100 protein-coding genes (2 of these 100 only partly in view) are annotated in these 115,343 nt (G+C 60.9%); 49 read left to right on the forward strand and 51 right to left on the reverse strand.

The features are described from left to right. From HBO41_RS16070 to lpxC, 13 genes are all read left to right on the forward strand, one after another. Positions 1-1,636 carry the 3' portion of a penicillin-binding protein 2 gene (locus HBO41_RS16070; RefSeq protein WP_169986985.1) on the forward strand. 107 nt of this gene lie to the left of the window's left edge, so the window shows 1,636 of its 1,743 coding nt (coding positions 108-1,743); the start codon falls outside the window, past its left edge; it ends in the stop codon at positions 1,634-1,636. Then, positions 1,636-3,099, forward strand: coding sequence for a UDP-N-acetylmuramoyl-L-alanyl-D-glutamate--2,6-diaminopimelate ligase (locus HBO41_RS16075; protein ID WP_017138190.1), 1,464 nt, complete (start codon positions 1,636-1,638; stop codon positions 3,097-3,099). The genes HBO41_RS16070 and HBO41_RS16075 overlap by 1 nt, the downstream gene beginning before the upstream one ends. Then, entirely contained in the window at positions 3,092-4,462 is a 1,371-nt protein-coding gene (gene murF, locus HBO41_RS16080) for a UDP-N-acetylmuramoyl-tripeptide--D-alanyl-D-alanine ligase (RefSeq protein WP_169986922.1), read from the forward strand. Before HBO41_RS16075 ends, murF begins: the two co-directional genes overlap by 8 nt. After that, positions 4,462-5,544, forward strand: a complete 1,083-nt coding sequence (mraY, locus tag HBO41_RS16085) for a phospho-N-acetylmuramoyl-pentapeptide-transferase (protein ID WP_017138188.1) — start codon at positions 4,462-4,464, stop codon at positions 5,542-5,544. The genes murF and mraY overlap by 1 nt, the downstream gene beginning before the upstream one ends. Before the next feature lie 6 nt (positions 5,545-5,550). After that, the gene (gene murD, locus HBO41_RS16090) at positions 5,551-6,897 is read left to right on the forward strand and encodes a UDP-N-acetylmuramoyl-L-alanine--D-glutamate ligase (RefSeq protein ID WP_017138187.1); all 1,347 of its coding nucleotides are present in this window, start codon (positions 5,551-5,553) and stop codon (positions 6,895-6,897) included. Then, positions 6,894-8,111: a putative lipid II flippase FtsW gene (gene ftsW / locus HBO41_RS16095; protein WP_020372698.1), complete on the forward strand. Its 1,218-nt coding sequence runs from the start codon at positions 6,894-6,896 to the stop codon at positions 8,109-8,111. Before murD ends, ftsW begins: the two co-directional genes overlap by 4 nt. Next, the gene (gene murG, locus HBO41_RS16100) at positions 8,101-9,171 is read left to right on the forward strand and encodes an undecaprenyldiphospho-muramoylpentapeptide beta-N-acetylglucosaminyltransferase (protein ID WP_017138185.1); all 1,071 of its coding nucleotides are present in this window, start codon (positions 8,101-8,103) and stop codon (positions 9,169-9,171) included. Before ftsW ends, murG begins: the two co-directional genes overlap by 11 nt. Continuing rightward, positions 9,164-10,609 (forward strand): UDP-N-acetylmuramate--L-alanine ligase, encoded by a 1,446-nt coding sequence (murC, locus tag HBO41_RS16105; RefSeq protein ID WP_017138184.1) that lies wholly within the window; start codon positions 9,164-9,166, stop codon positions 10,607-10,609. Before murG ends, murC begins: the two co-directional genes overlap by 8 nt. Continuing rightward, complete coding sequence (locus tag HBO41_RS16110; protein ID WP_017138183.1) at positions 10,606-11,562, forward strand: D-alanine--D-alanine ligase; 957 nt, start codon at positions 10,606-10,608, stop codon at positions 11,560-11,562. Before murC ends, HBO41_RS16110 begins: the two co-directional genes overlap by 4 nt. Positions 11,563-11,566: 4 nt before the next feature. Then, entirely contained in the window at positions 11,567-12,436 is an 870-nt protein-coding gene (locus tag HBO41_RS16115) for a cell division protein FtsQ/DivIB (protein ID WP_017138182.1), read from the forward strand. A gap of 15 nt (positions 12,437-12,451) precedes the next feature. Beyond that, a complete protein-coding gene (gene ftsA / locus HBO41_RS16120) occupies positions 12,452-13,717 on the forward strand; it encodes a cell division protein FtsA (RefSeq protein WP_017138181.1) in 1,266 nt (421 codons plus the stop codon). Positions 13,718-13,783: 66 nt separating this feature from the next. Beyond that, positions 13,784-14,989, forward strand: coding sequence for a cell division protein FtsZ (gene ftsZ, locus HBO41_RS16125; protein ID WP_017138180.1), 1,206 nt, complete (start codon positions 13,784-13,786; stop codon positions 14,987-14,989). A 112-nt stretch (positions 14,990-15,101) separates the two neighbouring features. Beyond that, positions 15,102-16,013, forward strand: coding sequence for a UDP-3-O-acyl-N-acetylglucosamine deacetylase (lpxC, locus tag HBO41_RS16130; protein WP_003171886.1), 912 nt, complete (start codon positions 15,102-15,104; stop codon positions 16,011-16,013). A gap of 169 nt (positions 16,014-16,182) precedes the next feature. On the opposite strand, the gene HBO41_RS16135 is transcribed toward lpxC, so the two are convergent. The 6 genes from HBO41_RS16135 to HBO41_RS16160 form a co-directional block, all read right to left on the reverse strand. Then, positions 16,183-17,673, reverse strand: coding sequence for a diguanylate cyclase (locus HBO41_RS16135; RefSeq protein WP_026013783.1), 1,491 nt, complete (start codon positions 17,671-17,673; stop codon positions 16,183-16,185). A 187-nt stretch (positions 17,674-17,860) separates the two neighbouring features. Next, positions 17,861-19,183 carry an OprD family porin gene (locus HBO41_RS16140; RefSeq protein WP_169986924.1) on the reverse strand — a complete coding sequence of 441 codons (1,323 nt, stop codon included), beginning with the start codon at positions 19,181-19,183 and terminating at the stop codon, positions 17,861-17,863. A 349-nt stretch (positions 19,184-19,532) separates the two neighbouring features. Beyond that, on the reverse strand, positions 19,533-20,897 hold the full coding sequence (locus tag HBO41_RS16145) for a heavy metal sensor histidine kinase (protein WP_169986926.1): 1,365 nt from the start codon (positions 20,895-20,897) through the stop codon (positions 19,533-19,535). Further along, positions 20,887-21,564 (reverse strand): heavy metal response regulator transcription factor, encoded by a 678-nt coding sequence (locus tag HBO41_RS16150; RefSeq protein ID WP_017138176.1) that lies wholly within the window; start codon positions 21,562-21,564, stop codon positions 20,887-20,889. Before HBO41_RS16150 ends, HBO41_RS16145 begins: the two co-directional genes overlap by 11 nt. 10 nt (positions 21,565-21,574) lie before the next feature. Next, entirely contained in the window at positions 21,575-24,670 is a 3,096-nt protein-coding gene (locus HBO41_RS16155; protein WP_017138175.1) for a multidrug efflux RND transporter permease subunit, read from the reverse strand. Then, positions 24,667-25,833 carry an efflux RND transporter periplasmic adaptor subunit gene (locus HBO41_RS16160; RefSeq protein ID WP_017138174.1) on the reverse strand — a complete coding sequence of 389 codons (1,167 nt, stop codon included), beginning with the start codon at positions 25,831-25,833 and terminating at the stop codon, positions 24,667-24,669. Before HBO41_RS16160 ends, HBO41_RS16155 begins: the two co-directional genes overlap by 4 nt. Positions 25,834-26,048: 215 nt before the next feature. Here HBO41_RS16160 and HBO41_RS16165 point away from each other — a divergent pair, with 215 nt between their 5' ends. After that, positions 26,049-26,282: a hypothetical protein gene (locus HBO41_RS16165; RefSeq protein WP_017138173.1), complete on the forward strand. Its 234-nt coding sequence runs from the start codon at positions 26,049-26,051 to the stop codon at positions 26,280-26,282. A gap of 167 nt (positions 26,283-26,449) precedes the next feature. Continuing rightward, complete coding sequence (locus HBO41_RS16170; protein WP_026013782.1) at positions 26,450-27,232, forward strand: transporter substrate-binding domain-containing protein; 783 nt, start codon at positions 26,450-26,452, stop codon at positions 27,230-27,232. 185 nt (positions 27,233-27,417) lie between these two features. Here the strand turns inward: HBO41_RS16170 and HBO41_RS16175 are convergent, their stop codons facing one another. The 5 genes from HBO41_RS16175 to HBO41_RS16195 all read right to left on the reverse strand — a co-directional run bounded on the left by HBO41_RS16175 (position 27,418) and on the right by HBO41_RS16195 (position 31,952). Further along, on the reverse strand, positions 27,418-28,161 hold the full coding sequence (locus tag HBO41_RS16175; RefSeq protein ID WP_017138171.1) for a YkgJ family cysteine cluster protein: 744 nt from the start codon (positions 28,159-28,161) through the stop codon (positions 27,418-27,420). A gap of 108 nt (positions 28,162-28,269) precedes the next feature. Further along, positions 28,270-28,752: an N-acetyltransferase gene (locus HBO41_RS16180; RefSeq protein ID WP_017138170.1), complete on the reverse strand. Its 483-nt coding sequence runs from the start codon at positions 28,750-28,752 to the stop codon at positions 28,270-28,272. A 3-nt stretch (positions 28,753-28,755) separates the two neighbouring features. After that, a complete protein-coding gene (locus HBO41_RS16185; protein ID WP_017138169.1) occupies positions 28,756-29,658 on the reverse strand; it encodes a chemotaxis protein CheV in 903 nt (300 codons plus the stop codon). A gap of 208 nt (positions 29,659-29,866) precedes the next feature. After that, a complete protein-coding gene (locus tag HBO41_RS16190; protein ID WP_017138168.1) occupies positions 29,867-30,841 on the reverse strand; it encodes a D-glycerate dehydrogenase in 975 nt (324 codons plus the stop codon). A gap of 142 nt (positions 30,842-30,983) precedes the next feature. After that, on the reverse strand, positions 30,984-31,952 hold the full coding sequence (locus HBO41_RS16195; protein ID WP_017138167.1) for a LysR family transcriptional regulator: 969 nt from the start codon (positions 31,950-31,952) through the stop codon (positions 30,984-30,986). 182 nt (positions 31,953-32,134) lie between these two features. Between HBO41_RS16195 and HBO41_RS16200 the strand changes: the two genes are divergently transcribed. The 4 genes from HBO41_RS16200 to HBO41_RS16215 are packed head-to-tail and all read left to right on the forward strand — an operon-like array spanning position 32,135 to position 36,895. Continuing rightward, positions 32,135-33,646, forward strand: coding sequence for an efflux transporter outer membrane subunit (locus HBO41_RS16200; RefSeq protein WP_169986928.1), 1,512 nt, complete (start codon positions 32,135-32,137; stop codon positions 33,644-33,646). A 10-nt stretch (positions 33,647-33,656) separates the two neighbouring features. Next, positions 33,657-35,834 (forward strand): FUSC family protein, encoded by a 2,178-nt coding sequence (locus tag HBO41_RS16205; protein ID WP_169986930.1) that lies wholly within the window; start codon positions 33,657-33,659, stop codon positions 35,832-35,834. Continuing rightward, positions 35,824-36,024, forward strand: a complete 201-nt coding sequence (locus tag HBO41_RS16210) for a DUF1656 domain-containing protein (protein WP_017138164.1) — start codon at positions 35,824-35,826, stop codon at positions 36,022-36,024. Before HBO41_RS16205 ends, HBO41_RS16210 begins: the two co-directional genes overlap by 11 nt. 10 nt (positions 36,025-36,034) lie before the next feature. Then, a complete protein-coding gene (locus HBO41_RS16215; RefSeq protein ID WP_169986932.1) occupies positions 36,035-36,895 on the forward strand; it encodes an HlyD family secretion protein in 861 nt (286 codons plus the stop codon). Between the two features lie 103 nt (positions 36,896-36,998). On the opposite strand, the gene HBO41_RS16220 is transcribed toward HBO41_RS16215, so the two are convergent. Further along, entirely contained in the window at positions 36,999-37,400 is a 402-nt protein-coding gene (locus HBO41_RS16220; RefSeq protein WP_017138162.1) for a nuclear transport factor 2 family protein, read from the reverse strand. Beyond that, positions 37,393-38,586: an MFS transporter gene (locus tag HBO41_RS16225; protein ID WP_169986934.1), complete on the reverse strand. Its 1,194-nt coding sequence runs from the start codon at positions 38,584-38,586 to the stop codon at positions 37,393-37,395. The genes HBO41_RS16220 and HBO41_RS16225 overlap by 8 nt, the downstream gene beginning before the upstream one ends. A 111-nt stretch (positions 38,587-38,697) precedes the next feature. Here HBO41_RS16225 and HBO41_RS16230 point away from each other — a divergent pair, with 111 nt between their 5' ends. Continuing rightward, positions 38,698-39,555, forward strand: coding sequence for a LysR family transcriptional regulator (locus tag HBO41_RS16230; protein WP_017138160.1), 858 nt, complete (start codon positions 38,698-38,700; stop codon positions 39,553-39,555). On the opposite strand, the gene HBO41_RS16235 is transcribed toward HBO41_RS16230, so the two are convergent. Together HBO41_RS16235 and HBO41_RS16240 are read right to left on the reverse strand one after the other, a co-directional pair. Then, entirely contained in the window at positions 39,552-40,364 is an 813-nt protein-coding gene (locus HBO41_RS16235; protein WP_017138159.1) for an SDR family oxidoreductase, read from the reverse strand. The genes HBO41_RS16230 and HBO41_RS16235 overlap by 4 nt on opposite strands. 14 nt (positions 40,365-40,378) lie before the next feature. Further along, positions 40,379-40,843 carry a multidrug transporter gene (locus HBO41_RS16240; RefSeq protein ID WP_069786112.1) on the reverse strand — a complete coding sequence of 155 codons (465 nt, stop codon included), beginning with the start codon at positions 40,841-40,843 and terminating at the stop codon, positions 40,379-40,381. 360 nt (positions 40,844-41,203) lie between these two features. Between HBO41_RS16240 and HBO41_RS16245 the strand changes: the two genes are divergently transcribed. Continuing rightward, a complete protein-coding gene (locus tag HBO41_RS16245) occupies positions 41,204-44,578 on the forward strand; it encodes a hypothetical protein (protein ID WP_346342961.1) in 3,375 nt (1,124 codons plus the stop codon). Between the two features lie 85 nt (positions 44,579-44,663). Here HBO41_RS16245 and HBO41_RS16250 read toward each other — a convergent pair whose 3' ends face one another. From HBO41_RS16250 to yaaA, 14 genes are all read right to left on the reverse strand, one after another. Continuing rightward, positions 44,664-44,939 carry a DUF3077 domain-containing protein gene (locus HBO41_RS16250; protein ID WP_169986936.1) on the reverse strand — a complete coding sequence of 92 codons (276 nt, stop codon included), beginning with the start codon at positions 44,937-44,939 and terminating at the stop codon, positions 44,664-44,666. A gap of 319 nt (positions 44,940-45,258) precedes the next feature. Further along, complete coding sequence (locus HBO41_RS16255; protein ID WP_017138155.1) at positions 45,259-46,710, reverse strand: mannose-1-phosphate guanylyltransferase/mannose-6-phosphate isomerase; 1,452 nt, start codon at positions 46,708-46,710, stop codon at positions 45,259-45,261. 186 nt (positions 46,711-46,896) lie between these two features. After that, positions 46,897-47,553 (reverse strand): alginate O-acetyltransferase AlgF, encoded by a 657-nt coding sequence (locus HBO41_RS16260; RefSeq protein ID WP_017135222.1) that lies wholly within the window; start codon positions 47,551-47,553, stop codon positions 46,897-46,899. Positions 47,554-47,569: 16 nt separating this feature from the next. Next, positions 47,570-48,742, reverse strand: a complete 1,173-nt coding sequence (locus HBO41_RS16265; RefSeq protein WP_138452514.1) for an alginate O-acetyltransferase — start codon at positions 48,740-48,742, stop codon at positions 47,570-47,572. An 11-nt stretch (positions 48,743-48,753) separates the two neighbouring features. Then, positions 48,754-50,286 (reverse strand): MBOAT family protein, encoded by a 1,533-nt coding sequence (locus tag HBO41_RS16270; RefSeq protein ID WP_017135220.1) that lies wholly within the window; start codon positions 50,284-50,286, stop codon positions 48,754-48,756. 145 nt (positions 50,287-50,431) lie between these two features. After that, positions 50,432-51,541, reverse strand: coding sequence for a mannuronate-specific alginate lyase (locus tag HBO41_RS16275; RefSeq protein ID WP_169986938.1), 1,110 nt, complete (start codon positions 51,539-51,541; stop codon positions 50,432-50,434). Positions 51,542-51,549: 8 nt separating this feature from the next. Further along, the gene (locus HBO41_RS16280; protein WP_169986989.1) at positions 51,550-52,998 is read right to left on the reverse strand and encodes an alginate O-acetyltransferase; all 1,449 of its coding nucleotides are present in this window, start codon (positions 52,996-52,998) and stop codon (positions 51,550-51,552) included. Between the two features lie 11 nt (positions 52,999-53,009). Then, on the reverse strand, positions 53,010-54,578 hold the full coding sequence (gene algG, locus HBO41_RS16285; RefSeq protein WP_017135217.1) for a mannuronan 5-epimerase AlgG: 1,569 nt from the start codon (positions 54,576-54,578) through the stop codon (positions 53,010-53,012). Further along, positions 54,578-56,065 (reverse strand): alginate export family protein, encoded by a 1,488-nt coding sequence (locus HBO41_RS16290; RefSeq protein WP_017135216.1) that lies wholly within the window; start codon positions 56,063-56,065, stop codon positions 54,578-54,580. Before HBO41_RS16290 ends, algG begins: the two co-directional genes overlap by 1 nt. Next, positions 56,062-57,483 carry an alginate biosynthesis TPR repeat lipoprotein AlgK gene (algK, locus tag HBO41_RS16295; RefSeq protein ID WP_050547728.1) on the reverse strand — a complete coding sequence of 474 codons (1,422 nt, stop codon included), beginning with the start codon at positions 57,481-57,483 and terminating at the stop codon, positions 56,062-56,064. Before algK ends, HBO41_RS16290 begins: the two co-directional genes overlap by 4 nt. Before the next feature lie 111 nt (positions 57,484-57,594). Further along, positions 57,595-58,761, reverse strand: coding sequence for an alginate biosynthesis protein Alg44 (locus tag HBO41_RS16300; protein ID WP_017135214.1), 1,167 nt, complete (start codon positions 58,759-58,761; stop codon positions 57,595-57,597). Between the two features lie 36 nt (positions 58,762-58,797). After that, the gene (alg8, locus tag HBO41_RS16305; RefSeq protein WP_032865428.1) at positions 58,798-60,279 is read right to left on the reverse strand and encodes a mannuronan synthase; all 1,482 of its coding nucleotides are present in this window, start codon (positions 60,277-60,279) and stop codon (positions 58,798-58,800) included. Between the two features lie 83 nt (positions 60,280-60,362). Further along, on the reverse strand, positions 60,363-61,679 hold the full coding sequence (locus HBO41_RS16310) for a nucleotide sugar dehydrogenase (protein WP_017135212.1): 1,317 nt from the start codon (positions 61,677-61,679) through the stop codon (positions 60,363-60,365). Positions 61,680-62,557: 878 nt separating this feature from the next. Beyond that, positions 62,558-63,337, reverse strand: coding sequence for a peroxide stress protein YaaA (gene yaaA, locus HBO41_RS16315; protein ID WP_099548424.1), 780 nt, complete (start codon positions 63,335-63,337; stop codon positions 62,558-62,560). Between the two features lie 120 nt (positions 63,338-63,457). Between yaaA and HBO41_RS16320 the strand changes: the two genes are divergently transcribed. The 6 genes from HBO41_RS16320 to moaE all read left to right on the forward strand — a co-directional run bounded on the left by HBO41_RS16320 (position 63,458) and on the right by moaE (position 71,732). Beyond that, positions 63,458-64,582 carry a polysaccharide deacetylase family protein gene (locus tag HBO41_RS16320; protein ID WP_099548425.1) on the forward strand — a complete coding sequence of 375 codons (1,125 nt, stop codon included), beginning with the start codon at positions 63,458-63,460 and terminating at the stop codon, positions 64,580-64,582. A 339-nt stretch (positions 64,583-64,921) separates the two neighbouring features. Beyond that, positions 64,922-66,316, forward strand: coding sequence for a PhoH family protein (locus HBO41_RS16325; protein WP_012722339.1), 1,395 nt, complete (start codon positions 64,922-64,924; stop codon positions 66,314-66,316). Between the two features lie 309 nt (positions 66,317-66,625). Then, positions 66,626-70,360: an autotransporter domain-containing protein gene (locus tag HBO41_RS16330; protein ID WP_169986940.1), complete on the forward strand. Its 3,735-nt coding sequence runs from the start codon at positions 66,626-66,628 to the stop codon at positions 70,358-70,360. A 207-nt stretch (positions 70,361-70,567) separates the two neighbouring features. Next, a complete protein-coding gene (gene moaC, locus HBO41_RS16335; protein WP_056858942.1) occupies positions 70,568-71,041 on the forward strand; it encodes a cyclic pyranopterin monophosphate synthase MoaC in 474 nt (157 codons plus the stop codon). Then, on the forward strand, positions 71,038-71,280 hold the full coding sequence (gene moaD, locus HBO41_RS16340; RefSeq protein WP_017135206.1) for a molybdopterin converting factor subunit 1: 243 nt from the start codon (positions 71,038-71,040) through the stop codon (positions 71,278-71,280). The genes moaC and moaD overlap by 4 nt, the downstream gene beginning before the upstream one ends. 2 nt (positions 71,281-71,282) lie before the next feature. After that, positions 71,283-71,732 carry a molybdopterin synthase catalytic subunit MoaE gene (moaE, locus tag HBO41_RS16345; protein WP_017135205.1) on the forward strand — a complete coding sequence of 150 codons (450 nt, stop codon included), beginning with the start codon at positions 71,283-71,285 and terminating at the stop codon, positions 71,730-71,732. 171 nt (positions 71,733-71,903) lie between these two features. Here moaE and rhlB read toward each other — a convergent pair whose 3' ends face one another. Both rhlB and HBO41_RS16355 read right to left on the reverse strand, forming a co-directional pair. Beyond that, a complete protein-coding gene (gene rhlB / locus HBO41_RS16350) occupies positions 71,904-73,373 on the reverse strand; it encodes an ATP-dependent RNA helicase RhlB (protein ID WP_026013543.1) in 1,470 nt (489 codons plus the stop codon). A 96-nt stretch (positions 73,374-73,469) separates the two neighbouring features. After that, positions 73,470-74,126, reverse strand: coding sequence for an alpha/beta hydrolase (locus HBO41_RS16355; protein WP_017135203.1), 657 nt, complete (start codon positions 74,124-74,126; stop codon positions 73,470-73,472). Between the two features lie 345 nt (positions 74,127-74,471). On the opposite strand from HBO41_RS16355, the gene HBO41_RS16360 reads away from it, so the two are divergent. The 4 genes from HBO41_RS16360 to HBO41_RS16375 all read left to right on the forward strand — a co-directional run bounded on the left by HBO41_RS16360 (position 74,472) and on the right by HBO41_RS16375 (position 78,641). Continuing rightward, positions 74,472-75,503: an amino acid ABC transporter substrate-binding protein gene (locus HBO41_RS16360; protein WP_017135202.1), complete on the forward strand. Its 1,032-nt coding sequence runs from the start codon at positions 74,472-74,474 to the stop codon at positions 75,501-75,503. Between the two features lie 72 nt (positions 75,504-75,575). Continuing rightward, positions 75,576-76,757, forward strand: coding sequence for an amino acid ABC transporter permease (locus HBO41_RS16365; RefSeq protein ID WP_169986942.1), 1,182 nt, complete (start codon positions 75,576-75,578; stop codon positions 76,755-76,757). Positions 76,758-76,767: 10 nt separating this feature from the next. Next, positions 76,768-77,865 (forward strand): amino acid ABC transporter permease, encoded by a 1,098-nt coding sequence (locus tag HBO41_RS16370; RefSeq protein WP_169986944.1) that lies wholly within the window; start codon positions 76,768-76,770, stop codon positions 77,863-77,865. Positions 77,866-77,876: 11 nt separating this feature from the next. Next, positions 77,877-78,641, forward strand: coding sequence for an amino acid ABC transporter ATP-binding protein (locus HBO41_RS16375; protein WP_003171943.1), 765 nt, complete (start codon positions 77,877-77,879; stop codon positions 78,639-78,641). A gap of 219 nt (positions 78,642-78,860) precedes the next feature. On the opposite strand, the gene HBO41_RS16380 is transcribed toward HBO41_RS16375, so the two are convergent. After that, on the reverse strand, positions 78,861-79,349 hold the full coding sequence (locus HBO41_RS16380) for a type II toxin-antitoxin system MqsA family antitoxin (RefSeq protein ID WP_169986946.1): 489 nt from the start codon (positions 79,347-79,349) through the stop codon (positions 78,861-78,863). Beyond that, the gene (locus HBO41_RS16385; RefSeq protein ID WP_138449597.1) at positions 79,346-79,657 is read right to left on the reverse strand and encodes a type II toxin-antitoxin system MqsR family toxin; all 312 of its coding nucleotides are present in this window, start codon (positions 79,655-79,657) and stop codon (positions 79,346-79,348) included. The genes HBO41_RS16380 and HBO41_RS16385 overlap by 4 nt, the downstream gene beginning before the upstream one ends. Positions 79,658-79,816: 159 nt before the next feature. Between HBO41_RS16385 and HBO41_RS16390 the strand changes: the two genes are divergently transcribed. Both HBO41_RS16390 and HBO41_RS16395 read left to right on the forward strand, forming a co-directional pair. Next, positions 79,817-80,476, forward strand: coding sequence for a FadR/GntR family transcriptional regulator (locus HBO41_RS16390; RefSeq protein ID WP_138449599.1), 660 nt, complete (start codon positions 79,817-79,819; stop codon positions 80,474-80,476). Then, a complete protein-coding gene (locus tag HBO41_RS16395; RefSeq protein ID WP_169986948.1) occupies positions 80,466-81,731 on the forward strand; it encodes a CynX/NimT family MFS transporter in 1,266 nt (421 codons plus the stop codon). Before HBO41_RS16390 ends, HBO41_RS16395 begins: the two co-directional genes overlap by 11 nt. On the opposite strand, the gene HBO41_RS16400 is transcribed toward HBO41_RS16395, so the two are convergent. The 11 genes from HBO41_RS16400 to HBO41_RS16450 all read right to left on the reverse strand — a co-directional run bounded on the left by HBO41_RS16400 (position 81,728) and on the right by HBO41_RS16450 (position 91,427). Further along, a complete protein-coding gene (locus tag HBO41_RS16400; RefSeq protein ID WP_138449608.1) occupies positions 81,728-82,372 on the reverse strand; it encodes a DUF1120 domain-containing protein in 645 nt (214 codons plus the stop codon). The two genes, HBO41_RS16395 and HBO41_RS16400, sit on opposite strands and share 4 nt — an antisense overlap. A gap of 36 nt (positions 82,373-82,408) precedes the next feature. Further along, positions 82,409-83,548 carry a DUF1120 domain-containing protein gene (locus HBO41_RS16405; RefSeq protein ID WP_256349238.1) on the reverse strand — a complete coding sequence of 380 codons (1,140 nt, stop codon included), beginning with the start codon at positions 83,546-83,548 and terminating at the stop codon, positions 82,409-82,411. 11 nt (positions 83,549-83,559) lie between these two features. Then, complete coding sequence (locus tag HBO41_RS16410) at positions 83,560-86,013, reverse strand: fimbria/pilus outer membrane usher protein (protein ID WP_342355863.1); 2,454 nt, start codon at positions 86,011-86,013, stop codon at positions 83,560-83,562. A gap of 128 nt (positions 86,014-86,141) precedes the next feature. Then, a complete protein-coding gene (locus HBO41_RS16415) occupies positions 86,142-86,846 on the reverse strand; it encodes a fimbria/pilus chaperone family protein (RefSeq protein WP_099548442.1) in 705 nt (234 codons plus the stop codon). Positions 86,847-86,879: 33 nt separating this feature from the next. Next, the gene (locus tag HBO41_RS16420; RefSeq protein WP_169986950.1) at positions 86,880-87,566 is read right to left on the reverse strand and encodes a DUF1120 domain-containing protein; all 687 of its coding nucleotides are present in this window, start codon (positions 87,564-87,566) and stop codon (positions 86,880-86,882) included. A gap of 3 nt (positions 87,567-87,569) precedes the next feature. Then, the gene (locus HBO41_RS16425) at positions 87,570-88,187 is read right to left on the reverse strand and encodes a DUF1120 domain-containing protein (protein ID WP_017135190.1); all 618 of its coding nucleotides are present in this window, start codon (positions 88,185-88,187) and stop codon (positions 87,570-87,572) included. Positions 88,188-88,198: 11 nt separating this feature from the next. After that, positions 88,199-88,819, reverse strand: coding sequence for a DUF1120 domain-containing protein (locus tag HBO41_RS16430; protein ID WP_017135189.1), 621 nt, complete (start codon positions 88,817-88,819; stop codon positions 88,199-88,201). Positions 88,820-88,852: 33 nt separating this feature from the next. Beyond that, positions 88,853-89,491, reverse strand: a complete 639-nt coding sequence (locus HBO41_RS16435; protein WP_138449602.1) for a DUF1120 domain-containing protein — start codon at positions 89,489-89,491, stop codon at positions 88,853-88,855. Positions 89,492-89,519: 28 nt separating this feature from the next. Then, positions 89,520-90,149 (reverse strand): DUF1120 domain-containing protein, encoded by a 630-nt coding sequence (locus tag HBO41_RS16440; RefSeq protein WP_026013539.1) that lies wholly within the window; start codon positions 90,147-90,149, stop codon positions 89,520-89,522. A 15-nt stretch (positions 90,150-90,164) separates the two neighbouring features. Further along, on the reverse strand, positions 90,165-90,788 hold the full coding sequence (locus tag HBO41_RS16445) for a DUF1120 domain-containing protein (protein WP_099548692.1): 624 nt from the start codon (positions 90,786-90,788) through the stop codon (positions 90,165-90,167). Positions 90,789-90,803: 15 nt separating this feature from the next. Then, positions 90,804-91,427 (reverse strand): DUF1120 domain-containing protein, encoded by a 624-nt coding sequence (locus tag HBO41_RS16450; protein WP_099548450.1) that lies wholly within the window; start codon positions 91,425-91,427, stop codon positions 90,804-90,806. A gap of 394 nt (positions 91,428-91,821) precedes the next feature. Here HBO41_RS16450 and HBO41_RS16455 point away from each other — a divergent pair, with 394 nt between their 5' ends. From HBO41_RS16455 to dacB, 7 genes are all read left to right on the forward strand, one after another. After that, positions 91,822-92,640, forward strand: coding sequence for a response regulator (locus HBO41_RS16455; RefSeq protein WP_017135184.1), 819 nt, complete (start codon positions 91,822-91,824; stop codon positions 92,638-92,640). 199 nt (positions 92,641-92,839) lie between these two features. Further along, positions 92,840-93,475, forward strand: coding sequence for a response regulator transcription factor (locus HBO41_RS16460; RefSeq protein ID WP_017135183.1), 636 nt, complete (start codon positions 92,840-92,842; stop codon positions 93,473-93,475). 90 nt (positions 93,476-93,565) lie between these two features. Continuing rightward, positions 93,566-94,036, forward strand: a complete 471-nt coding sequence (locus tag HBO41_RS16465) for a nuclear transport factor 2 family protein (protein WP_169986952.1) — start codon at positions 93,566-93,568, stop codon at positions 94,034-94,036. A gap of 37 nt (positions 94,037-94,073) precedes the next feature. Continuing rightward, entirely contained in the window at positions 94,074-94,349 is a 276-nt protein-coding gene (locus HBO41_RS16470) for a GIY-YIG nuclease family protein (RefSeq protein ID WP_017135182.1), read from the forward strand. A 75-nt stretch (positions 94,350-94,424) separates the two neighbouring features. Continuing rightward, on the forward strand, positions 94,425-95,360 hold the full coding sequence (locus tag HBO41_RS16475; RefSeq protein ID WP_017135181.1) for a glutathione S-transferase family protein: 936 nt from the start codon (positions 94,425-94,427) through the stop codon (positions 95,358-95,360). Positions 95,361-95,469: 109 nt separating this feature from the next. Further along, positions 95,470-97,884, forward strand: coding sequence for a TonB-dependent receptor (locus tag HBO41_RS16480; RefSeq protein ID WP_138452890.1), 2,415 nt, complete (start codon positions 95,470-95,472; stop codon positions 97,882-97,884). 195 nt (positions 97,885-98,079) lie between these two features. Continuing rightward, the gene (gene dacB / locus HBO41_RS16485; protein WP_026013537.1) at positions 98,080-99,537 is read left to right on the forward strand and encodes a D-alanyl-D-alanine carboxypeptidase/D-alanyl-D-alanine-endopeptidase; all 1,458 of its coding nucleotides are present in this window, start codon (positions 98,080-98,082) and stop codon (positions 99,535-99,537) included. Position 99,538: 1 nt separating this feature from the next. Here the strand turns inward: dacB and HBO41_RS16490 are convergent, their stop codons facing one another. Next, complete coding sequence (locus HBO41_RS16490; protein ID WP_017135179.1) at positions 99,539-100,318, reverse strand: IclR family transcriptional regulator; 780 nt, start codon at positions 100,316-100,318, stop codon at positions 99,539-99,541. A gap of 120 nt (positions 100,319-100,438) precedes the next feature. On the opposite strand from HBO41_RS16490, the gene hmgA reads away from it, so the two are divergent. From hmgA to HBO41_RS16510, 4 genes are all read left to right on the forward strand, one after another. After that, a complete protein-coding gene (gene hmgA / locus HBO41_RS16495) occupies positions 100,439-101,722 on the forward strand; it encodes a homogentisate 1,2-dioxygenase (protein WP_017135178.1) in 1,284 nt (427 codons plus the stop codon). A 3-nt stretch (positions 101,723-101,725) separates the two neighbouring features. Beyond that, complete coding sequence (gene fahA, locus HBO41_RS16500; RefSeq protein ID WP_017135177.1) at positions 101,726-103,012, forward strand: fumarylacetoacetase; 1,287 nt, start codon at positions 101,726-101,728, stop codon at positions 103,010-103,012. 12 nt (positions 103,013-103,024) lie between these two features. After that, the gene (gene maiA / locus HBO41_RS16505) at positions 103,025-103,660 is read left to right on the forward strand and encodes a maleylacetoacetate isomerase (RefSeq protein ID WP_017135176.1); all 636 of its coding nucleotides are present in this window, start codon (positions 103,025-103,027) and stop codon (positions 103,658-103,660) included. A gap of 137 nt (positions 103,661-103,797) precedes the next feature. Continuing rightward, positions 103,798-105,168: an aromatic acid/H+ symport family MFS transporter gene (locus tag HBO41_RS16510; protein WP_169986954.1), complete on the forward strand. Its 1,371-nt coding sequence runs from the start codon at positions 103,798-103,800 to the stop codon at positions 105,166-105,168. A 105-nt stretch (positions 105,169-105,273) separates the two neighbouring features. Here the strand turns inward: HBO41_RS16510 and HBO41_RS16515 are convergent, their stop codons facing one another. Beyond that, on the reverse strand, positions 105,274-106,077 hold the full coding sequence (locus HBO41_RS16515; RefSeq protein ID WP_169986956.1) for a SirB1 family protein: 804 nt from the start codon (positions 106,075-106,077) through the stop codon (positions 105,274-105,276). A gap of 187 nt (positions 106,078-106,264) precedes the next feature. On the opposite strand from HBO41_RS16515, the gene HBO41_RS16520 reads away from it, so the two are divergent. Next, positions 106,265-107,284 (forward strand): Glu/Leu/Phe/Val dehydrogenase dimerization domain-containing protein, encoded by a 1,020-nt coding sequence (locus HBO41_RS16520; protein ID WP_017135173.1) that lies wholly within the window; start codon positions 106,265-106,267, stop codon positions 107,282-107,284. Between the two features lie 55 nt (positions 107,285-107,339). Here the strand turns inward: HBO41_RS16520 and HBO41_RS16525 are convergent, their stop codons facing one another. After that, positions 107,340-107,600: a YebG family protein gene (locus HBO41_RS16525; protein ID WP_138451819.1), complete on the reverse strand. Its 261-nt coding sequence runs from the start codon at positions 107,598-107,600 to the stop codon at positions 107,340-107,342. A gap of 248 nt (positions 107,601-107,848) precedes the next feature. Between HBO41_RS16525 and HBO41_RS16530 the strand changes: the two genes are divergently transcribed. Then, entirely contained in the window at positions 107,849-108,337 is a 489-nt protein-coding gene (locus HBO41_RS16530; protein WP_017135172.1) for a phosphate-starvation-inducible protein PsiE, read from the forward strand. Here HBO41_RS16530 and HBO41_RS16535 read toward each other — a convergent pair. The 3 genes from HBO41_RS16535 to HBO41_RS16545 form a co-directional block, all read right to left on the reverse strand. Then, on the reverse strand, positions 108,334-108,651 hold the full coding sequence (locus HBO41_RS16535; protein ID WP_099548463.1) for a DUF3509 domain-containing protein: 318 nt from the start codon (positions 108,649-108,651) through the stop codon (positions 108,334-108,336). The two genes, HBO41_RS16530 and HBO41_RS16535, sit on opposite strands and share 4 nt — an antisense overlap. Positions 108,652-108,937: 286 nt before the next feature. Next, the gene (locus HBO41_RS16540; RefSeq protein ID WP_017135170.1) at positions 108,938-110,242 is read right to left on the reverse strand and encodes a serine/threonine transporter; all 1,305 of its coding nucleotides are present in this window, start codon (positions 110,240-110,242) and stop codon (positions 108,938-108,940) included. Between the two features lie 62 nt (positions 110,243-110,304). After that, on the reverse strand, positions 110,305-111,681 hold the full coding sequence (locus tag HBO41_RS16545; protein ID WP_099548465.1) for an L-serine ammonia-lyase: 1,377 nt from the start codon (positions 111,679-111,681) through the stop codon (positions 110,305-110,307). Positions 111,682-111,818: 137 nt separating this feature from the next. On the opposite strand from HBO41_RS16545, the gene HBO41_RS16550 reads away from it, so the two are divergent. Next, the gene (locus tag HBO41_RS16550) at positions 111,819-112,766 is read left to right on the forward strand and encodes a LysR substrate-binding domain-containing protein (RefSeq protein ID WP_169986958.1); all 948 of its coding nucleotides are present in this window, start codon (positions 111,819-111,821) and stop codon (positions 112,764-112,766) included. A 212-nt stretch (positions 112,767-112,978) separates the two neighbouring features. Continuing rightward, positions 112,979-113,389, forward strand: a complete 411-nt coding sequence (locus tag HBO41_RS16555; RefSeq protein WP_017135168.1) for an HPF/RaiA family ribosome-associated protein — start codon at positions 112,979-112,981, stop codon at positions 113,387-113,389. Between the two features lie 58 nt (positions 113,390-113,447). Here HBO41_RS16555 and HBO41_RS16560 read toward each other — a convergent pair whose 3' ends face one another. Then, a complete protein-coding gene (locus HBO41_RS16560) occupies positions 113,448-114,959 on the reverse strand; it encodes an MFS transporter (protein ID WP_169986960.1) in 1,512 nt (503 codons plus the stop codon). A gap of 105 nt (positions 114,960-115,064) precedes the next feature. Between HBO41_RS16560 and HBO41_RS16565 the strand changes: the two genes are divergently transcribed. Continuing rightward, positions 115,065-115,343 carry the 5' portion of a LysR family transcriptional regulator gene (locus HBO41_RS16565; RefSeq protein WP_017135165.1) on the forward strand. Its footprint extends 594 nt past the window's final position, so only the first 279 of its 873 coding nucleotides appear in the window; the start codon lies at positions 115,065-115,067; its stop codon lies off the right edge, out of view.

The raw sequence follows: 115,343 nt of genomic DNA on the forward strand, positions 1-115,343 counted from the left end.
CGACCGCGACTTCCTGATCGGCGAGGGTAATGCCCGTAGCCTGCGGCATATCCCGATTCCTGCGCACCGCGGCCTGATCACCGACCGTAACGGCGAGCCTCTGGCCGTGAGTACGCCGGTGACCACCCTGTGGGCCAATGCCAAGGAGCTGCAAACCGCCAAGGACAAATGGCCTGAGCTGGCTGCCGCGCTGGGCCAGGACCCTAAAGCCTTGAGCGAGCGTCTGGAAGCCCAGGCCAACAAGGAATTCATCTATCTGGTGCGTGGGCTGACGCCTGAGCAGGGCCAGCAAGTGCTCGACCTTAAAGTCCCCGGTGTCTATGGCATCGAGGAGTTTCGTCGTTTCTACCCGGCGGGTGAAACCACCGCGCATATGGTTGGCTTTACCGACATTGATGACCACGGCCGTGAAGGTGTGGAGCTGGCCTACGACGAATGGCTGGCCGGCGTGCCCGGCAAACGGCAGGTCATCAAGGATCGACGCGGCAGACTGATTAAAGATGTCCAGGTGACCAAAAACGCCAAGGCCGGTAAGCCCTTGGCGTTGTCGATTGACCTGCGCCTGCAGTACCTGGCCAACCGCGAGCTGCGTAACGCGATCATCGAGAACGGCGCCAAGGCCGGTAGCCTGGTGATCATGGACGTCAAGACCGGCGAGATCCTCGCCATGGTCAACCAGCCGACCTACAACCCGAACAACCGTCGAAACCTGCAACCGGCGATGATGCGTAACCGCGCCATGATCGACGTGTTCGAGCCGGGTTCGACCATGAAAGCCATTTCCATGAGTGCCGCCCTGGAAACCGGGCGCTGGAAGCCGAGCGACAAGGTCGAGGTTTACCCAGGCACCTTGCAGTTGGGCAAATACACCATTCGTGACGTGTCCCGCAGCGAAGGGCCAGTGTTGGATTTGACAGGTATCCTGATCAACTCCAGTAACGTCGGCATGAGTAAGGTCGCCTTCGATATCGGCGGCGAAACCATCTATCACCTGGCGCAAAAAATCGGCTTGGGCCAACCCACCGGCCTGGATTTCCCAGGCGAGCGCGTGGGCAACCTGCCGAACTACCGCGACTGGAAAAAAGCCGAGACTGCCACGCTCTCCTACGGCTACGGCCTGTCGGTAACCGCGATCCAGCTGGCCCATGCGTTCTCTGTATTGGCCAATAATGGCCGTATGGTTCCACTGAGCTTGATCCACGTCGACGAAGCGCCGAAAGCCACCCAGGTAATCCCGGAAAAAGTCGCCAAGACCATACAAGGCATGCTGCAACAAGTGATCGAAGCCCCGCGCGGTGTGTTCCGGGCACAGGTGCCGGCTTATCACGTGGCCGGCAAGTCCGGTACTGCACGTAAAACCTCGGTCGGCACCAAGGGCTACGCCGAAAACTCTTACCGCTCGCTGTTCGCCGGCTTCGGTCCGATGAGCGATCCGCGCTACGCCATCGTCGTAGTGATTGATGAACCGAGCAAGGCCGGCTACTTCGGTGGCCTGGTGTCGGCTCCGGTATTCAGCAAAGTGATGTCCGGCACCCTGCGCCTGATGAATATCACGCCGGACAACCTGCCGCCGACTCAACAAGCGAACGCCGGACCACCGGCCGCAGCTGTCAAAGCCAATGGAGGGCGCGGCTGATGTCTCTTAGCCTGAACAAGATTTTTGCCCACGCCGGACGCGATCTGCTGATTCGTGAATTGAGCCTGGACAGCCGTAATGTACGCGCCGGTGATCTGTTCCTGGCGGTGCCCGGCGGCAAGCTCGATGGCCGTGCACATATCGCCGATGCCCTGCAACGAGGCGCGGCCGCCGTGGCTTATGAAGTGGAAGGCGCCACCGTGCTGCCGATCACCGACGTGCCCTTGATTCCGGTCAAGGGCCTGGCCGCGCAACTGTCGGACATCGCCGGGCGTTTTTATGGTGACCCGAGCCGTCAGTTGAACCTGATCGGTGTGACTGGCACCAACGGCAAGACCAGCGTGACCCAATTGGTTGCGCAGGCACTCGACCTGCTGGGCCAGCATTGCGGCATTGTCGGCACCCTGGGCACGGGTTTTTACGGTGCGCTGCAAAGCGGCCTGCACACCACGCCGAACCCGATCGCCGTGCAAGCGACCCTGGCCGACCTGAAAAAGGCCGGTGCCAAGGCAGTTGCCATGGAAGTGTCATCCCACGGTCTGGACCAGGGCCGTGTGACTGCCTTGGCGTTTGACGTGGCGGTGATGACCAACCTGTCTCGCGACCACCTCGACTACCACGGCACCATGGAGGCGTACGCCGCCGCCAAGGCCAAGCTGTTCGCCTGGAATGACCTGAAGTGCCGGGTGGTAAACCTGGATGACGCATTCGGCCGCCAACTGGCTGCCGAAGACAGCGAAGCACGCCTGATCACCTACAGCCTGGAAGATTCCAGCGCGTATCTGTATTGCCGTGAAGCCCAATTTAATGACGAAGGCGTGCTCGCCACGCTGGTCACGCCCCAGGGCGAACACCACTTGCGCAGCACCTTGCTCGGGCGTTTCAACCTGAGCAACGTGCTTGCGGCTGTTGGCGCATTACTTGGCCTGGATTACGCCCTGGACGAAATCCTGCGCGTGCTGCCCAAGCTCGAAGGCCCGGCCGGTCGCATGCAGCGTTTGGGGGGCGGCTCGCAGCCACTGGTGGTGGTCGATTACGCCCACACGCCGGACGCGCTGGAAAAAGTCCTCGAAGCCCTGCGCCCACACGCCAAGGGCAAATTGCTCTGCCTGTTCGGCTGCGGCGGTGACCGTGATCGCGGCAAGCGCCCGCTGATGGCTGAAATCGTCGAGCGCCTGGCCGATGGCGTGCTCGTGACCGACGACAACCCACGCAGCGAAGACCCGAACCAGATTTTCGACGACATCCGTGTCGGCTTTAAAGACGCCACCAAGGCCACCTTCGTTGCCGGTCGCGGTGCCGCCATTGCCCAGCTGATCGCCAGCGCCAGTGCTGAGGACGTGGTGGTACTGGCTGGTAAAGGTCACGAGGACTACCAGGAAATCAACGGCGAACGCCATGCCTTCTCCGATCTGGTCGAGGCTGATCACGCCCTGACTGCCTGGGAGGTCGCCCATGCTTAAAGCGATGAAGTTCAGCGAACTGACCCAGGCCTTGTCGGCCCGCGTAGTGTCGAGCGATTGCAGCTTCGACGGCGTCAGTATCGACAGTCGCAACATCAAGCCGGGGCAGCTGTTTATTGCACTGGCCGGCCCGCGTTTCGATGGGCACGACTACCTGAACGAAGTAGCCGCCAAAGGTACCGTGGGTGCCTTGGTGCAGCGTGAAGTCACGGACTCGACGCTGCCGCAATTGCTGGTCGCCGATACCCGCCTGGCCCTCGGGCTGTTGGGCGCGCTGAACCGCGCCGCATTTGATAAGCCCGTTGCCGCCATCACTGGCTCCAGCGGCAAAACCACGGTCAAGGAACTGCTTGCCGGCGTGCTGCGCACGCGCGGGCCGGTGCTCGCCACCCGTGGCAACCTGAACAATGATTTCGGCGCTCCATTGACCCTGCTCGAACTGGCCCCGGAACACACGGCGGCGGTAATCGAGCTGGGCGCTTCGCGCGTCGGCGAAATTGCTTACACCGTGGCGCTGACCAAGCCTCACGTGGCAATTATCAACAATGCCGGCACCGCCCACGTGGGCGAGTTCGGTGGCCCGGAAAAAATCGTCGAAGCCAAGGGCGAAATCCTCGAAGGCCTCGATGCCTCGGGCACCGCAGTATTGAACCTCGACGACAAGGCCTTCGAGACCTGGCGTGTGCGCGCCGCCGGTCGCAAGGTGCTGACGTTTGCCGTGCTCAACGCGGCGGCTGATTTCCACGCAGCCGACATCACCGTCGACGCCCGTGGTTGCCCGTCCTTCACCTTGCACACACCGCAAGGCAGCGAGCACGTGCAACTGAACCTGCTGGGCAACCATAACGTCGCCAATGCCTTGGCCGCCGCCGCTGCCGCCTCCGCCCTGGGCGTATCGCTGTTCGGTATCGCTACCGGCCTGGGCGCGGTGCAGCCGGTCAAAGGCCGCACCGTGGCACAACTGGCGACCAATGGCATGCGTGTGATTGATGACACCTACAACGCCAACCAGTCCTCCGTCTGCGCCGCTATTGACCTGCTTAAAAGCTTCGCCGGGCGCAAGGTGCTGGTGCTGGGCGATATCGCCGAATTGGGCGACTGGGCTGAACAGTCCCACCGTGAAGTCGGCGCCTACGCGAGCGGTAAAGTCGACGCGCTTTACGCCGTTGGCCCGAACATGGCCCACGCCGTTGACGCCTTCGGCCTCGGTGCGCGGCATTTCGCTACCCAGGCCGAGCTGATCCAGGCGCTGGTGGCGGCTGAACACGACAAACACACAACCATTTTGATCAAGGGATCGCGCAGCGCGGTGATGGAAAACGTCGTCGCGGCCTTGTGTGGCTCAAGTACGGAGAAACATTAATGCTGCTGCTGCTGGCTGAGTATCTGCAACAGTTCCACAAAGGCTTCGCGGTCTTTCAGTACCTGACCCTTCGCGGGATCCTGGGTGTGCTGACTGCGCTGTCTTTGTCGCTGTTCCTGGGGCCGTGGATGATCCGCACCCTGCAGAACCTGCAAATTGGTCAATCGGTTCGTAATGACGGCCCGCAGTCGCACCTGTCCAAATCCGGCACCCCGACCATGGGCGGTGCGCTGATCCTGTCTTCCATCGGTATCAGCACCTTGCTGTGGGCCGACCTGCATAACCGCTACGTGTGGACGGTGTTGCTGGTGACCCTGTTGTTCGGCGCGATCGGCTGGGTCGATGACTACCGCAAAGTGATCGAGAAAAACTCCAAGGGTTTGCCCAGCCGCTGGAAGTACTTCTGGCAGTCGGTGTTTGGCCTTGGCGCTGCGATCTTCCTGTACATGACCGCGCCAAGCGCCGTCGAAACCACCTTGATCATTCCGATGCTCAAGGACGCCAGCATTCCACTGGGCGTTGGCTTTGTGGTGCTGACCTACTTCGTGATCGTCGGCTCCAGCAACGCGGTGAACCTGACTGATGGCCTCGACGGCCTGGCGATCATGCCGACCGTGATGGTCGGTGGCGCGCTCGGCATCTTCTGCTACCTGTCGGGTAACGTAAAATTCGCTGAATACCTGCTGATCCCTTATGTGCCGGGCGCAGGTGAGTTGATCGTGTTCTGCGGCGCCCTGATCGGTGCCGGCCTGGGTTTCCTGTGGTTCAACACCTATCCCGCCCAAGTCTTCATGGGCGACGTCGGCGCGCTGGCGCTGGGCGCAGCCTTGGGCACCATCGCGGTGATCGTCCGCCAGGAAATCGTGTTGTTCATCATGGGCGGTGTGTTCGTGATGGAAACCCTGTCGGTGGTCATCCAGGTGGCCTCCTTCAAATTGACCGGGCGCCGCGTGTTCCGTATGGCGCCGATTCACCACCACTTTGAACTCAAGGGCTGGCCAGAGCCGCGTGTGATTGTCCGTTTCTGGATCATCACCGTGATTCTGGTACTGGTCGGCCTTGCCACCCTGAAACTGAGGTAGAAACGAGTGTCCCTGATCGCTTCAGACCACTTCCGCATCGTTGTCGGCCTCGGCAAGAGCGGCATGTCCCTGGTTCGCTTCCTGGCGAACCGGGGCACGTCGTTTGCCGTGGCCGATACGCGGGAAAATCCACCGGAGCTGGTCACGCTGCGCCGTGACTACCCGCACGTGGAAGTGCGTTGTGGCGAGCTGGATGTCGAGTTTCTGTGCCGTGCCGATGAGCTCTACGTGAGCCCCGGCCTGGCCTTGGCGACACCGGCCCTGCAAGCGGCAGCGGCGCGTGGCGTGAAGCTGTCCGGCGACATCGACCTGTTTGCGCGCTATGCGAAGGCACCGATCGTGGCCATCAGCGGCTCCAACGCGAAAAGCACCGTGACCACCCTGGTCGGCGAGATGGCGGCTGCGGCCGGCAAGCGCGTGGCCGTGGGCGGTAACCTCGGCACGCCAGCGCTGGACCTGCTCAGCGACGACATCGAGTTGTACGTGATGGAACTGTCGAGCTTCCAGCTCGAAACCACCCACGATCTGGGGGCTGAAGTCGCCACCGTGTTGAACGTGAGTGAAGACCACATGGACCGCTACAGCGGCCTGCCGGCGTACCACCTGGCCAAACACCGGATTTTCCGTGGTGCCAGGCAATTTGTGGTCAACCGCCAGGATGCCCTGAGCCGTCCGCTGATGGGCGAAGGCATGCCCTGCTGGACCTTTGGCCTGGGCAAGCCGGATTTCAAAGCCTTCGGCATTCGCGAAGAGAACGGCGAGAAATACCTGGCCTTCGAATTCCAGAACCTGATGCCGGTACGTGAATTGAAAATCCGTGGCGCGCACAACCAATCCAATGCCTTGGCTGCCCTGGCGTTGGGTCACGCCGTCGGCCTGCCATTTGATGCGATGCTGTCGAGCCTGCGCACCTTCGGCGGCCTCGAGCATCGCTGCCAGTGGGTGCGCGACCTCAATGGCGTGAGCTACTACAACGATTCCAAGGCCACCAACGTGGGTGCCGCACTGGCTGCCATCGAAGGGCTCGGCGCTGATATCGACGGCAAGCTTGTGCTGATCGCCGGTGGCGACGGCAAGGGTGCCGACTTCAAAGACCTTAAAGGCCCGGTGGCTGCACATTGCCGCGCCGTGGTGCTGATCGGCCGTGACGCGGACTTGATCGCCGCCGCGTTGGGCGACGCAGTACCGCAGGTACGCGCCACCTCGCTGGACGATGCGATTGCCCAATGCAAAGCCCTGGCCCAGCCGGGGGATGCGGTGTTGCTGTCGCCGGCGTGCGCCAGTTTCGACATGTTCAAGAACTACGAAGAGCGCGGCCAGCTGTTCGCTCGCGCCGTGGAGGCCTTGGCATGAATTTCAGAAATATTATCAAGCCGTACCCGTCGCCGATCATCACAGGTCGCGGTATCGACCTCGACTTCCCAATGCTCGCCGGCTGCCTGGCGCTGCTGGGCCTGGGGTTGGTCATGATCACTTCGGCGTCCTCGGAAGTGGCCGCAGTGCAGTCGGGCAACACCCTGTACATGATGATCCGTCACCTGGTGTACCTGGTGATCGGTCTCGGCGCCTGCATCGTCACCATGATGATCCCTATCGCTACCTGGCAGCGCCTGGGTTGGCTGATGCTGATCGGCGCGTTTGGTTTGTTGATCATGGTGATCCTGCCCGGCATCGGCCGTGAGGTGAACGGTTCGATGCGCTGGATCGGCTTCGGCGCGTTTAACGTGCAGCCGTCGGAAATCGCCAAGGTGTTCGTGGTGATCTACCTCGCCGGTTACCTGGTCCGTCGCCAGAAAGAAGTACGCGAAAGCTGGATGGGCTTCTTCAAGCCGTTCATCGTGCTGCTGCCCATGGCTGGCCTGTTGCTGATGGAGCCCGACTTCGGTGCCACCGTCGTAATGATGGGCGCGGCGGCGGCGATGCTGTTTCTCGGCGGTGTGGGCTTGTTCCGGTTCGCCATGATGGTGGTGCTGGCGGTGGTCGCGGTTTACCTGCTGGTGGAAGCACAACCGTACCGTATGGCGCGCCTGATTACCTTTACCGACCCCTGGTCCGATCAGTTCGGCTCCGGCTACCAGTTGACCCAGGCGCTGATCGCCTTTGGTCGCGGCGGATGGCTGGGTGTTGGGCTGGGCAATAGCGTGCAGAAGCAGTTTTACCTGCCGGAAGCGCATACCGACTTCGTGTTCTCCGTGCTGGCCGAAGAACTCGGTGCCGTGGGTTCCCTGTGCACCGTTGCACTGTTCATGTTCGTCTGCGTACGGGCGCTTTACATCGGTCTTTGGGCCGAGAAAGCCAAGCAGTTTTTCGCAGCTTATGTCGCCTACGGCTTGGCGTTTTTGTGGATTGGTCAGGTGCTGATCAACATCGGGGTAAACATCGGTCGCTTGCCGACCAAGGGTTTGACCCTGCCGTTTCTCAGCTACGGCGGCAGCTCGTTGGTTATCTGCTGCGTGTGCCTGGGCTTGCTGCTGCGCATCGAGTGGGAGAGTCGCACCCACCTGGGCAGCGAAGAGATGGAATTCAGCGAGAGCGATTTTGCCGAGGAGCCGGACCATGGGCGCTAATGTGCTGATCATGGCAGGCGGCACCGGGGGCCATGTGTTCCCGGCCCTGGCTTGCGCGCGCGAATTCCAGAACCGTGGCTACACCGTGCATTGGCTCGGTACGCCACGTGGCATCGAAAACGAATTGGTCCCGAATGCCGGCTTGCCGCTGCACTTGATCAACGTCACCGGCTTGCGTGGCAAGGGCAAGTTGTCCCTGCTCAAGGCGCCGTTCGTGTTGCTCAAGGCGGTGTGGCAGGCGCGCAAAGTGATTCGTGAGTTGAAGCCGGTGTGCGTGCTGGGCTTTGGTGGTTATGTGACTGGCCCTGGTGGTGTTGCCGCCAAGCTCGCCGGCGTACCGGTGATCGTGCACGAACAGAACGCCGTTGCCGGCACTGCCAACCGCCTGTTGGTGCCGTTGGCCAGCCGAGTGTGCGAGGCGTTCCCGAAGACTTTTGGCGCCTCGGACAAGTTGCGTACCACCGGCAACCCGGTGCGCACCGAACTGTTCATGGCCATTGCCCGTCAGGCGCTGGAGGGCCGTAAGCCACACTTGCTGATCCTGGGCGGAAGCCTGGGCGCGGAGCCGTTGAACAAATTGCTGCCCGAAGCCTTGGCGCTGCTGCCCGTGGACCTGCGTCCCGAAGTGTTCCACCAGGCCGGTAAAAACCACGATGAAATCACCGCTGCCCGCTATCGCGAGGCCGGTGTCGAGGCGAACGTACAGCCTTTCATCAAAGACATGGCCCATGCCTATGGCTGGGCCGACCTGGTGGTCTGTCGCGCTGGTGCGCTGACCGTCAGTGAACTGGCCGCCGCCGGTCTGCCGTCCTTGCTGGTGCCTTTGCCCCACGCCATCGACGATCACCAGACCCGCAACGCCGAATATTTGGCCGGGGAGGGCGCTGCCTTCCTGCTGCCGCAAAGAACGACTGGCGCCGCCGATTTGGCCGCACGCCTGACCGAGGTTTTGATGCAACCGGAACGACTCAACAGCATGGCGAGCACCGCAAGCCGCCTGGCTAAACCTGACGCAACCCGCACCGTGGTCGATATCTGCCTGGAGGTGGCCCATGGTTGAGAATCAGAAAGCCATGCCGCAGCCCGAAATGCGCCGCATCCGTCGTATCCACTTCGTCGGCATCGGCGGCGTGGGCATGTGCGGGATTGCCGAAGTACTGCTGAACCTGGGTTATCAGGTATCCGGCTCGGACTTGAAAGAGTCGCCGGTGACCGATCGCCTGAAAACCTTCGGCGCACAGATCTTTATCGGCCACCGCGCCGAGAACGCCGCCGAGGCTGACGTGCTGGTAGTATCCAGCGCCGTGAACACCTCCAACCCGGAAGTGGCCACCGCCCTTGAGCGCCGTATTCCAGTGGTGCCACGCGCCGAGATGCTGGCCGAGCTGATGCGCTATCGCCACGGTATCGCCGTGGCTGGTACGCACGGCAAAACCACCACCACCAGCCTGATCGCCTCGGTGTTCGCCGCCGGTGGCCTGGACCCGACCTTCGTGATTGGTGGCCGCCTGAATGCAGCCGGCACCAATGCCCAGCTCGGCACCAGCCGTTACCTGATCGCCGAAGCCGATGAAAGTGATGCGAGCTTCCTGCACCTGCAGCCGCTGGTCGCTGTGGTGACCAACATCGACGAAGACCACATGGCCACCTACGACGGTGACTTCAACAAGTTGAAGAAAACCTTCGTCGAGTTCCTGCACAACCTGCCGTTCTACGGTTTGGCCGTGGTGTGCCTGGACGATCCGGTGGTGCGTGAGATCCTGCCATCGGTCAAACGCCCAACCGTGACATACGGCTTCAGCGAAGACGCCGACGTGCGCGCGATCAATGTGCGCCAGGAAGGCATGCAAACCTTCTTCACCGTGCTGCGCCCTGACCGCGAGCCGTTGGACGTATCGGTGAACATGCCGGGCAACCACAACGTATTGAACTCGCTGGCGACCATTTGCATTGCTTCCGATGAAGGCGTCAGCGATGAAGCCATCGTCGAAGGCCTGTCGCGCTTTGCCGGTGTCGGCCGGCGCTTCCAGGTCTACGGTCAACTGCCGGTAGAAGGCGGCGACGTGATGCTGGTGGACGACTACGGTCACCACCCAACTGAAGTTGCAGCCGTTATTAAAGCCGTGCGCGGTGGCTGGCCGGAGCGCCGTCTGGTGATGGTTTACCAGCCGCATCGCTACAGCCGCACCCGCGACCTGTACGACGACTTTGTGAATGTATTGGCCGATGCCAACGTGCTGCTGCTGATGGAAGTCTACCCGGCCGGTGAAGAGCCGATTCCGGGCGCCGACAGCCGCAAGCTGTGCAACAGCATCCGTCAGCGTGGCCAGTTGGACCCGATCTACATCGAGCGCGGTGTGGACCTGGCGCCGATCGTCAAGCCGCTGCTGCGTGCCGGTGACATCCTGCTGTGCCAGGGCGCCGGTGATATCGGTGGCCTTGCGCCCAAGCTGCTCGCCAGCCCGCTGTTTGCGGCTGCAAAGGGGAAGTCGAAATGATCACGCATTACGACACTCTGTTCTCGACCATAACGCCTGCCGACTTCGGCCGCGTAGCGGTATTGTTCGGCGGCAAGAGCGCTGAGCGCGAAGTCTCGCTCAAGTCCGGCAATGCCGTACTGGAAGCGCTGCAAAGCGCCGGCGTAAACGCATTCGGTATCGATGTGGGCGATGATTTCCTTGCCCGCTTGCAGGCCGAGAAGATCGACCGTGCCTTCATCATTCTGCACGGCCGTGGCGGTGAAGACGGCAGCATGCAAGGCTTGCTCGAGTGCGCTGGCATCCCTTACACCGGCAGCGGAATCCTCGCTTCGGCACTGGCCATGGACAAGTTGCGCACCAAGCAGGTGTGGCACAGCCTGGGTATTCCAACCCCACGTCACAGCGTGCTGTGCAGCGAAGACGATTGTATTTCTGCAGCCAAGGAACTGGGCCTGCCTTTGATCGTCAAACCTGCCCATGAAGGCTCCAGTATCGGCATGGCCAAAGTGAACTCGGCCGCCGAATTGATCGACGCATGGAAAGCGGCAAGTACCTACGATTCGCAAGTGTTGGTGGAACAGTGGATCCAGGGTCCCGAGTACACCATCGCCACCCTGCGTGGCCAGGTATTGCCGCCTATCGCATTGGGCACGCCCCACACCTTTTACGACTACGACGCCAAGTACGTGGCTTCCGATACTCAGTACCGGATCCCGTGTGGCCTCGACGCAACCAAGGAACAGGAATTGATGGACCTCACGGCGAAAGCCTGTGAGGCACTGGGTATCGCCGGTTGGGCGCGGGCAGACGTGATGCAGGATGACCAAGGGAATTTCTGGTTCCTTGAAGTCAACACCGCTCCCGGCATGACCGACCACAGCCTGGTACCTATGGCAGCCCGTGCTGCCGGTCTGGATTTCCAGCAGTTGGTGCTGGCGATTCTGGCCGCAAGCATTGAGCCAAGAGGCTAACCCCATGAACGGCGCATCGCTTCGTCATCAGCAACCTCCAGTGCCCAGCCGCAAGCCGGTGCCTCGAGGTGCCAGCCGAATGGTGGCTAAAGAGCCGATGTCGGCGCGCCTGCCGAAAGCCAACTTTGGTTTTCTTAAAGCGCTGTTCTGGCCGGTGTTGCTGGTGGCGTTGGGCTTCGGTACTTACGAGGGCGCACAACGCCTGTTGCCGTATGCCGACCGGCCGATCACCAAGATCAGCGTACAGGGCGACTTGAGCTACATCAGCCAGCAAGCGGTACAGCAGCGCATCGGCCCGTACCTGGCGGCGAGCTTCTTTACCATCGACCTGGCCGGTATGCGCGCAGAACTGGAACAGATGCCGTGGATCGCTCACGCCGAAGTCCGCCGTGTATGGCCGGACCAGGTGACGATTCGTCTGGAAGAACAACTGCCCGTGGCCCGTTGGGGCGATGGCGCACTGTTGAACAACCAGGGCCAGGCGTTCGCGCCGCGTGAGGTGGCCAACTATGAGCACCTGCCGCAGTTGTTCGGGCCACAGCGGGCGCAGCAGCAAGTGATGCAGCAGTACCAGGCGCTGAGCCAGATGCTGCGGCCACTGGGTTTCTCCATCGCACGCCTGGAATTGCGTGAGCGGGGCAGCTGGTTTTTGACCACCGGGGCAGGCAGTTCCGGCCCGGGCATCGAGTTGTTGCTGGGACGCGACCGCTTGGTGGAAAAGATGCGCCGCTTTATTGCCATCTATGACAAGACCTTGAAAGAACAGATTACGAACATTGCGAGCGTCGACCTGCGTTACGCCAACGGCCTGGCCGTCGGCTGGCGTGAACCAGCTGCGCCGACGACAGCCAAACCCGCTGTCGCGAAGAATTAAGAAGAGGCAGGACCCATGGCAAACGTGCAAAGCGGAAAAATGATCGTCGGTCTCGATATCGGCACCTCCAAGGTGGTGGCGCTGGTCGGCGAGGTCGGGGAAGACGGTGTGATCGAAATCGTCGGTATCGGCACGCATCCGTCCCGGGGCCTGAAGAAGGGCGTGGTGGTGAACATCGAGTCCACCGTGCAGTCGATCCAGCGCGCCATTGAAGAAGCGCAGCTGATGGCCGGTTGCCGGATTCACTCGGCGTTCGTCGGCGTGGCCGGCAACCATATCCGTAGCCTGAACTCCCACGGCATCGTGGCGATCCGTGATCGTGAAGTCAGCTCGGCCGACCTTGAACGCGTACTCGACGCCGCCCAGGCCGTGGCGATCCCGGCTGACCAGCGCGTGCTGCACACCTTGCCGCAGGACTACGTGATCGATAACCAGGAAGGCGTGCGTGAGCCGCTGGGCATGTCGGGCGTGCGCCTGGAAGCCAAGGTTCACGTGGTGACCTGTGCCGTCAACGCCGCACAGAACATTGAAAAATGCGTGCGCCGCTGCGGCCTGGAAATCGACGACATCATTCTTGAGCAGTTGGCCTCGGCCTACTCAGTACTCACCGACGACGAAAAAGAGCTGGGCGTGTGCCTGGTCGACATCGGCGGTGGCACCACCGACATCGCGATCTTCACCGAAGGTGCGATCCGTCACACCGCCGTGATCCCGATTGCGGGCGACCAGGTCACCAACGACATCGCCATGGCGCTGCGTACACCGACCCAGTACGCCGAAGAAATCAAGATCCGCTACGCCTGCGCCCTGGCCAAACTGGCCGGTGCCGGTGAAACCATCAAGGTGCCGAGCGTGGGCGACCGTCCACCGCGCGAACTGTCGCGCCAGGCCCTGGCCGAAGTGGTCGAACCACGCTACGACGAGCTGTTCACCCTGATCCAGGCTGAACTGCGCCGCAGCGGCTACGAAGATTTGATCCCGGCCGGCATCGTGCTGACCGGTGGCACCTCGAAGATGGAAGGCGCGGTCGAACTGGCCGAGGAAATCTTCCATATGCCAGTGCGCCTGGGCGTGCCCCATGGCGTCAAAGGCCTGGGCGACGTGGTGCGCAACCCGATTTATTCCACCGGCGTGGGCTTGCTGTTGTACGGGCTGCAAAAGCAGACCGACGGCATTTCCCTGTCGGGCCCGAGCATCCGTGACAGCTACCGTGGCGGCGACGATGAAGCCAAAGCGCCGTTGTTCGAGCGGTTGCAGGCTTGGGTAAAAGGCAATTTCTAAAGATTTACCGCAACACCGCAGTAAGTAGTAGGCGAAAAAACTAGAGAAAACGAAAGGAGAGGGAACATGTTCGAACTCGTAGACAACATCCCCGCAAGCCCGGTTATCAAAGTAATCGGTGTTGGCGGTGGCGGCGGCAACGCTGTCAATCACATGGTCAAGAGCAACATTGAAGGCGTTGAATTCATCTGCGCCAACACTGATGCCCAAGCGCTGAAAAGCATCGGCGCGCGGACCATCCTGCAATTGGGCACAGCCGTGACCAAGGGCCTCGGCGCTGGCGCCAACCCGGAAGTCGGCCGTCAAGCCGCGCTGGAAGACCGCGAGCGTATTGCGGAAGTGCTGCAAGGCACCAACATGGTGTTCATCACCACCGGCATGGGCGGCGGTACCGGTACCGGTGCTGCTCCGATCATTGCCGAAGTGGCCAAGGAAATGGGGATTCTGACCGTTGCTGTCGTGACGCGTCCGTTCCCGTTCGAAGGTCGCAAGCGCATGCAGATCGCCGACGAAGGTATCCGTCTGCTGTCTGAAAGCGTCGACTCGTTGATCACCATTCCCAACGAGAAACTGCTGACCATCCTGGGCAAGGACGCAAGCCTGCTGTCCGCATTCGCCAAGGCTGACGATGTACTGGCCGGTGCCGTTCGCGGTATCTCCGACATCATCAAGCGCCCAGGCATGATCAACGTCGACTTTGCCGACGTGCGTACCGTGATGAGCGAAATGGGCATGGCGATGATGGGCACTGGCTGCGCCAGCGGTCCGAACCGTGCACGTGAAGCCACTGAAGCGGCGATCCGCAACCCGTTGCTCGAAGACGTGAACCTGCAAGGTGCACGCGGCATCCTGGTGAACATCACCGCCGGCCCTGACCTGTCCCTGGGTGAGTACTCCGACGTGGGTAGCATCATCGAAGCCTTCGCTTCCGAGCACGCGATGGTCAAAGTCGGTACCGTTATCGACCCGGACATGCGCGACGAACTGCACGTGACCGTGGTTGCCACCGGCCTGGGCGCAAAAATCGAGAAGCCTGTAAAGGTCATCGACAATACCGTTCACACCGGCCACAACAGCCACGCCAGCCAGCAAGCTGCCGCTCCAGCGCCTGCGCGCCAGGAACTGCCGTCTGTGAACTATCGTGACCTGGACCGTCCGACCGTGATGCGCAACCAGGCTCAGGCCGGTGCTGCGGCGTCCCGTAGCCCGAATCCGCAAGATGACCTGGACTACCTGGACATCCCGGCATTCTTGCGTCGTCAGGCCGATTAATGGAATGTATCAGGGCTATGAAGGTGATTGGTGTTCAGCAAAGGTCTGGTCTGTTATTATCGCCAGCCTTTGTTGATACCAGTTCGCAATTTGCGCTGAAGCGGTCCAAGCCATGATTAAACAACGCACCCTGAAGAATATTATCCGTGCCACAGGTGTAGGTCTGCACTCCGGGGAGAAGGTATACCTGACCCTCAAGCCCGCACCTGTCGACACCGGCATCGTGTTTGTTCGTGCCGACCTGGACCCTGTGGTGCAGATTCCTGCTCGCGCGGAAAATGTTGGCGAAACCACGATGTCGACCACGTTGGTCAACGGTGACGTCAAAGTGGACACGGTGGAGCACTTGCTCTCGGCCATGGCTGGCCTGGGCATCGATAACGCCTACGTCGAGCTCTCCGCGTCCGAAGTCCCCATCATGGATGGCAGCGCTGGACCCTTCGTATTCTTGATTCAATCTGCCGGCCTGGAAGAACAGGACGCAGCCAAGAAGTTCATTCGCATTCTGCGGGAAGTGACAGTAGAAGACGGCGACAAGCGCGCCACCTTCGTCCCGTTCGAAGGCTTTAAAGTGAGCTTTGAGATCGATTTCGATCACCCGGTATTCCGTGACCGCACCCAAAGTGCAAGCGTGGATTTTTCCAGCACTTCGTTCGTAAAAGAAGTCAGCCGCGCCCGTACCTTTGGTTTCATGAGTGACATCGAGTACCTGCGCAAGCACAACCTCGCACTCGGCGGCAGCGTTGAAAACGCCATTGTGGTCGACGCGGATGGTGTACTGAACGAAGACGGCCTTCGCTATGAAGACGAATTCGTGAAGCACAAGATCCTCGATGCAATCGGTGACCTCTACCTGCTGGGCAATAGCCTGATAGGCGAGTTCAAAGGCTTCAAGTCGGGCCACGCCCTTAACAACCAGCTGCTGCGCAAGTTGATTGAGCAGACAGACGCTTGGGAAGTCGTGACCTTCGAAGATGCCAGCACCGCACCGATCTCTTACATGCGTCCCGTTGCGGCGGTGTAAGTAACAACTCTCTTTCTTTAGTTTTGAAAGGCCACCTTCGGGTGGCCTTTTTTTTATGCCGATCGTTCCCACGCTCCGCGTGGGAATGCAGCCCTGGACGCTCCGCGTCCCTAAGCCTGACGCAGAGCGTCAGAAGAGGCATTCCCACGCGGAGCGTGGGAACGATCACCTAGCGGGCCGCAGCCTCCACAATGCGGTTGCGCCCGGTGTGCTTGGCCTCATACAGCGCCTGATCAGCATTGAGCAGCAAGTCCTCAAGTGCCATGCGGCTGCGCTTTTGCCAGGTGCTCATGCCGATACTCACTGTAATAGGCCCGTCGGCACCGGCCACCCGTGGCAAATGCTCGACGCTGCTGCGGATATGTTCGGCAATCAACCAGGCACCCTTGGCGTCGGTATGGGGCAGCACCACTGCAAACTCTTCGCCACCGTAGCGCGCTGCCAGGTCAGCCGGGCGGCGGATGTTGTCTTCGATCACTTGGGCAACCGCGCGCAAAGCCTCATCGCCGCCGTGATGGCCATGCAGGTCGTTGAAGGCCTTGAAGTGATCCACGTCGATCATCAGCAGGCTCAGCGGCTCGGTTGAGCGTTGTGCGCGGTCCCATTCCAGGCGCAGGCGCTGGTCCAGGGTACGGCGGTTGGCAAGGCCGGTGAGGGCGTCGGTGGCTGCCAGTTCTGACAGCACTTGTTCGGCACGATGACGGCGACGCAGCTCCTTGCTCAGCATCCAGGTCAGCCACAGCAGGCCGATGCACAACACGCCCGTTGCTATGCTGACCAGCCACGCGGCACGCCGCCATGGGGCAAAGATTTCATCGCTGGACAACGCCACCGCGACAATTAAGGGCAAGCTGCCCACATTCGAGAAACTATAGAGCCGTGGCTGGTTGTCGACGCTGGAGACGCCCCGAAAGCTGCCGTCGCGTTCACGCAGCATACGCGCGACATTGGGCCGCTGGCTCAAGTCCTTGTCGATCATGTCCACTTCCAGCAGCGGTTGTTGCGCCAGCAGGATGCCTTGGTGGTTGATCAGGTTGATGGTGCCGTTGCTTCCGATGTTCAGGCCGCTGAACAACTGTTGGAAGTACGACAGGCGCATCGAGGCCACCGCCACGCCCAGGAAGCGCCCGTCCGGCGATGACACGCGGCGGCTGAATGCGATGCGCCACTGGTCATCACACACGCAACGGGCCAGGAATGGGCGGCTGATATACAGCCCCAGGTCGGGGTTTTTGCGGTGTGCCTGAAAATAATCGCGATCAGCGAAGTTGCCGGTCTTGGGTGTGAGCAGCGAGGAGTCGGCTATCACTTCACCACTGGGGTCCAGCAACAGAATGTCGCCCTTGAAGGGTGCAGCGGCAGAGCGATCGAACAGCACCAGATGGCGGATACTGGCGGACACACCCTGCAGGTCACTGCGTTCGGTGGCGGCGATCAGGCCCTTGAGGGCCATGTCATAGAGTTCGACGTTACGCAGCACATCGGCGTCGATCAGTTGGGTGATGTTATTGGCGGTGCGCTTGGCGGTCTGCAAGGTGTTGGCATGTTCGCGAATCAGCAGCGCGGTGACGATCGCCACGATCACAAAGACCGTGAGGCAACTGCCCAGGATCAGCAAGCGTTCCGGGCGAGGGGTGGGTCGGTAGAGACTTGGGCTCATCGGGCGTACTTCTGCTTCGAGGATGCCAATAGCGTAGTAGGCAATCGCAGGTTTGGTGGGAGCTGGCTTGCCTGCGATGCAGACACCTCGGTACATCTACAACACCGCAGCGATGCTATCGCAGGCAAGCCAGCTCCCACACAAGCCAGCTCCCACATCAGCTATTCATCGTCTGGCAGATTTATGCCTAAAACACGTTGATCGGGTAATCCACAATCACGCGATATTCATCCACATCCCGGTCCACCGCCGAGTAGCCATTGCCACCGCGGTTGGTTGCCCATTGCAGGCGCACGGCCAGGTCCTTGGCTTTGCCGCCTTGCACCACGTACTTCACGTCGATGTCGCGTTCCCAATGCTTGGCGTCTTTGCCGTCGGCGCTGTACCAGGCGTTGTAGCCGCGGCTGTTGGGGTCGACCTTGGTCAGGTCGGTCTTGCCGCTGATATACGACACGGCGGACGTCAGCCCAGGCATGCCGAGGGCTGCAAAGTCGTAGGCGTACTTGAGCTTCCACGAGCGCTCGTTGGGGCCGTTGAAGTCCGAGTATTGCTGGGAATTGTCCAGGTACACGCTGTCGCCCTGGGTGATGTAGTCGAACGGTGTGTTGCCGTTGACCTGCTGGTACGCGGCGGTGACGCTGTGGTTGCCCACGCCCACGGTGAAATGCAGGCTGTAGGTGTTGTTGTCGATGCTGCCCAGCAACGACTGGCCGGTGTCCTGGGTGTGGTAGTAGTGCAGGCCTGGGTTGAGGCTGACAAGATCGTTCAGCGCGTAGGTGTAGTCCAGGTCGTAGTAGTACTGGTGCCATACATCCTTGAGTTCGGAGGCGTACAGGTTGCTGGTCAGGCCCGGGACGCCGCTGAAGGACACACCGGCCCAGTTCAGGTGTTGGCTGTCGGCGTTGGCGGGCAGGGTGCCGTAGCTGGTGCCGATGCGTCGGTGGCCGCTCTGGTTGTAGAGTTTGGTAAAGCTGGCCTGGCCGCCTTCGAACATCCAGCCGTCGAAGCTGTGGTTGGCCAGGCTCACACCCCGGAACGTCTGCGGCAACATGCGGGTCATGCCGCCGGCGATCACCGGGTTGTTGAGGAACAGGTCGCCGGCTTTGAGTTCGGTGTCGAAGGCACGCATTTTCAAAGTGCCGCCCGCGGTGGAGAACGAGCCAGGCGCTTTGCCGTTGCCGCTGCCGTAAGGGAGGATGCTGGAACCGTCAGTGCCACCGCCGCCGTCGAGCTTGAGGCCGAGCATGGCATTGAGGTCCAGGCCAAAGCCGACGGTGCCTTGGGTGTAGCCGGATTCGAATGTGCCGATGAAACCCTGGCCCCATTCTTTGCTGTCATCGGTGTGAGTGTCGCGACGGTCGCGGTTCATGTAGTAGTTGCGGGTGTTGATCTTCAGGCTTGAGCCTTCGACGAAACCGTCAGCGGGGGTCGAGTCTGCCGCGTGGGCAAGGGGGACGATCGTTGCTGCAATCGCGAGGAATAACGGGGTGAACGTCAGCGAGTTCTTCACCGGTTTAGCTCCTTTGGTCAATCGAAAACGGCCAATGTCGTGGGGGTGTGCCTGGCCTTTTTTTACGGCAAAAAAAAGCCGCTGAAGTCAGCGGCTTTAAACAGATTCCCAGTGTAGAGCCCTGGAAATAAGTCGAGGGAAATTCGGGTGAGCGGGAAGCTGCCTTGCCGTCGCGCTCATCGGTGCGTCAAAGTAACGCAGGTGAGCGGTGCGATATAGAGTGTAACAAGATAATGACTGTTGCCCAAACCGCAACAGTCAGACCCTTGAGATCCAGTGGGGAAGCTGGCTATGTGGGATCTGGCTTGTGTGGGAGCTGGCCCACACTGGATCGATGTGTTCTGGTGAGTCAGACCGGCAAGGTAATGCCAAAAGTATTGCCACCGCCCTCACTGCGCACAAACACATCACCGCCGTGCATCAATGCAATCGCCTTGACGATCGCCAGCCCCAGCCCATGATTTGCGCCGCTGTTACTGCGCGACGCGTCCACCCGGTAGAAGCGTTCAAACAAGCGCGGCAAATGCTCACGGGCGATCTCATCGCCGGGGTTGGTCACCCCGATCGCCACCCACTGCTCCTGCACCTCAATGCTCACTTCGATGATCTGCCCCGGCGCAGTGTGCTGCACCGCATTGCTCAGCAGGTTGATCAGCGCGCGGCGCAGGTGGGCTTTCTCGATGTGCACCAAGGCATCTCCGTGTACGCGCACTTTGACTTGGGCGTCCTCGAGGATGAAGTCCAGGTAGTCGAGGGTGGTGGCGACTTCATCGGCCAGGGAGCTTTCGATCAGTTTGGTGGCCTTGCTGCCCTGGTCGGCGCTGGCCAGGAACAGCATGTCATTAATGATCGAACGCAGGCGTTCCAGCTCTTCGAGGTTCGATTGCAGCACCTCGAAGTAATGCTCGGCCGAACGACCACGGGTGAGCGCCACTTGGGTCTGGCCGATCAGGTTGGTCAGCGGCGAGCGCAGTTCGTGGGCCACATCGGCATTGAACGACTCCAGGCGCGAATACGCCTGTTCGACCCGATCCAGCGTGGAGTTGAACGAGTTGACGAACTGGCTCAGCTCCGGCGGCAAGGGCGACAACTGCAGGCGCCCTGAGAGTTTGGGCGGTGCGAGTTTTTGCGCTTCATCCGAAAGTTTGCCCAGCGGCTTGAGGCCGATACGCGAGACCCAAAAGCCCAACAGTGCCGCCAGCGCCACACCGACATAGGCCAGGCCGATCAAGGCCATCAACAGATGGTGCTGAGTGGCGCGGAAGTTCTCGGTGTCGATGGCGATCATAAAGCGCAGCGGCGGGCGTTGATCCTTGGCCGCGAACTGGCTGAGCAACACCTTGAACGGGTATTCATGCCCAGGCAGGCGCAAGTCGCGTTTGCCGGTCGGCCCTTGGGCGAATGCGCGGATCTGCGCGTCGGGGTTGCCGTATTCGTAGCTCGGGTCGCTGCTCACCACCCAGAAGCGGATGCGCGGGTCTTCTTCGCCGAGCAACTTCAACTTGGCGGTGATTTTTGCCCAGTGGTCCGGTGTGCCGAAGCGGTTCACCGAGGATTCCAGCACGCTGTAGCGCGCATCCAGTTCGGCGCCCGGCAACAAGCCCAGGCCGCGATCCACTTGCTGGTACAGCGCGCCGCCGATCAACACGAAAATCAGCAGCGCCACCAAGGTGAACATGCCGCTCAGGCGCAGGGCGATGGAGTTAGCCGACACTTCTGCTCTCCAGCACATAACCCATGCCACGAATGGTGTGCAGCAACTTGTGTTCGAACGGCCCGTCGAGCTTGGCGCGCAGGCGCTTGATCGCCACTTCCACCACATTGGCGTCGCTGTCGAAATTGATGTCCCAGACCATTTCCGCAATCGCGGTCTTGGACAGGATTTCACCCTGGCGCCGTGCCAATACGCTGAGCAGCGAGAACTCTTTGGCGGTCAGGTCCAGGCGCAGGCCGTTGCGGCTGGCCTTGCGGCTGATCAGGTCGATCCACAGGTCGGCCACGGTGACTTGCACCGGCTCATGCCCGCCACTGCGGCGGGTCAGCGCTTGCAGGCGCGCCACCAGTTCGAGGAACGAAAACGGTTTGCCCAAATAATCATCGGCGCCTTCACGCAAGCCACGGATGCGGTCTTCCACACGCTCGCGAGCAGTGAGCATGATCACCGGCGTCTGCTTGCGTGCCCGCAGTGCGCGCAACACACCAAAGCCGTCGAGGCCTGGCAGCATCACGTCGAGTACGATCACCGCGTAATCGTTCTCCAGCGCCAGGTGCAAGCCCTCGACGCCTTCGCGCGCCACATCGACGGTGTAGCCTTGCTCCGTCAGGCCGCGGTGCAGGTAGTCCGCGGTTTTCTCTTCATCTTCAATAATCAGGACGCGCATGACCCCGCCTTTAGTGTGTGGTCGCCAGCGCCAGCGCTGGTTTGGGCCTGTGGAAAAACTTCTCAAGGTACAAGTATATGACCGGTGTGGTGAACAGCGTCAGCGCCTGGCTCACCAACAGGCCGCCGACCACCGCGATCCCCAGCGGCTGGCGCAGTTCGGCGCCTGGCCCGGAGCCCAGCATCAACGGCACGGCGCCGAGCAGGGCGGCGAGGGTGGTCATGATGATCGGCCGGAACCGGGTGACGCAGGCTTCATAAATCGCCTCCTCAGGTGGCAGCCCGCGCACGCGCTGGGCCTCCAGGGCAAAGTCGATCATCAGGATGCCGTTTTTCTTGACGATACCGATCAGCAGCACCAGCCCGATCAAGGCCATGATCGAAAAGTCCTGGCCCAGCAACCACAGCATGATCAACGCGCCCAAGCCCGCCGAGGGCAAGGTGGAGATGATCGTCAGCGGGTGCACGAAGCTCTCATACAGCACGCCCAAAATAATATAGACCGCCACCAGCGCCGCCAGGATCAGCCACGGTTGGCTGGCCAAAGAGCTTTGGAACGCCTGGGCCGCACCCTGGAAGGTGCCGATCAGGGTGGTCGGCATGCCGATTTCGTTTTTGGCCTGGTTGAGCATGATCACCGCATCACCCAATGCCACGCCGGGTGCCAGGTTGAACGACAGGTTGGCGGCCGGGAACATGCCGTCATGGCTGATGGACAACGGCCCCACGCTGGGTGGGTCGACCTTGGCCAGTGCCGACAGCGGCACCATCTCGTTGGTCAACGGTGAGCGCAGGTAAAAGTAGTTCAGGCTTTCGGCCTTGCCGCGCTGTTGAGTGTCGAGTTCCAGCACCACCTGGTACTGGTTGATCTCGGTCTGGAACTCGTTGATCTGGCGTTGGCCGAACGCGTCATACAGCGCCTGGTCGACATCGGTAGCGGTGAGGCCAAAGCGCGCCGCCGCCTGGCGGTCGATGCTGATGTGAGTGATGCTGCCGCCCAGTTGCAAGTCGTTGGACAGGTCGCGAAAGGCCGGGTTGGCGCGCAGTTTTTCGGTCAGGCGTTGGGTCCAGGTATTGAGCGTCGCGCCGTCGTTGCTCTTGAGCACATATTGATACTGGGCGCGGCTTGGGCCGGAACTCAAGTTGATGTCCTGGCCGGCGCGCAGGTACAAGACGATGCCCGGCACCTTGGCCAGTTTGGGGCGGATGCGGTCAATGAACTGGCTGGCGGATACATCGCGATCACCGCGGTCTTTCAAGGCGATCCAGAAACGGCCGTTGGCGATGGTCTGGTTGCTGCCGGTCACGCCCACCGAGTGGGAAAACGCGGCCACTGCCGGGTCGTCCTTGACGATCTCGGCCAGCGCCTTGTGCTTGGCGACCATGTCCGGGTACGACACGTCGGCCGCCGCTTCGCTGGTGCCGAGTACAAAGCCGGTGTCCTGCACCGGGAAGAAACCCTTGGGGATAAACACGTAGCCGACCACGGCCAACGCCAGGGTCAGCATAAAGATCGCTGCCATGCTGCGTTGATGCGCCAGCGCACGGCGCAGGTTGCGCGCGTAGCCGGCGAGCAGGCGCTCGCTGAAACCCGGTTTGTCATGGGCATGATGAGTCGGCGCGCGCATGAACAGCGCGGCCAGGGTCGGCGCCAATGTCAGCGAAACCACCACCGAAATCAGGATGGTCGAGGTGGCCGTCAGCGCAAATTCCTTGAACAGCCGCCCGACCACACCGCCCATGAACAGCAGCGGAATAAACGCCGCCACCAGCGAGAAGCTGATGGACACCACGGTAAAGCCGATCTCGCCCGAGCCCTTGATTGCCGCCTCGCGTTTATCCAGGCCCGCCTCCAGGTGACGGTGAATGTTCTCCACCACCACGATGGCATCGTCGACCACAAAGCCCACGGCGATCACGATCGCCACCAGCGTCAGGTTATTCAAGCTGAAGCCCAGCACATACATCAGCGCGAAACTGGCGATCAGCGACACGCCGAGTACGCTGGACACAATCAGCGTCGCCGACAATTGGCGCAGGAACAGCGCCATCACCGCCACCACCAGCAGGATGGCGATCAGCAGGGTCACTTCCACTTCATGCAAGGACGCGCGGATGGTCTTGGTGCGGTCGGTCAACACGCTGACCTGCACCGAGGCGGGCAGCATGCCTTCCAGGCGCGGCAGTTCGGCTTGAATGCGGTCCACAGTCTCGACAATGTTGGCGCCGGGCTGGCGCGAAATCACCAGGTTGACGCCGGGCGTGTCACCGGACCAGGCCTGTACGTAGGCGTTTTCCGAACCGTTGATGACTTTGGCGACATCACGCAGTTGCACCGGCGCGCCGTTCTTGTAGGAAACGATCAGTTGGCCGTATTCCTCGGGGTGAAACAGCTGGTCGTTGGTCGATATCGTCGACACGCTGTTCTTGCCGTAAATCGCACCTTTGGCCAGGTTCAGGCTGGACTGCTGGATGGCCAGGCGCACATCGGCGAGGGTCAGGCCGATGGCCGCGAGTTTGTCCGGTGAAGCCTGTACGCGAATCGCCGGGCGTTGCTGCCCGGTGATATTGATCTGGCCAACGCCGTCAATCTGGCTGATCTGCCGCGCCAGCAAGGTTTCTACATAGTCGCTCAGCTCGGTGCTGGGCATGCTGTCGGAGCTGACGCTGAGGATCAGCACCGGGCTGTCGGCCGGGTTGACCTTCTTCCAGGTCGGCAGGCTCGGCATGTCGCTGGGCAGCTTGCCGGAGGCGGTGTTGATCGCCGCCTGCACTTCCTGCGCGGCGGTGTCGATGCTTTTGTTCAGGGTGAATTGCAGGGTCAGCAGGCTTGAACCCAAGGCGCTGCTGGAGGTCATCTGGGTCATGCCAGGGATGGCGCTGAATTGCACCTCCAAGGGCGTGGCCACGGATGAGGCCATGGTGTCCGGGCTGGCGCCGGGCAAGGTGGCGGTGACCTGGATGGTCGGGAACTCCGCTTCCGGCAGCGGCGCCACAGCCAGGCGCGGGAAGGCAATCAGCCCCAGCAACACCAGCGCAAAGGTCAGCAACAGGGTGGCAACCGGATGGTCGACGCACCAGGCGGACGGGGAACGGCTGCCGCTCATGGTTGCACCTTGGTCTGGGCGGTCTGGATCACTTGTGGTGGCTCTTTGAGCACCTCGATTTGCGCACCGGCCTTGAGCCGCGACTGGCCGTCGCTGACCAGCACATCACCGGCTTGCACGCCCTTGATGATGGTCACGTCGCTGTCCTGATACGCCACCTGCACCGGCACAACCTCAACCTTGTCACCGTTGACGCGGTACACAAAATGCGCGTCGAGCCCACGTTGCACCACGGTCGGTGGTACCACCAGCGCGTTCTTGTCCAGGGCGGTCTGGATCTTGATAGTCACCAGTTGCCCCGGCCACAGACGCTGCGAAGCGTTGTTGAATTCAGCCTTGGCGCGCAGGGTGCCGGTGGTGGAGCTGATCTGGTTGTCGATCAGGCTCAGGTGCCCTTCGCCGAGCAGGTCGCCGGTCTGGCCGTCGGTGTCGGCGCCCATGTAGGCATCGACGCTGGCTTGGGTGGGCGCGGCGATCAAGCCTTGCAGGGTCGGCAACATTTGTTGCGGCAACGAGAACTCCACGGCGATCGGATCGATTTGCGTCACCGAGAACAAGCCTTGGGTATCACTCATGCGCAGGAAGTTGCCTTCATCCACGGTGCGAATGCCGACACGGCCAGTCACCGGCGAGCGAATCTGGGTGTAGGACAGCTGTACCAGGGCCGAATCAATGGCGGCCTGATTACCTTGCGCCGTGGCCTTGAGCTGGTTGACCAGGGCTTGCTGCTGGTCATAGGTCTGCTTGGATACGCCGTCGTCGACGCTCAGCTCTTTGTAGCGCTTGAGGTTTACCAACGCCACTTGCAACTGCGCCTGGCTTTCGCCCAACTGCGCCTTGGCCTGATCAAGGCTCGCGCGGATCGAGCGGTCATCGATGGTCGCCAGCAGGTCACCGGCCTTGACCAATTGGCCCTCCTTGACCAGCAGCTTGGTGAGGATGCCGTCGATTTGCGGGCGGATCACCACGCTGTGCAGCGACAGCACCGAGCCGATACCGCTGACAAATCGAGGAATGTCCTGCTGTGTGACGCTCACCACTCGCACCGGGATAGCGGTGGACACCGCCAGTTTGGTTTTCGCCGGTCGGTTGAAGGCCCAGGCTGCAACTGCCACGACCACCAGGGCAGCCACGATCAGGGCGGTTTTTCGTTGAATGTGCATGGGGTGGGGCGCCGGGGCAAAGGGTTGGGAGAGTGATCGTTCTTTATAGCCCGCCAACCCGGTCAGCACGGTGACTGCTAACTGACAGCGCTGTCAGTAAAGTCCGACCATTCGTACCGGCGGTGGTTAAAGATCCAAGGCGCGCAGGTATACTGCGCGCCAGCGTGGCCCGCAAGCCGGCCACCGCCTCATCTTCTGCACGCCCCGGAGCTTCCATGACTTCCCCGACACAACCCCCTGTTGACGCGGCCGACCTCGTCGATCCGGCCGACGCTCAAAGCGTTGAAAAAGCCGAGATCCCGGCGTTCAAGTTTCCGTTCAAGCCGGGTGAACTGGCTGGGGCCAAAAACGCCGCCCAGCCTTGGTACAAGAATGGCGCCAAGAACGGCCACACCAAGTCGCCAGGCATGGCGCCGCCGGGCACTCGCCGCTCGATGGGTAAACGCTGAGAATAGAACGACCAGCGTTTTATCAGGTGCGGACTACAACACCTGCTGATATTTCCGATTGAAGACCCGCGACCGTTTCTAGAAAGCTTGCACAGCCTTGATTCCATCCCGACCGTTCAGATCGGGCGGGTGGCCAAGGCTGGTCTTTCTGGAAAAGGATGTTTCCCGTGGCTCTGATACCCCTGTGTGCAGCACTTGCCCTTTTGCTGTCGATCGACGCCGTGGCCGACGATGATCAACCCCGGCGCGAAATCCGCTTCGCTGTTGCCGCGCAGTTTCCGCCCTTTCAGAGTCGTAGCCCGCAAGGTCAATTGGTGGGCTTGAACATCGACTTGGGCAACGCCTTGTGTACACAGTTGAATGTGCGCTGCACCTGGGTCGACCAGGTGTTTGTCGAAGACTTCCCGGCCCTCGAAGCCCGGCAGTTCGATGCGATCATGGGCATTGCCGCCACCTCGGGGCGGCGGCGGTGGGTGGGGTTCACCGATAATCTCTACCCTTTTACCACGCGTTTGGTGGCCCGTAAGGCGTCCGGCCTGTTACCCGACACACGCTCGCTCAAGGGTAAGCGTGTCGGTGTGCTGCTGGGCAGCAATCGCGAAGCCTTTGCGCGGTCGCAGTGGGCACCGGCGGGCGTCATCATCAAAAGTTTCTGGCTCAATGACGAACTGGCCCGCAGTCTGGTAGCCGGCAAGATTGATGCGACGCTGCAAGGCACTGTGGAAATTCGCAGTGCACTGCTCGACACCCCGGTTGGCCAGGATTTCGACTTCATGGGGCCGCCCTTGTCCGGTGAACTCTTAGGCAACGGCATTGCCATTGCTGTGCGCAAGTTTGACTCCACTTTGCGCAACGACCTCAATCACGCGCTTGAGCAACTGATGCACAACGGTGAATACCAGCGGATTCTGGCGCCTTATCACTTGGATGAGCCGCCCTCCACTCAATGATGGCCAATTAATTGCGGCACGTGAGCAGGCCCCGTGTTTTGCAAGCCATGGCCAACAGGCAGCCATACCCGTTCAACTGTGGGAGCTGGCTTGCCTGCGATGGCATCACTTCGGTGTACCTGGTGTGCCGAGTTGCCCGCATCGCAGGCAAGCCAGCTCCCACATCCACACTGGCCGCATCGAGCCTAAGCCGCCCTCAACGAGATAAACGCATAGTTGGCCGGCACCTCAGTGGCAATCTGCGCCCCCGCATCCAGCACCTGCTCGGCGATGTCCATGCCGGAGACGTGAAACACCCACTCATTAGCCACCGATGGTTGCTCAATCGCCAACTCAATCGCCTGCGCAAAGGCAGCCATATCCGGCAAATACGCGGTAAACCCATCGCCCTTGAGCGCCGTGGTACGAATACCCAGCAAGGCGCACACGGCCTCCTTGGTCTGCACATCGTCACGGTCGGCCTGGCGTGAGCGGCGGATCAGCTCAGCCAGTTCTGCATCCATCAACTCACCGCCGACGATCAGCGCCGGCCCCTGTTCCCAGGATTCTGGCGGGCAATCCTTGGCGGCGGGGTTCAATGGGATATGCGGGTTGATTTCCATCGGGTAGATGCGACACACCAGTGGGCGACGCTCATAGATGCCACAACGGTTGTCTTCGTCAAGATTGCGGCAACGCCCGGCGTTGTAGGCGGCAAAGGTGATTGCCACAAACGCCTCGGTATTGCCGCTCGGCACTACCACTGAACGGCGTTCGGCATGCTCGCGTTGTTGCACCGGCAAGCCCAGGCCGGTGCCAAGAAAGCCCTCCACCAGCACGATGACGTTACCGCCGTCAGCCGCCCAACTGCGGGCTTCTTCGAGGGTCAGGGGAACGTGATGGTCGCTGCAGCATTTGCCGCAACCCACGCAGGAAAAGTGAGTATTCATGGAGGATCTGTCACCAGGCAAGGTCAGAGGGCACTCTTGAACGGTGACGGGTTTTTGCCTCTATTCACTGTTCAGGCTCAGTGGAAGCAAGTTATGCGCCAGTGCCGGTCAGTCCTCGGGTACCTGGTCGCGCAGCACAAACACCATGCCGGCACTTTCATACAACTGTCGGGCGCGTTGGTTGGTTTCCAGCACCTTCAGGTCCACACAGGGCTCGCCGCGTTGCTTGAACACGTGGAAGGTATGCAGCAACAAGGCACGCCCCAGCCCCTGGCCTTGGGCGCACGGATGGACCGAGAGGTTCTTGATAAACGCGCTGGTCCAGCACTGGGCCACGCCAAGAATGCCGTCTGCGTTACTGGCCACCAGGCATAGCGTGGGGTCGAACTCGGCGTCGGTGACGAACTGCCGGCGCCATTCTGCCAGGCTGGGGACACGGCCGCCGCCCTGTTCCTGGGTCATGCGCAATACGGCATGGATGGCCGGGGCCAGCTCATCGCGGTAATGATCCAGCCGGGTATTGGCCGGCCACTGCGGTGCTGGCAGGCTGGTAGTAAGGTCGCGGCGCAGCAGTTGGAAATACTCCGCCACCGCTTACAGGCCTTTTTGCGCCACAGTTTGCGCGGCAACCACCAGGCATTTGGTCAGCTCGGGCGACGAGAACTTGGTGAGCACCGCGTCGGCACCGGCCAGGCGGGCCTTCTCGCTGTTCATCGCGCTGTCCAGGGAGGTGTGCAGCAGCACGTAAAGCTCCTGGAAGTCCGGGGTTTCGCGCAGGGTGCGGGTGAGGGCGTAACCGTCCATTTCGGACATCTCGATGTCCGACACCACCACGTTGATCTGCTCGACCGTGCCTTGCAGCTCCAGCAGCACATCAATGGCTTCCTTGGCACTGCGCGCGGTGTGGCACGTCAGGCCGAGGTTGCGCAGGGTGTGTACCGATTGCTGCAGAGCCACCTGGCTGTCGTCCACCACCAGGATTCGCGCATTGCCGAGCACTTCGGCTTCTTCCATGGTCAAGTCGGTCGGCGCCGCTTCAACGGGGGCCGGGGCAATGCCGTGGATGACCTTTTCGATATCCAGCACCTGCACCAGGCCGCCTTCGACCTGAGTCACGCCGGTGATAAACGAGCGGTTGCCGCCGGAGCCATAGGGCGGCGGGCGGATGTCGGTGGTCAGGCAATGCACAATCTTGCTCACCGCCTGCACATGCAGGCCCTGCTTGGAACGGCTGACATCGGTGACGATCAGGCAGCCGCCGTTCGGGTCTTGCAGCGGCATCTCACCGAGGGCGCGGCTCAGGTCGATCACCGACAGCGAGGCACCGCGCAGGGTGGCGATGCCTTTGACGTGCGGGTGCGACTCCGGCAGCTTGGTCAGCGGTGGGCAGGGGATGATTTCACTGACTTTGAGCAGGTTGATGGCCATCAGCTTGCCGCTGCGCAAGGTAAAGAGCAGAAGCGAGAGTGAATCTGCGCGGGCTTTGGTGGTGGACATAAAAACCTTCTGTGGATCAGGGATGACGATCTATGGAAGGTTATCGACTCGGGGGAGCCAGGCTTTAACCGGATTTTGTGTCGGGCTGGGCTTGTGTGGGAGCTGGCTTGCCTGCGATGCAGGCACCTCGGTCTACCAGTTGCACTGAGGTGATGCCATCGCAGGCAAGCCAGCTCTCACACAAAACCCATCCCATATGAGATCGGCGTCAGCCCTTCCAGACCTGCGGGTTCACCAGATCCTGCGGACGTTGCCCCAGCAAGGCGCTGCGCAGGTTGTCCAGGGCGCGATTGGCCATGGCTTCACGAGTTTCATGCGTAGCCGAGCCGATATGCGGCAGGGTCACCGCATTGCTCAGTTGGAACAGCGGCGATTCGGCCAGCGGCTCTTGCTCATACACATCCAGCCCGGCGCCACGGATTTTCTGGGTTTGCAGCGCCTCAATCAGCGCCGGTTCATCCACCACCGGCCCACGGGAAATATTGATCAGGATCGCACTGGACTTCATCAGCCCCAATTCGCGGGTGCTGATCAAGTGGCGGGTCTTGTCGCTCAACGGCACCACCAGGCAGACAAAATCCGCCTCGGCCAGCAACTGGTCCAGGCTGCGCAACTGCGCGCCCAGCTCCTGCTCCAGCTGGGTCTTGCGGCTGTTGCCGCTGTACAGAATCGGCATATTGAAGCCCAGGCGCCCGCGCCGGGCCACTGCTGCGCCGATATTGCCCATGCCCACTATGCCGAGGGTCTTGCCGTGTACATCGCAGCCGAACAGCGGCGCGCCAACGCTGGCTTTCCACTGGCCGGCCTTGGTCCAGGCATCCAGTTCGGCCACTCGGCGCGCACTGCTCATCAGCAGCGCGAAGGCCAGGTCGGCGGTGCTTTCGGTGAGTACGTCCGGGGTGTTGGTGAGCATGATCCCGCGCTCGTTGAAGTACGGCACGTCGTAGTTGTCGTAACCCACCGACACGCTGGACACCACCTCCAGCTTGCTCGCGCCTTCCAGCTGCGCACGGCCCAGCTTGCGGCCTACGCCGATCAGGCCATGGGCGTGGGGCAGGGCTTCGTTGAATTGAGCATTGATGTCACCCAGCTTGGGGTTCGGCGCGATGACCTCGAAGTCCTGTTGCAGGCGTTCGATCATTTGCGGGGTGACACGGCTGAAGGCGAGGACAGTCTTTTTCATTGCAGAACTCCGCTCAAAATGTGGGAGCTGGCTTGCCTGCGATGCTGGCGCCTCGGTGTATCAGCAGTACCGAGGCGATGCTATCGCAGGCAAGCCAGCTCCCACAGTAAATGGATGGTGTTTGTGGGGCCGTATTCCAACGTCAGTTCGCCAGGCGTGTGCCGCCCAGGCTGCCACTCAACTCGTACGCCACCAACTCCGCCTGATGCGCCGCCAGAATCTCCGGCAACGACCCTCTCAGGTATTCCACCCAGGTCTTGATCTTCGCATCCAGGTACTGGCGCGAGGGGTAGATGGCATACAGGTTCAGCTCCTGCGAGCGGTAGTTGGGCATCACCCGCACCAGCGTGCCGTTACGCAAACCCTCAATAGCCGCATACACCGGCAGCAGGCCGACGCCCATGCCGCTGGTGATCGCGGTTTTCATCGCATCAGCCGAGTTGACCAGGAACGGCGAAGTGTTGATCGCCACGCTTTCCTGGCCTTCGGGGCCGTTGAAGGTCCATTTGTCCAGCTGGATCACCGGGCTGACCAGGCGCAGGCAGGCGTGGTTGAGCAAATCCTGGGGCCGCTGTGCGCAACCTTTGGCCTTGACGTAATCCGGCGAGGCACACGCGATGCTGTAGGTGATGCCCAGGCGCTGGGACACAAAACCCGAATCCGGCAGCTCGCTGGCCAGCACGATGGACACATCGTAACCCTCGTCGAGCAGGTCCGGCACGCGGTTGGCCAGGGTCAGGTCGAAGGTCACGTCGGGGTGGGTGCGACGGTAACGGGCAATTGCGTCAATCACGAAATGCTGGCCGATGCCGGTCATGGTATGCACTTTCAGCTGCCCGGCGGGGCGTGCGTGGGCGTCGCTGGCTTCGGCCTCGGCTTCCTCGACATAAGCCAGGATCTGCTCACAACGCAGCAAATAGCGCTTGCCGGCCTCGGTCAGCGCGATGCGGCGAGTGGTGCGGTTGAGCAAGCGGGTTTGCAGATGGGCCTCAAGGTTGGAGACCGCGCGCGAGACGTTGGCGGTGGTGGTGTCCAGTTGCACGGCGGCGGCGGTGAAGCTGCCGGCCTCGGCCACGCAACTGAAGGCGCGCATATTTTGCAAAGTGTCCATGGAGTGTTCTCAAGGGAGATAGCAAATTGTGACAGAAAGTTACGCCGTCCAGTGATCCCTACCAACGGATTATCGCCTGAACGGTAACAAAGATTCACAGGAATGCCAGCTTATCGTTCCCCATGGCGCCCCCTAGAATTGCGCCACCTTCCCCGCCTCACCACCTCAGGAATTCGTTCGCCGTGCCGCGTCGCATCAGCAGAGAGCTGAAGGCTCTCAGTGTTTTGGCCTTATCGTTAGCAATCAGCGGCTGCATCGGAACCGGAGGAATCGCCCCCCAAGGCCAAGCCTTCAACGCCAATACCCTGGCCACCGACGCCGCCATCCAGAGCGCCGCGCAGGACGCCCACTGGCCCACCACACAATGGTGGCAAGCCTATGGCGACATGCAACTCAACCGCTGGGTCGACCTCGCCACGCAAAACAGCCCGAACATGGCCATGGCCGCCGCGCGGGTGCGGGAAGCGCGGGCCCTGGCCGGGATCGCCGAGTCGGCTGAGTCGTTGCAGATCAACAGTGACACCACGCTCAAACGCCACAACTGGCCGAAAGATCAGTTCTACGGGCCGGGCGAATTGAGCGGTGCCAATACCTGGGACAACACCGCGTCCCTGGGCTTGAGCTACGCCCTCGACCTGTGGGGCCGCGAAAGCAATGCCAGCGAACGCGCCGTCGACCTGGCGCATATGAGCGCTGCCGAAGCGCGTCAGGCCCAGCTCGAATTGCAGAACAATGTGGTGCGCGCCTATATCCAGCTGTCGTTGCACTTCGCCAACCGCGATATCGTCGCCGCCACCCTGGCCCAGCAACAGCAGATCCTCGACCTGGCCAATAAGCGCCTGAATGCCGGCATCGGCACGCATTTCGATGTGAGCCAGGCCGAAACGCCCTTGCCCGAAACCCATCGCCAGCTCGACGCACTCGACGAAGAAATCGCCCTGAGCCGCAACCAGCTCGCGGCATTGGCCGGTAAAGGCCCAGGCGCAGGCGCGCAACTGCAACGCCCGAGTTTGTCCTTGGCCGCGCCGCTGAAGCTGCCCTCAAGCCTGCCCGCGCAATTGCTCGGCCAACGCCCGGATGTGGTTGCCAGCCGCTGGCAGGTCGCCGCCCAGGCGCGCGGTATTGATGTGGCGCACGCCGGTTTCTACCCCAACGTCGATCTGGTCGGCAGCCTCGGCTATATGGCCACCGGCGGCACGATGCTGGGGTTTCTCAGCGGGCAGAAATTCAACTACACCGTCGGCCCGGCGATCAGCCTGCCGATCTTCGACGGCGGTCGTTTGCGTGGGCAGTTGGGCGAAGCCAGCGCCGGTTATGACATCGCCGTGGCCAAGTACAACCAGACGCTGGTCAACGCGCTCAAGGGCATCAGCGACCAGTTGATCCGCCGCGAATCCATGGACAAGCAAGCCACCTTTGCCGCGCAGTCGGTGGCCTCGGCGCAGAAAACCTACGACATCGCCATGATCGCCTACCAGCGCGGCCTCACCGATTACCTCAATGTGCTCAACGCTCAGACCTTGTTGTTTCGCCAGCAACAGATCGAACAACAGGTGCAGGCCGCGCGCCTGAGTGCGCATGCCGAACTGGTCACGGCCCTGGGTGGCGGGCTCGGCGCCGGTAACGACGTACCACCGGACGCCAAGACACTGCCGAGCAAAACCCCGGCGGCGCTCGCCGTGTTTGATCACTGAGTAAATTGTAATGACTCCCTTGCCTGCACCGCTGCGCTGGTTGCACTCCCTTGAGTGGCGCCGTGGTTTTTTCGACTGGGCCCGCAGCGACGGCGTGACCTGGGTGTATATCTTCAAGGTGCTGATCGCTGCGTTCCTGACGTTGTGGCTGGCCATGCGCCTGGAGTTGCCGCAACCGCGCACGGCGATGATCACCGTATTTATCGTGATGCAACCGCAGAGCGGCCAGGTGTTTGCCAAGAGTTTCTATCGCTTCCTCGGCACCTTGGCGGGCTCGGCGGTGATGGTCTTGTTGATTGCCTTGTTTGCGCAGAACACCGAATTGTTCCTGGGCGCGTTGGCGATCTGGGTGGGCATCTGCACCGCTGGCGCCACGCGTAATCGCAACTTTCGCGCCTACGGGTTTGTACTGGCCGGCTATACGGCGGCGATGGTTGGTTTGCCGGCGCTGGCAAACCCCGACGGCGCGTTTATGGCGGCGGTATGGCGCGTGCTGGAAATTTCCCTGGGGATTTTATGCTCCACAGTGGTCAGCGCCGCGATCCTGCCGCAAACCTCCAGCGCGGCGATGCGCAACGCCTTGTATCAGCGCTTTGGCGTGTTCGCGCTGTTCGTCACCGACGGCCTGCGTGGGCGCAGCCAGCGCGAAGGTTTCGAGGCCAGCAACGTGCGTTTTATCGCCGAAGCCGTGGGCCTGGAAGGGCTGCGCAGCGTCACCGTGTTTGAAGACCCGCACATGCGTCGGCGCAATGGTCGACTCAGCCGCCTCAACAGCGAATTCATGAGCATCACCACGCGCTTCAACGCCCTGCACCAGTTGCTCGAACGGTTACGTGCGCACGCGGCTGATCATGTGGTGGCTGCGATCAAGCCCGGCCTGCAAGGCCTTGCCGAAGTGCTCGACGGCTTCTCCGGTCGGGCGCTCACCAGCCCCGACGCCGCACGGCTGGTCAACCAACTCAGCGCCTACAAAGACGAGCTTCCCGCCACGGTGCGTGCCCTGCGTGCAAGCTTTCAGGAAGCCAACCCAAGCGAAGCTGAACAGCTGGATTTTCATACCGCCTACGAGCTGCTTTATCGCTTTGTCGATGACTTGCACAACTACGCGCTGACCCACGCTTCCCTGGCCGACCACAGCCATGAGCGCGAGCAGTGGAACGAGACCTTTATCCCCAAGACCAACTGGCTGGCCTGCGCGGCTTCGGGTATTCGTGCGTCGTTCATCCTCATTGTGCTCGGCAGCTACTGGGTGGCCACCGCCTGGCCCAGCGGCGCAACCATGACGCTGATTGCCGCCGCCACCGTCGGCCTGTCCGCCGCCACGCCCAACCCCAAGCGCATGGCCTTTCAAATGGCCTGCGGCACCTTGATCGGCGCACTGGTTGGCTTTGTCGAAATGTTTTTCGTGTTCCCCTGGATCGACGGCTTCCCGCTGCTGTGCGTGATGCTCGCGCCGGTGATCATCTTCGGCTCGTTCCTGGCCTCACGCCCGCAATACGCCGGGGTAGGCGTGGGCCTGTTGATCTTTTTCAGCACCGGCTCGGTGCCGGACAACCTCACGGTCTACAACCCCTACACCTTTATCAACGACTACATCGCCATGATCATCGGCATGCTGGTGTGCGCGGCGGCGGGGGCGATCATTCTGCCGCCCAACAGCCGTTGGTTGTGGCGCCGTTTGGAGCAGGACCTGCGCGAGCAGGTTGTGTATGCGATCAGCGGCAAGCTCAAGGGCCTGGCGTCGAGTTTTGAAAGCCGCACCCGCGACCTGCTGCACCAGGCCTACGGCCTCGCCGTTGGCCAGCCGCAGGTGCAGCGTGATTTGCTGCGCTGGATGTTCGTGGTGCTGGAAGTCGGCCATGCGATCATCGAACTGCGCAAGGAACAGGCGATTTTGCCGGTGCACCCGGCGTATGCCCAATCCCAGCCGTGGCGCCAGGCGATCCGCGTGATGGGGCGCTCGCTGGTGCGGCTGTTTTTGCAACCGAGCGCGAACAATCTGGAGCGTGGACTGGTGGCTGTCGACCATGCGATCAGCCGTGTGCAGGCCACCGACGAACCCTTCGCCCCGCATTTTGATACCTCGGCGCTGCGCCGGGTGAAAAGCTACCTGCACTTTATCCGCACCTCGCTGCTAGACCCGCAATCGCCATTGGCTGCTCTCAAAGGAGCCCCGCATGCCCCGTGAAATCGCCTTCCATGGCCTGTACATGCCGACCATGACCCTGTTGTTTTTTATCGCCGCAGGGTTGGCCTGGGCGTTGGACCGCTTCCTGGCCGGGTTCGACCTCTACCGTTTTTTCTGGCACCCGGCGCTGCTGCGCCTGAGCCTGTTCGTTTGCTTGTTCGGCGCGCTCGCGCTGACCGTCTACCGTTGAGAATGCCCCGATGAAAAAGTTTTTCAGCCTGCTCGCGACCTTGCTGGTATTGGCATTGGCGATCTGGATTGGCCGCACGTTGTGGGTGCACTACATGCAAACGCCGTGGACCCGCGATGGCCGCGTGCGCGCCGACATCATCAATGTGGCGGCCGACGTTACGGGCGAAGTGCTGGATGTACCGGTGCGTGACAACCAGTTGGTGAAGAAGGGCGACCTGCTGATGCAGATCGACCCCGAGCACTACCGCATTGCCGTCAAACAGGCGCAGTCGCTGGTGGCTTCGCGCAAAGCCACCTGGGAGATGCGCAAGGTCAACGCCCACCGCCGTGCCGACCTCGACGCGCTGGTGATCTCCAGGGAAAACCGCGACGACGCCAGCAACATCGCCGACTCGGCGTTGGCCGATTACCAGCATGCGTTGGCGCAACTGGAAGCCGCTGAACTTAACTTGAAACGTACGCAGGTGGTGGCGGCAGTGGACGGTTATGTCACCAACCTCAATGTGCACCGTGGCGACTATGCGCGTATTGGCGAGGCCAAGATGGCCGTGGTGGATATGAACTCGTTCTGGGTCTACGGCTTCTTCGAAGAGACCAAGTTGCCCCATGTGAAGGTGGGCGACAAAGCCGATATGCAACTGATGAGCGGCGAGACGCTCAAGGGCCACGTGGAAAGCATCTCGCGGGGTATCTACGACCGCGACAACCCCGAGAGCCGTGAGCTGATCGCCGATGTGAACCCGACCTTCAACTGGGTGCGCCTGGCCCAGCGGGTGCCGGTGCGGATTCACATTGATGAAGTGCCCGACGGCGTGCTGTTGGCGGCGGGGATCACCTGCACGGTGATCGTCAACCCAACGCAACATTAAACTGTGGGAGCTGGCTTGCCTGCGATAGCGCACTGTCAGTTGACCTGTTTTCAGCTGACCCACCGCCATCGCAGGCAAGCCAGCTCCCACAGTTTTGGCTGTGTTATGCCTTGATGAAGGTTTCATGCAGATGGCGCCACAGCAGCGCGCCACTTGCCTGCTTCTCAAACACCACGGTGGCGCGGCGGTCAGTCTGGGTGCCGCTGTCATCAATCTGGTGTTCGCGGTAAGTCACCGTGGCGCCGCGCGCGTGCCGGTCGATCCCGGCCATTTCGCTCAAGGTGATCTTCAACCCCGGGCGCATACCGCCCAGGCGCGTGAACAACGCTTTAACCCCGGCTGTATTCACTCTCGTGCCGGTGGCGGGTGCGACCATGCTGAAATCGGGTGAAAAGCGCGCAAGCAAGGTTTCCAGGGTGCCTTCAGGCGCAACCCCGGCAAACCATTGCTCGATCTCGACGTGGGTCTGGATCACTTCTTCAAAAAAATCGTTGTAATCAATCATGGCTGGGCTCGCTGGCAGGGTGAAGCAGCGTGCGGACTCTGGATGTATCCAGGCGCAACACGGCAAAAAGGGGCAGCAGTGTCAGGGCTGCGGCTATCGTGAAGGTTATGACGAAGGAATCCAAGGCCGACAACAACGCACTGAGGGCGGCAGCGCCGAGGCAGAAGCTGACTTGTCGATTGATGTTCCACAGCGCACTGGCGTGGCCCATGCGCTCGGCGGGTATGTCGAGAAACGCCAAGGTCTGCGCCGTGCTGCTGCACAGGCTGCCGCCCAGGCCCATCAACGCGTAGGCCAGAATAATTACGGCCGGTTCGGGTTTTGTCAGCAGCAGGATGCCGATGCATTGCAGGGCCATGCCCGCCAGCAGCAAGGGTTTTGGGCCGTAGCGGTTGAAGCGTTTTTTGCTCAGGAAAATCGCCAGTGCCGACGCCAGCGCCCACGGCAACATCAGCGCGCCGGTGTGTGTCGCGTCGTAGCCCAGGCCTCGCAGGTAGAGAATAGCGATCAGGCTGGTGCCGATAAATATGCCGGGGATGAACAGATAGACCAACATCGCCACGCGCAGCATCGGGCTGCGGATCTGTTTGAAAATACCGCCCACATCCAGGGCCGGGCGCACTGTTACAGGTGCATCAGGTTTTATCCACAGCAGTGCCAGCAGCAACGTGAGCAACGCCAGCGGCAGGTTGGCGTAGAAGATCCAGCGCCATGACACACTGTCGACGATCAGCCCGCCCAAAGCCGGCGACAATGCCGGTACCAGCAGCGCCACCGACATCACGCTGGCTGTCAATTGGCTGCGTTCTGCCGCTGGATAGTGCCGGTAAGCCATGGCCTGGCCCACGGGGATCAGCAAGCCACCGCCCAAACCTTGCAGCGCCCGCCAGCCAATCAGCGTTTCGATGGAACCCGCCTGGCCAACCATCACCGAGGCGCCCGCGAACAACAGCAGGCTCGCCGCGATCAGCGTTCGTTCGCCCATGATCGCCGCCAGCCACACACTCAACGGAATGATCACGGTCAGCCCGAGTACGTAGGCGTTGCTGATCCACGCCAATTGCGTGACCGAGGCGTGCAGTTCGCGGGCGATGTCCGGGTAGGCGACGGTGGCGACAAACATGTTCACCAGGTCCAGGGCAAAGCCGAGTAAAAAGATCCAGGCGACTTTCGAGCGGTAGGTCATAAACGCGATCCTGCGAGTGAAGCGGGCAGGGTAGGTCGCAAGCAGCGTTTGGGATACGGTGATTTGACTGTTAGTTTGTCAAAAATATTTTGACAAAGGAGCGCGCGGCCAATGGTCAGCCTGGACCGATTCGACACCTTCAAGGCCGTGGTCGAGGCCGGCTCGCTCACCGCCGCCGCCGATCGGCTGGGCCAGACCCGCGCCGTGGTCAGCTTCAACCTCAAGCGCCTTGAGGCAGAACTGGGCGTGACCCTGTTAACTCGCAGCACCCGCCAGTTGGCACTGACGGATGCCGGTGAGCGCTTTTACCTGCGTTGCACGCGCATGCTGGAAGAAGCCCGGCTGGCGGTGGAAGAAGCCCGTTCTGAACATGCGCAACTCAAAGGCACCTTACGCATCACCACCACGGTTGAATACGCGTTGGCAGTCGTTGCTCCTGCGGTGGAGGCTTTTCGGCGCCTGCACCCGGACTTGAACATTCACTTATCCACATCCTCCACCCATGCCGATTTGATCTCCGAACGCTTTGACGTGGCGATTCGGTTGGGGCGACTGCTCGACTCCAATCACCGGGCGGTGCAGCTGTCGACCTTTGAGGTGTTTGCTGTCGCCGCGCCTGAGTTTGCCGAGGTGCAAAGCCTGGATGCGTTGGAGCGCGTGCCCAAGTTAGGCCATGGCCGTTTGACGGAGCTGAGCCTGACCGACCCGGCCGGCGGCGAGCATCAATACCGTTCCGGCCCTGCGGCACTGGTGGCCGACAGTGCGTCGGTTCTCCAGACCTTCGCCGTGCGTGGGCATGGTGTGGCGGTACTGCCGCAATGGTTGGTGCAGGGCGATCTGGACGCGGGGCGGTTGGTGCGCTTATTGACGGACCATCGCTTTGCCCCACAAGGGGTTTACGCGATGTACCCGGATACGCGGCATTTACCGCTGAAGGTGCGGGCGTTTATTGATTTTATGAAGGGCTAGAGTGAGCCAGAGAGTCCGAACCGCTTCTTCAGGACTTTCTCCAGCAATCCTTTTGGCAACAACGCCGCCATCAACGGCAACGCTCGGCTGCCATTGCCCGCACGCAACATCCGTGGCGGTGTTGGGTGTTGCACAGCCTTAAGCACTTGAGCTGCAAACTGCTCGGCCGAAGTCGGGTTGCCCTGCGAAGCCTGGGAGCGCGCACGAATACCTTCACGCAACGGCCACCAGGGCGATTGTTCGTTGATCAGCAGCTCAGCCTGGGCGCTGGCGTTTTTCGCGAAGCTTGTATTGATTGCTCCCGGCTGTACTTCCAGCACGCGCACGCCAAACGGCGCCAGTTCCATACGCAATGCATCGCTCAAGGCATGCACCGCCGCTTTCGAGGCGCAGTACGCACCGGCAAACGGCGTGACCAGCACACCCGAAACGCTGCCGATATTCACCACCAGCCCTTTGCTGCGCCGCAGCGCGGGAAACAGTGCCTGGGTGACGCCGACGATGGAAAACACATTGGTCTCGAACTGGCGCTGCATGGCTTTGGTGCCGCCGTCGAGCAGCGGCCCCATGGCGCCGTAGCCGGCATTGTTGATCAACACGTCCAGTTCGCCGAGCTGTTCGGCCAGGCGCTGCAAGGCCGCGCTGTCGTTGACGTCCAGTAGCACGGCATTGAAGCCGGCAGCAGCGAGGGCGGCGACGTCCGCTTCGCGGCGGGCGCTGGCCCACACGTCGAAACCTGCGGATTTAAATGCGTCAGCCAGGGCGCGGCCAATGCCACTGGAGCAACCGGTGATGAGTACGTTGGGCATGGATCAATCCTTTGTCAGTCCGAGAAACTGCCTTGCAGGTGCTCGGCGCGAAATTCCAGGGTTTGCGGGCGGTAGCCGGGGCGCAGCGGCGGCGTGGGTAAACAGTCGTCCCAGGTGGCGCCGGCCTGTAATTCGCCAGGGCCGCGGTAGCGCGGCGCAGCATAAACGTTATCGGCCAGGTTCACCGTGTCCCCCGGTGCATACGCTGCGAGGCGCCAGCGCAATTCAGTGAGCGGCACGTCGTTGCCGTTGATCAGCACCAGTTTCAACGGTCGGTCGGCCGGGCATTCCTGCGGCGCGTAGCTGATGCGCAGTTCCAGGCGTGCCAGTTGCGAGGCTTCGCGGCTGTCCAGCCACACCACCCAGATGGCGACAAAACCCAGGCCGACGGCGGCGGCCAGCGATACCGGCAAGGCTTTGGCGGGGTAGCGCAGCAGCAGGATCAGCCAGGTGATGATCAGTAGAACGCCGAAGAACATGATGATGACCTCGCGAAGGGATAGACCATCGTACCTGTGGCTGGGCCGGGTTGACTATCTACGGGCAGAGACAGGGTCTGTGCGCTGCATTGAACACATGATCAAACAAGTTTTTTTAGCGGTTTTTATACGAATCGACACTCAGGAAGTACCGAAGCCTGTCGGAACAGAGCGCCTCGACAGGTCCTACTTCAAGTCCTTTTATGTGAGAAAGAGTCGATGATTTACCGCCCCCTCAGTCCAGGCAATCAGCAACCGTTTTTGGCTATAACGCCACCCTCTTCATTGCCGGTTGAACCACCTCCTGCGGCGGTGGGCAATGAACCGTTGCAAGCGCCTTCGGCTCCCCAAACGCCCAGGGTGCCTCGGTTGCGCAGAGCCACACTGGAAAACCCTCCGGCCCGCGACACCTCTAAGCCTTCGGCGCTGACGCTCAGTCAGCGCCAAGAATTGGCAGGGAATATTCATACCAATTATTGCCTGACGGTGGCGTTGGAAGAGATCCAGGCGGCCATCGCCGAGGATCCGAGTCTGGATGTTGCAGCGTTGCTCGAAGTGAAGAAATTTTCCGCTCATCACGTTTCTACTTTTGGGCGCGCCTATAAAATCGCGCCGGGCGAGGATGTGCCGCTGGCGTGGTTCCTGCGGGAAAATCAATGGCTGGTCCCCAAGGATCTTGGGCAACTGGCCAACCTCATCGCCGTGTGCAAGGAGCCGTTGCCTGAGCCGGTTGAGCACGGCAATTACTGGGGGCTGTTATCCCAGCCCGCCACATTGGACAGTGGTCAGCGCACCCGGCTAAGCGAAATGGCCGCCGCCGAAATGGCCACGCTGTCGCCTGGCAAAGGCATCTTCGCTGCTTTTTATGAGAAGCATGGGGTTTCGCTTCAAGGCATGAGCGCCGCGCAGCTGCTTGAAAGCATGCTGGGCAGTGCTCAGATCAGAAACTTGGGCCAAACGCTGGAAATGGCCCTCAACAGTGACGCGTCACTGACCAGCAAAGATGCAAGTTGGGCGTTGGCGGCAATGGTGCTGGAGCTGGATCCGCAGGCCGGCAGCAAGCGTGGCGTCGTGGCCGGGTATGACCTTTACCAGCCAGCCAATCGAGATGTCCATCCTTCGGTGGTCGTCTCGCGCCTGGAGAAACATCTGGTGGACCAGGGCAAGGTGCCTGTCGAGCTGGCACCGGCCGCCGCGCGCTTATTGCTTGCAGGCGCTGACCCTGCCTTCATTGCCGAAGATATGCCCAGCAACCTGGTGGTTAAGTCTGCGGCCTTTGCCAAGCTGTCGGCGGTTGTGCAGGCGCAAGAGTTTTGGACGCCGGGCATTGCGACATACACCGATTTTCAAACGTTCATGAGGCTGGCCAATCACAGTCCTGTCTCGGAGGCCGAGGGGGTTGTCGAGGCCAAGGCTCAGTCCAATGCGTTGATTCAGTGGGGCGTTGCCCAGGATGAAATGGCAGGTAAGGACGATGAAGACTATACGTCGCAAGACGTGGTCGGGTTACGCGACGCCTTCAATGAGGAACTCTCCTCATTGAAAAAAGCCCATGAGCAGATAAGCGCCGCCATGCCCACCCGCGAGAACATCGCAGTTGAAAACCTGAAAGAGGCCTATGGGGCCGATCACTCATTTGATGTGCGTAATATCAGCATTGCCAACATCGATGCCAGTGAAAGCCAGTACCACTCGTTACTGGATATCTACATGTCAGGAAAGATGGACCGTATCCCAAGAGGGCAGCGGTACGATTTTCAGTTAGGTAACCGTTTCACCCGGGTCAAGCCGCTTCCTGATGTCAACCAGGCATTCGACAGCCAGTTCGATAGCTACTTCAACAACTTGAAGGAGGGCGTGACAACCACCTCCAGACACCAACTATTGCAGCTGTCTGCGCAAGACAGACACACCATCGCGTCGGGTAAGGTCGAGTTTTTTTCTCTACGCAAAGCCGGTGTTGCGCAGGCTGAGGAGACGGAGAGCCCGGAACAGGCACAAGCGGCCAAGGCGCGTTACGGACTGTTGATGCGGGTGCTGACCAAAGTCGACAAAAACGGCAGTGACCGGGACGTTAAAAACCTGCGCCATGTGTACTACGAAGTGTTCCCCCTGCAAGGCGTCATCCGCCGTCGCGACGACCTGCCCCGGTATCTGCCTAACCCCCCTCCACGAGTGGCCAACGCTCAAACCTACGCCACGACTCAGGCTAAAGGGGTCAGTGTTCCGGTCGATTATGAGGCCTATGAAAACGGCACCCCGCCACAGGCCGGCAAGGTTTCGACGGGGCTGTTGACTCAGCAGCTCAACGCGCCTTATTTGCCTGAGCCCAGGCAAGGGCAGGACGCCAGTTCCGCGGTTTCCGTGAATGCTCGGTTCGACACGATCGCCAAGGTGATCGCCGACCACCTGTTACATGATCGCGATGCCATAAAGGCAGGCGCCAAAGGCGTGACCGAGGTGGAAAAGGAAGAGGCCGGCATCAAGGCCGCGCATGATTTTGTGACCGGATTGATTCCGTTTAAAAATGCCATCGAAAACGCAGTCAAGGGCAATACCGGCGCGGCCATCAAGGACTTTGCGCTGGATATCTTTGGTTTCATCCTGCCATTCGGCAAAGGGCTGGGGCAGGCGAGCAAAGCGTTGGGCAAGTTGAGTGAAAAGCTCGGAACACGGGCGTTCAAGGTGTCCGATACGGTTTTGCGCTCAGTTGCCAGTGGCTTGAACCCCACCGACGGTCTGGGAGACCTGGCAGTGGGGCTGGCAAGGGGCGGGAAGACAGTGTTGAAAAGTAGTTTCGGGGAGCTGAAGCAAATATTGCAGGAGCAGTCTGTCAATGTTGGCGTCTCTGGGAAGGTAGCGAACACGGTATCCGACATCGCCGGCACCGGTCGCCAACTGCCCGACTACAGTGCTCACTCACTGCCTGATAGCCTGCTTGAGGGCCGGAATATAAAAGGGGATGGCACTTACCAAGTCGGTGATCAGCACTATGTTCGTTTCACCGATGGCACAGCCACCAGCCGAGTATTTGAAATCAGCCGGAACTATAAAGTTGCGGGCGGCCAGGTTCGGGTTATTGATCCTGTCACCCAGAAAACGGTGATGTTCCTCCAGCCAACAGGCACCGGCGAATGGCGACTGAACAGCCTGCTGGGAGGCGTCAAGCCCGAAACACTGCAACGCATGAATGGGATCAGGCCTGCGCCGCAAAAACGTCCTGCCGGGCAAGGCAGCTCTGGTTCAGCCGCAGGCGTGGGGGGGGCCGGCAGTCAACCGGCCTTTAAACGACCCAAGTTGCCTGAAGTTTTCCAGGGTGAAAAGGCGCTGATGGATCCGCCCGTCAAAGGCGAGAACCGTTTCTACCATTACACCGGGGCAAAGTCTCATGCCGCAATCAACAGCGATTGGCATTTGCAGTCCTCGGTGCTTAACGTGGATGGCAAGCCGTTACCGCGTGGGAAAGGCAGGCATTACTTTACGGATCTGGCGCCTGATGATGCGGCAACCAAAGAGATCTCCACGACTATTTTTGGGCGCCGGCGACATGGCAACCAATTGGACAAGATGACGCATTACTACGAGGTCAATACCTCGGGGCTGGCGGTCATGAAAACCGATAACCCACATATTTTTTATGTGGAGACGACATACGCCCTGCCCTTGAAGTACAGCGTCGAAGGTGAGCCGGTGAGTCGAATCATTACCCACGGGCAAACGCCATTCACTGCGTAGCCTCTACGGCCCCTCCCGCATTTAACCGCGTCCCTGCTTTGAAATACGGCCAACGGCGGGAGGGGGCTTGCTCCCGATGAATTGCTTACTGAGCAGAAGAATCCGCCTGCAAGCCTTCGATGGAAGCCTCAACCAATGCCAAACCGGTTTCGGCTAATTGCAGGCTGGCCCAGTTCAGGTAGCTCTGGTGTTCGGTGCACAAGTCTTGAGCTGCCAAGGTGAGCACGCGCGCGGTGCCTAAAACATAGCTGGCATGTTCCAGTGCATGTTCGATGGGAATGCCGGGTTGTACGCAAAAAAGAGGTTCTTCACTGCGGTTGCTGGGGCCGAAGGGGGTGGGGCGGGTGGTTTGTTTGGACATGGTGGATCTCCTGATGAAAATGGGATCCTATGAGTTCGCGAGGCCGTCAAACCTCATCACGAATGAGTCGTGACAGGCGCGAGGATAGGCAGGATGGGGGCAAGGGTCAATGCTGGCGGGATGCTTTCGGACGCCATCGCAGGCAAGCCAGCTCCCACATTCGACTGCATTCCAAGAGCATACCCGGTCCAACTGTGGGAGCTGGCTTGCCTGCGATGAGGCCCTTACGGTCACTGCAAAACCCAAGAAAAAGCCCCCACCCAGCCCACTGCGGATAGGGGACGCAACGGGCTGGATGAGGGCTTCTTGTACGACCGTGTTACTGCGCGATAGTTTTCACCGAAACGCCACGTTCAACCGGCGTCGAGCGACCGTAGATATCTTCAAAGCGCTCGATATCGTCTTCGCCCAGGTAGCTGCCCGATTGCACTTCGATGATCTCCAACGGGATCTTGCCCGGGTTACGCAGGCGGTGCACCGAGGCGATCGGGATGTAGGTGGACTGGTTCTCGCAGAGCAGGAACACGTTGTCGTCACAGGTGACTTCGGCCGTGCCGCTGACCACGATCCAGTGTTCGGCGCGGTGGTGGTGCATCTGCAGCGACAGGCACGCGCCCGGCTTGACCGAGATGTGCTTGACCTGGAAACGCCCGCCCATGTCCACCGAGTCGTAGGAGCCCCACGGGCGGTAGACTTCGCAGTGGTTCTGGGTTTCGCTGCGGCCCTGGTCGTTGAGGGTGGAGACCATCTGCTTGACGCCCTGGACCTTGTCCTTGTGGGCAATCATCATCGCGTCCTTGGTTTCCACCACCACGATATTGTCCAGGCCGATCACCGACACCAGCTTGCCGTTGCCGTGGATCATGCAGTTGCGGCTGTCCTGGATCACCACGTCGCCTTTGCTGACGTTGCCATTGACGTCTTTGTCATTGACCGCCCACAACGAGGCCCAGCAACCCACGTCGCTCCAGCCGGCACTCAACGGCACCACGCAGGCGCGCTGGGTTTTTTCCATCACGGCGTAGTCGATGGAGTTGTCCGGGCAGCAGGCGAAGGTAGATTCGTCGAAGGTCACGGTGTCGGCATCTTGCTCGCTGCGTTCCAGGGTCAGCACGCAGGTGTCGTAGATGTCCGGGTCGTGTTTTTTCAGCTCTTCAAGAAAACGGCTGGCGCGGAACAGGAACATGCCGCTGTTCCAGAAGTAGCCGCCGCTTTTGACGAACTCGACGGCGCGTTTTTCATCGGGTTTTTCCACGAACTGTTGCACGCGGCTGACGCCTTCGGGCAGCAGCGAATCGTTGCTGGACTTGATGTAGCCGTAACCGGTTTCCGGGCGGGTTGCCGGCACGCCGAACAGCACCATCTCGCCACGCTCGGCCGCCACGGTGGCCAGGGCCAGGGCGCGTTGCAGGGCTTTCTGGTCGTCGATCACGTGGTCGGCGGGCAGCACCAGCATCAGCTCGTCGCGGCCTTCGTTGACCAGCATCATCGCAGTCAGGGCCACGGCCGGCGCGGTGTTGCGGCCGAACGGCTCCATCAGGATGCGTTGGCATTCGAGCTTACGCGTGCTCAGTTGCTCGTTGACGATGAAGCGGTGGTCCTTGTTGCAGACCACGATCGGGGCGTCCATGCCTTCGAACACCAGGCGCTCCAGGGTTTGCTGGAACAGTGTGTGTTCGCCGGTCAAGGCCAGGAATTGCTTGGGGAACTGTTTGCGGGAAAGCGGCCAAAGACGTGAGCCGCTACCACCGGAAAGGATTACTGGGATCATGGGTGTTTCTCCTTGAATCGATTTGGGTCAGAGCTACGAAGGTTTGTCGTTTCACTCTTGTTTTTGTCTCGGTCCTGAGTCGAAACGCGCACAGTGTGGGAGCTGGCTTGCCTGCGATGGCGCCTTCAAGACTGCCATCGCAGGCAAGCCAGCTCCCACAAGGGGCGTGTCAACTCAGGGAAATCATCAGCGGGTCGACACGGGGCGCTTGACCCACACTGGCGAAATGCTCGAACCCGAGCCGGTCACGTACAGCACCGCCGCTTCACCCCGTTCCAAAGCCACCGGCTTCACATCGCCGACTTTCTTGTCACCGTCGTACAACGCCAGGCTGACTTTCACCGGGTTGATTTCGCGCTCGCCACGGCCCTTGGCAGCCACCGACTTGACCACGTCGGTCTTGCCGTCGGCGGTTTTCAGGGTCAGGGCCTTGTCGCTGAGGTTCTGCACACGCACCAGGGATTTTTGCTTGTTCTTGAACGGCGGCTCTTCGATCAGCTGGGGCTGGCCGCTGCCGCTGTTAACCAGGGTGTAGTAGTGGTCAGCGGCAAGTTTGACCGGCACGGTCTGGCTGCCGACCTTGGCGCTGTAGTCGCCGCCGGGCATGAAGCTGAAGTCACTGCTGGCCAGCGGCGCCACATCGCTCAAATTGGTCGCGCCGACGGTAGCGCTGACTTCCTGGTTCGATGCGTTGTAGATCCGCACAAAGCTTGAGCCTTTCGGTGCAGTCGGGCCGTAGAGCGCGGCGTCGCCCCCGGCGAAGGCGGACATCGATACGAAGCTCAAGCCGGCAGCGATGGCCAGGGTCTTGGCGAGACGACGCGGAGTAGTAGTGAAAGTCATGTGAGTTACCTCTCTTTCAGTTTTGCGCCCGGTCGGGCGTCTCGGATTTTTGAGTGTTCAAAGCCATGTTCTGTTGGCGCGAACCGGCTTGTTTAAGCTGCGCAACCCACTGCGGGTCGGCATCACCGATTTCGTTGTTGACGGGCAGATAACGTTCCGGAAACTCCCAGATCAGCACTTGGGGCGGGCTGTTCTTGAAGTCATCGCTTTTCAGGTAGCTGAGCATCGGCAGGATCGGGCCGTGGCCGTCTTCGGAGTAGTTGATGACGTCGCTGTGCAAGGCTTGCTTGAGGGCGCCGACGAAGTTCCAGTTGGGGTTGGCGCTGTAGCTGGTGCCCACCAGAGCCACTGGCGTTTCACTGTCGGCAAACAGGGCGTCGTCGCCTTTGTTTTCCGCCAGGTGCGTGACGCGTTTTTGCAGCGGCTCTTTAGGCGGCATCAGGTTTTCGAACAGCGGGTCCAGCGGCAGGAACAGGCGCAGGTCACCTTTGTGCGGTTCGGTTTTTTCGGCTTCAGTGACAAAACGCTGCGGCTCGCCGCTCAACGGCGTCTTGTCGGCAATGGTCTTGGCCAATTGTTTGGCAGCGATTTCCGCACCGTCCGGGGTCCAGTGGGTATCGGTGCGCAGGAACACTTGCGTGCCGCCCAGCTTGGCCTGTTGCAGCGGGCCAAGCAGGTCAGGGGCGATGATCTTGTCGGCCGCCACACGGGCGTGGAAGTCCTCGTACAGGTTGGCGTGGATGCTCGCCGGTTTCACTTTACCCAGGTGTTCCGGGTACAAGCGCACCTTGGCCGGCACGATCGCCATCACCAGTTGGATGCCCTGGGCCTTGAGTTTTTGGCGCACGCCTTCGACCAGCGCGTAGTTGCCTTGCAGGTTCTGGTCCTCGTTGACGATGGGGTTGAATTCCTCGTCGCTGTACAACCAGTGGTCGCGGCCCAGCACCACGCCGGGGCGGCCTTCATTGAACAGCTTGTAGTCCAGCGCCGCCCAGAGGTTGGTGCCCAGGCGCTTGATCGGGAACTCATCGTCGTAGTGGGTCTCGACGGCCTTGGTCCAGCGGCCGTTGAGCACGGTGGCGTCGGCGTTGGTGCTGAAGCCGAAGAAGCTGCGCAGCGACCAGGCGCCCAGGGCCAGCAGCACCAGCAGGAACAGCGTGATATAGAGGACGCGAAATGAACGGGTCATGGTCGGCTCCCTCAAAATTGGAAGTAAAGGAACGGCGAGAAACTCTGCGCCGACAGTTTCAGAATCGAGGCCACGAACAGCAGCAGTACGGTGGCGCGCATGGCGTAGCGTGGCCAGTCAGCGGTCCAGTAGGCCGGTTGCACGGCGGCGTCCTGGCCCACGCTGAAACCGGGCTGGTGGATGCTGCCTGGGTTGTCGCCCGGTACTGCCTTGATCAGGCTCGGGTCGGCGGGTTTGGCTTTTTCGGCAGGGCGATTGTTGTAGAAATCGCGCAGGCCAAAGAACGCCAGTGTTGCGTAGGCCACCACCAGGGTTGCCACTTGCAGGCCAGTGAGGCTGGCGCGGTTGAGTTCTGACAACGACCACTCACCAAAGCTGAACATCGCGCCGTACATACGCCCGGCGACGTGCAGGTTTTCGGCGCGGAAGATCACCCAGCCCATCACCACCAGCAGGAAGGTGAAGGCCCAGCGCAGCAGATTGAAACTGCGTGGCGCGGTATTCAGGCCGATGGCTTTTTCAATCGCCAACCACATACCGTGCCACGCGCCCCACACGATGTAGGTGATGTTTGCGCCATGCCACAGGCCACCGAGCAGCATGGTCAGGAACAGGTTGCGATAGGTGATCAGCGTGCCTTTACGGTTGCCGCCCAGGGTGATGTACAGGTAGTCACGCAGCCAAGTGGACAGGCTGATGTGCCAGCGCCGCCAGAACTCGGTGATCGACTGGCTGATGTACGGCTGCTTGAAGTTTTCCATGAAGCGGAAACCCATCATCAAGCCCAGGCCGATGGCCATGTCGCTGTAGCCGGAGAAGTCGAAGTACAGCTGCGCGGTGTAAGCCAGCGCGCCGAGCCAGGCATCGCCCGTGGTCGGGTTTTGCAGGGCGAAGCAATGGTCGGCCACCACCGCCAGGGTGTCGGCGATGAAGACTTTCTTGATGAAACCTTGCATGAACCGCGTGCAGCCCTCGGAGAACTTGTCGAGGGTGTGGGTGCGGTTGTTGAACTGGTCGGCCAGGTCACGGAAGCGCAACACGGGACCTGCAATCAGGTGCGGGAAGATCGCCACGAACGCCGCGAAGTCGATCAGGTTGCGGGTTGCCGGGGTATCGCCTCGGTACACGTCGATGATGTAGCTGATGGACTCGAAGATGTAGAACGAGATGCCAATCGGCAACAGTACGTGGGTGAGGATAAACGGCTCCAGGCCCGCCGACTTCATCATCACATTGATGCTGTCGACGCCGAAGTTGGCGTACTTGAAGTAGCCGAGGATGCACAGGTCGACAGCCACGCCGAGCAACAGCCAGCGCTGCGCTGGTTTGGTGCGCACGCCGGCGGCACCGACCTTGAGGCCGATCCAGTAATTCCACAGCGTCACGGCGGCGAACAGCGCCAGGAAGTCCACTCGCCACCAGGCGTAGAACACGTAGCTGGCAATCAGCAGCAGCAGATTGCGATAGCGTTGCCCGCTCAAGTAGTACAAGCCGAGAAAGATCGGCAAGAACAGAAACAGGAACACATTGGACGAGAAAACCATCCCGATCTCTCCATGTTTAACCAACAGTCAAGGGCCAACGGCCCCCCCAAACCCCCCACGAATCTGGGAGGGTGTACGCGTTCAGTGTGGGAGCAGGCAAGCCAGCTCCCACATTTGGACCGAGTCCAGGTGTGGGAGCTGTGTATCAGCTGCCTTTGTTGCCTTTTTCGTGCGTCGGGTCGTAGACCTTGGTCAGGTCACCGCCGAGGCGGAAGGTCTTGAACGGCTGCATGCCGTGCTTGCGCTCGATCACCTCCGGCGCGCAGGTGTAGAGGGTGCAGAAGGGTTCAAGCCAGGCAAATTTCATGTCCTCCTTGAGGTCCTTCATGTCCTGCTCTTTGCCGTTCTTCTTCTCGAAGATGTCCGGGTCTTTCACCCCGGCCAGCACCTTGTCGCCCAGGCGTTTGAGCGCGCCGTTATTTTCCTGGCGCAGGTCCACACCGTTGACCAGGGCAAAGCTGGCGATCATCGACAGCGGCGGCAGCGCGTAGTTGTGGTACGCCAGGGCGCGTTGCTGGCGCTTCAGTTCGTTGGGCAAGAAGCCCTGGGCGTCCACCTGGTTGGCGCCGACCTTGTATTCCTTCACCGCCCAATCAAACAGGTCGCGACGGTTGGTGGCGATGGACGTGGCCATCACCGACCAAGCGGCCCAGTAGGAGTGGTTGTTGGTTTTATCCAGGGGCAGGTTGTCCCAGTCGCTGACCACTTGATCGGCGAGTTTGTTGAACCAGGCCTCGATCAATTGCGATTCCTGCTGATGATTGGCCAGCGGGTGCGAGTCGGAGAACTTCAGGCGTACATAGGCCGAGGCCATGCTGCCCAGCGCCCATTTGCGCATGGACTTGCCGGTGTGGTTGAAGTCCTTGGACATCAAGGCATCGGCCTTGGCCCAGCTCGTAAGCCAGTTGAGGGTGCACTCCAACTGCTCCGGGCGGCCGTCGCGCATGAACTGCATCACGCGCTTGCTGGTGTCTTTTTCCAGCTTGGTGATGTCGGCGGTGCTGTCGCGAAAGGCTTTTTCCGATTGCACATTCAGGGTGGCACGGGCCTTGTCCGAGCCTTCGTACTTGCTGCGAAATTGCAGCGAGCCGGTGTACGGCGCCGGCATGGCGTCGCAGTCATTCTTGAAGTCGCCGGTCTTGAACGCTTCCACCGGGGCGAAATAGCCTTGAGGTGGACGCAGTGGCGCGGCGGCGTTGACTACACCTGCGAACATCGCCAGGCCCAGCAGCGTTGGAATCAATAATTTCTGCATAAGTAACCTCACTTCCCAAGCTGGGCGGTCTGTTGACCACCCGCCGAGAACACGTTGCGTGTGCAAATTTTCGCTTCGACTTTCTGCGCGGCAGTGCCCGCTTCGGGGCCTTGCACTTCCACGGCCAGCAAGTTCTGCGAGGCCCAGTCTTCATCGGTGCGCAGTTCAAAGGCGAAACGCCCGTCTGTATCGGATGTTTCGGGTTTCTCGATCTTGATGTCCTCGTGGCGCCCGTTCATGTACCAGAGGGTGGCTTGCAGGGTTTTCACCGACGGGTCGGCGAAGCGGATATCGACCTGATGGTTGGCGTTGCGCAGGTCTTTGTTCGAGCTGTTGACCATCAACTCGTTCTTGCCGGGTTTGAGCGTGGTGCTGGCGCTCATTTGCGCAGGCTTGCCTTCGCAGCCGTTGTCGAGCAGCGCCATCATCTGGCGGTAAATGGTTTCCTGGTCGAGGCGGTACAGCGGCGAGAATTCCCAGATAAGGATTTTCGGCGGCGTCTTCTGGAACTCGTCGCTGCCCAGGTACTGGATCATCGAGCCTTCCAGACCGCCGCCGGGGAAGGCGACGTTAAGGATGTCGGCACCGATTTCCTGCTCCAGGAAGCCGGCGAAGTTGTAGTTCTTGCCGCTGTGGCTGGTGCCCACCAGGGTGATCTGCGGGTTGCCCGAATCGCCGAACAGGTCGCCGTCACCGGCTTCGCCTTTAGGCTCGGTGGTGAACTGGTCCATGTACTGGATTGCGTAGCTGGTGCCGCACAGTTGCCCGGCCATGTTGTGCAGGGTGCCGGTCTTGCCCATGCGCCCTGAGCGTTTGGTTTCGAATTCGCGCTTGGGAATATCGGCAAACTCGGGCATGGCACGCACTTTGGCGCCGACGATTTTTGCCGTGCGTTGGGCGCCGTATGGCGTCCAGTGCTGGTCACCACGGAAGTAGAAGTCGTGGGCCGGCAGTTCATCCGGCAGTTGCTCGTTGGTCAACGGCGACAGGTCCGGCACCACATAACCCATCTTGGCGAAACGGCCGAGCATGCTTTTGTAGTTGCCCAGCGCCTTGTCAAAATTGAACGCGGCTTTTTCCTCAGGGTTGAGCTTGTTGCGATTCACCAGGCCTCGGGTCGGCTGGTACACCACCACCAGTTCCACGCCCTTGGCCTTGAACGCATCGTGCAGCTGCTGCATGCGTTTGTAGCCGGCGGGGCTGGTGTCGAATTCGGTGCGCAAATCTTCCTGGGTACGGAACAGCCAGTCGCCCTGGGCTTGCACTAGGGTGGTGAAGTTCTGCTGGTAGCGCGTGGTGTAGTTCTTCGCGTCATGGGCGGCCGGGCACAGGCTGCAGCACGGCTCGGCGGTGAAGGTCGGTGCCTTGATTTCATCGGCGCGCACGCCCTGGCTGGCCGCCAGCAGGCCGAGGGTCAGACCCGAGAGGCTCAGCAGTTTGATCATGTGTGGGTGCATAAGGGTCATCCTCAGTCCTGCATTTGGGTCTGGCGTTCGACAGGGTCGATCAGCACGGCTTTCTGCTGGCGCACCAGCAGGTCGAGAATCTCTTCCTGGCGATCGCCCAGCACGCCGGCAAAGCTGATGCCGCTGGATTTGGTCGGCGCCAGCATCGACACGCGGTACAGCTCGATGCTCAACGGCGAATCAATCGACAGCGGCCCGCTGCCGTTGCCGGCCAGCTCGCCGCCGACCACGATCAGCGAGACTTTCGCGTCAAACGGGTCGAGGGCGATGTCGCGGTCGGTGTCGGTCAAATCCTTGATGTGCCCGTACACGCCGGTCAGCCCGTTGGCCATGGCGGAGTTCTCGTACAGGCGAATGTTCACGCTGTTACGCACGCGGATGCCGTGGCGACGGTTGGCGATGACCTTGTTGCCCCACAACAGGTTGTCGCCGCTCTCATAGAGGGTGATGCCGTCGGTGTGGTTGCGGTAGATCTCGTTGTCGGCGATCAGGTTGTTGACGCTGTTACGGTCGATCACCAGGCCCGAGAGCTTGTTGTCGTAGCTGCGGTTGTTGAAGATGAAGCTGTCGTTGACCTCACGGGAAATGATGATCCCGTGCTTCTTCTTGGTGCCGTAGACGGTGTTGTCAGCAATGATCAGGCCGTGGGAACGGTCGTGCGGGTCGATGCCGTAGACGATGTTGTCTTTGTAGGTGTTGCCCTTGATCACAAAGCCGGTGGTCTCGTAGCAATAGAAGCCATACCACATGTCGGAGAACTCGGAATCGATGATCCAGCCGGTCGGTTCCGCGCGCTTGAGCACCTTGGCCATGTTCGGCGTGTACTGGGAAATACTCACGCCGTAAGACTTACTGTTGGCGTAGCCAAAGCTGGCCATCTTGGTCTTGGAGATGTAGGTTTCGGTGCCGCCCCAGGCCAGCAGGAACGGGCGGAACTCCTTGGGCGACTTGAACAGCGCCGGGCCGTTGGTCTTTTCGTCCCAGCCGGTGATTTTGGTGTCACGCACAAACAGCTGGCCGTCGTTGATCAGGAACGAACCGGCTTGCTGGGACAGGCGCAGCTCCTGGGTCTTCTTGTCGATGTCGAGGATGCCTTTGCGCCCGACCACAATCGGCAGCTTGGCCAGAAACACGCCCGGCGAGGTTTCACTGAGGTACTGCTTGGGCACTTTACCGAGCAGGTCCTTGAGGTTCAGGTAGCCGTCGTCGACAAAGATTGCCTGGGGAATGCCGTGCTGGCGTACCACCCATTCGGCCATCTTGTTATCGCCGCCGATAAAGTCCTTGAGCGCGTCTTCCTGCATCATGCGGCGGATGCTGACTTTGCCCGGTTTGCTGCGCACGATCTTCTTTTCCATCGCCGCTGCGGTGTAGCCAGTCAGGTCGGGCAGCGCAGGCTTGGGCAGTTCCAGCGGCGCGGTGGGCGGGCTGGAAATGGTGTAGGTCTTGGCCTGTTGCAGTTCCTTGGCGATGGTCGGCGCCTTGGCCGCCGTATCGGCAAACGCTGTGGCGCTGGCCATCAGCATTGCCGCGACGAGTAGGCTTTGAGCATTCATTGCGCAGGCTCCCATCAGAATTTCCAGATCACGTCGACAAACGCGCGGTGCATGTACGAGTCGACCTGGCTGCCATAGGCATCGCCCGGCTTGAACACGCCTGCACGAAAGCGCACCAGTGCCGACGGCTCGTCGATCGACTGGCTGAGGGCGGCCGGCAACAGGCCCTTTTTGAAGTACTTGGTGACCACCAGGTCCATCTCCTGACCCAGGTCTTTTTTGCCGTCTTCCAGCGGTAACGAGGTGCTGGACAGGATCGCGCCGGTCACGTCGTCGGTGTTGTTCTGCACCGCATCGATGCCGTTGCTGCCCACCGGCTTGTTGCCGTCGACGCGCCAGAACTTGTGATAGACCAGGCTGGCGTCGTAGTCCTCGCGCAGCTGCCAGGAACCGAACAGGCTCATGGACTGCATGTTGTTCATCTCGCCGCGAAACGCTTCGCCAAAGCGATGCACGCGGGACTGGGTGCCGGTCCAGTTCGAACGGTTGCTTTGCAGGCCGTTCTGCTCGTACTCGGCGCTGGCACGGGAATAAGCCGCACCGACTTGCCACTGCGGGTCGAGGCGCAGGCGCACGCCGATGTCAGTGGCCCAGCCATTCACGTCGTCGCTGCGTTTGGCCTGGGTTGGGCGGGTGCCGTCGGCGTTGAGGGCATTGACCGTGTCGCGGTTGCCTTTCATGCCGGTGACGCTGGCCCAGTAGTTGACGGTGTTGGTGTTGCGCCAGTTGTAGGCGTCGCTGTTGGCTTCGATGCCGAGCCAGGTCAGGTCGCCGTTTTCGCGCTTGTCCAACGAGTCGGTCGCCACGCCCGGTTCCGGGTAGTCGAGCTTACCGTTGTCATGGGTGTGGTGGGCGCGCAAGCCGATCCACTGGCCTGGGGTCCACTGGTAGGCGGCGTCGGCGTAGAGGTGCTGGCGGTCCTTGTCCTTGGGCGACAGCTCCTTGAGGTCGGTGCGGTATTCGCTGAAGCGTTCGGCAACGCCGACATTGGCCTTGAGCAGGGTGGTATCGAAGGTCCAGTTCAGCGCTTCGATATTGGTGTCGCGCCATTGGCCGTCGTCATTGCGCAGGCGTTGGCGACCCAGCTTGAGCAGCTCGCCCGGGTAAGGCGTGAAACCGCTGTAGCCGACCCAGAACTCGCGCATGGCCAGGTAGTTTTTCTTGGACTTGCGGTCGTTGTTGGTGGTTTGCTGATTTTCGTCATCGGCCGATTGTTGCAGGGGGTCGGTCTCGATGATGTCACTCGACACGACCGCCTGGCCCATGGCGTAGGCGCTCCACGCGCCGCTTTCGCCGTAGACCCACGGGCGCAGGTCGAGGCCGATGCCGTTGACGTCGCCGCCTTTTTGCGTACCGAGGTCGCGGTCATCTTCGGATTGTGCGGTGGCTTTGACTTCCAGGCCGAAGTTCTTGGCTTCGGTCAGCGCGGCCAGGGTCGGGCACGACCACAGCAGGGCGAAGGTCAGGCCGATACCGGCCTTGACGAATGGGTTGAGCTTCATAGGGATTCCTCGCCGTCTTCTTCTTGCAGGGCGTGCAGTTGCAGCGTGCTCTGGGCCAGGGTGCCGCGCGTGGCCAGTTCCTGTTGCACCAGGCGTTGGCCTTCGGCGCGTTGCTCAGGCGTGAGCGGGGCTTCGAGCTGCGTGGCCAGGTCATTGGCCTCTGGCGTGTCCTGGGCTTTGGCCAATTGGCTGAAGACATAGGCGTTCAATGGGTCGGGCTTGGTGCCCTTGCCCTGGGAGAACAATTGCGCGATGGCGAAGTCGGCGCTGTTCTGGCCGTTGCGTGCAGCGGTCAGCAGGTGGTCGAGGGCTTTTTGCGAGTAGACCTTGCCCAGGTAGCCACGGCGGTAGATCTGGCCGAGGTAGTAATCGGCGGCGACTTCACGGCCCACGGCTTTCTCGAAATGCGCTTCGGCAGCCTTGGCGTCTGCCGGTACCCATTTGCCTTCGTAGTAGAGCTTGCCCAGCAACAGCTCGGCGCGCGGCTGGTCGGCGGCGCGGCCGTTGTCCAGGTACTTCATCATCTGGTCGACGTCGCCCAGTTCGGGGAAGTCGTAGAGCAGTTGCGCCAGGCTGACCCAGGAGGCCGGATAGCCAGGGGCGATTTTTTCCAGCAGCGCCTGGGCGGTTTTTTCATCCGGCTGGCCGAGTGTCGCATCACCCAATACGCGGGCTACGCTGTCGACGCGCTGGGCGGTGACGGTGCCACGGGCGTAGCCGGCTTCGAGCTGCTTGAGCAGTTCGGCCTGTTTTTCCGGCTCGGCTTTCTTCTGATAAACCGTGGCCAGCTCGACGTAGCAGATATCGGTGGTGTTCAGCGCCGCCTTGCAGATGCGCTCCACATCATCCAGGTGCTGGTCGTAGGTGCCCTGGGTGCGATACAGCAGCACCTGGGCCAAACCTGCTTCCGGGTAACCCGCCGCCTGCCATTTGCTGATTTGCTGTTGGGCGTTCACGTTGGGGAAGCTGTGCGGGTATTGCAGGTACAGCATCGCCAGCGGGATCAGGGTGTTGCCTTCGCCATTGGCAAAGGCTTTTTTCAGCAGGCCTTCGGCTTCGTGCTGTTCGGCTTCGGTAGCGCCGGGTTTGGCCACCAGCAGGCGGCCCAGACGTGCCTGGGCACGCGGCGACGTATCGGCGGCCGCGCGGTAAGTGGCCTCGGCCTGGCGGATTTGCTCGGGATCGCGGGTGGTGACCTGGATGTCAGCGAGGCCGACTTGGGCTTCGCTGTAGCCCAGGTCTGCCAACTGCTGGTAGTTCTGTTGGGCGGTGACCGTGTCGCCACGTTTGAGGGCTTCGTTGGCCAGGCGCTGGTCGGGCAGGCCGGCGCAACCGGCGAGGCTGACCGCCAGTGCCAATGTGCAGAATGCAGAGGCGAAGTGCGACCCGCTCTGTGTGGGAGCTGGCTTGCCTGCGATGCGGGCAACTCGGTCTTTCAGGTGCACCGAGTCGATCCCATCGCGGGCAAGCCCGACTCCCACAGTGCTCTGTGTTGTGCTTGAAATAGGGTTCACAGGCATGTCCTCCGCTTACAGACCGTGAGCCATGGCTTTATCGATCAGCCAGTTCAGCGAAGGGCCGCGGTCGCTGGTGACTTCCACTGGGCGCCCGGCATAGGTGCTGTCCAGCGGCGCGTCCGGCTTGATCTGCACGCGAATGTCGGAAGACAAGTCGGCGCTGTTCAGGCTGGTGCTGCTGACGATGGTGCCGGTACGGATCTGTTCTTCGTCGGCGACCTGGAAGTTCACCTGTGTACCTGGGCGCACGTCAGCGAACTGGCGATAGGTAAAGCGCGCTTCCACATTGGCCTGGCTGCCGCGTGGCACCAACTGGAAGATCACATCGCCCTTGCTGGCGTACTGGCCGTCAGCGACCAATTGCTGGGCGACCACGCAATCGCACGGCGAGGTCAGGGTGCCGGTCATTTGCTTGCCGAACAGCTCTTCAACCTTGGCCGGTTGCAGCTGGTCTTCGTCCAGATGGCCCTTGAGCACATCGAGCATGCTGGTGCTGAACGTCGCCAGTGGCGCACCTTTGGCTGCAACCGCGTCGCCTTTGAGCAGGCTCTGCACGGTGCCGTCGCGCGGCATGGTCACGTTCATGCCGGGCACGCTGACGAGGCCGGCCTGGGCGTGGCTGACGAAGTACATGCCGTACACCGACTTGAACACAAAACCGAACGCGGCGAGGCCGACAATGAAGATCCCGGCGCTGAACACCACCGCGCGCAGGCGGCCGAACGCGGTCATGCCGCTGCCGCCGTCCTTGACCTTGCGCGCCTTGGTGAAGTTGTCGCGTTGCAGGGTGGCCAGCACGTCGCCCATGGTCACGATGTCGCCGGACAGGTGCGAAGTGATCAGGTGGCGCAAGGTGGAAATATCCTGGGCGTCGAGGTTCTGGAACTGGCAACCGGTGCGGCCGCTTTGGCGGTCGTAGGAGCGAATCTGCAGCTCTACATCCATCGCCAAACCGAGGTTATCGATCACGAACTGCAGGCGGCCCTTGTGCACTTCACCCACGGTCAGCGGCTGGGTGGCGGTGAACGCCAGGCCACCGGCGGACAGGTCGATCACCCGTGCTTCGGTCTGGGTACGGTCGGTGTTGAAGAAGCGCAGCTTGGCCGGGATTTTGACCCGGGCATGTTGGCGCTGGGCTTCGGATTCGTGGACAACGTTGGCGTTTACTGGGCTGTTCATATGTTCGATTTCCTAGTTAATTCAGGCTTGGCTGGGTCAGACCATCATCAGCAACACGGCGACGAAAATGCTGCCGGCGGAGAAGGTCATGGTCCGAGACGACCAGGTGTTGAACCAACGTTGAAAGCTGGCCAAATCGCGGGTCAGTTTGGTGTCCTGGCGGGTCCAGGACTGTTGATCAAGGCGGAAGAACACGTAGATCTTCACCAGCGCGCCCATGATCTGGTTGTAATAGAGAATCACCGGGTAGGCCGGGCCGATCTTGTGGCCGGAGCACGACAGCAGCAGGGTCAGGATCAGGCGGGTGATACCGATCCACAGCAGGTACGCGAGGATGAACGCGCCGCCGTATTTGAAGGTGGCGATGATCGCCACGGTCAGGCCGAGCAGGGAGGTCCACATCGATACGCGCTGGTCGAACAACACGATGCTGGTGAACAGGCCCAACCGACGCATACCCAGGCCCAGGGCGCGGGAGTTCTGGCGCAGGTTGTTGCCGTACCAGCGGAACATCAGCTTGCGGCTGGCCTTGATAAAGCTCTTTTCCGGCGGGTGTTCCACGGTGTGGATCGCGGCGTCCGGCACGTAGAAGGTGTCGTAGCCCAGGCGCATCAGGCTGAACCAGCTCGACTTGTCGTCACCGGTCAAAAACTTGAAGCGGCCCAGGCGCCAGTGTTGCAGCGAGTCGCTTTCCACGTCGGCGATAAAGCCGGGGTCGGTCACGACGTTGGCGCGGAACACCGACATGCGCCCGGTCATGGTCAGTACGCGCTTGGACAGGGCCATGGAGCACATGTTGATGTGGCGCTGGGCGAAGCGCAGCTTGTGCCATTCGCTCATGATGTAGCCGCCGCGTACTTCGCAGAATTCGTTGGTGGTCAGGCCACCGACATTGCCGAACAGCTGGAACCACGGCACGGTCTTGCGCACTACACCTTCGGCGAGCACGGTGTCGCCATCGATCACCGCCACCACGGCGCGGTCATCCGGCAGGTGGCGCGAGATAGCGCGGAAACCGAAGGCCAGGCCGTCGCGTTTGCCGGTGCCGGCGATGCGCACGAAGTCGAGCTTTACGCGCTCCGGCGGGTTCATGCGTTCCCACAGGCTTTTCACCAGCAGCTCATCGGACATCTCCACCAGCGAGCACACCACGGTGGTTGGGAAGCCGCACTCGATGGCTTCGCGAATCACCGAGCTGTAGACCTGCGCGGTGGTCAGCGCGTCGATACGGAAACTGGTGACCATCAGGAATACGTGGGACGGGTCGGCCGCCTTGCCCAGCTTGCGCACCTTGCGGCGCAAGTGCGGGTAGACCACGTACAGGAACAGCATGCCGCGAAAGAAATGCGTAGCACCCATCGAGTAGCGCCAGATGCCGACGGCGCCAATCAGGAAAATAAAATTCTTCGACTGCGAGTCGAACGTACTGGCTGGCAACAGCAGGGCGAGACCCATCAGCAGGCTGAGGAAGAACAACCAGCCGGCCGATTGCAGTAATACATGTTTTAACTTGGACATAAGCGTCATCCGGAAGGGAAGGAGGCTTCAGGCTGCACGCGCTGGGGATAAAGACACGTGCAACCCGAAACTTGCCGTCGCTGTTACCAGCAAATGCCTTCGGTACGGCTGCTGACACTGGTGGCCTGGGACATGAAGCCCACCAAGTCGATCACCTGTTTGCCGTGAGGTGCGTTGTGCGCCAGGGCACGGAATTTCTCGTCACGGTTGCCGAGGATGATCACGTCGGAGTTGTTGATCACGTCGTCGAAGTCGGAATTGAGCAGGGACGACACATGCGGGATCTTGCCTTCGATGTAGTCCTTGTTCGCGCCGTGGACACGGGCGTATTCGACGTTGCTGTCGTAGATGCTCAGGTCAAAACCCTTGCCGATCAGCATTTCCGCCAGTTCCACCAGCGGGCTTTCGCGCAGGTCGTCGGTGCCGGCCTTGAAGCTCAGGCCCAGCAGGGCGACTTTGCGTTTGTCATGGCCGGCGACGATGTCGAAGGCGTTCTGTACCTGGGACTCGTTGCTGCGCATCAGCGAGTTGAGCAGCGGCGCTTCCACATCCAGCGAGCTGGCGCGGTAGGTGAGGGCGCGCACGTCTTTGGGCAGGCACGAGCCGCCGAACGCGAAGCCTGGGCGCATGTAGTACTGGGACAGGTTGAGCGTCTTGTCCTGGCACACCACTTCCATCACTTCGCGACCATCGACGCCGACGGCCTTGGCAATGTTGCCGATCTCGTTGGCGAAGGTGACCTTGGTGGCGTGCCACACGTTGCAGGTGTACTTGATCATCTCGGCGACGGCGATGTCCTTGCGGATGATCGGTGCATCGAGTTCTTCGTACAGCGACTGCAGGACATCGCCGGAGGCTTTGTCGAATTCGCCGATGACGGTCATCGGTGGCAAGTCGTAGTCGGCGATGGCGGTGGATTCACGCAGGAACTCAGGGTTCACCGCCACGCCGAAGTCGACACCGGCTTTTTTGCCGGAGCAGTCTTCCAGAATCGGGATCACTACGTTGGCCACGGTGCCTGGCAGTACGGTACTGCGCACTACGATGGTGTGACGGGTGGTTTTGTCACGCAGGACAAAACCGATCTCGCGGCATACCGCTTCGATGTAGTTGAGTTCCAGGTCGCCGTTTTTCTTGCTCGGCGTGCCCACGCAAATCATCGACAGGTCGGTATCGCGGATGGCGTCGGCGAAGTTGGTAGTGCCGCGCAGTCGACCGTTTGCGATGCCTTGGCTCAACAGTTCGCCCAGACCCGGTTCAACGATCGGCGATTTACCCGCGTTGATCAGGTCGATCTTATCCTTGGAGATGTCTACGCCGACCACTTCATGGCCACGGGCAGACAGGCAACCGGCACAGACTGCGCCAACGTAACCCAAACCAAATATGCTGATGCGCATCGCAATTACCTCTTTGTTTAATACAGGCCATTAGATGGCTGGAGTTCATGTTTGCAAGCGTCACTGATGCCGCGAAAGTTGGGCGAATAGACGCCGACTTACCGCGTGCAGGCATGTTTAATGACGAGTGACTAATAAGTGCACCCAAGGTGTGCGCAACGTGGCCTTGTTATTGGAGCTTGCCCTGAAATGCAGCCGGCCTTCCTGGGAGAAGGGCCTGGCGTCAGTGCCGCAGAGCCTTGATAGAGGCTGATAGCCTTTAAATATCAATGCCTTGGGTTGTATCACTGACCCATTAGGGGAAGCTTGGCCTTGGTCTTATAGTGCGTGGCAATTCATCCTTGTCGCCGCTATCAACTAATCAATTGGCAATATGACTCCTGAGTCAAAGTTGAAATATGACAACTTTGCTACTTCCGTGGGTTGGTCATGTAAGTCATCTCTTACAGCAACAGAGAATTTCGTTACCGGTGGTATGAGCGGTGCTTGAGGGTGAAGTTCCTGGCCGCTCATCCTGTTTCCGGAAATTTCTTGAAATATTAGAAAAGATGGCACTGGTACTATATTGATAGCACTTGCTATTTGGGCGAGTGGATATGGGGAGTTGAAGAGAGGGGATAGTTTTGTGCCACTAGTGTTTGAAAAAAGTGGTGCCACTACGAAAAAAAATGACGAATGTCGAGTGAAAGATTCGTTAGGAATCTGCTTGAGGTTTTTTTGACGTCAAACAAATGACTTTTTCGACGTGGAATGCAGACAAAAATGTGGGAGCTGGCTTGCCTGCGATAGCGGAGTGTCAGGTAAAGAAATACTGACTGACCCACAGCTATCGCAGGCAAGCCAGCTCCCACAGTTGAACTACAGCGTGAGAGCGGGCGCTATTCCGGTGCGTGATCGCGCAGGAACACCAAATTATCCGGCTTGGACTGCTCCGCATTGAAGCGATAACCCTGCACATCAAACTGCTTCAGTTTGGCAGGATCATTGATGCGTTCTTCAATCACAAAACGGCTCATCATGCCCCGCGCCTTTTTGGCGTAGAAGCTGATGATCTTGTACTGGCCGTTCTTCAGGTCCTTGAACTCGGTGTTGATGATCCGTGCGTTCAGAGCCGTGCGCTTGACCGCCGAGAAGTACTCGTTGGAGGCCAGGTTGAGCAGCACGTCGTCGCCTTGTTCGGCCAGCGCTTCATTGAGCCATTCGCTGATGCGCGTGCCCCAGAATGCGTAGAGGTCTTTGCCGCGGGCGTTGGGCAGTTTGGTGCCCATCTCCAGGCGGTACGGCATCATCAGGTCCAGCGGGCGCAGCAGGCCGTAGAGGCCCGAGAGCATGCGCAGGTGGTCCTGGGCGTAGCTGAAGTCGGCATCGCTGAAGGTTTCGGCATTCAGGCCGGTGTAGACGTCGCCCTTGAACGCCAGCAGCGCCTGCTTGGCATTGGCCGGTGTGAAGGCCGGGGTCCAGCTGCCGAAACGGGCGGCATTGAGGCCGCCGATTTTGTCGGAGACGTGCATCAACTCGCTGATTTGCGCCGGGCTCAATTCGCGCAATTGTTCGATCAGTTCCTGGGAGTGGTCGAGGTATTGCGGTTGAGTGAAGCGTGGGGTTGCCGGCTTTGACTCGAAGTCGAGGGTTTTGGCGGGGGAAATCACCATCAGCATGAAGTTGGCTCCTGTAATCGTGGCAGGGATTCTAGGGGGTTGAGTGGTTTGACTCCACCTATGATGGCGATAGGCACGATCCGCTATGATGGGCGGTAACTCTGGAGAGGGAGACCCTGCGTGCGCCTAGCACTATTATTGTCAGCCTGCTTACTGTGCCTGAACGCCAGCGCCGCGCCGGTGGATGTCGCCAGCCTGGACCGTGGCATCTGGCCCGAAAAGCTCAGCAGCCCGGCGCTGTTCGATGTCGCTTCGCGCGCTGAAATCCTGATGTTCGCCCATAGCCTGCTGGCCAGCGAAAACCAGGATGAGGCCGCCCTCAAGCAGCGTCTTGGTCTGAAAAACATCAACCTCGCCGCCATCGACGACCTGCGTCGCCAGCTCTGGCAGCGCCTGCTGGAAAACTACACGGCGGCCCAGCAGAGCTGCGAAGAGGACGCCTCGTTCTGCTACCTGGTGGAAAACATGGACGATCTGCGCGAGCAGGCCGGCAAGTTCCAGGTCAGCGATAACTCCTTCTATATAGGCTGGGCCGGGCCTAGCCATAACTTCCATGAACGCTACCTGGAGGAGCTGTTGCGCAAAGCCGCGCTGTTCCCGCAGATCAGCAGCGAAGTGCTGCGCTTTGGTGACCACGAACGCAATGGCGACGAGTTCAACGACCGTCTGTTCCTGCTGACCTTCGACGGCGGCCCGGCGCCGGTCAGCGGCAATACCGACTGGCTCACCGACTACCTGCGCAAGCAGAAGATGAACGCCATGTTCTTTGCCCTTGGCAGCAGTTTGCAAACCCGTGTGGAGCGCAGTTCCAGCAGTGACGTGCAGGCCTTGTACCAAGGCCAGTGCGTGGGCACCCAGGGTTGGCAATACCGCTCCCACAGCCATTGGGTCGAGTGGCAAAGCTCGATTACGCGCAGCGCTGCGCTGGTGCAGAACCTGATGCCGGAAAACTACGTTCCGCTGTTTCGCCCGCCCTATGGCCAGCGCCGTGCCGACAGCCAGGGTTTCTTCCAATCCCAGGGTTTGCAGGTGGCGTTGTGGGACATCGACTCCCAGGACGAACCGGGCAAACTCAAGGCCGATGAGTCGGCGCAACGGGTGCTGACGTTGATGCTGCTGTGGCGCAAAGGCGTGATCGTGTTTCACGACACCCAGGACAAGGCGCGGGTGGCATTGCCGATGTTATTGCAGGCAACGGCGCAAAGTGGCTTGGGGTGGCAGGACTGCCGGGAGGCATTTCGCTGAAGTGCCCGGCCCTGTTAGGGATGGGGGAATTCAGGGGTGATTTTGTGCGACATTTCGATGCAGGCGGACTTCCGACTTTAACGGGGTCACTGGCACTCGGCTAGTGCTATTCGTCATCCTGAAAAATAAATTTCAAAAAAGCGTCAAAGTGCTTTTTCCTGTCATGGGTTTTGCGGTATTACGAAGTCAGATCGCCGAACCCTGCAACACAGGTGGCGTCTTCCAAGACTCCTCATGTGGGCACTGCACTTGACGTCACTCAGGTGCAGTCGGTGGTCGAATCGAGGCGCAGCACCGCCCAGGTATTGCGTCGAATGGCTCCCACAAAGGTGACCGAGTATGGATGATCATGGACGTAACCCTTCTTCCGACCAGCCAATCCTTTATGTGCTTGATACCAACGTATTGATCCACGATCCAAACGCACTGCTTAACTTCGAAGAACACCACGTCGCCATCCCGATGATCGTGCTTGAGGAGCTCGACAAACTCAAAAGCGGGCACCACAGCGTGGCTGCCGAATGCCGCCAGGCGATCCGCCTGATCGACAAGACCTTGGGCGAAGCCTCACCCGAGGACGTTGAAGTCGGCGTGCCGATCCAGCGCGGCAAAAGCGGGCCTAAGGGCTTGCTGTCGATTCTGATGAGCAAGCGCAGCGAGCCCAACAGCCTGCTGCCGGAAAACCTCAACGACAACAAAATCATCAACCAATTGATCGACCTGCACGCGCGCGACAAGGACCTGCGCCTGGTGCTGGTGACCAAAGACATCAATATGCGCCTCAAGGCACGAGCGTGTGGGATCGCTGCCGAGGACTACAGTACCGACCAACTCGTCGACGACGTGTCGATGCTGTCGCGGGGTTATCACACCGTGACCGGCTCTTTCTGGGATCTTGTCAGCAAGGTCGAAACCCGTCAGGACCATGGCCGCACCTGGCACCAGGTACAGCTGATCGACAACCTGCCGGCCGTGCACATCAATGAATTCATCATCGACGAACAGGGGTTTGTGGGCTGGATCAAAGAGATCCAGGTCGACAAACTGCTGATCCTCGACCTGCATCAGGAACCCCTGTTGCATCAGGAAGCCTGGGGCCTGAAACCGCGTGACATCTACCAGAGCCTGGCGCTGTATGCGCTGCTCGACCCGGACATTCACCTGGTCAACCTGACCGGCGCTGCAGGCTCGGGGAAAACCATCCTCGCCCTGGCGGCCGCCATTGAGCAAACCATGGTGACCAAGCGTTATCGCCGCATCATCGCCACCCGCAGCGTGCAGGGCCTGGACCAGGAGATCGGCTTTCTACCCGGCACCGAAGCGGAAAAAATGGAGCCGTGGCTGGGGGCGATCACCGACAACCTCGAAGCCTTGCACATGGATGACGAAAACACCCATGGCAGCGTCGACTACATCCTCAGCAAAGTGCCGTTGCAGTTCAAATCCCTCAATTACATCCGAGGTCGCAGCTTCCAGCAGAGCCTGATTTTGATCGATGAATGCCAGAACCTCACGCCGCACCAGATGAAAACCATCATCACCCGTGCTGGCGCCGGTTCCAAAGTGGTGTGCCTGGGCAACCTGGCACAGATCGACACCCCTTACCTGTCCGCGACCAGCTCCGGGCTGACCTACCTGACGGAACGCTTTAAAGACTTCCCGAACGGCGTGCATATCGCGCTGCAAGGGGTACCTCGTTCGATCCTGGCCGAGTACGCCGAATCCCATCTGTAATCGCCCATGCTGTAGTTAGTGGCTAAATGCCACAAAACACCCCGAATTTCTCGCGAAGTTCGGGGTTTTTGTTATGGGCGACATTTGTCTTCGTTAATGCGTCCTGGGTGCTTGTAGGCTTTGTAATTATTTTGTTACATTTTTTATCGCCGAAAACTATAAGAAAACAGCGTAACCCCGTCGAAACGCGATCGCTTTGATTCGACGATTTATTCAAGACCCGGCGTTGGTCTTGCGCGTGATCCTGCCTATTACAAAAAGCCCGATACATCGCTCATTGACGAAGCACATATCCAAAGGGAAAGGAAAATGGACGCAGCAGGTAATGGCTTCACTTTGTCGCAAAAACGCAAGCGCGCTACAGGCTCCAAATCGATACCCCTTACACCCATCGCACTCGGCTTGGCCTTATGGCTGGGACAAGGCTCTATAGCCTGGGCCGATGACGCCAACCCCTACACGTCGCCAGTGCTGGAGTCGGCCTTCAGGAAAGCCGTTGCCTCGTTTGGGCCCAACACCGACGTGTATAAAAACCTGCGGTTCGCCTACGCCGATATCGTCGACCTGGCCGCCAAGGACTTTGCCGCACAGTCCGGCAAGTTCGATTCGGCCCTCAAGCAAAACTACGAACTGCAACCGGAAAACCTCACCATCGGCGCCATGCTCGGCGATACCAAGCGGCCGCTGGACTACGCCTCGCGCCTGGATTACTACCGCAGCCGGCTGTTCAGCAACAGCGGGCGCTATACCACCAATATTCTCGACTTCTCCAAGGCCATTATCGCCAACCTGCCGGCGGCCAAGCCCTACACCTACGTAGAGCCTGGCGTGAGCAGCAACCTCAACGCGCAACTGAATGCCGGCCAATCCTGGGCGGGCGCCACCCGTGACTGGAGCGCCAACGCGCAAACCTGGAAAACCCCCGAAGCCCAGGTCAACTCCGGCCTGGACCGCACCAACGCGTATTACGCCTACGCCCTGGGCATGACCGGCAAGGGCGTGAACGTCGGCGTGCTCGACTCGGGCATCCTCACTGAACACTTTGAGTTCCAGGGCAAGAATGCCCAGGGCCAGGACCGAGTGCAGGCAGTGACCTCCACCGGCGAGTACTACGCCACCCACCCGCGTTACATTCATGACACGCCGGACGGCCAGTTCCAAAAAGGCGAGCACTTCAGTATTTCCGGCGAGTACGACCCGAAGATCAATGACGGTCACGGCACGGAGATGTCCGGCGTACTGGGCGCCAGCCGCAACGGCACCGGCATGCATGGCATTGCGTTTGATGCGAATATTTTTGTCGCCAATACCGGCGGCACCGATGACAACCGTTTCCAGGGCTCCAATGACCTGGACTACAACGCGTTCATGGCCAGCTACAACGCGCTGGCGGCGAAGAACGTCTCGATCGTCAATCAGAGCTGGGGTCAGAATTCGCGCAATGATGTGGAAAACCACTTCGGCAACGTAGGCGACAGCGCGGCCGATAATTTGCGCGACATGACCGCTGCCTATCGCCCGTTCTGGGACAAGGCCCATGCCGGGCAAAAAACCTGGATGGACGCGATGGCCGACGCCGCGCGGCAAAACACCTTCATCCAGATTATCTCGGCGGGCAACGACAGCCACGGTGCCAACCCGGACACCAACGCCAACCTGCCGTTTTTCAAGCCCGATATCGAGAGCAAATTCCTCTCGATCACCGGCTACGACGAGACCAGCGCCCAGGTCTACAACCGCTGTGGCACGTCGAAGTGGTGGTGCGTGATGGGCGTTTCAGGCATCCCGTCCACCGGACCCGAAGGGGAAATTATCCCCAACGCCAACGGCACCTCTGCGGCTGCGCCGAGCGTCTCCGGGGCGCTTGCGCTGGTGATTCAACGCTTCCCTTACATGACCGCCAGCCAGGCGCGGGATGTGTTGCTGACCACCTCCAGCCTGCAAGCGCCGGACGGTCCCGATACGCCGGTGGGCGACCTGACCGGTGGCCGCACCTACGACAACCTGCAACCGGTACACGACGCCGCGCCAGGCACGCCGCAAGTGCCGGGCGTGGTCAGCGGTTGGGGCTTGCCCAACCTGCAAAAAGCCATGCAAGGGCCGGGGCAGTTCCTCGGCTCGGTGGCGGTGGCCTTGCCGGGTGGTACGCGCGATATATGGGCCAACCCGATTTCCGATGAGGCCATCCGCGCCCGCCGTGTAGAAGACACCGCCGAACAAGCCACCTGGGCCGCCACCAAGCAACAGAAGGGCTGGGTCAACGGCTTGCCCGCCAATGCCTCTGACGATGACCAGTTTGAATATGAAATCGGCCACGCCCGGGAACAGGCGACGCTGGCACGCGGCAAGGATTTGCTCACCGGCACGACCTACGTCGGCAGCCTGGCCAAGTCCGGCGACGGCGAACTGGTGCTCGAGGGCCAGAACACCTATTCGGGCAGCACCTGGGTACGCGGCGGCAAGCTGTCGGTAGACGGCTCGTTGACCTCCGCGGTGACCGTGGATGGCAGCGCGGTGGGCACCCGCAATGCGGATAACGGCGTGATGACCACGTTGGGCGGCACACTGGCCGGTAACGGCACGGTGGGTGCCTTGACCGTGAACACAGGCGGGCGCGTGGCGCCGGGCCACTCGATCGGCACGCTGCACACCGGCGACGTGACCTTCAACCCTGGTTCGGTGTATGCCGTGGAGGTCGGCCCGAACGGGCAAAGTGATCAAATCCAAAGCAGCGGCGTCGCCACCCTTAACGGAGGTGTGGTGACCGTATCCCTGGAAAACAGCCCGAACCTGCTGTCTGCCACTGAGGCCCGTAGCCTGGTGGGCCAGCAGTTCAACATCCTGACGGCCAGCCAGGGCATCAACGGCCAGTTTGCAGCGATCACGCCCAACTACCTGTTTATCGGCACGCAGTTGAGCTATCAGCCGAACCAACTGAGCCTGGCCGTGGCGCGTAACCAGACGACGTTTGCCAGCATCGCGCAAACCCGCAATGAACGCGCCGTGGCGACGGCGGCCGAAGCCTTGGGCGCGGGCAGCCCGGTGTATGAAAGCCTGCTGGCCTCAGACTCGGCGGCGCAGGCGCAGGCTGCATTCAAGCAACTCTCGGGGCAACTGCACTCGGACGTGGCCGCAGCGCAAATGGCGGACAGCCGTTACATTCGTGAAGCGGTCAACGGCCGTCTGCAACAGGCTCAGGCGCTGGACTCCAGCGCGCAGATCGACACTCACGACAACGGCGGCTGGGTTCAGCTGCTGGGCGGGCGCAATAACGTCAGCGGTGACAACAACGCCAGCGGCTACTCCTCGTCTACCAGTGGCGTGCTGCTGGGCCTCGACACCGAGGTCGGCGACGGCTGGCGTGTGGGCGCCGCCACCGGCTACACCCAAAGCCATCTCAATGGCGAGTCGGCATCGGCGGACAGTGACAACTATCACCTGTCGGTCTACGGCGGTAAACGCTTCGACACCATCGCCCTGCGCATGGGCGGTGCCACCACCTGGCATCGTATCGACAGCTCGCGCCGCGTGGCGTACGCCAACCAGTCGGACTACGACAAAGCTGACTACAACGCGCGCACCGACCAAGTGTTTGCCGAGATCGGTTACACCCAATGGAACCAGTTCGAACCCTTCGCCAACCTGACCTACCTGAACTACCAGAGCGATTCGTTCAAGGAAAAAGGCGGCGCCGCAGCCTTGCATGCCAGCAAGCAAAGCCAGGACGCCACGCTTTCCACCCTGGGCCTGCGCGCACATACCCAACTGCCGGTCAGTTCCACCTCGGCGGTGACGTTGCGCGGTGAGTTGGGCTGGGAGCATCAGTTTGGCGATACCGATCGCGACGCCTCGCTGAAGTTTGCCGGCAGCGACAACGCGTTTGCGGTCAATAGTGTGCCGGTGGCCCGCGATGGCGCGGTGATCAAGGCCAGTGCGGAAATGGCCCTGACCAAGGACACGCTGGTGTCGTTGAACTACAGCGGTTTGCTGTCCAACCGGGGTAACAACAACGGGATCAACGCCGGGTTTACTTTCCGGTTCTAACGGCCGATACCCTGTGGCGAGGGAGCTTGCTCCCGTTGGACTGCGAAGCAGTCCCATGCTCTTGAAGCAAAGAGCAAGGGCCGCTTCGCAGCCCAGCGGGAGCAAGCTCCCTCGCCACGGTTGCGGTGTTCTTTTTAAAGGCCAAACAGCCCTGCGCAAAATTGACTCACAGGTTTACAATTGCCGCTCCTGATCAGGAGTATCCCTGTGCTGACTCATCTCGATTCCCAAGGTCGCGCCCACATGGTCGACGTCACTGACAAAGCCGTGACGTTCCGTGAAGCCGTGGCCGAAGCGCGGGTGCGCATGCTACCCGACACCTTGAAAATGATTGTCGACGGCGCCCACCCCAAGGGCGACGTGTTTGCCGTGGCCCGCATCGCCGGGATCCAGGCGGCGAAAAAAACCAGCGACCTGATCCCGTTGTGCCATCCGCTGATGCTGACCGGCGTCAAGGTCGAACTGCGCGCCGACGGTGTGGACGCCGTGCATATCCTCGCGCGCTGCAAACTCAGCGGCCAGACCGGCGTGGAGATGGAAGCGCTCACCGCCGCCAGTGTCGCCGCGCTGACGATCTACGACATGTGCAAGGCGGTGGATCGCGGCATGACCATCGAAAGTATTCGCCTGCTGGAAAAGCTTGGCGGCAAAAGCGGGCATTTCAAGGCGGACCAGGCATGAGCATCAACGTATTGTTTTTTGCGCGTTACGCCGAAGCGACAGGCTTCGATTCGCTGGAGATGGAAGGCGAGTTCGCTACCGTCGATGCGGTGCGACTGGCGTTGGCGGCAGACCCTGAGTTTGCGGTGCTCAACGAGAGCAGCCTGATGTGTGCGCGCAACGAGGAGCTGTGCAGCCTCGACGAACCGGTGCAGGCCGGTGATGAAGTGGCGTTTTTCCCGCCCGTAACTGGAGGCTGAGCATGGCCATTCGCGTACAGGCCGAGGCATTTGACCCCGGCGCAGAGGTCAACGCCATGCACGCCGCCAATGTTGGCGTGGGCGCGGTGGTGAGTTTTGTCGGCTATGTGCGCGACTTTAATGAGGGGCGCGACGTGTCGGGGATGTTCCTTGAACATTACCCCGGCATGACCGAAAAAGCCCTGGCCAAGATCACCGTGGAAGCCGGGCAGCGCTGGCCGTTGCTCAAGTTGGAAGTGCTGCACCGGATCGGCGCGTTGGAGCCGGGCGAGCCGATTGTGTTTGTTGCGGCGGCCAGCGCGCATCGCCAGGCAGCGTTTGATGCCTGTGCGTTTGTGATGGATTACTTGAAGACGCGGGCGCCGTTCTGGAAGAAGGAAAACACGCCTGAAGGCCCGCGCTGGGTGGAAGGGCGGGGCAGTGATCACGCGGCGGCGGATCGCTGGAAGTGAGCATCTGCTGAAGATCGATGGAGATCCAAATGTGGGAGCTGGGCTTGTGTGGGAGCTGGCTTGCCTGCGATAGCATCTCCTCGGTGCAACGGAAAAACCGAGGTGCCTGTATCGCAGGCAAGCCAGCTCCCACACAAGCCAGCCCCCACATCTCCTACTGCATTTCAGCTATTAAGGGCGTTTGCGTTCCACAGCCCGCAGCAAATGCGTCGGCGGCGTTTCGCAGCTGATCTTGCGACCCAGCAACGTCTCAATCGACGGCAGCTGGTACGAGTCATCTTCCCCCGCAAAGCTGATCGAAACACCCGCCGCCCCGGCACGGCCAGTACGGCCAATGCGGTGCACGTAGTCGTCCGGCACTTCCGGCAGGGTGAAGTTGATCACGTGGCTGATGCCGTCGATGTGAATACCGCGCCCGGCCACGTCGGTGGCCACCAGCACGCGGATCTTGCCTTCGCGGAAACCTTCCAGGGTCTTGATACGCTTGTGCTGCGGCACATCGCCGGACAGTTGCGCGGCATTGACGCCATCACGCACCAGGCGTTCTTCGATGCGGCGTACTTCGTCCTTGCGGTTGGCGAACACCATCACGCGCTCCCAACCGTTGTCGTTGACCAGGTTGTAGAGCAGCTTGTACTTGTCGGCCCCGGCCACGGCATAGATGTGTTGCTCAACGTTTTCGCTGGCAACGTTCAGCGCTTCGATCTCGACGATGGACGGGTCGGTGGTCCACTGCTTGGCGAGGTTCATCACGTCTTCGGTGAAGGTCGCAGAGAACAGCAGGGTCTGGCGCTCGTTTTTCGGCGGAGTCTGGCGAATGATCTGGCGCACTTGCGGGATAAAGCCCATGTCGAGCATGCGGTCGGCTTCGTCCAGCACCATCACTTCAACCATGTCCAAATGCACGTCGCCGCGCTGGTTGAAGTCGAGCAGGCGGCCTGGCGTGGCCACCAGGATGTCGCAGTGACGGGCTTCGAGGTGCTTGAGCTGCTTGTCGAAGTCCATGCCGCCCACGAACGTCATGACGTTGAGGCCGGTGTACTTGGTCAGGTCGGCGGCGTCCTTGGCGATCTGTACCACCAGCTCGCGGGTCGGGGCGATGATCAATGCACGCGGCTCACCCATGTAGCGTTCTTTGGGCGGTGGCGTTTGCAGCAGCTGGGTGATTATCGAGATCAGGAACGCGGCGGTCTTGCCGGTGCCGGTCTGCGCGCGGCCGATGGCGTCTTTGCCGGCGAGGGTGAAGCCCAACACCTGCGCCTGGATCGGCGTGCAGTACGGGAAGCCCAGGTCCTGGATGGCATGCATCAGTTCCGGGGCCAGTTTGAAGTCATGGAAGCGGGTCTTGCCTTCCTGGGGTTCAACCACGAAGTCTTCGAGTTTCCACGGGGTCACGGGCGGCTTCGGTGCACGTTCACGACGGGGCGCTTTCGGCGCCGGCGCGGGGGCTGCCTCGACAGGTTGGGCCTGTTCGGGCGCGGTCACCTTTGGCTTCTGCGGCTGTGCGGCAGGTGCGGTCCGGCCGGGCTGTTGGCCGTCATTGCGGCTGCCGGAGGAGGGCACAGGAGCACTGGGAACTGGCGCGAGCGGCTCAGCCTCGCTTTTGCCGAACATCTTCTTAAGTGCTTTGAGCACGGTGATCTCATTAATTGGTTAAGGAATGTACGCCGGCCAGTGTAATGCAAGAAACGGGCGCGGCGTAGTGCGTCTGTCATACGGCTACATAAACTGTGGTTTTCAGCCCAGCCGGGCGGTCAACCAGGCACCGATATCGGCGATCTCTTGAGGTAACACTTCGTGACCCATTGGGTATTCCTGCCATGTCACGGTGACACCACGGCTGTTTAAATGCTCGTAGGCGCTGCGGCCCATGGCGTTCTGCACCACGTCGTCGTATTGGCCGTGCAGGCACAGCGTTGGAATGCGCTGCTGGCTGGCGGACAACTCCAGCTCATCCCCGAAGGTCGGTGCATAAGTCGAGAGGGCGATTACGCCACCCAACGGTCCCTGCCATTTAAGGAATGCGGTGTGGAAAACCACGGCGCCGCCCTGGGAAAAACCGGCGAGGAAAATTCGCGAAGCGTCTATTCCGGTTCTCTTCTGTTCTTCGATCAAATCCGTGACCATTTTGGCCGAGGCTTCCAGCTCTTCCAGGCTGATCGAGCGAGCCGGGCTCATGGCCTTGATGTCGTACCAACTCGGCATCTCGTAACCGCCATTTATGGTTACCGGACGTGTCGGTGCCTGGGGCAAAACGAAGCGGGTGCTCAACAGGCTTTCCTGCAACGCTTCCGCCACCGGCAAAAAGTCGTAGCGATCAGCACCCAGGCCATGCAACCAGATAACGCAGGCGTCTGCGGGCTTGGCGGGCTGAAGAATCAAGGGTTCGGTCATGTCTGCTCCATATATGTGCGTGCGCTCCGATTGGGTGCGTCGGAACGGTGCGCGACGGGTTGATCTGTTAAGAGAATGTCGCAACGTTGAATGTTTTTCTATTGATCAAGGGCTGAAACGACTCAGCCACCACTCTGGTACGCGCCTTGCTATGTGTAGGTCGATGTCAGAACTATCTTGGGACGGTAACACTATCAGTGACTGCCGCTTGTGGGATAGCAACTGGAATTACCGCGAAAACCTCATGCCGCTTGACCCTAAAAAAAGCCAACACGGGTTGATATCGCCTCATAAGGGTGCGCTGGGGTTTTAGCTCCGACACAACAAGAGCAACTGGAGGTTTGAATGAAGGTATTGAAATCCACCCTGGCCATCGTTTCCGCGGCTGCTGTACTGGGTGTCAGTGGTTTTGCCCAAGCTGGCGCCACCCTGGACGCCGTGCAGAAGAAAGGCTTTGTGCAATGTGGCGTGAGTGATGGCTTGCCGGGTTTCTCGGTGCCGGATGCCAGCGGCAAGATCCTCGGGATCGACGCTGACGTTTGCCGCGCTGTGGCCGCTGCCGTGTTCGGTGACGCAACCAAGGTCAAATTCAGCCAGTTGAACGCCAAGGAGCGTTTCACCGCGCTGCAGTCCGGCGAAGTCGACGTACTGTCGCGCAACACCACCATGACCAGTTCGCGCGATGCGGGTATGGGCCTGAAATTCCCAGGCTTCATCACCTACTACGACGGTGTTGGCTTCCTGGTGAACAACAAGCTGGGTGTTAAAAGCGCCAAGGAACTGGACGGTGCAACCATCTGCATCCAGGCCGGTACCACCACTGAGCTGAACGTTTCCGACTACTTCCGCGCCAACAACCTCAAATACACGCCGATCACCTTCGACACCTCCGATGAAAGCGCCAAGTCGCTGGAATCCGGTCGTTGCGACGTGCTGACCTCGGACAAATCCCAGCTCTACGCACAGCGCAGCAAGCTGGCTTCGCCGAAGGACTACGTGGTTCTGCCGGAAACCATCTCCAAAGAACCACTGGGCCCGGTCGTGCGTAACGGCGACGACGAGTGGCTGGCCATTGTGCGCTGGGTTGGCTACGCCATGCTCAACGCTGAAGAAGCCGGCATCACCTCGAAAAACGTTGAAGCTGAAGCCAAGTCCACCAAGAACCCGGACGTTGCTCGTCTGCTCGGTTCTGACGGCGAATACGGCAAAGACCTGAAAGTGAAAAAAGATTGGGTTGTACAGATCGTCAAGCAGGTCGGTAACTACGGTGAAGTGTTCGAGCGCAACCTGGGCAAGAGCACCCCACTGGAAATCGACCGTGGCCTGAACGCACTGTGGACTAACGGTGGCATTCAATACGCACCCCCTGTGCGCTGATCGCTGATGGTTCTATCACCCGGTGGGCCAACCACCGGGTGATGTTCTGTTCCATTCTTTGCGGGGCACTTCATGCAAAATCAAATCGGCGCACCCAAGCAGAAGCTCAGCTTCAGCGACCCTAAAGTGCGTGCGTGGCTCTTCCAGATCATCACGATTGTGGCGGTGGTCGCGCTGGGCTGGTACCTCTTCAACAATACGCAGACCAACCTTCAACACCGGGGTATCACCTCGGGTTTCGACTTTCTTGAGCGCAGTGCCGGCTTCGGCATCGCTCAGCATCTGATCGACTACACCGAATCGGACAGCTATGCCCGGGTCTTCGTGATCGGGCTGCTTAATACCTTGCTGGTGACTGTGATCGGTGTGGTCCTGGCGACTATCCTTGGCTTCATCATTGGCGTGGCGCGCTTGTCGCCCAACTGGATGATCAACAAGCTGGCGACGGTGTATGTGGAAGTGTTCCGCAACATTCCGCCGCTGCTGCAAATCCTGTTCTGGTACTTCGCGGTATTCCTGACCATGCCGGGGCCGCGCAACAGCCATAATTTCGGTGACACTTTCTTCGTCAGCAGCCGTGGCTTGAACATGCCGGCGGCGATTGCTGCCGATGGGTTCTGGCCGTTTGTGGCCAGTGTGGTGGTTGCCATTGTGGTAATCGTGCTGATGGCGCGCTGGGCCAACAAACGCTTTGAGGCCACCGGCGTACCGTTCCATAAGTTCTGGGCGGGCCTGGCGTTGTTTATTGTGATCCCGACATTGTGTGCCTTGGTCTTCGGCGCGCCGCTGCACTGGGAAATGCCAAAGCTTTCAGGTTTCAACTTCGTCGGCGGCTGGGTATTGATCCCTGAACTGCTGGCGTTGACCCTGGCGCTGACCGTGTACACGGCGGCGTTTATTGCCGAGATCGTGCGCTCGGGCATCAAGTCCGTCAGCCACGGCCAGACCGAAGCCGCGCGCTCCCTGGGCCTGCGCCCTGGGCCGACGTTGCGCAAGGTCATCATCCCGCAAGCCTTGCGGGTGATCATTCCGCCGCTGACCAGCCAATACCTGAACCTGGCGAAAAACTCCTCGCTGGCCGCCGGTATCGGTTACCCGGAAATGGTTTCGCTGTTTGCCGGCACGGTGCTCAACCAGACCGGCCAGGCCATCGAAGTCATTGCCATCACCATGAGCGTGTACCTGGCGATCAGCATCAGCATTTCCCTGCTGATGAACTGGTACAACAAGCGCATTGCGCTGATCGAGCGGTGAGGAAACGCACATGAGTTCGCATACTTTCAAACCCGATATGCCGCCGCCGAACAAAGTCTTCGGACCGATGGCCTGGATGCGCGCCAACCTGTTTTCCAGCTGGCTCAACACCTTGCTGACGCTGTTGGCGTTCTATCTGATTTACCTGATCGTGCCGCCCATCCTGCACTGGGCCATCCTGGATGCCAACTGGGTCGGGACCACGCGCGCCGATTGCACCAAAGAGGGCGCCTGCTGGGTGTTTATCCAACAGCGCTTCGGGCAGTTCATGTATGGCTACTACCCCGGCGACCTGCGCTGGCGCGTGGACCTGACCGTGTGGCTGGCTATCGTGGGCGTGGCGCCGTTGTTCATCTCGCGGTTTCAACGCAAGGCTGTGTATGGCCTGGGTTTCCTGGTGCTGTACCCGATCATCGCCTACTGCCTGCTGCACGGTGGGGTTCTGGGCCTGACCAACGTGGCCACCAGCCAATGGGGCGGCTTGATGCTGACCCTGGTGATTGCCACTGTCGGTATCGCTGGCGCCTTGCCGTTGGGCATTGTGCTGGCGCTGGGGCGACGCTCGAACATGCCGGCGATTCGGGTGGTCTGCGTGACCTTCATCGAGTTCTGGCGCGGCGTGCCGTTGATCACCGTGCTGTTTATGTCCTCGGTGATGCTGCCGCTGTTCCTGCCTGAAGGCATGAATTTCGACAAGCTCCTGCGGGCCTTGATTGGCGTGATCCTGTTCCAGTCGGCCTACGTGGCTGAAGTGGTGCGCGGCGGCTTGCAGGCGATTCCCAAAGGTCAGTACGAAGCGGCTGCAGCGATGGGCCTGGGTTACTGGCGCAGCATGGGCCTGGTGATTCTGCCGCAAGCCCTGAAACTGGTGATCCCCGGCATCGTGAACACCTTTATTGCGCTGTTCAAAGACACGAGCCTCGTGATCATCATCGGCTTGTTCGACCTGCTCAACAGCGTCAAGCAAGCCGCCGCCGACCCTAAATGGCTGGGCATGGCCACCGAAGGCTACGTGTTCGCCGCCCTGGTGTTCTGGATTTTCTGTTTTGGTATGTCGCGCTATTCCATTCATTTGGAACACAAGCTCGACACTGGCCACAAGCGTTAGGAGTTGTTGTTATGAGCGAAGCAATCAAACAGCCTGTGAGCCCTGAAGGCATTATCCAGATGCAGGGCGTCAACAAGTGGTACGGCCAGTTCCACGTGTTGAAAGACATCAACCTCAACGTCAAGCAGGGCGAGCGTATCGTGCTGTGCGGCCCGTCGGGTTCGGGCAAGTCCACCACCATCCGCTGCCTCAACCGCCTGGAAGAGCACCAGCAGGGCCGCATTGTGGTCGATGGCGTGGAGCTGACCAACGACCTCAAGCAGATCGAAGCGATCCGTCGTGAAGTCGGCATGGTGTTTCAGCACTTCAACCTGTTCCCGCACCTGACCATCCTGCAGAACTGCACGCTGGCGCCGATGTGGGTGCGCAAGATGCCCAAGCGCAAGGCTGAAGAAATTGCCATGCACTACCTGGAACGCGTGCGCATTCCGGAGCAGGCGCACAAGTTTCCGGGGCAACTGTCTGGTGGTCAGCAACAGCGTGTGGCGATCGCCCGTGCCTTGTGCATGAAGCCAAAAATCATGCTGTTCGATGAGCCGACTTCGGCACTCGACCCGGAAATGGTCAAAGAGGTGTTGGACACCATGATCGGCTTGGCCGAAGACGGCATGACCATGTTGTGCGTCACCCACGAAATGGGCTTTGCGCGCACCGTGGCCAACCGCGTGATCTTCATGGACAAGGGCGAGATCGTGGAACAGGCGGCGCCCAATGACTTCTTCGACAACCCGCAGAATGACCGGACCAAGTTGTTCTTGAGCCAGATTCTGCATTGATCGAAGCTTGAACCCATAAACCCAGCCTGCAGGCTGCATAACCTTTGGCGAACACAAACCAATGTGGGAGCTGGCTTGCCTGCGATAGCGGTACAGCAGTGCGTACAACTGCTGCTGACCCACCGCCATCGCGGGCAAGCCCGGCTCCCACATTTGATCGCCATTGCTCTGCAGAACACCCATAAAAAGCCTGCTGGTGCCGGGTTTATTTTTGCCTGTTCAAGACGCTTTGAGGGCTTCTTGTGTTTGGTTATGGGGCGTGCAAGTAAAGGCGTTGCGCAGGTCTGCGCCTTCGGCCAGCTCTTTGGCGTCGGCGAGCAAATGCGGGTAACGGTCCAGCAGGCGCATCAACACCATCAACGGTTTGGGCGGCGTTATTTCTCCGCGTTCGTAACGTGAGAATGCGTTGTGCCCGCCACCGGACAACAACTGCACGGTTTCTTTTTGCGTGAGGTGCAGTTTGCGGCGGATACGCTTGAGTTCGGCGCCCATCATCCGTCGCGCGGCGTGCAGCAGGTCATCACTTGCCTTGGCATGGCGTTCGCTGCTGTCGGGGTCATACATGCCGTCTTCGCACAGTTGGCACTCCCAGCCGGACAGGTCCTCAATGTGCTGTTCCATGCCTTTGATGCGCAGGGTTTCACTGCGGCCCTCAAAACGCACCATGGCGTCGGGGGCGCCGCATATGAAGCAATGTTGGGTGTTCATAGGTTCATCCCTTTGAAGGAGATCACCGGTGGGTTACCGCCGGAGCAGTAAGTGACCTTGATGTAAATCTCCAGACCGTGTGAATGGATGTGGTAGACGTCCTGCCAGACGCGGTGATCGGCATAGGTGGTCATCGACTTGTACAGCATCCTGTTTTGTAGTTTGAAAACGACTGCCTGCATCTCGCTGATGTCGAGGTCGAGTTGCTTTCCCGCCTCCTTGGCTGCACGGGTGAATGCCCTGGCACCCAGTCGCCTGACATCCGCCTTGATCACCGCCAGATCGTAGTGAGGTGTGTACTTTTCCATAAGACACCTGAGTCCAATAATTACCCTTAAAGGGTAATTTTACCAATCGAAAATACTGCTCCTTTTGCTGCCTATGAACCCTAGTGCGTTGCCTTTGTGGGCAAGTCTGAATAGGCTGTAGGAAAATTCATCCTATGATTGGACGAAAGTGCAAAACTCATGACAGACATCGCCCCCCTGATCAAACGCTCCCTGGTCGATCAAGCGTTGGAGCAACTGCGCTGGCGTATAACCGAAGGCAAATGGGCCATCGGTGAGCGCCTGCCCACCGAGCCGGAGTTGTCCGCCGAGCTGGGCATCAGCCGCAATACCGTGCGTGAGGCCATGCGTGTGTTGGCGTTCTCGGGTCTGATCGAAATCCGCCAGGGCGACGGCAGTTACTTGCGCTCGATGACCGACCCGTTGGGGACGATGCGCGCACTGTCCCACTGCACGTTGGCGCAGGCGCAGGAGACGCGGCAGATTCTCGAAGTGGAGGCCATCGGCCTGGCGGCGTTGCGTCGTACCGATGACGATCTCAAAGGGTTGCGTGAAGCCCTTGAGCGCAGCGGCGAGTTGTACCACGGTGACCTGGAGGCCTATATCAGCGCCGACCTGGTGTTCCACAAGCGCCTGGTGGATGCAGCGCACAACCCGGCGCTGAGCGAGCTGTACCAGTATTTCTCCAGCATCGTCGGCGCCCAGTTGCGTCAGACCCTGAACATCTCACCACGTCGCCAGGCGGTATTCGACCTGCATATCGCCTTGCTCGACGCGGTGGAAAACCAAGACCCCGAACGTGCCAAATCCCTCTGCCGGCAGTTGATCAATGAACCTTGAAGCCAAACGTACGACTGAACTCGAAGAACTGTTGATTGACGCCGAAGCCGATGACGAAGCCGTCCAGCAGGCCCCTCCGTTGGTGGCTCGCCCGTGTCTCTTGCTGCTGGGCCTGGTGCTGGTGGCATTGAACCTGCGCCCGGCGCTGTCGAGCATGGCGCCATTGCTGGCAGAAGTGTCCAGCAGCCTGGGGTTGTCCGCTGCCAAGGCGGGCTTGCTGACTACCTTGCCGGTGTTGTGCCTGGGCCTGTTCGCGCCCACTGCGCCGATCCTGGCCAGGCGTTTTGGCGCTGAGCGCGTGGTGCTGGGGATTCTGCTCACCCTGGCTGGCGGCATCATCCTGCGCAGTTCGTTCGGTGAAGTGGGGTTGTTCGCGGGCAGCCTGATCGCTGGCGCGAGCATCGGCATCATCGGTGTATTGCTACCGGGTATCGTCAAGCGTGATTTTGCCAGGCAGGCGGGCGCCATGACTGGCGTCTACACCATGGCATTGTGTCTGGGCGCCGCGTTGGCAGCCGGGGCCACGGTGCCCCTGAGTCAGTACTTCGCAGACAGCTGGGCCGTCGGACTGGGGTTCTGGGTTATCCCGGCGTTGCTGGCGGCGTTGTTCTGGTTGCCGCAAGTCGGACCAAAGCACGGCGCCCATCAGGTGGCTTACCGGGTCAGGGGCTTGCTGCGTGACCCACTGGCTTGGCAGGTGACTTTGTACATGGGCCTGCAATCGTCCCTGGCTTACATTGTGTTTGGCTGGTTGCCGTCAATCCTCATTGGCCGGGGGCTCAGCGCCACCGAGGCAGGGTTGGCGTTGTCCGGTTCCATCATCGTGCAACTGCTCAGTTCCCTGGCCGCACCGTGGCTGGCCACCCGCGGCAAGGACCAGCGCCTGGCGATTGTGGTGGTGATGCTGCTGACCCTTGGCGGCCTGTTCGGTTGCCTGTATGCGCCGCTGGATGGCTTGTGGGGTTGGGCGATTCTGCTCGGCCTGGGGCAGGGCGGCACCTTCAGCCTGGCGCTGACCCTGATCGTGCTGCGCTCGCGTGATTCCCATGTCGCCGCCAACCTGTCGAGCATGGCCCAGGGCATTGGCTACACCCTGGCGTCGATGGGGCCGTTTGCGGTCGGCCTGGTGCATGACTGGACCGGCGGCTGGACGGCCATCGGCTGGATCTTCGCCGTGATCGGCCTCGGTGCGATTGTCGCGGGTCTCGGCGCCGGGCGGGCGCGTTATGTACAAGTGACCAGCGAGAAACTCTAGAGATACACCACCTCAAGCGTTGCCCAGCCATCCAGTGGAGTTTCCACGCTCAAGTCCAGATTCTGCCGGGCATTGATCACGGTCTGCACTGTGACTGTACCCGTCAGCGTGCCGATGGCCGTAGGCCCGCTGACGCTGCCCTCCACCTCGGTAAAACCCAGGTAGCTCCTGGAGCCGATGTCGATGGGGTTGAGGTTGGACGTGCGCCACGCCACGCCGCCGGTGGTGGACTCGGTGCCGTAGATCTGCGCGGTGGTGTTGGCCTGGGTCTGGCGCGGGTCGAAGGTCATGGAGTAAACCCCCAGGCGATTACCGCTGATATCGAACCCCAACCCATAGTAAATCTCGCTGTTGACCATGGCCGAGCCCTCGCGGTTATCGCGCATGCGCAGGGCATAGCGGGTGGGACCGCTGCAGGCGATGGCGAAAAGCAGGGGCTTGGCCGGCAGGCGTGTCGCAGTGCTCAGGTTCAAGTCTTGTTGGGCGATTTTGCCGTAGTCGATCAGTGCCCCGCCGGGGAACTGCGGCAAGCAAGCGGCGGGAACGATCAGGCCTTTGACGGTCAGGTCCACCGCCGATGCGGCCAGCACCGAGGGCGCGCAGGCCAGTAACAGCAGGCTGGAAAAAATGCGGGTTTTCATAGGGCGTTTCATGGGACGGACTCCTTGCAGTGACGGTTACGGGTACACGATCTCGAGGGTGCCGGAACCATTGATCAGCACCACCTCACGCAGGTCCAGGCTTTGCATGGGTGCCAGGTAAGTCTTTATACGTACCGTGCCGGTCAGGGCCTGGATGGCGACAGGGCCTGTGGTGACGCCGGTTTTGTCGGTAAAGCCCAGCAGGCTGTTGGCGGCCATGGGGATTTGCCGGGCTGTGGAGCTGCTCCACGCCACGCCGTTGCTGGTGGAGTCGGTGCGGTACAACGTGGGCCAGGTATCGGCGCTGAATTCCGCCGGGTCGACAGTCAGGTAAAAACGCCCGATTTTGTTGCGGCTGGCATCCAGGTCCAGGCCATAGGCGGTTTCATCGGTGCCACCGGTGGCCGACCCGTCGCGGTTATCAAACATGCGCAGGGCAAAGCGTGCCGGCGCGTCGCAGGTCACGCTCAGGCGCAGGGAGCGGGTCGGCAACGGTGTCTCGTTGGTGGCGCTCAAGTCCTTGGCGTACAAGGTGCCGTAGTCCACCACGCCGTGGTCGGACAGCGTCGGCAGGCAGGCGATGGGCGCAAAGTGCGCGCGCAGTGTCAGTTCCCGGTAACGCCCGTGCTTTGCGCCGTACAACGTCCCGGTGGTTTCCCAGGTGGTGGCATCGCGCACCTGCGTGGCGGCGAGGTCGGCCCAGGCGCGCAGGGTCAGTTGCAGCGACAGGGTTTTACCCGTGAGCACTGCGCCTTGTTCGACCGGTGCTATGCCGTGGCCGGGGCGCCACTCCAGCACGTTGCCATTGGTAATGGGCGCCTGGCCGGCGGCGGGCAGCAAACCCAGTTCTACGCTGCGGCCATCGAGCACGGCGTTGCCGACTTCGATGGCATAACTGCCGTGCTCGGTAAATTGCAGGCGTTGCGGGTTGGCGGCCAGGGCGCGGTAGAACAGGCTGAGGTCTTCAGCCTGCGGGCAGTTGACTGTCACGCTCAGGCGCCGTTCGCCGAGCAGGCGTTGCGCCGCGCTGTCGGCTTGCGCCAGGCGACTCATCAGGCCGAAATCCACCAGCGGTTCGCTCACATTGAGTTGGCATTCTTCCAAGGCCTGGGCAGTGCCGGCTACGCCGACCAGCAGCCACAGGCACAGTTGACGCATATAAGGTGTGATGGGCATGGCGGTCATCCTCAAGGCAGGTTGCAACGTGCGGGAGCGGTTTCGAAGTACACCGCCGGGTCGGCTTTTTCCGGCAGTTCGTAGCGCAACTCGCAACGCCCGCTTTGCGGCGTGGTGATCCACAACGTCGGCTGTTCCAGCACATTGGGCAGAAACACCTGGCTGCCGTCCTGCACCAAGGTGACGAATTCGCCACTGGCAGTGCTGACGGAGGCGCCCGCAGGCAGCGGCGCGCCCTGGTCGTTGCTGACGGTAAGCAGCACGCGACGGGTCAGGCCGACGCCAAATTCGACGCGGTCCACCGCGCCACGCCCGGCCGAGATCATCGCCAGGCCGTTATTGATATCGGCATTGCGCGGCAGTGAGCGTGTCTGCACTTCAACCGGGCTGCGCCCGTATGCGGCCACTTGCGGCACTACGGCCTGGCCCTGCCAGTCGGTCCACACCGGGCCGCTGGGGGTGCTGAGCTTAATGCCGCTCATGTCGCCGACCGACACCACGGCAAAGGTGTCGCGCACCGGGTAGGGCGAAAAGGTCACGCCGTCGCCGTGCAGCACCACACCGCCACGAGCGCCGCCCTGGTAGCTCGAACGCTCGGCGTCGGAGCGGCTGTAGCTGAAATCGAGCTGGCTGTAGCGCGGCAGTGCCGAGACGCCTACGGAGGTTTCCACCTGATGGTCACTGCTGTCGTGTTCGGCGCTGACGCGGTAGCTGAGTTGGTCGTCGATCTGTTCGGTCAGGCCCAGGCCGGTACGGTTTTCACCGCCGGAATTGCGCACCCAGCTGCGTAGCCTGCGGCTCTCGCCCAGCGGTACGCTGATGTTGAGATAGACGGCGTTGTCTCGCTGCTCGCGGCCGCCCATTTGCCACTCGGCACTGGCCGACAACGACACGGCGCCGATACTGGTACCCCAGGACGCCAGCGCGCGGCTGCTGCTGTCACCGGCAAAGTTGGACGAGCGCGAAACCCCGGCACTGAAGGCGCCCAGCAGCGGATGCGACCAACCCAGGTTGAGGCTTTGCTGGTCGCGATAGCGGGAGTCGCGACGGCTGTCATTACTCTCATGGCTGTGGTCGCGCTCATAGGTGCTTTCTTCGAGTTCGCGGTAGCCGATGCTGCGCCAGGAGTTGGCGGCGCTGACCGACCACTGTTCGCTCAAGCGCTGGGACCATGACAGGTCGGTCTGTACACCCGAGACTTTTTCCCAGCCCTGGGTGTTGGACAGTTGGGTTGACAGCTGGATCTGGCTATCAAGCCACGGCAACCAGCCCAGGCTGGCGCCTACCGAACGGTATTCGCTGGCGGCCAGCACGCCACTCCCCAGTGTCAGTTGCGGGTGCAAGGCGCCGGTCCAGCCGGCACTCACCACCCAAGGATCATCACCCCTGGCGTCACCCACATTGCGCACTCGGCCTGCGGCCACGGAGTAGCCCGGTGCCGGCAACCCGAGGCCAAGCATGGCGGCGGGCACGGTGAAACGTCGCTCACCGCCAACACTTTCCTTGACCGTGACTTCGACATCCGAGCGCGTGTTCAACCGACGTACATCGTTCAAGGTGAAAGGCCCGGCAGGCACCACGGTGGAGTGAATCAGTGCTCCGTTCTGACGTACTTCCACTTGCGCCGGGCTGTTGGCGATACCTTGGATCTGCGCGCCCTGACCCTGTTCTTGAAGTGCATGTTCGGTCAGCACCTGCACGCCGGTGATCTGCGCACCGGAGAGCACCGGGTTGTAGAGGTTGATCTGCCCGGCCTGCAGCACCGCCTGGTGGCTGGCGAAGGTGCGTTGCGCGTAGGCCTCCAGATGCGTACTGCGCGACAGGCCATCCTGCCAGGTCTGCACCTGGCGGCTGCGCACGATCCAGTCGCCGGCGTTGAACCCGACTTCGGTATTGGCCGAGCCAAAGCGGCTGGCGTCATCGCCGAAGCGGTTGTAAAAACCGCTGAGGTCATAGTTGAGCAGCCCGGCAAAACCGCCGGTTTCGTACCCCGAGATATCCTGCTGCACAGGGCGCAGGGCTTCGGTGGGCACCACCAGTGACACCGTCAGTGTCGCCGGGTCCGGCTCCACCAGGGTTTGTGGATACTGCGCGAGAAAATCCCGGCAGCCTGGCGTCTCGCTGGGCGTCACCAGGTCAGCGGCGTCCAGCAAGGCGCGGTCCAGGCACAGGTTGCCCTGTTGATCGAAGGTCAGATCCTGTCGGCCACGGCGTTGGCCGTTGACCCGCAGGTTAACGGTGTGCCGCCCGGCAGCGAAGCGCGGTGCTGCCAGCAACAGGCTGGCCAGCTGTGGGTCAATGCCACGCTGATGCAAGGTCTGGGCGTCGAAGCCAACCGGGCTGGAATCGTCGGCCCAAGCCTTGTCGGGCACGAGGGCACACAGTAACAACACCAGCGGCAAGGTCTGGCAGACGGGGGTATCGGACACGGCTTCGCCGTCACGGTAACTCAATACTGTTTTCACGCAAGGTACTCGAGTAGTGAGTGCACTGGCCCCCGTTGTGTCGGGGATTCCAGGCGCTCTGGTGACGGTCAATAAGCCGTCACTTCGTTATCCAGGTGCCGGTCTGTCACGACACCTGTGGTTGTCAGTCAGAGGGTGATAGGGGCGTCGTAGGCCTTGACCGCAAACCCATACACCGTGGCCGGCTGCAGACGCACCGTTCTGGCCTGGCCACCGCTGGCCGGTACGCTCAAAGCTTCGCCCGGCAGCACATAGGTACGCGGCAGCATTGCCCTGCCGTCACCGGGCAACAGCAACAGCTCCTGTGCAAGGCGCACCACATAAGGCGTGTCGTTGCGCACCTGTAATTGGCCGTCGCGCAGCGTCCAGGTCAGGTCGGTCCAAGGGGTGCGGTTCGGCGCAAGGCCCTTGGGGTGCACGATCACGGGCAGGTTCTGGCGCACGGTCACGCCCACACGGGCGTGACCGGCGGCGGTGGCGGCGCGACCTTGGGGCATACCTTCGAACACTGCCCGTTTAAGCCGCTGGGTCAGCAACGGCTTCTGGTTTTGCAGAATGAAGCGCACCAGCTGGGTTTTGGACGCTTCTACCCGTGACAGCGGCGGTGTCACCACCAACAGCGGCTCGGTGTCTTCAGGAATGTCCTGCAAGGTCACATGCAGCAGCGCGAGCTGGCTGTCGGTATTGGTCACCGACACCGCCGCTTCGCCTTCGGCTTCATGCACGATCACCACGGAGGTGTCCGGGACCATGCCGTCGGCTTTGACTTGATTGCCAAGGATCAGCAGCAGGGCGACAAGGCCCACCACGGTGTTTGAGAATGACGTCGTCATGATGGGGTTTCCATTAGGCCAAAAGGGGGGCGGTCAGAGGTAGCGCAGGTCCAGGACAATGGCGCCGTCGAGCGGGACCTCCTGGTCCAGGGTCAGGTACTGCGAAAAATTGATGGCGGTGCTCACCTGAACCTGGACGGTCAACTGGCCGATGAAATCCGGTTGGCGGTCCCCGACTGGCGCAAAGGCCATATGCGCGCGCGGGTAAGCGTTGGGCTCCTGTGACCAGGTTTCGCCGTTGTCGTTGGACGCCAATACCTGCATGGGCTGCGCATCGCCCACTGCGTTGCGATAGGACAATGCCACGGATCCCAGGCGCTCCTCTGGGACGTGGATGTTCCTGCCCAGCCCGTAGAAATAATCGGGTGCCGACGAGGAGTCGGCGCGATTATCAATACCTACCAGCGCAAACAACATGGGCCTGGCGCACTGCACGCGCAGATCGAGCATCTGGATAGGCAGCACGGTGAATTCGTCGGCGTTGAGGCTATGGGAAGGAATCTTGCCGTGATCGACGGTGCCTTCATTAGTCAGCTCGACATGGCAGGCGTCCGGCGTTATCCGGCCGGTTACCGTGAGGTCGACGGTCGAGGCCGCGTGGGCGTTGACTAAGGTGGCCAGGCAGAGGAGCAGCACAGCCACGCAACGGCCAACGGTGTTCAGTACCGGCACAGGTAGGCGCAGCCCATGCCCGGCGGTAGTCAAGGGATGGGCGGCCATGGGTTACAGGTACTTCACTTCAACGGTGGCCGAGCCATCGATGGTTACCTCATTGCTGAGGTCCAGGCTGGCGGCGGCATTGATGATAGTGAGCACTTCCAGATCGACGCTCAGGTTTTGGATCGGCAGCGGCTGGGTGTCGTCGCTCATCGACGCTGCCGCCATGTACATGCTCGGCTCCCAGAATTTTTCGGAGTACCAGGTTTTGCCCTGGTCCATCGATGCGATGGGTTGAACGGTCACGCCGTCGGCAACCATGCCGCGCCAAGTGAGGGAGAAGTGGCCCAGCTTCTGGGTTTCGTTGATAAAGCCCAGGCCGAAGTCCGTGGTTAGACCTGAGGCTGCGCGGTTATCGATGGGGTGCAGAGCAAACTGGATCGGCGCGTCACAGTCGACGGTCATCGACAGGGTATGCACGCCAATCGCGGTGCCCCGGTCCGGGTTCAAGTCCTTGGCAGACACTTTGCCGTGGTCGATCATGCCACCGCCGGACAGGCTGGGCGTACAGGCGCTGGGCACAATCAGGCCTTTGACGGTCAGGTCGACGCTGCTGGCGGCAAAGGCATTGGCCGAACTGAGCAGCAGTGCGCTGACGGCCAGGGTGGTCAATCGAGTGTTCATCGGGAGGTTCCTTAGAGGTAATTGACTTGCACGGTGGCGTGACCGTCGATAGGCACATCGTCGGTCAGCGTCAGGCTGCTGGCGGGCGCAATGTGGGTGATCAGGCGTATCTCGGCGTCCAGTTCCTGGATCGCAATCGGCACCACGCCGTCGTTGTCGGCGACCGCCGTCAACACGGTATGGCTGAGCATCACTGAAGGCATCCAGGTGACGCCGCCATCCCGTGAGGTGATGGTGCGCACCGGTACGCCGTCGGCCACCGGCTGGTAGAGACCAAGCCCGGCATCGCCGAGTTTTTCATCGCTGGGGGTCAGGCCCAGGCCGTGCCAACTGAAGTGGCTGGCGGTGGTGCCGGCGCGGTTGTCGATGGTGTTCAAGGTAAAAAACGTCGGCCCTTCGCAGCGCACGCTCAAGAGCATGGTTTCTCTGGGCAGGTCGGTGTAGGTATCAGCGTTGAGGTCCTTGACCGACACCTTGCCGAAGTCGACATTGCCGCCGCCGGAAACCACTGGCGCGCAGGCGCTGGGCGTGATGATGCCCTTGACGGTAAGGTCCAGGCTGCTGGCGGCCAGCGTGAGAGACGAGGTGCCCAACAACAGGGCGGCCAGGGGCGCCGCTCTTAAGTAAGTCATCGTTTAAACCTTCCTTAGTAAGAGGATGAGGGGTTACAGGTACATCACTTCCAACGTGGCGGAGCCATCGACAGGTTGTTCCTGGGTCAATGTCAGGCCACTGGAAGGGGCGATAGTGGGGTGAACCACCAGGTTGCTGGTCAGTGCCTTGATCGCGATGGGCGCCCAGGTGCCACTTGCGTTGTTGCCGAAGGCGGCGAGCCTGCCACGCATCCAGATGGCGTCCTCACTGTTTTCGCTCCAGGTGGCGCCGTTGTCACGGGAGGCCAGCTTGCTGACCGGCAGGTTGTCGGCGAGGTAGTTGGTGATAATGATCACGTAGTCGCCGACCCGCTCTGTTTCGTTGATGAACCCCAGGCCATACGAGTAATCGTTGGGGCTGCTGGCTGAGCCGGCGCGGTTATCCACACCATTGAGTGCAAACAGCGTGGCGGCCTCGCAGCTGAGGTTGAATGGCAAGGTAGTGGGCGGCAACGGAGTAGCCTGGTTTTCTTGCAGGTCCTTGGCGGCGATCTTTCCGTAGTCGGCAACACCGCCTTGGGCCAGTGCCGGGGTGCAGGCGCTGGGGGTAATCAGCCCCTTGACGGTCAGATCGATGCTGCTGGCGGCGAATGCTGGGCCGGCGCAGATCAGCAACAATGTCGCGGCGATGGGAGTGCGGAGGCTAGCCATGGGTCACATCCTGTGATGTTAGAGGGGGTTACAGGTATTTCACTTCAATTGTGGCGGAGCCGTAGATGGGGACCTCAGTGGTCAGGTCCATCCCGGCAGTTGGAGCGATAAGGGTTTGCACCTTGAGATCGGCCGTCACCAGCCGGACTGGGGTGGGCGCCCAACTGCCGGTCGAACGATCGCCAAACGAAGCGAGGTAGGCGGCTGGCCAAGTGTCACCTGGGATATTTTCCTGCCAGGTGAGGCCGTTATCGGAGGACTCAATCACGGAGATCGCTGCGTTGTCGGCTATAGGATTGCCGAAGGTCAGGGAGTACCCGCCCAATTTTTGGCCGCTGACCAGGCCCAGGCCATACCTGTTCATCGGGTCATGGGAGTCGCCTACATTATCGATGCCCTTGAGGGCCACCAGAGTTGGCGCCTCGCAGGTTATCGCCAGTTGCAGCGTGTGATTGCCGATGACCGTCCAATTGTCCGGCTTTAAATCCTTGGACGCGATTTTGCCGTGGTCGATGACCCCGCCGCTTGAAAGGCTGGGGGCACAAGCGCTGGGTGTGATCAGCCCCTTGACGGTCAGGTCCACACTGCTGGCGGCGAACACTGACGAGGCGCTTGTGAGCAACAGCGCAGCGCTGAGCAGGGACAGCGAGGTCTTCATTTCAAAGGTCTCCATTTACAGGTACATGACTTCAAACGTTGTGGAGCCGTCCAGCGCCACTTCGTTGGCCAGGCTCAAGCCGTTGGCAGGCGCAACGGCGGTGTGCACGGTGATGTCCATGAGCGCGTCCTGCACGGGGTGCGGGGCCCAGCCGGAATCGCCACGGCTGCCCAGGGCCACCAACATATCGTCTTCTACGGGGTCCTCTGGATAGAGCGGCGCCCAGTCGCGCTGTTCGTACTGGTAGAGCAAGGTCGAAGGCGTTTCGGCGACGGGGTTGCTGAACATCAGTTGATACCCGCCGAGCTTCTCTGTGCCGTTGGCTAGGCCCAGGCCGTAGGAGCCTCGGCCAATGGTTGAGGAACCGGCTCGATTGTCGACGGGGTTGATGGCAAACAGCGTCGCCGCCTCGCAGTTCACGCTCAACTGCAATGTCTGGTCCTCAAGCCAGGTGTGGCTGTCGGGGTTCAGGTCTTTTGCTGCGATTTTTCCGTAGTCCACAGCGCCCGGCAGGTTGGGAGTGCAGGCGCTGGGGGTGATCAAACCCTTGACGGTCAGGTCCACGGAACTGGCGGCGAAGGCGGATGAGGTAATGGCGAGCAACAGCGCGCTGCTCAACAGGGGCAGGCAGGTCTTCATTTGGGAAATATCCATTTACAGGTACTTCATTTCAAAGGTCGCAGAGCCGTCGATTACCACTTCGCTGGTCAAGGTCAGGTTTCTTGCAGGTGCAATTGAGGTGTACAGCGTCATGTCCATGATCGCGTCTTTTATCGGGTGGGGTGCCCAACCGCTGTCGCCCCGGCTGCCCAGCGCCACCAGATCGTTGGGGGCGATGGCGTCATCTGTAAGGATCTCCGTCCATCGGCCCTCGGAGTTGAACATCGCAATCAGAGTGGAGGGCGTTTCGGCGGTGGGGTTGGTGAACGTCAGCTGATATACGCCGAGCTTCTGGTTTCCGTTGATCAAACCCAGGCCAAAGGCGGCGCCGTGAGCGGCTGAACCGGCTCGATTGTCGAGGGGGTGGATTGCAAACAGTGTCGCCGCGTCGCAATTGACGCTCAGTTGCAGGGTCTTTCTCTCAAGCGGCGTATAACTGTCTAGGCTCAGGTCTTTTGCCGCGATTTTTCCAAAATCGACGTCACCTGGCAGGTTGGGTGTGCAGGCGCTGGGCGTGATGATGCCCTTGACGCTGAGGTCGACGCTGCTGGCGGCGAACACCGATGAGTTCATGGCGAGCAGCAGGGCACTGCTCAGCAGGGATACAGAGATCTTCATTTCATTTGTTCCATTACAGGCTGGCAGATTGAGGCGCGTGCGGGGCCACGCCCGACCCGGTATGAACGGGTGGTTGGCCAAGCGGCGGTCTCGGTGTTTATTGGCTGTTGCCTGGGAGTGGCAAGCCGACCCTCTTTGGGGTGGGCACAATTTAGCGAGGGGGGCGAGCAGGGGAAATACAACTAATACGACATTGGCAGGGCGGTGTGAAGGCGATGATTCAGAGGGGATTTTCGTAGTTGTTGTATGGGCTTTGGTTAACTCGAAAGGTTATTTGTTTTTGGCCGATAGCATTCAGAAGAATGCGTCGACCATTGCTGCATGATAGGCCTCAAGAGCTATTGCATCAGTGCTGCGGATTGCTGCTGGATCAATAGTTGCGATAGAGGTACTGATGGGTTCGCTGGTAGGTTCAACAGCAGGAGCGAGCCACAACCTGAAGCCGCCAACCCTTCCCCCGTTTCATTGGCGGCAGTTGAGTGTGCTGGTTGTGGATGATCATTCTGCCTACCGCCTGTTGTTGGGTGGTTTGTTGCAGAAACTGGGGCTGGGGCACGAGACAGCCGCCGACGGCTACCTCGGGCTGGTGGCCTTTACCACCCGACCGTTCGACCTGGTAATCAGCGATTGCCAGATGCCCTTCATGGACGGGTACAGCATGGCCCGCGCCATTCGCCAGCATGAGTGCGATACCGGGATGAGGCGAGTGCCGATCATTGCCTTGACCGCTAACCTGCAAAATGACAGTCCCAAGCGTTGCCGCGATGCCGGCATGGATGCCTGGTTGCTCAAACCCTTGACCCTTGAACAATTGCATGCGGTGTTGGTGCGCTGGTTGCCTGGCGTGGATGATCGGTATGTCGAACAGGCGGCCATTGTACCGCTCGCCGGCTGGCCAACGCGTGCCACGTTGGTCGCGACGTTTGGCAGCGAGCCTGTCGTCGATCAATTGTTGGAAACCCTGCTGTTCGAGGCGTGGGAGGACCATCGTTTGTTACGCCATGCCTGTGCGACGTTGAACGCATCATTGACAGCTGAACGCCTCCATCGCTTGGTGGGCAGCCTGGTGTTTTTGGGCGGCACCGGACTTGAACCCATGGCGGTGAGGCTGATTGAGCAGGTCCGGTCCCAGGGCGTTGCTGCGCACAAGGTGCAATTGGAGTTGTTCCTGGCTCGGTTGTACGTCTATCTCGAGTACCTGTCCGATGTCTGAGGAGTGGTGTTTTCACTGAGCGTTTGCAATCCGACGATCTAGTTTTGGCTGTAGGTTTTTTCCTGTTGTTATGTAGGCAAAAAAATGTGAACGAGTGAACATTGGGGTTGGCTGTAAGCGGCTGTTTGTTAGCGGTTGTTGATGAGCGCCGGCGGGGGTATTTTGCGCGGATTCAAGTTGCCATCATTCGTGGGAATTTATGCTTCGAGTAATTATTGCTGACGATCACCCCATTGTTCGTATCGGGCAGAAAGTCGTGATTGAGGCGCATGGCCGCTGCAAAGTGGTCGCGGAGGCCGATGGACCCGATCAATTGCTCGACGTGTTAAGTACGACGCCGTGCGACTTGCTCATCACCGACTTCGCCATGCCCGGCGGTCAGCAGGCCGATGGCTACGGGCTGTTGAGCCTGCTGCACCGCCAGTATCCGAAGTTGCCGGTGATTCTGGTGACCATGTTCGCCAGCGTCGCCACCCTGCGCGCTTCCTTCGCCCATGGTGCCAAGGCAGTGGTGGCTAAAAGTGCTTCGGCCAAGGAGCTGCCCCTGGCGATCAAGGCCGTGTGTGCCGGCCAGACGTTCGCCAGTGAATCCCTGCGGGTGCAAATGGTCGAGGCGGGTACGGGCGATCAGTCCCAGGAGCCGCAATTATCCGGCAAGGAGCGCGAGGTGGTGCGCATGCTGGCCAGCGGCATGACCGTCAGCGAGATCGCGGCACAGGTCAATCGCAGTATTTCCACGATCAGCAAGCAGAAAAGCACGGCCATGCAACGGCTGAGTATTTCCACCGATGTTGACCTGTTCGCCTATGCTCGCAGTGTTGGGATGGTGCCGTAGGCTCATCATTTGCGTGGCGAATGTCAGTAGCCAGCGCAGCGTGGGCAGCTTATCGTGCGGCTATTCTTTCGACGCCTGCGGAGCCTGCCCATGAGTGATGCCCATAACGCCCTGATCACCGAGTTCTACAGTGCTTTCCAGCGCCTGGACGCCGAAGCCATGGCCGCCTGCTACACCGACGACGTGGTGTTCAGCGACCCGGCCTTTGGTGAGTTGCGCGGGCGCGACGCCGGGGACATGTGGCGCATGCTCACCACGCGGGCCAAGGATTTCTCCCTGACCTTCGACCATGTGCGCAGTGATGACAGCACGGGCAGTGCGCATTGGGTGGCGACCTACCTGTTCAGCGCCACGGGCAATACGGTGGTCAACGATATCGGTGCGCGGTTTGTGTTTCGCGATGGCAAAATCTGCGAGCACCACGACCACTTCGACCTGTGGCGTTGGTCGCGCCAGGCGCTGGGCTTGAAGGGCTTGTTGCTGGGCTGGTCGCCGGTATTGAAGAACGCCGTGCGTGCCCAGGCGCTTAAAGGCTTGAAGGCATTTCAGGCCGGTCGTTGATAAGATTGGCGTTCTTTTGGTTTGCAGCAATCGTCCCGTGACTGAACTTCCTGAACCCAAACCCTGGTTCGTCTACCTGGTGCGTGCCGCCAATGGTTCGCTGTATTGCGGCATCAGCAATGACCCGGTGCGCCGCTTTGCCTCCCACCAGAGCGGCAAGGGCGCACGGTTTTTTCTGTCCAGCCCGGCCGTGGCGCTGGTGTACACCGAGCAGTGTGCTTCCAAGGGAGAGGCGCTGCGTCAGGAGCGGCTGATCAAAAAACTCAAGAAAAGCGCCAAGGAATGCCTGGCGGCGAGTGGCTCATTGATTTGATTGATAGGTTCTCATCGTCCCCACGCACGGTTTTGCAGGCTAAGCTGGCGGCTCACCTATCGAGCGGAGCCTGGCATGTCTGAGTTGATCCTGCACCATTACCCGCAATCGCCCTTTGCTGAAAAAGCCCGCCTGTTGCTGGGCTTCAAGGGCTTGTCCTGGCGCTCGGTGCGTATCGCGCCGGTGATGCCCAAACCTGACCTGATGCCGCTGACCGGTGGCTATCGCAAGACCCCGGTGCTGCAGGTCGGCGCCGATATATACTGTGACACGGCTTTGATCGCCCGCCGTTTGGAGCAGGAAAAGTCCGCGCCGGCACTGTTTCCCCAAGGCTTGGAACTGGTGACCCAAGGTTTCGCTGCCTGGGCGGATTCGGTGGTGTTCTCCCATGCCGTGGCGCTGGTGTTCCAGCCGGAATCCCTGGCGGTGAAATTTGCCAAGGTGCCGCCGGAAATGATCCAGGTGCTGGTGGCCGACCGCGCCAAATTGTTCAGTGGTGGCACGGCAGTTCGCGTGCAATTGGAGCAGGCAAAGCACCAATGGCCGGCGATTGTCAGCCGTATTGAGCAACAACTGCAGCACCAGGCCGGCGACTTCCTGTTCGGTGAAGCCTCGATCGCTGACTTTGCCCTGGCCCACCCGTTGTGGTTCCTCAAAGGTTCATCGGTGACGGCGCCGTTGGTCGATGCCTACCCGGCAGTGGCTGCCTGGCTGGACCGCGTATTGGGCTTTGGGCATGGCACTTTCAGCGAGATGAGTGCCGAGCAAGCCCTGGAAGTGGCGCGAAATACCGCGCCTGCGGCTTTGCCGAATGAGCTGTTCGAGGATTTGAACGGCTTCAAGCCCGGCCAGCAGGTGACCATTGCGGCCACTGACTACGGCACCGACCCGGTGGCGGGTGAGCTGCTGTTCGCTGGCCGTGAAGAGCTGATCCTGCGCCGTACCGACGAGCGTGCTGGCACTGTTCACGTGCACTTCCCACGCATGGGCTTTCGCATTCAGGCGCAATAAATAAAAATATTTGCAAACAAAGGTGAGGTAAATCTCCCGCCCATCCGTGTAGTGTTTGAAACTGCGAGCTATTCGCATTAACAGCGTTTTCTACACGGGTTCTCACAGCATGAAGTCGACGGCGGGCGGTTGGGTAAAACAGTGGCTGGGAGCCTCGGTATTGGCGGCATCAGGCCTGGCGTTGCTGCCTCTGGCGATTGCGCAGGCGCAGGAGCAACAAAGCGCCCAGTTCAATTTTGCCCTGGCAGCCAAGCCGCTGCCCCAGGCGCTGAGCGATTTCAGCCGGGTCACCGGCATCAGTGTGATCTACACCGACGAAGCGCCCTATGGTCTCAATGCCCCGGCGATCAGCGGGCAGATGAGTGCCACCCAGGCCCTGCAACGGCTGCTCGGCAACTCAGGCTTTACCTTCCGCCAGATCGACGCCCGCACTCTGGCGCTTGAGCCTGTGCCCACCGATGGCGCAGTCAACCTGGGCGCCACCACCATCAGCGGCGCGAGCCAAGCCCAGGACACCACCAGCTATCAGCCACCGCCCACCAGCTCGGTGATGCGCTCCCACGGCCTGCTGCTGGAAACCCCGCAAACCGTCAACGTCGTGCCGGCCCAAGTGCTGCGTGACCAACAGCCGCGCAACCTGGATGACGCCCTGGGCAATATCAGTGGCATCACCCAGGCCAACACCCTCGGCAGCACCCAGGACGCGGTGATGCTGCGCGGTTTTGGTGACAACCGTAACGGCTCGATCATGAAGGACGGCATGCCCGTGGTGCAGGGCCGGGCGCTGAACGCCACCGCCGAGCGCGTCGAAGTGCTCAAAGGCCCGTCGTCTTTGCTGTATGGCATCCAGGACCCGGGCGGCGTGGTCAATATCGTCAGCAAGAAGCCCGAGCTGGTGCAGTCCACCTCGTTGACCGCGCGCGGCTCGACCTTCGGTGACGGCAAGAACGGCAGCGGCGGCAACCTCGACACCACCGGCCCGATTGGTGACAGCGGCCTGGCCTATCGCCTGATCGTCGACCACGAAGACGAAGATTACTGGCGCAACTTCGGCACCCACCGCGAAACGTTGGTGGCGCCGTCGCTGGCCTGGTACGGCGACACCACCAAAGTGGTGTTCGCCTATGAGCACCGCGAATTCCTCTCGCCGTTCGACCGTGGCACCGCCATCGACCCCAAGACCAACCACCCGTTGAACATCCCCGCGACCCGTCGGCTGGATGAGCCGTTCAACAATATGCAAGGCCGCTCCGACCTGTATCGCCTGGAAGTCGACCACGACTTGAACGACGACTGGAAAGCGCACTTCGGCTACAGCTGGAACCGCGAGACCTACGACGCCAGCCAGGTGCGCGTAGTCAAGGTCAACACCAACGGCACCCTGACCCGCAGCATGGACGGCACCCAGGGTGCGCTGACCACCGACCGCTTCGCCACCACCAGCCTGGAAGGCAAGGTCAATGTCGGCGGCATGCAGCACGACCTGGTGTTCGGGCTCGACGACGAGTACCGCAAGATCTACCGCGCCGACCTGATTCGCCAGGCGCCGCGTGGTGTCTTCAACTATAACGATCCGGTGTACGGCAACGAAGTCGCGGGCACCAAAGTCAGCGCGCCGGACAGTAACCAGACCGACCTGCTGCGCAGCGATTCGCTATTCTTCCAGGACGCCATCCACCTCAATGACCAGTGGATTCTGGTCGGCGGTGCGCGCTACCAGATGTACGACCAATACGCCGGCAAAGGCGTGCCGTTCACCGCCAACACCGATGGCAACGGCCAGAAGTGGGTGCCGCGTGCCGGCCTGGTGTATCGCTACACCGATCAATTGTCGTTCTATGGCAGCTACACCGAGTCGTTCAAACCCAACTCCACCATCGCGCCGTTGGCGAACAAAAGCGTATTGGATGGCAGCCTGGAACCGGAGCAGTCCAAAGCCTGGGAGCTGGGCACCAAACTCGACATACCGGGGCGTATAACCGCCAGTGCGGCGCTGTTCAATATCGAAAAACGCAACGTGCTGGTGCAGGTCGGCGACGGTTTGGCAGCGGTCTACAGCGTGGCGGGCAAAGTGCGTTCCCGTGGCCTTGAGCTGGACGCCAGCGGCCAGTTGACCGACAACTGGAGCCTGATCGGCAGCTATGCCTACACCGATGCCGAGGTGACTGAAGACCCGACGCTTAAGGGCAATCGCCTGCAAAACGTGGCGAAAAACACCGCTTCGTTGTCGGCCGTGTACGACTTCGGCAGCATTCTCGGCGGCGATCAATTGCGTGTGGGCGCCGGTGCCCGTTACGTGGGCGAACGGGCCGGGGACGCGGCCAACAGCTTCGAGCTGCCGAGCTACACCGTGGCCGATGCGTTTGCCAGCTACGACACCAAAATCGATGGGCAGAAAGTCAAGTTCCAGCTCAACGTGAAGAACCTGTTTGATCGCACCTACTACACCTCGTCGGTGAACACGCAGTTCGTGTCCATCGGCGATGCGCGGCAGGTGTCGGTTTCCAGCACGCTGCAGTTTTAAGGCAAGCGACCTCTTGTGGCGAGGGAGCTTGCTCCCGCTGGGTTGCGAAGCAGCCCCGCTCTTTGCTTTAAGAGCATGGGACTGCTACGCAGTCCAACGGGAGCAAGCTCCCTCGCCACAGCAGCCCCGCTCGCCACAACGGCAATGAGCTGGTAGCGTTGCCGCCACTGAAGGCTTTGCGGGAAAACGGTACTGATGCAGTTGGGTCGATGGATACACACCAGCGCGATGCTGGTGGGCTTGAGTTTGTTACTGGGCGGTTGCGCCACGCCTTCCAAGACGGCCACCGGGCACAGCCTCGACCAGTTGCTGGCCGACCCGGCGCTGCACGGCGCCTCGGTCTCGCTGATGGTGCGGGACGCCAACAGTGGCGCCACGCTGTATCAGCACAACCCGCGCACGCGGCTGGTGCCGGCTTCCAACCTCAAACTGCTGACCACGGCCGCGGCCATGGATGTGCTTGGGCCGCAGTACCGTTTCGCCACGCAACTGCTGAGCAACGGCATTCGCCAGGGCGACCGCTTGACCGGCAACCTGTACCTGCGCGGCCTGGGTGACCCGACCATTCAGTTCGCCGATTACCAGGCGTTGGCGGCGCAATTGGCCAGCCAGGGCGTGCGTCAGGTGCAGGGCGACCTGGTGTTTGACGACACCTGGTTTGACGCCGAGCGGCTGGGTGTCGACTGGTCCCATGACGATGAAACCACCTACTACGGCGCACAGATTTCGGCGCTGACCGTGTCGCCCAATACCGATTTCGATGCTGGCAGCGTGCTGGTCACCGCCAAGGCGCCAGCGCGGGCCGGGCAGCCTGTGAGTGTCGACATCTTCCCGCCAACCAACTACCTGCAACTGAGCAACCGCGCGGTCAGCGGGCCGGGCAACACCTACGGGATCAACCGTCGCCATGGCACCAACCTGCTGCAGCTCAGTGGGGCCGTGGCGCCGGGGCGACAGAGCGAGCAACTGGTGAGTGTCTGGGAGCCAACGCAACTGGTGGCCAACCTGTTCGAGCAAGCGCTGGCGCAGCAAGGCATCACAGTGCTTGGCCGTCGAGTGATGGGCGGTGCCAGCCCGGTTGCGGTGACGGTACTGGCCGAGCACAAGTCGGCGCCGTTGCAGGAATTGATTACGCCGCTGCTCAAACTTTCGAACAACAACATGTCCGAAGCCTTGCTCAAGGCCATGGGCCGCCAGACGGCCAACAGCGGCACGGCGGCGGCGGGTGCGGTGGCGGTGGCCGGGTTTCTCAAGCGCCAGGGGCTGGATACGGCGACATTGAGCCAGGTCGATGGTTCGGGGCTGTCGCGGCGTAACCTGGTGTCGTCGCAAAACCTCACCGACCTGCTGCTGGCCGCGAGTAAACAGCCGTGGTTCAACGCCTGGTACAACGCGCTGCCGATTGCCGGCAACACCGACCGCATGACCGGCGGGAGCCTGCGGTATCGCCTGCGCGGTACACCGGCCGAGAACAACCTGCATGCCAAGACCGGCTCCATGGGCGGCGTGTCGTCCTTGAGCGGTTACATCACCGATAGCAAGGGGCGCAAGCTGGTGTTCTCGATGCTGAGCAACAACTACGTGGTGGGTGGCGCGCAGGTCAAAGCCGTGGAAAACCGCGTGGCGCTGGCTTTGTCAGGCTGGGACGAGTGATTCAGGGCTGATAGCCCATGCGCCAACTCACGGCCCGAGTCGCCGCCAGCAAGTGCTGCGCCGCCGGGCCGTCTTCATCGGCATGGAACAGTGAGGTGGGGCCGACCACGGTCATCACCGCCGCGACGTGCCCGACCGCATTGAACACCGGCGCCGACAACGCATCCACGCCGGGCATCAGCAAACCATGCACAAAGTGCAGGCCACGGCTGCGGATCTGTTCGCAGGCGCTGGCGTAAGCCTCGTCGTCCGCCAGGGCATGGGCAGTCCCGGCCTGAATCTCGCGTTCGCGCAATTCCACGGTTTCCCGCGACGGTAAATAGGCGCTGAACACCAGCCCGGTGGACGAGCTGAGCAGCGGCAGCACCGAACCCAGCTGCGTCACCACGGTGACGGCGCGCACCGCAGGCTCGATCTGCACCACGGTCGCGCCCTGGTTGCCCCACACCGCCAAAAAGCAGGTTTCATTCAATTCATCGCGCAGCTCTGCCAGCGGCATCGCGCCGACTTTCAACACATCCATGCTGCCCAGCGCTGCCAAACCTACGCGCAAGGCCTCGCGACCCAAGCCGTAATGGTTGGTGGCGGCGTTCTGCTCGGCGAAGCCCGAGGCGATCAGTGCCTGCAAATAGCGGTGGACCTTGCTCGCCGGCATCTGCACATGGTCGGCCAGGCGCGACAGCGAAGTGGCCGGGGACAGCTCGGCCAGCGCCTTGAGGATATCGGTGCCCACTTCGGCCGAGCGGACTTTCTGTTTACCGGTGTCGCGGGGCTTTTCCATGGAAGGGCGAGAATCCGAGAGATGAATGGGCGTCTTTATAGCTTGACGGTCGATAGTGATCAAATTACGTTATGCGTAACTGGATTACGATAAAAACAACTTCCGCACAGAGGATGATCCATGAACCTCGAATACCTGTCGGGCTTCGGCAATGAATTCGCCAGCGAAGCCCTGCCCGGCGCGCTGCCCGTCGGCCAGAACTCCCCGCAAAAAGCCCCCTACGGCCTGTACACCGAATTGTTCTCCGGCACCGCCTTTACCATGGCGCGCAGCGAAGCCCGCCGCACTTGGCTGTACCGCATTCAGCCATCAGCCAACCACCCGGCGTTTATCAAGCTGGAACGGCAATTGGCCGGTGGGCCGTTGGGCGCGGTGACGCCGAATCGCTTGCGCTGGAACCCGCTGGATAGTCCAAGTGAGCCGACCGACTTTGTCGACGGCCTTGTAGGCATGGTCGCTAACTCCGGGTCGGAAAAACCCTCAGGCATCAGCATCTACAACTACCGCGCCAACCGTTCCATGGAGCGGGTGTTCTTCAACGCCGATGGCGAACTGTTGATCGTCCCCGAGCAGGGCCGTCTGCGTATCGCCACCGAATTGGGGGTGCTGAACGTTGAGCCACTGGAAATCGTGGTGCTGCCTCGTGGTTTGAAATTTCGCATCGAACTGCTGGATGCGCAGGCTCGCGGCTATGTCGCGGAAAACCATGGTGCGCCACTGCGCCTGCCAGACCTTGGGCCGATCGGCAGTAACGGCCTGGCTAACCCGCGTGACTTCCTCACGCCGGTTGCGCACTACGAAGACAGCAAAAAGCCGACCACGCTGGTGCAGAAGTTCCTCGGCGAACTCTGGGCTTGCGAACTGGACCATTCGCCGTTGAACGTGGTCGCCTGGCACGGCAATAACGTGCCGTACAAGTACGACCTGCGCCGCTTCAACACCCTCGGCACGGTGAGTTTCGATCACCCGGACCCGTCGATTTTCACCGTATTAACCTCGCCCACCAGTGTTCACGGCTTGGCCAACCTCGACTTCGTGATCTTCCCGCCGCGCTGGATGGTGGCCGAGAACACCTTCCGTCCGCCGTGGTTCCATCGCAACCTGATGAACGAATACATGGGCCTGATCCAGGGCGCCTACGACGCCAAGGCCGAGGGTTTCCTGCCGGGTGGCGCGTCGCTGCACAGCTGCATGAGCGCCCATGGCCCGGACGGCGAGACCTGCACCAAAGCCATCAACGTGGACCTGGCGCCGCACAAGATCGATAACACCATGGCCTTCATGTTTGAGACCAGCCAGGTGCTGCGCCCGACACAGTTCGCCCTTGAGTGCCCACAACTGCAACCTTCCTACGATGCGTGCTGGGCCTCGCTGCCCGCCACCTTCAACCCGAACCGGAGATAACCGATGACTCAGCCAACCTTTACCCGCAGCTGGGTAGCCTCCGCCAACGGCCACCGCGATTTCCCCTTGCAGAACCTGCCGCTGGGCGTGTTCAGCATCAATGGCTCGGCGCCGCGCAGTGGCGTGGCGATTGGCGATTCGATTCTCGACCTGCACGCTGCGCTGGATGAGTTCGAAGGTGAAGCACGGCGTGCCGTTGAAGCCACTGCCGGTGGTCAACTGAACGCGTTTTTTGAACTCGGCCGTGGCCCGCGCGTAGCCTTGCGCGAGCGCCTGCTGGAGCTACTCGCCGAAGGCAGCAAGCTGCACACCCGTGAGGCGCAGGTGCTGCACCGCGCGGCTGATTGCCAGATGCATCTGCCGGCAAAAATCAGTGATTACACCGACTTTTATGTGGGCATCGAACACGCGCAAAACGTCGGCAAACTGTTCCGTCCCGACAACCCGTTGCTGCCCAACTACAAGTACGTGCCGATTGGCTATCACGGCCGCGCCTCGACCATTCGCCCCTCGGGTACGGACGTACGTCGGCCTAAAGGCCAGACGCTGCCGGCCGGCCACACCGAGCCAACCTTCGGCCCCTGCGCGCGCCTGGATTATGAGTTGGAGCTGGGCATCTGGATCGGCCAGGGCAATGCCATGGGCGACTCGATTGCCATTGGCGACGCCGCCGAGCATATCGCCGGTTTCTGCCTGCTCAACGACTGGTCGGCGCGGGATATCCAGGCCTGGGAATACCAGCCGCTCGGCCCGTTCCTGTCGAAAAGCTTCATCACCAGCATCTCGCCGTGGGTGGTCACCGCCGAAGCGCTGGAGCCGTTTCGCAAGGCCCAGCCGGCGCGCCCCGAAGGTGACCCGCAGCCGCTGCCTTACCTGCTGGACACGCATGACCAGGCCGCTGGCGGTTTCGACATCGAACTGGAAGTGCTGCTGACCACCGCCGCGATGCGCGAGCAAAACTTGCCGGAACACCGCCTGACCCTGAGCAACACCCAGCACATGTACTGGACCGTAGCGCAAATGGTTGCTCACCACAGCGTCAATGGCTGCCAGTTGCAGGCCGGTGACCTGTTTGGTTCGGGCACTTTGTCCGGGCCGCAGCCGGGGCAGTTCGGCAGCCTGCTGGAAATTACCGAAGGCGGTAAAAAGCCGATCGAACTGGCCTCCGGCGAGGTGCGCAAGTTCCTTGAAGATGGCGACGAAATCATCCTGCGCGCCCGTTGCAGCCGTGAGGGGTTTGCCTCCATCGGTTTCGGCGAATGCCGTGGCACTGTGATCGCAGCACGCTAAGAGGGCAGGGCGATGGAACTCTATACCTACTACCGCTCTACGGCGTCGTACCGGGTGCGTATCGCCCTGGCACTCAAGGGGCTGGACTTTACCGCCGTGCCGGTGAACCTGCTGGTCCCGCCGGGCGGTGCGAATCGCCAGCCGGCGTACCTGGCGATCAACCCGCAGGGCCGCGTGCCGGCGCTGCGTACCGATGAGGGTGAACTGTTGATTCAATCACCGGCAATCATTGAGTACCTGGAAGAGTGTTATCCACAGGCGCCGCTGCTTTCCAAGGACTTGGCGACCCGCGCCCATGAGCGTGCGGTGGCGTCGATCATTGGCTGCGATATCCATCCGCTGCACAACTCCAGCACGCAAAACCTGCTGCGTAAATGGGGGCATGACGAGGCGCAAGTGCTCGAGTGGATCGGGCATTGGATCAGCCAGGGCCTGGGCGCGGTGGAGCAGTTGATTGGGGATGAAGGCTTTTGTTTTGGTGACCAGCCGGGGATGGCGGATGCGTTTCTGATCCCGCAGTTGTACGCGGCTGAGCGTTTCAAGGTGCCGTTGGGCGCGTACCCACGCATTGGACGCGTGGCGGCGCTGGCGGCGCAGCATCCGGCATTTGTGCAAGCGCATCCGGCCAACCAACCCGACACCCCCTAAATCAATGTGGGAGCTGGCTTGCCTGCGATAGCGGCCTATCAGTTGATCATTCGCTGGCTGACACACCGTCATCGCAGGCAAGCCAGCTCCCACAGTTTGATCCGCGTCATCCTTATAAAAATAACAGGTACCTTGCGATGCACAATCAGATTGCCAGCTTTCGCGCGGCACTCGACGCCCGTCCGGTGTCGCGCTACCAGTGGTTGATTCTCCTGTTGCTGGCGTTGCTGCTGGTAACCGACGGCTATGACGCCCAGGTGCTGGGCTACGTAGTGCCGGCATTGGCCAAGGATTGGGGGCTGGAAAAAGCCGCGTTCGGCCCGGTATTCAGCGCCAACCTGTTGGGCCTGACCCTGGGTTCGTTATTGGTAACGCCGCTGGCCGACCGCTTTGGTGTGCGCCGTATCCTGCTCGCCTGCGTGCTGATCTACGCGAGCCTCACCGTGCTGATGGTGTTCGCCAACTCCCTGACCACACTGATGGCCGCGCGGTTTATCTGCGGCATTGGCATGGGCGGCGCGATGCCCAGCGCCATGGCGTTGATGTCGGAATATTCCCCGCCGCGCATGCGTACCTTGATGGTGACCCTGGCCGCCTGCGGCTTCTCGTTCGGTGGCGCGGCGGGTGGGTTTGTAGCCGCAGGTTTTATCGAAGGCTACGGCTGGCAGGCGGTGTTTCTGGCAGGCGGGGTGACGCCGTTGCTGCTGTTCCCCTTCCTGGTGTGGTTGCTGCCGGAATCCTTGCCGCGTTTGCTGCGGGATGCGCCGCCGTATGCGCGACTGCAAAAGGTTACGGCGCGCATGCTGCCCGACTGGCAGCCGCCGCTGGCGAGCGAGGCAGAGAATCTTCAGGAGCAGGGCAGCAAACTCACGGTGGTGGAGCTGTTTCGCAACGGCTATGCACGTCCGACCATGCTGATTTGGGCCACCTTTTTTGTCAGCCTGATCCTGCTGTATTTCATGATCAGCTGGCTGCCGACGCTGTTGCTGGAAAGCGGCCTGACGTTGAAGCAAGCAAACCTTGTGACCTCGATGTTCCTGTTTGCCGGCACTTTGGGCGCCATCGGCATGGCCTGGTTTGCCGACCGCCTGAAAAGCAAAGTGCGGCTGCTATCCGGCGTGCTGGCGGCGGCTGCGGTGTGCACGATTTTGCTCGGGCTGAACCATGACAACCCGCGTTATCTAGTGGCCTGCGTGTTCGCGGCCGGCTTCTGCATTATTGGTGGGCAACTGACCCTCAACGCCTTCGCCAGCAACTTCTATCCGGCGCATGTGCGTGCTACCGGCACCGGCTGGGCGTTGGGCGTGGGGCGCTTTGGTTCAATCCTGGGGCCGTTGTTTGGCAGCATGTTGCTGGCGATGCATATTCCGGTGGAGCAGATTTTCTTCTTCTGCGCGATTCCGGCGGTGATTGCGGCGCTGCTGATCATTCAAGTGCGCTCGCCTGGCTCCAACGCGCCGCAGGGTCCATTGCACAGCGATATTCTCAAGGCGCCGGCCAATCATTGATTCAACGCAGATCAAATGTGGGAGCTGGCTTGCCTGCGATAGCATCACTTCGATAGGCCAGGTGTACCGAGTCGTCTGCATCGCAGGCAAGCCAGCTCCCACCCATCAGTGCACCACGGTGTTGGGTGGCAAATGCCCCAGCCGCTCGGTCAGGCGCAGGCGCTGGATCGGGTCTTCGCTGAGCAGCAGTGCGTGTTCGAGGTCAAAGCGCTCGGCGCTCGGGCAGTCCAGGCGCTGGTAAAGGCTGGCCCGCGCCAGGTAATCCGCAGCGCTGGCGTTGCCCAACTCCAGCACGCGCTCGGCATCAATCAGGGCCGACAGCGGGTGGTCATTGGCCAGGTGCAGTTGGCGCAGGTTACGTGACAACCGTTGCAGTATCGCGCGCGGTTCGGCGGTGAGCAGGTGCTCGGCCTGCAACTTGAGGTTTGGCCCGTACTGGCGGTGCAACAGCTCGCGGCAGTCGTTGGGGTACAGGCGCCGGCCGCCGCAGGGGTCCAAGAGGTGGTCGGCACCGGGCACTCGCAGCAGGAAATGGCCCGGGAAATTAACCCCCACCATGGGGATATCCAGGCGCCGCGCCAGCTCCAGCGCGATCAGGCCCATGGCCAAGGGCTGGCCGCGTTTGCGCTGCAGTACCTTGTCGAGCAGCGCGGCGGCGGGGCGCAGCGGTGTGGAGTCATCCTGGGCAAACCCCAAGTCATTCATGCGCCGCAGCAACGGCTGGCCGAGCTCATCCGCTGGCAGCATGGGCATACCGACGCTGACCTGTTGTTGCAGCAGGGTCAGGTCTTGCAGGATCAGCACGGGTTGCACGCTCGGATCGTGTTCAGCCGCCATCCACAACGCGGCTTCAAACAGCGCAGGCGGTGAGCGGTCCAGGCAGGCGAAAAAGGCTTTGCGGGGATTCATTGCATTCTCCGGCGGATGCCCACGTTTTAGCCTTGCTGTGAATTTTCGTCCAGTAACTTAAGAAATGTCCTGCGTGCTTATGTCGTGATGCCTACGAAACCTGGCGGCTTATTCCAGCGTGATTCAGCAGTTTTCTACCGCAAGCCTATACTGGGGCCTCTACTAGAAGTGATTCGGGAGCCTGACGATGTTTGCGCTTATGCACAGCACCCGCCTTGAATCGCTGCACCTGAGCATCGACCCGGTCACCGGGTTGAAGGCCGTCATCGCCATCCACAACAGCCGCCTCGGCCCTGCCTTGGGCGGTTGCCGCTATCTTGCTTACCCCGACGATGAAAGTGCCGTAGCCGATGCCGCGCGCCTGGCCCAAGGCATGAGCTACAAAGCCGCCCTGGCCGGCTTGCCGGTGGGCGGTGGCACGGCGGTGATTATCCGCCCCGTGCACGTGGAAAGCCGCGCCGCGCTGTTTGAAGCGTTTGGCCGTTGCATTGAAAAACTCGACGGCCGTTTTGTGACCTCGATCGACAGCGGCACCAGCGTTGCCGACATGGACTGCATCGCCCAACACACCCGTTTTGTCACCAGCACCACGGCCGCCGGCGACCCGGCACCGCATGCCGCCATGGGCGTGTTCACCGGCATCCGCACCACTGCCATGGCGCGCCTGGGCAGCGATAACCTCGAAGGTTTGCGCGTCGCGATCCAGGGCCTGGGCAATGTCGGTTATGCCCTGGCCGAACAGCTGCACGCGGCGGGCGCCGAACTGTTGGTCAGCGACATCGATCACGGCAAGGTGCAATTGGCCATGGAGCAGTTGGGCGCACACCCTATCGCCAACGATGCGTTGCTCAGCACACCCTGTGACATCCTGGCGCCGTGCGGTGTGGGCGCGGTGTTCAACCGCCACACGGTCGGCCAATTGCGCTGCGCTGCCGTGGCGGGCTCCGCCAGCGCGCAACTGAGCAACCTGGACATCGCCGACCAGTTAGAGGGGCGCGGCATCCTCTACGCCCCGGACTACGTGATCAACTCCGGCGGCCTGATCTACGTCGCCCTCAAACACGCCGGCACCGAGCTGCCAGGTATCACCGCGCACCTGTCAAATATCGGCACACGCCTCACCGAGATCTTTGCCCACGCCCAGGCCGAAAAACGCTCCCCTGCACGGGTGGCCGATGAACTGGCCGAGCGCCTGCTCTACAAATAATCCAGGCATTAAAAAGGCCCTGAATCAATGATTCAGGGCCTGTTCAATTCGGGCTTTACTCTGCCACCGGGTTCAGCAACTCGGACAATGCATCCGGCTGGCTCTTGAACGCCTTGGCAAACACATCGCGATTCTTCGCCATGTAGATCCCGGCTTCCTCCACCTGCTGCTCGCTCAGGGACGGCACGGCTTTTTGCAACACTTCTGCCAGCAACTCAGCGAGTTCAAGCATCTTGTCATGACGATCAGCTTCGGCTTTATCCATGAACAAACGCTCCAGATCTCGGCTGCTGCGGTATACCACTTCGACGGCCATTCACCACCTCACATGCCTTCACGATAGTTGTCTTATGCGACTACTGTATTCATATACAGTAAAAAGGGTAAGCCAAACCACGGGGTTTGGGTAGCAGTTTTTTAATGTAGCCGGTAAATAGGGGTTTGCAGTGCCTCATGTCACCCCGCCATCATCTTATACCTGCCGCTGGCCTTTTTTCTGCATGCAGAACAACCGTCACGTCTAACCCGCAATATCCGGTCGAATCGACCTAAGGAAGCTTCATCGTGAAAATTAACTGGGCCGAAAAGCTGCGTCAGCAAGTCCATGGGCTGGCCGAGTCGCTGGGCAATCTGTTTGTCGAGACGTTCCACTACCTGGCGTTGTTCGCCATTGGTGCGGTGACGGCCTGGGCGGCGGTGATGGAGTTTCTGGGGATGCTGGAGACGGGGCACATCAAGATCGATGATATCTTGCTGCTGTTCATCTACCTGGAATTGGGCGCAATGGTCGGGATTTATTTCAAGACCAACCACATGCCCGTGCGCTTCCTGATCTACGTGGCAATCACCGCGCTGACGCGCCTGCTGATCTCCAACGTGTCGCACCACAACCCGCCGGACATCGGCATCATCTACCTGTGTGGCGGCATTCTGTTGCTGGCGTTCTCGATTCTGGTGGTGCGCTATGCCTCGTCGGCGTTCCCGTCGGTGAAGGTCGAAGGCCCGCGTCGCAAAGGCGAGGCGAGCCTGGAAACCGAGAAGGGCGAGCTTTAAAGCCCGACGCTGAAGGGCAAGGTGCGGGCGGGCGGCGGCTGCAATAATTTGTGGCTGTCGCCATCCGTCATCACCGCCAGAATCTCCATGGCGCTGTGACCCTGCTCGATGGCGATGCCGAACTGAATGCTTTGCACCAGGCGCTTGAGTCGTTGCGGGTCGTTGCGTTGTTCGGCGCTGATCATGCGTTTGGCCACCACGCCCGTCTCGTCCGAGAGGGTGAGCATGATGCTGCCGTCGAGCCGTTGGATGCTCAGGTTGACGCGGTAGGTGGGCGTGAAGGTGTCAGTGATGATCTGAAAAGGATTGTCCATGGTGCGTTACCGCCTGATAAGAACATGCAGTCATTGACGACCGGTGCCTGGTTTAGTTCGCGTTGCCTGACCACCGGCCACTCCGTCGCTGAGGTTTCACAAGGTCCGTTTGCCTCGGTAGCTGTAGAGCAAGGGGCGTGCCGTATAGCGACTTGCCTGACTGCGCCTGACCCCTGTTGGAGCGGGCTTGCCCGCGATTGCGGTGTATCAGCTAAATAATTTCTGACTGACAGACCGTTATCGCGGGCAAGCCCGCTCCCACAGGGGGTGTGGGTTGTGTTCGATTTCAGGGCAAAACCGAAAAAACGATCGCAGACAGCGCAATCAACCCGATCAGCACCACAAACACATTCGACACCTGACCCGAATACTGGCGCAGAGATGGCACGCGGCGGATCGCGTACATTGGCATCAGGAACAACAGGCACGCGATGATCGGCCCGCCCAGGGTTTCGATCATGCCCAGGATGCTCGGGTTGAAGGTCGCCACGGCCCAGCAGGTCAGGACCATGAACAGTGCGGTGCAGCGTTCCAGCCCTTTGGACGACATCGAGCGGTTGCGCCCACGCAGGGATTTGACGATCAAACCCTGGAAGCCTTCGCTGGCGCCGATGTAGTGGCCGAGAAAGGACTTGGTGATGGCCACCAGCGCGATCAACGGCGCGGCGTAAGCAATCACTGGCGTCTGGAAGTGGTTGGCGAGGTACGACAGGATCGAAATGTTCTGCGCCTTGGCGGCCGCCAGGTCAGCCGGCGACAGGGCCAGTACGCAGCTGAAGCAGAAGAACATCACCGTCAGCACCATCATGCCGTGGGCGGTGGCGAGGATGCCGCTGCTTTTGCGTTCGGCTTGTGGGCCGTAGACGCGCTTCTGGTCAACGGCAAAGGCGGAAATGATCGGCGAATGGTTGAAGGAGAACACCATCACCGGGATCGCCAGCCACAGGGTCTTGAAGAACAGCGGCAACGGCATGCCTTCGCTGGCGGAAGCGAAGAACGCGCCGTTCCAGTTGGGGATCAGGCTCACGGCCAGCAACAGCAGGGCGGCGACGAAGGGGTAAACCAGCACGCTCATGGCTTTGACGATCACGCCCTGGCCGCAGCGCACAATGGCCATCAGGCCGAGGATCAACACCAGCGACAGAATCGCCCGAGGCGGCGGGGCCATGTGCAGTTGGTGTTCCATGAAGCTGCTGAGGGTGTTGGTCAGCGCCACGCTGTACACCAGCAGGATCGGGAAAATCGCGAAAAAGTACAGCAGCGTGATCAACTTGCCCGCGCCCACGCCGAAGTGTTCTTCGACCACTTCGGTGATATCACCGGATTTGCCCGACAGCACAAAGCGCGTCAGCCCACGGTGAGCAAAGAAGGTCATGGGGAAGGCCAGCAACGCCAGCACGATCAGCGGCCAGAAACCGCCAACGCCGGCGTTGATCGGCAGGAACAAGGTGCCCGCGCCAATGGCCGTGCCGTAGAGGCCGAGCATCCAGGTGGTGTCGTGTTTGGTCCAGCCGGTGGTTACGGTGTTATCTAAAACGTTATCTACAGCAACAGCAGGGTTTTCAGCGGCAGGTGTACGTACATCAGTCATCGATATTGCCTCGTTATTATTTTTGCGCGGGCTCACGTAGGGGGCGGGTAGAAGTGCTCCGATCAGCACTCCACCCAGCTGACCGCCAGGCCGCCCCGTGAAGTTTCTTTGTATTTGTCATGCATATCGGCGCCGGTATCGCGCATGGTGCGGATTACCCGGTCCAGGGAAATAAAGTGTTTGCCGTCACCGCGCAGAGCCATTTGCGTGGCGTTGATCGCCTTGACCGCCGCGATGGCGTTGCGCTCGATGCACGGCACTTGCACCAGGCCGCCGACCGGGTCGCAGGTCAGGCCGAGGTTGTGTTCCAGGCCGATTTCGGCAGCGTTTTCCAATTGCTCCGGTGTGGCGCCGAGGATGTCGGCCAAGCCGGCAGCGGCCATGGCGCAGGCCGAGCCGACTTCGCCCTGGCAGCCGACTTCGGCACCGGAGATCGAAGCGTTCTTCTTGCAGAGAATGCCCACGGCAGCGGCTGCCAGGAAGAAATTGACCACATCGTCATCCGACGCATCGGCGTTGAACTTCATGTAGTAATGCAGCACGGCCGGGATGATCCCTGCTGCGCCATTGGTCGGCGCGGTCACCATGCGCCCACCGGCGGCGTTTTCTTCGTTGACGGCGAGGGCGAACAGGTTGACCCATTCCATGGCCGACAAAGTGGAGGTGATCACATTGGGTTTGCCGATTTCCAACAGGCTGCGGTGCAATTTCGCCGCCCGGCGTGGCACGTCCAGGCCGCCTGGCAAGATGCCTTCATCGCGCAGGCCTTGCTCCACGCACTCGCGCATCACCGACCAGATATGCAGCAGGCCACTGCGGATTTCGTCATCGCTGCGCCACGCGCGTTCATTGGCCATCATCAGCTCGGAAACCCGCAGGCCGTGCTTGTTGCACAAGGCCAGCAGTTCGACGGCGCTGGAAAAGTCGTAGGGCAATTCAACATCGCTGGTAGGCGCGATGCCCGAGGCTGCTTCAGCCGCTTCGATGATGAAACCGCCGCCTACCGAATAATAGGTTTGTTCACTCAGCAGGCCGTTTTCGCCATAGGCGTGCAGGGACATGGCGTTGGGATGGTAGGGCAGGCTCTCGTCGAGCAGCAGGAGGTCGGTGTGCCAGTTGAAGGCAATGTCCTGCGAGCCTGCGAGCAGCAATCGGCCGGATTCGCGCAATTGCTGAATACGCGCATTGATCGAGGTGGGGTCGACCTTGTCTGGCCATTCGCCCATCAGCCCCATCACGGTGGCGCGGTCGGTGGCATGGCCCACGCCAGTGGCGGACAGCGAACCGTACAGGCGCACTTCGATACGTCGCGTTTCACTGAGCAAATGCTGGTCGGTCAGGGCTTGGGCGAAGGTCGCCGCTGCGCGCATCGGGCCGACGGTATGGGAGCTGGACGGGCCGATGCCCACTTTGAATAGATCGAAAACACTGATAGCCATGCTAAAGCCTTACAAGCAATGGAGTAGAAATCGCTGCCATGTTTTGTAGAGCAGGCGGAATTGGCGCGATACTGAGCCTCTGGATCGGCACTGACCAACGAATTATTCTAAGACACCCTTTAGCAGGACTAAACGCTATGACTCGCCCTCTCCATGGCCAGACCTATGTCTGGCTGCACGTGTTTTCTTGCGCCGCGCGGCATTTGTCGTTCACCCGCTGCGCCGAAGAACTGCACATCACGCCGGGGGCGGTGAGCCAGCAAATTCGCCAGTTGGAAGAGCGCCTGGGCTTTCGGCTGTTTCATCGGCGCGCCCGTGGCGTGGAGTTGAGTGCCGAAGGGCAGCGGTTGGCGGCGACGGTGGGCGAGGCCTACGGCAGCATCGATGCGGAGTTGCAGCGGCTGGACGCGGGGATGATCAGCGGTACGTTGCGATTGCGTTCAATCCCGTCGTTTCTCGGCAAATGGCTGACCCCACGTTTGCCGCGTCTGCAGCAGCGCTTCCCGGACATCCAACTGCGCATGGTCGCCGAAGACAGCAGCATCGCCCTGCACGAGGGCGACTTCGACCTGGCCATCGACTTGAACGACGGCAGCTACCCCGGCCTGTTATCCACAGCCCTGCTCGATGAACAGATCTTTCCGGTGTGCGCGCCGAGCCTGCTGCGCGGGAGGCCGCCGCTGCATGGCCCGGCGGACCTGGTGCATTTCCCGCTGTTGCACGACATCACCGCGTGGCGTGGGAGTTATGAATACGCCGAGTGGGAGTTTTACCTGAATGCTATCGGCTACCACGACGCCGACGTGCGGCGCGGCCACACCTTCAACCGCAACCACCTGACCATCGAGGCGGCTATCGCGGGTATGGGCGTGGCGATTGCGCGGCGTACCTTGCTCAACGATGAGCTGGAGCGCGGCACCTTGATCGTGCCCTTTGGCCTGGCCGTGCCCAACCACAAACGTTATGTGCTGCTGTATGCACCGGGCGCGTTGAGCCACCCGGGCGTGCGTGCGGTGCATGACTGGCTGGTAGAGGAAGCAGGGGTTTTTCGCGGATTGCACCCGTTGGGAGAGGGGCAATTGTAAGGTTCGCTGAGCGTAAGAAGATGTAACCAACTCCCCACCCTAACAGCGTTTTTGCTCGTCGTCAGGGTTAATTTGTAATGTGGGATTTATCTTTGCAAAGGGCTTGAAATGTTCTTCTGACTGCTCAATTGTGTAATCAAGAGGTCATGGTTTCACCACCCCGGTGTCGCAGTTGTGACCTCTCGCGAGCTAGCTGAAATAAGGGAAGAACTATGCAAATCCAAGTCAATAGCGATAACCATATTGAAAGCAGCATCCGACTGGAGGAGTGGGTACGTACTACCATTGAGAGCACGCTCGAACGTTATGAGGAAGACCTGACCCGCGTTGAGGTCTATCTGAAAGATGAAAACGGCGATAAGCCCGGCCCCCACGATCTGAGTTGCCGTCTGGAAGCACGGCCAAAGGGCCATCAACCACTGTCGGTCCTGCATAAGGCCGATACGCTGGAACAGGCGATCGATGGCGCCGCCACCAAGCTTGAGCATGCGCTGGAACATCTGTACGGCAAACTGCGCGGCAAACCACGCGCCGCAGGGCAGAGCCTGCCTGATACCAAGGCTGACGAGGCCGAGCTGGAAGAGGAATTTCTGGAAAACGAACAGGCTGCGCTTAACAGCTGATAGCTGAATGTTTTTTCAACCCCAATAAACGGGCCTGCATCTGCAGGCCCGTTTTCGTTTAGCGGCGCTGCTGGAAGAAGTACCGGCTCAAGCCTGCCAATCCGCAAGCACCGAGGCCGGCAAAGAGCATGGCCCAGCCGGCGCCATGGCGCAGCGCGGCCTGGGCTTGCGCAGGTTCCAGTCCTGCTATATCCAGCTTGCCTGCTGCAATGTTCTGGCTGATGGTGGGCCAATCCAACGCCGTGGTGGCAGGCAGCAGGCTGGAAAGGTGATGGCCGATGCCCAGCAACAGCACCAGCCCCATCAAGGCGATGTTCAGCGCCAGCGTGATCAGCCGCGCGCTGAGGTCGATACCCGAGGCCATGCCTGCGCGGTCGGCCGAGACGGCTCCGGTGGTGGTGTTGGTGGTAGGTGAGTTGGTCAGCGCCAGTCCCACGCCTGCTAACACACAGCTCAACAGCACTAAGACGATACTCGGTTGCTGCGCCGCATTGACTGCCGCCATGGTGATAAACCCTGCGCCCATCAAACCCAGGCCCAGCGGGATAATACGTTCGGCGCCGAAGCGCAGGGCCAGGCGTTCAGCCAGCGGCGGCACCAGCAAGGTCGGCAGCGTGTAGGCCAGCAAGGCCGCGCCGGTGGTCAGCGTGTCGTAGCCCAGGCCGGCCTGGAAGTAGAGCGGCAGGTAGATCATGAAGGGCCAGAAACTGAAATTCATGCCGATCGACCCCATCAGCGCGCCGTTGAAGCGCTGGATGCGGAACACCGAAAAATCGAACATCGGGTGCGCGCTGCGTCGCTCAACCATGATGAACAGCAGCAGCCCGACCAGCGACAAACCGGCCCAGCCAAGCATCGCCGGGCTGCCGAAGCCGTTTTCGCTGCCCTGAGTAATGAAATACACCAGGGCGAACACCGACAGCGTCAAGGTCAGCATGCCGGCGATATCCAGCCGATGGCCGGCCGGGTCGCGGGATTCCTGCACACTGATGCGCAGCAGCAGCAAGGTCAGCAGCGTGAGCGGCACATGCACCAGGAACACCCAGCGCCAATCCGCGACTGCCAGAATCAACGCGCCGACCATCGGCCCGAAGCCCAGGCCCACGCCCGCGATCACGCCCCATACCGCGAAGGCCCGCGCGCGTGCCGCCGGTTCGCGGAACTGGTGCGACAGAATGGCGAACTGGCAGATCATCATCGCCCCGGCGCCTATGCCTTGCACGAAACGCGCGGCGATCAGTGTGGAAGCCTCATTGGCCAGCCCGCAGGCCAGCGAAGCCAATCCAAACAGCCACAGGCACAACACCAGCATGCGCCGCCGTCCAAAGCGGTCGGACAGGGTGCCGGCGGCCATCAAGACGCTGGTGCAGGCCAGGGTGTAGGCGTTCATGATCCATTGCGCATCCTGAAAACCGGTGCCCAACTGCTGTTCCAGGGTTGGCAGGATGACCGGCACGCTGGAGATCTCCAGGCCGAACATCAATGCCACAAGGCACACGGCGGTGAGTGCCAGGCCATCTCTGGCGGTGCGCGGGGCACTGACGGCGGATACGGTGGCGGCGGGCGGCATGGGATATTCCTTTTGCTTGGGGGAGAGCGCTATTCTCGCGGGAGCAGAATTCTTTATTCGTGATAAGTTTTCCTTTGATAAGGGAATTAAGGGCGACAATTAAGCATGGCCACTCCGCGTTTTGATGGTGTTGAGCTCTTTCTGCAAGTCGTCGAGAGCGGCAACCTGACCGAGGCTGCCGAACGACTGAACCTTACGCGTTCGGCCGTGGGTAAAGGCCTGGCGCGCCTCGAAGCGCGCTTGGGCACTCGCCTGTTGCAGCGCTCCACCCGCCGCCAGCGTCTGACTGAGGATGGGCAGGCGTACTACGAACATTGTTTGCGTGCGCTGGCAGAGCTGGAAGCTGCCGAATCGGTGTTGGAGAGCGGCCGGCAACAGCCACGC

Origin of the sequence: Pseudomonas sp. WS 5146 (assembly GCF_012985495.1) — a bacterium.
In the GTDB taxonomy this organism is placed as follows: domain Bacteria; phylum Pseudomonadota; class Gammaproteobacteria; order Pseudomonadales; family Pseudomonadaceae; genus Aquipseudomonas; species Aquipseudomonas edaphica.

Bases quoted from the DNA above. Each gene is read 5' to 3' on its own strand.
- HBO41_RS16075 (WP_017138190.1), top strand. From the start codon at position 1,636: ATGTCTCTTAGCCTGAACAAGATTTTTGCCCACGCCGGACGCGATCTG.
- murF (WP_169986922.1), top strand. From the start codon at position 3,092: ATGCTTAAAGCGATGAAGTTCAGCGAACTGACCCAGGCCTTGTCGGCC.
- mraY (WP_017138188.1), top strand. From the start codon at position 4,462: ATGCTGCTGCTGCTGGCTGAGTATCTGCAACAGTTCCACAAAGGCTTC.
- ftsW (WP_020372698.1), top strand. From the start codon at position 6,894: ATGAATTTCAGAAATATTATCAAGCCGTACCCGTCGCCGATCATCACA.
- murG (WP_017138185.1), top strand. From the start codon at position 8,101: ATGGGCGCTAATGTGCTGATCATGGCAGGCGGCACCGGGGGCCATGTG.
- murC (WP_017138184.1), top strand. From the start codon at position 9,164: ATGGTTGAGAATCAGAAAGCCATGCCGCAGCCCGAAATGCGCCGCATC.
- HBO41_RS16110 (WP_017138183.1), top strand. From the start codon at position 10,606: ATGATCACGCATTACGACACTCTGTTCTCGACCATAACGCCTGCCGAC.
- HBO41_RS16115 (WP_017138182.1), top strand. From the start codon at position 11,567: ATGAACGGCGCATCGCTTCGTCATCAGCAACCTCCAGTGCCCAGCCGC.
- ftsA (WP_017138181.1), top strand. From the start codon at position 12,452: ATGGCAAACGTGCAAAGCGGAAAAATGATCGTCGGTCTCGATATCGGC.
- ftsZ (WP_017138180.1), top strand. From the start codon at position 13,784: ATGTTCGAACTCGTAGACAACATCCCCGCAAGCCCGGTTATCAAAGTA.
- lpxC (WP_003171886.1), top strand. From the start codon at position 15,102: ATGATTAAACAACGCACCCTGAAGAATATTATCCGTGCCACAGGTGTA.
- HBO41_RS16135 (WP_026013783.1), bottom strand. From the start codon at position 17,673: ATGAGCCCAAGTCTCTACCGACCCACCCCTCGCCCGGAACGCTTGCTG.
- HBO41_RS16150 (WP_017138176.1), bottom strand. From the start codon at position 21,564: ATGCGCGTCCTGATTATTGAAGATGAAGAGAAAACCGCGGACTACCTG.
- HBO41_RS16155 (WP_017138175.1), bottom strand. From the start codon at position 24,670: ATGAGCGGCAGCCGTTCCCCGTCCGCCTGGTGCGTCGACCATCCGGTT.
- HBO41_RS16160 (WP_017138174.1), bottom strand. From the start codon at position 25,833: ATGCACATTCAACGAAAAACCGCCCTGATCGTGGCTGCCCTGGTGGTC.
- HBO41_RS16165 (WP_017138173.1), top strand. From the start codon at position 26,049: ATGACTTCCCCGACACAACCCCCTGTTGACGCGGCCGACCTCGTCGAT.
- HBO41_RS16175 (WP_017138171.1), bottom strand. From the start codon at position 28,161: ATGAATACTCACTTTTCCTGCGTGGGTTGCGGCAAATGCTGCAGCGAC.
- HBO41_RS16185 (WP_017138169.1), bottom strand. From the start codon at position 29,658: ATGTCCACCACCAAAGCCCGCGCAGATTCACTCTCGCTTCTGCTCTTT.
- HBO41_RS16190 (WP_017138168.1), bottom strand. From the start codon at position 30,841: ATGAAAAAGACTGTCCTCGCCTTCAGCCGTGTCACCCCGCAAATGATC.
- HBO41_RS16195 (WP_017138167.1), bottom strand. From the start codon at position 31,952: ATGGACACTTTGCAAAATATGCGCGCCTTCAGTTGCGTGGCCGAGGCC.
- HBO41_RS16205 (WP_169986930.1), top strand. From the start codon at position 33,657: ATGACTCCCTTGCCTGCACCGCTGCGCTGGTTGCACTCCCTTGAGTGG.
- HBO41_RS16210 (WP_017138164.1), top strand. From the start codon at position 35,824: ATGCCCCGTGAAATCGCCTTCCATGGCCTGTACATGCCGACCATGACC.
- HBO41_RS16215 (WP_169986932.1), top strand. From the start codon at position 36,035: ATGAAAAAGTTTTTCAGCCTGCTCGCGACCTTGCTGGTATTGGCATTG.
- HBO41_RS16220 (WP_017138162.1), bottom strand. From the start codon at position 37,400: ATGATTGATTACAACGATTTTTTTGAAGAAGTGATCCAGACCCACGTC.
- HBO41_RS16225 (WP_169986934.1), bottom strand. From the start codon at position 38,586: ATGACCTACCGCTCGAAAGTCGCCTGGATCTTTTTACTCGGCTTTGCC.
- HBO41_RS16230 (WP_017138160.1), top strand. From the start codon at position 38,698: ATGGTCAGCCTGGACCGATTCGACACCTTCAAGGCCGTGGTCGAGGCC.
- HBO41_RS16235 (WP_017138159.1), bottom strand. From the start codon at position 40,364: ATGCCCAACGTACTCATCACCGGTTGCTCCAGTGGCATTGGCCGCGCC.
- HBO41_RS16240 (WP_069786112.1), bottom strand. From the start codon at position 40,843: ATGTTCTTCGGCGTTCTACTGATCATCACCTGGCTGATCCTGCTGCTG.
- HBO41_RS16250 (WP_169986936.1), bottom strand. From the start codon at position 44,939: ATGTCCAAACAAACCACCCGCCCCACCCCCTTCGGCCCCAGCAACCGC.
- HBO41_RS16255 (WP_017138155.1), bottom strand. From the start codon at position 46,710: ATGATCCCAGTAATCCTTTCCGGTGGTAGCGGCTCACGTCTTTGGCCG.
- HBO41_RS16260 (WP_017135222.1), bottom strand. From the start codon at position 47,553: ATGACTTTCACTACTACTCCGCGTCGTCTCGCCAAGACCCTGGCCATC.
- HBO41_RS16265 (WP_138452514.1), bottom strand. From the start codon at position 48,742: ATGACCCGTTCATTTCGCGTCCTCTATATCACGCTGTTCCTGCTGGTG.
- HBO41_RS16270 (WP_017135220.1), bottom strand. From the start codon at position 50,286: ATGGTTTTCTCGTCCAATGTGTTCCTGTTTCTGTTCTTGCCGATCTTT.
- HBO41_RS16275 (WP_169986938.1), bottom strand. From the start codon at position 51,541: ATGCAGAAATTATTGATTCCAACGCTGCTGGGCCTGGCGATGTTCGCA.
- HBO41_RS16280 (WP_169986989.1), bottom strand. From the start codon at position 52,998: ATGCACCCACACATGATCAAACTGCTGAGCCTCTCGGGTCTGACCCTC.
- algG (WP_017135217.1), bottom strand. From the start codon at position 54,578: ATGGGAGCCTGCGCAATGAATGCTCAAAGCCTACTCGTCGCGGCAATG.
- HBO41_RS16290 (WP_017135216.1), bottom strand. From the start codon at position 56,065: ATGAAGCTCAACCCATTCGTCAAGGCCGGTATCGGCCTGACCTTCGCC.
- HBO41_RS16300 (WP_017135214.1), bottom strand. From the start codon at position 58,761: ATGAACAGCCCAGTAAACGCCAACGTTGTCCACGAATCCGAAGCCCAG.
- alg8 (WP_032865428.1), bottom strand. From the start codon at position 60,279: ATGTCCAAGTTAAAACATGTATTACTGCAATCGGCCGGCTGGTTGTTC.
- HBO41_RS16310 (WP_017135212.1), bottom strand. From the start codon at position 61,679: ATGCGCATCAGCATATTTGGTTTGGGTTACGTTGGCGCAGTCTGTGCC.
- yaaA (WP_099548424.1), bottom strand. From the start codon at position 63,337: ATGCTGATGGTGATTTCCCCCGCCAAAACCCTCGACTTCGAGTCAAAG.
- HBO41_RS16325 (WP_012722339.1), top strand. From the start codon at position 64,922: ATGGATGATCATGGACGTAACCCTTCTTCCGACCAGCCAATCCTTTAT.
- HBO41_RS16330 (WP_169986940.1), top strand. From the start codon at position 66,626: ATGGACGCAGCAGGTAATGGCTTCACTTTGTCGCAAAAACGCAAGCGC.
- moaD (WP_017135206.1), top strand. From the start codon at position 71,038: ATGAGCATCAACGTATTGTTTTTTGCGCGTTACGCCGAAGCGACAGGC.
- moaE (WP_017135205.1), top strand. From the start codon at position 71,283: ATGGCCATTCGCGTACAGGCCGAGGCATTTGACCCCGGCGCAGAGGTC.
- HBO41_RS16355 (WP_017135203.1), bottom strand. From the start codon at position 74,126: ATGACCGAACCCTTGATTCTTCAGCCCGCCAAGCCCGCAGACGCCTGC.
- HBO41_RS16360 (WP_017135202.1), top strand. From the start codon at position 74,472: ATGAAGGTATTGAAATCCACCCTGGCCATCGTTTCCGCGGCTGCTGTA.
- HBO41_RS16365 (WP_169986942.1), top strand. From the start codon at position 75,576: ATGCAAAATCAAATCGGCGCACCCAAGCAGAAGCTCAGCTTCAGCGAC.
- HBO41_RS16370 (WP_169986944.1), top strand. From the start codon at position 76,768: ATGAGTTCGCATACTTTCAAACCCGATATGCCGCCGCCGAACAAAGTC.
- HBO41_RS16375 (WP_003171943.1), top strand. From the start codon at position 77,877: ATGAGCGAAGCAATCAAACAGCCTGTGAGCCCTGAAGGCATTATCCAG.
- HBO41_RS16380 (WP_169986946.1), bottom strand. From the start codon at position 79,349: ATGAACACCCAACATTGCTTCATATGCGGCGCCCCCGACGCCATGGTG.
- HBO41_RS16385 (WP_138449597.1), bottom strand. From the start codon at position 79,657: ATGGAAAAGTACACACCTCACTACGATCTGGCGGTGATCAAGGCGGAT.
- HBO41_RS16390 (WP_138449599.1), top strand. From the start codon at position 79,817: ATGACAGACATCGCCCCCCTGATCAAACGCTCCCTGGTCGATCAAGCG.
- HBO41_RS16395 (WP_169986948.1), top strand. From the start codon at position 80,466: ATGAACCTTGAAGCCAAACGTACGACTGAACTCGAAGAACTGTTGATT.
- HBO41_RS16400 (WP_138449608.1), bottom strand. From the start codon at position 82,372: ATGAAAACCCGCATTTTTTCCAGCCTGCTGTTACTGGCCTGCGCGCCC.
- HBO41_RS16405 (WP_256349238.1), bottom strand. From the start codon at position 83,548: ATGCCCATCACACCTTATATGCGTCAACTGTGCCTGTGGCTGCTGGTC.
- HBO41_RS16415 (WP_099548442.1), bottom strand. From the start codon at position 86,846: ATGACGACGTCATTCTCAAACACCGTGGTGGGCCTTGTCGCCCTGCTG.
- HBO41_RS16420 (WP_169986950.1), bottom strand. From the start codon at position 87,566: ATGGCCGCCCATCCCTTGACTACCGCCGGGCATGGGCTGCGCCTACCT.
- HBO41_RS16425 (WP_017135190.1), bottom strand. From the start codon at position 88,187: ATGAACACTCGATTGACCACCCTGGCCGTCAGCGCACTGCTGCTCAGT.
- HBO41_RS16430 (WP_017135189.1), bottom strand. From the start codon at position 88,819: ATGACTTACTTAAGAGCGGCGCCCCTGGCCGCCCTGTTGTTGGGCACC.
- HBO41_RS16435 (WP_138449602.1), bottom strand. From the start codon at position 89,491: ATGGCTAGCCTCCGCACTCCCATCGCCGCGACATTGTTGCTGATCTGC.
- HBO41_RS16440 (WP_026013539.1), bottom strand. From the start codon at position 90,149: ATGAAGACCTCGCTGTCCCTGCTCAGCGCTGCGCTGTTGCTCACAAGC.
- HBO41_RS16445 (WP_099548692.1), bottom strand. From the start codon at position 90,788: ATGAAGACCTGCCTGCCCCTGTTGAGCAGCGCGCTGTTGCTCGCCATT.
- HBO41_RS16450 (WP_099548450.1), bottom strand. From the start codon at position 91,427: ATGAAGATCTCTGTATCCCTGCTGAGCAGTGCCCTGCTGCTCGCCATG.
- HBO41_RS16455 (WP_017135184.1), top strand. From the start codon at position 91,822: ATGGGTTCGCTGGTAGGTTCAACAGCAGGAGCGAGCCACAACCTGAAG.
- HBO41_RS16460 (WP_017135183.1), top strand. From the start codon at position 92,840: ATGCTTCGAGTAATTATTGCTGACGATCACCCCATTGTTCGTATCGGG.
- HBO41_RS16465 (WP_169986952.1), top strand. From the start codon at position 93,566: ATGAGTGATGCCCATAACGCCCTGATCACCGAGTTCTACAGTGCTTTC.
- HBO41_RS16475 (WP_017135181.1), top strand. From the start codon at position 94,425: ATGTCTGAGTTGATCCTGCACCATTACCCGCAATCGCCCTTTGCTGAA.
- HBO41_RS16480 (WP_138452890.1), top strand. From the start codon at position 95,470: ATGAAGTCGACGGCGGGCGGTTGGGTAAAACAGTGGCTGGGAGCCTCG.
- dacB (WP_026013537.1), top strand. From the start codon at position 98,080: ATGCAGTTGGGTCGATGGATACACACCAGCGCGATGCTGGTGGGCTTG.
- HBO41_RS16490 (WP_017135179.1), bottom strand. From the start codon at position 100,318: ATGGAAAAGCCCCGCGACACCGGTAAACAGAAAGTCCGCTCGGCCGAA.
- hmgA (WP_017135178.1), top strand. From the start codon at position 100,439: ATGAACCTCGAATACCTGTCGGGCTTCGGCAATGAATTCGCCAGCGAA.
- fahA (WP_017135177.1), top strand. From the start codon at position 101,726: ATGACTCAGCCAACCTTTACCCGCAGCTGGGTAGCCTCCGCCAACGGC.
- maiA (WP_017135176.1), top strand. From the start codon at position 103,025: ATGGAACTCTATACCTACTACCGCTCTACGGCGTCGTACCGGGTGCGT.
- HBO41_RS16510 (WP_169986954.1), top strand. From the start codon at position 103,798: ATGCACAATCAGATTGCCAGCTTTCGCGCGGCACTCGACGCCCGTCCG.
- HBO41_RS16515 (WP_169986956.1), bottom strand. From the start codon at position 106,077: ATGAATCCCCGCAAAGCCTTTTTCGCCTGCCTGGACCGCTCACCGCCT.
- HBO41_RS16520 (WP_017135173.1), top strand. From the start codon at position 106,265: ATGTTTGCGCTTATGCACAGCACCCGCCTTGAATCGCTGCACCTGAGC.
- HBO41_RS16525 (WP_138451819.1), bottom strand. From the start codon at position 107,600: ATGGCCGTCGAAGTGGTATACCGCAGCAGCCGAGATCTGGAGCGTTTG.
- HBO41_RS16535 (WP_099548463.1), bottom strand. From the start codon at position 108,651: ATGGACAATCCTTTTCAGATCATCACTGACACCTTCACGCCCACCTAC.
- HBO41_RS16540 (WP_017135170.1), bottom strand. From the start codon at position 110,242: ATGACTGATGTACGTACACCTGCCGCTGAAAACCCTGCTGTTGCTGTA.
- HBO41_RS16545 (WP_099548465.1), bottom strand. From the start codon at position 111,681: ATGGCTATCAGTGTTTTCGATCTATTCAAAGTGGGCATCGGCCCGTCC.
- HBO41_RS16550 (WP_169986958.1), top strand. From the start codon at position 111,819: ATGACTCGCCCTCTCCATGGCCAGACCTATGTCTGGCTGCACGTGTTT.
- HBO41_RS16555 (WP_017135168.1), top strand. From the start codon at position 112,979: ATGCAAATCCAAGTCAATAGCGATAACCATATTGAAAGCAGCATCCGA.
- HBO41_RS16560 (WP_169986960.1), bottom strand. From the start codon at position 114,959: ATGCCGCCCGCCGCCACCGTATCCGCCGTCAGTGCCCCGCGCACCGCC.